Annotated in this window: 80 protein-coding genes (1 of these 80 only partly in view); 50 read left to right on the plus strand and 30 right to left on the minus strand. The window is 69.4% G+C overall.

Going from position 1 to position 84,598, the window contains the following annotated elements:
• The 6 genes from E3T54_RS15810 to E3T54_RS15835 form a co-directional block, all read left to right on the plus strand.
• A protein-coding gene (locus E3T54_RS15810; protein WP_134476490.1) for an Ig-like domain-containing protein crosses the window boundary here: on the plus strand, positions 1–1,116 show its final stretch. Its footprint begins 4,782 nt before the window's first position; only the last 1,116 of its 5,898 coding nucleotides appear in the window; its start codon lies beyond the left edge, outside the window; it ends in the stop codon at positions 1,114–1,116.
• A gap of 53 nt (positions 1,117–1,169) precedes the next feature.
• Positions 1,170–2,141 (plus strand): MoxR family ATPase, encoded by a 972-nt coding sequence (locus E3T54_RS15815; RefSeq protein ID WP_134476565.1) that lies wholly within the window; start codon positions 1,170–1,172, stop codon positions 2,139–2,141.
• Positions 2,138–3,439, plus strand: a complete 1,302-nt coding sequence (locus tag E3T54_RS15820; RefSeq protein ID WP_134476491.1) for a DUF58 domain-containing protein — start codon at positions 2,138–2,140, stop codon at positions 3,437–3,439. Before E3T54_RS15815 ends, E3T54_RS15820 begins: the two co-directional genes overlap by 4 nt.
• The gene (locus E3T54_RS15825; protein WP_134476492.1) at positions 3,436–5,778 is read left to right on the plus strand and encodes a transglutaminase-like domain-containing protein; all 2,343 of its coding nucleotides are present in this window, start codon (positions 3,436–3,438) and stop codon (positions 5,776–5,778) included. Before E3T54_RS15820 ends, E3T54_RS15825 begins: the two co-directional genes overlap by 4 nt.
• Positions 5,775–6,449, plus strand: coding sequence for an FHA domain-containing protein (locus E3T54_RS15830; RefSeq protein ID WP_134476493.1), 675 nt, complete (start codon positions 5,775–5,777; stop codon positions 6,447–6,449). The genes E3T54_RS15825 and E3T54_RS15830 overlap by 4 nt, the downstream gene beginning before the upstream one ends.
• A gap of 150 nt (positions 6,450–6,599) precedes the next feature.
• The gene (locus E3T54_RS15835; RefSeq protein WP_166804944.1) at positions 6,600–9,479 is read left to right on the plus strand and encodes an FtsK/SpoIIIE domain-containing protein; all 2,880 of its coding nucleotides are present in this window, start codon (positions 6,600–6,602) and stop codon (positions 9,477–9,479) included.
• An 8-nt stretch (positions 9,480–9,487) separates the two neighbouring features.
• Here E3T54_RS15835 and ald read toward each other — a convergent pair whose 3' ends face one another.
• Positions 9,488–10,603 carry an alanine dehydrogenase gene (gene ald / locus E3T54_RS15840; RefSeq protein WP_134476495.1) on the minus strand — a complete coding sequence of 372 codons (1,116 nt, stop codon included), beginning with the start codon at positions 10,601–10,603 and terminating at the stop codon, positions 9,488–9,490.
• Positions 10,604–10,840: 237 nt separating this feature from the next.
• On the opposite strand from ald, the gene E3T54_RS15845 reads away from it, so the two are divergent.
• From E3T54_RS15845 to E3T54_RS15860, 4 genes are read left to right on the plus strand one after another with little or no spacing between them, the layout of a single operon-like run.
• The gene (locus E3T54_RS15845; protein WP_134476496.1) at positions 10,841–12,052 is read left to right on the plus strand and encodes a PotD/PotF family extracellular solute-binding protein; all 1,212 of its coding nucleotides are present in this window, start codon (positions 10,841–10,843) and stop codon (positions 12,050–12,052) included.
• 5 nt (positions 12,053–12,057) lie between these two features.
• Positions 12,058–13,257: an ABC transporter ATP-binding protein gene (locus tag E3T54_RS15850; RefSeq protein WP_092321614.1), complete on the plus strand. Its 1,200-nt coding sequence runs from the start codon at positions 12,058–12,060 to the stop codon at positions 13,255–13,257.
• A 3-nt stretch (positions 13,258–13,260) separates the two neighbouring features.
• Entirely contained in the window at positions 13,261–14,175 is a 915-nt protein-coding gene (locus tag E3T54_RS15855) for an ABC transporter permease (protein ID WP_092321613.1), read from the plus strand.
• Entirely contained in the window at positions 14,172–14,978 is an 807-nt protein-coding gene (locus E3T54_RS15860; protein WP_174844438.1) for an ABC transporter permease, read from the plus strand. The genes E3T54_RS15855 and E3T54_RS15860 overlap by 4 nt, the downstream gene beginning before the upstream one ends.
• A gap of 81 nt (positions 14,979–15,059) precedes the next feature.
• Here the strand turns inward: E3T54_RS15860 and E3T54_RS15865 are convergent, their stop codons facing one another.
• On the minus strand, positions 15,060–16,067 hold the full coding sequence (locus E3T54_RS15865) for an asparaginase (protein WP_134476497.1): 1,008 nt from the start codon (positions 16,065–16,067) through the stop codon (positions 15,060–15,062).
• A 2-nt stretch (positions 16,068–16,069) separates the two neighbouring features.
• On the minus strand, positions 16,070–17,443 hold the full coding sequence (gene gabT, locus E3T54_RS15870) for a 4-aminobutyrate--2-oxoglutarate transaminase (protein ID WP_092321609.1): 1,374 nt from the start codon (positions 17,441–17,443) through the stop codon (positions 16,070–16,072).
• A 91-nt stretch (positions 17,444–17,534) separates the two neighbouring features.
• Here gabT and E3T54_RS15875 point away from each other — a divergent pair, with 91 nt between their 5' ends.
• The gene (locus E3T54_RS15875; RefSeq protein ID WP_134476498.1) at positions 17,535–18,032 is read left to right on the plus strand and encodes an OsmC family protein; all 498 of its coding nucleotides are present in this window, start codon (positions 17,535–17,537) and stop codon (positions 18,030–18,032) included.
• On the opposite strand, the gene E3T54_RS15880 is transcribed toward E3T54_RS15875, so the two are convergent.
• Positions 18,007–18,231, minus strand: a complete 225-nt coding sequence (locus tag E3T54_RS15880; RefSeq protein WP_134476499.1) for a hypothetical protein — start codon at positions 18,229–18,231, stop codon at positions 18,007–18,009. The genes E3T54_RS15875 and E3T54_RS15880 overlap by 26 nt on opposite strands.
• An 82-nt stretch (positions 18,232–18,313) precedes the next feature.
• On the opposite strand from E3T54_RS15880, the gene E3T54_RS15885 reads away from it, so the two are divergent.
• Positions 18,314–18,802 carry a CGNR zinc finger domain-containing protein gene (locus E3T54_RS15885; RefSeq protein ID WP_134476500.1) on the plus strand — a complete coding sequence of 163 codons (489 nt, stop codon included), beginning with the start codon at positions 18,314–18,316 and terminating at the stop codon, positions 18,800–18,802.
• A 9-nt stretch (positions 18,803–18,811) separates the two neighbouring features.
• Here E3T54_RS15885 and E3T54_RS15890 read toward each other — a convergent pair whose 3' ends face one another.
• On the minus strand, positions 18,812–19,594 hold the full coding sequence (locus E3T54_RS15890) for a lysophospholipid acyltransferase family protein (protein ID WP_370255628.1): 783 nt from the start codon (positions 19,592–19,594) through the stop codon (positions 18,812–18,814).
• 80 nt (positions 19,595–19,674) lie between these two features.
• On the opposite strand from E3T54_RS15890, the gene dxr reads away from it, so the two are divergent.
• Entirely contained in the window at positions 19,675–20,751 is a 1,077-nt protein-coding gene (dxr, locus tag E3T54_RS15895) for a 1-deoxy-D-xylulose-5-phosphate reductoisomerase (protein ID WP_134476501.1), read from the plus strand.
• Between the two features lie 36 nt (positions 20,752–20,787).
• On the opposite strand, the gene E3T54_RS15900 is transcribed toward dxr, so the two are convergent.
• The 3 genes from E3T54_RS15900 to E3T54_RS15910 are packed head-to-tail and all read right to left on the minus strand — an operon-like array spanning position 20,788 to position 23,023.
• Complete coding sequence (locus E3T54_RS15900; RefSeq protein WP_134476502.1) at positions 20,788–21,216, minus strand: hypothetical protein; 429 nt, start codon at positions 21,214–21,216, stop codon at positions 20,788–20,790.
• Complete coding sequence (locus tag E3T54_RS15905) at positions 21,216–21,749, minus strand: hypothetical protein (protein WP_134476503.1); 534 nt, start codon at positions 21,747–21,749, stop codon at positions 21,216–21,218. The genes E3T54_RS15900 and E3T54_RS15905 overlap by 1 nt, the downstream gene beginning before the upstream one ends.
• Positions 21,746–23,023, minus strand: coding sequence for a protein kinase (locus tag E3T54_RS15910; RefSeq protein ID WP_370255642.1), 1,278 nt, complete (start codon positions 23,021–23,023; stop codon positions 21,746–21,748). The genes E3T54_RS15905 and E3T54_RS15910 overlap by 4 nt, the downstream gene beginning before the upstream one ends.
• A gap of 74 nt (positions 23,024–23,097) precedes the next feature.
• On the opposite strand from E3T54_RS15910, the gene E3T54_RS15915 reads away from it, so the two are divergent.
• On the plus strand, positions 23,098–24,429 hold the full coding sequence (locus E3T54_RS15915) for an RIP metalloprotease (RefSeq protein ID WP_198414507.1): 1,332 nt from the start codon (positions 23,098–23,100) through the stop codon (positions 24,427–24,429).
• Positions 24,430–24,522: 93 nt separating this feature from the next.
• Here E3T54_RS15915 and E3T54_RS15920 read toward each other — a convergent pair whose 3' ends face one another.
• On the minus strand, positions 24,523–25,707 hold the full coding sequence (locus tag E3T54_RS15920) for an acetyl-CoA C-acetyltransferase (RefSeq protein WP_134476505.1): 1,185 nt from the start codon (positions 25,705–25,707) through the stop codon (positions 24,523–24,525).
• 380 nt (positions 25,708–26,087) lie between these two features.
• Here E3T54_RS15920 and E3T54_RS15925 point away from each other — a divergent pair, with 380 nt between their 5' ends.
• The 3 genes from E3T54_RS15925 (at position 26,088) to E3T54_RS15935 (ending at position 29,725) form a co-directional block, all read left to right on the plus strand.
• The gene (locus tag E3T54_RS15925) at positions 26,088–26,642 is read left to right on the plus strand and encodes a hypothetical protein (RefSeq protein ID WP_166804945.1); all 555 of its coding nucleotides are present in this window, start codon (positions 26,088–26,090) and stop codon (positions 26,640–26,642) included.
• Between the two features lie 53 nt (positions 26,643–26,695).
• Positions 26,696–27,853, plus strand: coding sequence for a flavodoxin-dependent (E)-4-hydroxy-3-methylbut-2-enyl-diphosphate synthase (gene ispG / locus E3T54_RS15930; protein ID WP_174775354.1), 1,158 nt, complete (start codon positions 26,696–26,698; stop codon positions 27,851–27,853).
• A 105-nt stretch (positions 27,854–27,958) separates the two neighbouring features.
• Positions 27,959–29,725, plus strand: coding sequence for a proline--tRNA ligase (locus tag E3T54_RS15935; RefSeq protein WP_174775353.1), 1,767 nt, complete (start codon positions 27,959–27,961; stop codon positions 29,723–29,725).
• 29 nt (positions 29,726–29,754) lie between these two features.
• Here E3T54_RS15935 and E3T54_RS15940 read toward each other — a convergent pair whose 3' ends face one another.
• Positions 29,755–30,576, minus strand: a complete 822-nt coding sequence (locus E3T54_RS15940) for a DUF1206 domain-containing protein (RefSeq protein WP_134476507.1) — start codon at positions 30,574–30,576, stop codon at positions 29,755–29,757.
• 136 nt (positions 30,577–30,712) lie between these two features.
• Between E3T54_RS15940 and nusA the strand changes: the two genes are divergently transcribed.
• The 4 genes from nusA to rbfA all read left to right on the plus strand — a co-directional run bounded on the left by nusA (position 30,713) and on the right by rbfA (position 35,523).
• Positions 30,713–31,723 (plus strand): transcription termination factor NusA, encoded by a 1,011-nt coding sequence (gene nusA / locus E3T54_RS15945; protein ID WP_092321590.1) that lies wholly within the window; start codon positions 30,713–30,715, stop codon positions 31,721–31,723.
• An 8-nt stretch (positions 31,724–31,731) separates the two neighbouring features.
• The gene (locus E3T54_RS15950) at positions 31,732–31,989 is read left to right on the plus strand and encodes a YlxR family protein (protein ID WP_092321589.1); all 258 of its coding nucleotides are present in this window, start codon (positions 31,732–31,734) and stop codon (positions 31,987–31,989) included.
• A gap of 76 nt (positions 31,990–32,065) precedes the next feature.
• Complete coding sequence (gene infB / locus E3T54_RS15955) at positions 32,066–34,894, plus strand: translation initiation factor IF-2 (protein WP_134476508.1); 2,829 nt, start codon at positions 32,066–32,068, stop codon at positions 34,892–34,894.
• A gap of 107 nt (positions 34,895–35,001) precedes the next feature.
• Positions 35,002–35,523, plus strand: coding sequence for a 30S ribosome-binding factor RbfA (gene rbfA, locus E3T54_RS15960; RefSeq protein ID WP_134476509.1), 522 nt, complete (start codon positions 35,002–35,004; stop codon positions 35,521–35,523).
• 106 nt (positions 35,524–35,629) lie between these two features.
• Here the strand turns inward: rbfA and E3T54_RS15965 are convergent, their stop codons facing one another.
• Positions 35,630–36,517, minus strand: coding sequence for an A/G-specific adenine glycosylase (locus tag E3T54_RS15965; protein ID WP_241977265.1), 888 nt, complete (start codon positions 36,515–36,517; stop codon positions 35,630–35,632).
• Positions 36,518–36,697: 180 nt separating this feature from the next.
• Positions 36,698–37,702 carry a ketopantoate reductase family protein gene (locus E3T54_RS15975; RefSeq protein ID WP_134476510.1) on the minus strand — a complete coding sequence of 335 codons (1,005 nt, stop codon included), beginning with the start codon at positions 37,700–37,702 and terminating at the stop codon, positions 36,698–36,700.
• Positions 37,703–37,742: 40 nt separating this feature from the next.
• On the opposite strand from E3T54_RS15975, the gene truB reads away from it, so the two are divergent.
• From truB to E3T54_RS15995, 4 genes are read left to right on the plus strand one after another with little or no spacing between them, the layout of a single operon-like run.
• The gene (gene truB, locus E3T54_RS15980) at positions 37,743–38,678 is read left to right on the plus strand and encodes a tRNA pseudouridine(55) synthase TruB (protein WP_134476511.1); all 936 of its coding nucleotides are present in this window, start codon (positions 37,743–37,745) and stop codon (positions 38,676–38,678) included.
• A complete protein-coding gene (locus E3T54_RS15985; RefSeq protein ID WP_134476512.1) occupies positions 38,675–39,043 on the plus strand; it encodes a hypothetical protein in 369 nt (122 codons plus the stop codon). The genes truB and E3T54_RS15985 overlap by 4 nt, the downstream gene beginning before the upstream one ends.
• 21 nt (positions 39,044–39,064) lie before the next feature.
• The gene (locus E3T54_RS15990; RefSeq protein ID WP_134476513.1) at positions 39,065–39,511 is read left to right on the plus strand and encodes a hypothetical protein; all 447 of its coding nucleotides are present in this window, start codon (positions 39,065–39,067) and stop codon (positions 39,509–39,511) included.
• Positions 39,508–40,437: a bifunctional riboflavin kinase/FAD synthetase gene (locus tag E3T54_RS15995; protein ID WP_134476514.1), complete on the plus strand. Its 930-nt coding sequence runs from the start codon at positions 39,508–39,510 to the stop codon at positions 40,435–40,437. Before E3T54_RS15990 ends, E3T54_RS15995 begins: the two co-directional genes overlap by 4 nt.
• A 73-nt stretch (positions 40,438–40,510) precedes the next feature.
• On the opposite strand, the gene E3T54_RS16000 is transcribed toward E3T54_RS15995, so the two are convergent.
• On the minus strand, positions 40,511–41,242 hold the full coding sequence (locus E3T54_RS16000; protein WP_134476515.1) for a maleylpyruvate isomerase family mycothiol-dependent enzyme: 732 nt from the start codon (positions 41,240–41,242) through the stop codon (positions 40,511–40,513).
• Between the two features lie 62 nt (positions 41,243–41,304).
• Here E3T54_RS16000 and E3T54_RS16005 point away from each other — a divergent pair, with 62 nt between their 5' ends.
• Positions 41,305–42,537 (plus strand): MFS transporter, encoded by a 1,233-nt coding sequence (locus E3T54_RS16005; protein WP_134476516.1) that lies wholly within the window; start codon positions 41,305–41,307, stop codon positions 42,535–42,537.
• On the opposite strand, the gene E3T54_RS16010 is transcribed toward E3T54_RS16005, so the two are convergent.
• Complete coding sequence (locus E3T54_RS16010; RefSeq protein WP_134476517.1) at positions 42,534–43,481, minus strand: ROK family protein; 948 nt, start codon at positions 43,479–43,481, stop codon at positions 42,534–42,536. The genes E3T54_RS16005 and E3T54_RS16010 overlap by 4 nt on opposite strands.
• A gap of 124 nt (positions 43,482–43,605) precedes the next feature.
• On the opposite strand from E3T54_RS16010, the gene E3T54_RS16015 reads away from it, so the two are divergent.
• The 4 genes from E3T54_RS16015 to E3T54_RS16030 are packed head-to-tail and all read left to right on the plus strand — an operon-like array spanning position 43,606 to position 48,026.
• Entirely contained in the window at positions 43,606–44,556 is a 951-nt protein-coding gene (locus E3T54_RS16015) for a sugar-binding transcriptional regulator (RefSeq protein WP_134476518.1), read from the plus strand.
• A 25-nt stretch (positions 44,557–44,581) separates the two neighbouring features.
• The gene (gene deoC, locus E3T54_RS16020) at positions 44,582–45,598 is read left to right on the plus strand and encodes a deoxyribose-phosphate aldolase (protein WP_134476519.1); all 1,017 of its coding nucleotides are present in this window, start codon (positions 44,582–44,584) and stop codon (positions 45,596–45,598) included.
• Positions 45,599–45,606: 8 nt separating this feature from the next.
• Positions 45,607–47,166, plus strand: a complete 1,560-nt coding sequence (locus E3T54_RS16025; protein ID WP_134476520.1) for an aldehyde dehydrogenase family protein — start codon at positions 45,607–45,609, stop codon at positions 47,164–47,166.
• On the plus strand, positions 47,163–48,026 hold the full coding sequence (locus E3T54_RS16030) for an aldehyde dehydrogenase family protein (RefSeq protein WP_092321569.1): 864 nt from the start codon (positions 47,163–47,165) through the stop codon (positions 48,024–48,026). Before E3T54_RS16025 ends, E3T54_RS16030 begins: the two co-directional genes overlap by 4 nt.
• 41 nt (positions 48,027–48,067) lie before the next feature.
• On the opposite strand, the gene E3T54_RS16035 is transcribed toward E3T54_RS16030, so the two are convergent.
• A complete protein-coding gene (locus E3T54_RS16035; RefSeq protein WP_370255631.1) occupies positions 48,068–48,334 on the minus strand; it encodes a hypothetical protein in 267 nt (88 codons plus the stop codon).
• A 45-nt stretch (positions 48,335–48,379) separates the two neighbouring features.
• Between E3T54_RS16035 and E3T54_RS16040 the strand changes: the two genes are divergently transcribed.
• The 6 genes from E3T54_RS16040 (at position 48,380) to E3T54_RS16065 (ending at position 56,922) form a co-directional block, all read left to right on the plus strand.
• Positions 48,380–49,894: an SDR family oxidoreductase gene (locus tag E3T54_RS16040; RefSeq protein ID WP_134476521.1), complete on the plus strand. Its 1,515-nt coding sequence runs from the start codon at positions 48,380–48,382 to the stop codon at positions 49,892–49,894.
• 83 nt (positions 49,895–49,977) lie between these two features.
• Positions 49,978–50,886, plus strand: coding sequence for a glycerophosphodiester phosphodiesterase family protein (locus tag E3T54_RS16045; protein WP_134476522.1), 909 nt, complete (start codon positions 49,978–49,980; stop codon positions 50,884–50,886).
• Positions 50,887–50,955: 69 nt separating this feature from the next.
• Positions 50,956–51,516, plus strand: coding sequence for a GDSL-type esterase/lipase family protein (locus E3T54_RS16050; RefSeq protein WP_134476523.1), 561 nt, complete (start codon positions 50,956–50,958; stop codon positions 51,514–51,516).
• Positions 51,517–51,535: 19 nt separating this feature from the next.
• Entirely contained in the window at positions 51,536–53,398 is a 1,863-nt protein-coding gene (locus E3T54_RS16055) for a DUF2207 domain-containing protein (protein WP_134476524.1), read from the plus strand.
• Between the two features lie 217 nt (positions 53,399–53,615).
• Positions 53,616–55,799, plus strand: a complete 2,184-nt coding sequence (locus E3T54_RS16060) for a DEAD/DEAH box helicase (protein WP_092321563.1) — start codon at positions 53,616–53,618, stop codon at positions 55,797–55,799.
• Positions 55,800–55,893: 94 nt separating this feature from the next.
• Positions 55,894–56,922, plus strand: coding sequence for a 6-phosphofructokinase (locus tag E3T54_RS16065; RefSeq protein ID WP_092321562.1), 1,029 nt, complete (start codon positions 55,894–55,896; stop codon positions 56,920–56,922).
• A 103-nt stretch (positions 56,923–57,025) separates the two neighbouring features.
• On the opposite strand, the gene E3T54_RS16070 is transcribed toward E3T54_RS16065, so the two are convergent.
• Entirely contained in the window at positions 57,026–57,280 is a 255-nt protein-coding gene (locus E3T54_RS16070; RefSeq protein ID WP_134476525.1) for a mycoredoxin, read from the minus strand.
• A gap of 55 nt (positions 57,281–57,335) precedes the next feature.
• Here E3T54_RS16070 and E3T54_RS16075 point away from each other — a divergent pair, with 55 nt between their 5' ends.
• Genes E3T54_RS16075 through E3T54_RS16085 form a run of 3 tightly spaced genes read left to right on the plus strand, consistent with a single transcriptional unit; the run spans position 57,336 to position 59,330 of the window.
• Positions 57,336–57,809, plus strand: coding sequence for an 8-oxo-dGTP diphosphatase (locus tag E3T54_RS16075; protein ID WP_092321560.1), 474 nt, complete (start codon positions 57,336–57,338; stop codon positions 57,807–57,809).
• Positions 57,802–58,998, plus strand: a complete 1,197-nt coding sequence (locus E3T54_RS16080; protein ID WP_174844439.1) for an inorganic phosphate transporter — start codon at positions 57,802–57,804, stop codon at positions 58,996–58,998. Before E3T54_RS16075 ends, E3T54_RS16080 begins: the two co-directional genes overlap by 8 nt.
• The gene (locus tag E3T54_RS16085; RefSeq protein WP_134476527.1) at positions 58,995–59,330 is read left to right on the plus strand and encodes a peptidase; all 336 of its coding nucleotides are present in this window, start codon (positions 58,995–58,997) and stop codon (positions 59,328–59,330) included. Before E3T54_RS16080 ends, E3T54_RS16085 begins: the two co-directional genes overlap by 4 nt.
• A 67-nt stretch (positions 59,331–59,397) precedes the next feature.
• On the opposite strand, the gene E3T54_RS16090 is transcribed toward E3T54_RS16085, so the two are convergent.
• Both E3T54_RS16090 and E3T54_RS16095 read right to left on the minus strand, forming a co-directional pair.
• Complete coding sequence (locus E3T54_RS16090) at positions 59,398–60,813, minus strand: HNH endonuclease signature motif containing protein (RefSeq protein WP_166804946.1); 1,416 nt, start codon at positions 60,811–60,813, stop codon at positions 59,398–59,400.
• Positions 60,814–61,026: 213 nt separating this feature from the next.
• Complete coding sequence (locus E3T54_RS16095) at positions 61,027–62,301, minus strand: uracil-xanthine permease family protein (RefSeq protein ID WP_092325264.1); 1,275 nt, start codon at positions 62,299–62,301, stop codon at positions 61,027–61,029.
• Positions 62,302–62,341: 40 nt separating this feature from the next.
• Between E3T54_RS16095 and E3T54_RS16100 the strand changes: the two genes are divergently transcribed.
• From E3T54_RS16100 to E3T54_RS16110, 3 genes are all read left to right on the plus strand, one after another.
• Positions 62,342–63,919, plus strand: a complete 1,578-nt coding sequence (locus E3T54_RS16100) for a carboxylesterase/lipase family protein (protein WP_241977266.1) — start codon at positions 62,342–62,344, stop codon at positions 63,917–63,919.
• Positions 63,920–64,069: 150 nt separating this feature from the next.
• Complete coding sequence (locus E3T54_RS16105) at positions 64,070–65,470, plus strand: NCS2 family permease (RefSeq protein ID WP_241977278.1); 1,401 nt, start codon at positions 64,070–64,072, stop codon at positions 65,468–65,470.
• 236 nt (positions 65,471–65,706) lie between these two features.
• Positions 65,707–66,015, plus strand: coding sequence for a hypothetical protein (locus E3T54_RS16110; RefSeq protein WP_134476530.1), 309 nt, complete (start codon positions 65,707–65,709; stop codon positions 66,013–66,015).
• 27 nt (positions 66,016–66,042) lie between these two features.
• Here the strand turns inward: E3T54_RS16110 and E3T54_RS16115 are convergent, their stop codons facing one another.
• The 5 genes from E3T54_RS16115 to E3T54_RS16135 are packed head-to-tail and all read right to left on the minus strand — an operon-like array spanning position 66,043 to position 71,057.
• The gene (locus E3T54_RS16115) at positions 66,043–66,783 is read right to left on the minus strand and encodes a FadR/GntR family transcriptional regulator (RefSeq protein ID WP_134476531.1); all 741 of its coding nucleotides are present in this window, start codon (positions 66,781–66,783) and stop codon (positions 66,043–66,045) included.
• A complete protein-coding gene (locus E3T54_RS16120; RefSeq protein ID WP_166804947.1) occupies positions 66,780–67,568 on the minus strand; it encodes a 3-oxoacyl-ACP reductase in 789 nt (262 codons plus the stop codon). Before E3T54_RS16120 ends, E3T54_RS16115 begins: the two co-directional genes overlap by 4 nt.
• Before the next feature lie 33 nt (positions 67,569–67,601).
• Positions 67,602–68,963 (minus strand): aldehyde dehydrogenase, encoded by a 1,362-nt coding sequence (locus E3T54_RS16125; RefSeq protein ID WP_134476532.1) that lies wholly within the window; start codon positions 68,961–68,963, stop codon positions 67,602–67,604.
• A complete protein-coding gene (locus E3T54_RS16130; RefSeq protein ID WP_241977267.1) occupies positions 68,960–69,703 on the minus strand; it encodes a gamma-glutamyl-gamma-aminobutyrate hydrolase family protein in 744 nt (247 codons plus the stop codon). Before E3T54_RS16130 ends, E3T54_RS16125 begins: the two co-directional genes overlap by 4 nt.
• On the minus strand, positions 69,690–71,057 hold the full coding sequence (locus E3T54_RS16135) for a glutamine synthetase family protein (protein ID WP_134476534.1): 1,368 nt from the start codon (positions 71,055–71,057) through the stop codon (positions 69,690–69,692). Before E3T54_RS16135 ends, E3T54_RS16130 begins: the two co-directional genes overlap by 14 nt.
• A gap of 218 nt (positions 71,058–71,275) precedes the next feature.
• Here E3T54_RS16135 and E3T54_RS16140 point away from each other — a divergent pair, with 218 nt between their 5' ends.
• Entirely contained in the window at positions 71,276–72,820 is a 1,545-nt protein-coding gene (locus E3T54_RS16140; RefSeq protein WP_134476535.1) for an amino acid permease, read from the plus strand.
• Positions 72,821–72,922: 102 nt separating this feature from the next.
• A complete protein-coding gene (locus tag E3T54_RS16145; RefSeq protein WP_370255634.1) occupies positions 72,923–73,840 on the plus strand; it encodes an alpha/beta fold hydrolase in 918 nt (305 codons plus the stop codon).
• Here the strand turns inward: E3T54_RS16145 and E3T54_RS16150 are convergent.
• The 3 genes from E3T54_RS16150 to E3T54_RS16160 are packed head-to-tail and all read right to left on the minus strand — an operon-like array spanning position 73,816 to position 77,127.
• On the minus strand, positions 73,816–74,580 hold the full coding sequence (locus tag E3T54_RS16150) for a glycosyltransferase family 2 protein (protein ID WP_134476536.1): 765 nt from the start codon (positions 74,578–74,580) through the stop codon (positions 73,816–73,818). The two genes, E3T54_RS16145 and E3T54_RS16150, sit on opposite strands and share 25 nt — an antisense overlap.
• A 56-nt stretch (positions 74,581–74,636) precedes the next feature.
• Positions 74,637–75,512 carry a fumarylacetoacetate hydrolase family protein gene (locus tag E3T54_RS16155; protein WP_241977268.1) on the minus strand — a complete coding sequence of 292 codons (876 nt, stop codon included), beginning with the start codon at positions 75,510–75,512 and terminating at the stop codon, positions 74,637–74,639.
• Positions 75,513–75,516: 4 nt separating this feature from the next.
• Positions 75,517–77,127, minus strand: coding sequence for an AlkA N-terminal domain-containing protein (locus E3T54_RS16160; RefSeq protein WP_255452897.1), 1,611 nt, complete (start codon positions 77,125–77,127; stop codon positions 75,517–75,519).
• Positions 77,128–77,201: 74 nt separating this feature from the next.
• Here E3T54_RS16160 and E3T54_RS16165 point away from each other — a divergent pair, with 74 nt between their 5' ends.
• The 3 genes from E3T54_RS16165 (at position 77,202) to E3T54_RS16175 (ending at position 80,381) form a co-directional block, all read left to right on the plus strand.
• On the plus strand, positions 77,202–78,596 hold the full coding sequence (locus E3T54_RS16165; RefSeq protein WP_134476537.1) for an FAD-binding oxidoreductase: 1,395 nt from the start codon (positions 77,202–77,204) through the stop codon (positions 78,594–78,596).
• A 43-nt stretch (positions 78,597–78,639) separates the two neighbouring features.
• Positions 78,640–79,839: a PrsW family intramembrane metalloprotease gene (locus E3T54_RS16170; protein ID WP_134476538.1), complete on the plus strand. Its 1,200-nt coding sequence runs from the start codon at positions 78,640–78,642 to the stop codon at positions 79,837–79,839.
• A 170-nt stretch (positions 79,840–80,009) separates the two neighbouring features.
• Entirely contained in the window at positions 80,010–80,381 is a 372-nt protein-coding gene (locus E3T54_RS16175) for an FKBP-type peptidyl-prolyl cis-trans isomerase (RefSeq protein WP_134476539.1), read from the plus strand.
• Here E3T54_RS16175 and E3T54_RS16180 read toward each other — a convergent pair.
• Positions 80,374–80,694, minus strand: coding sequence for a DUF167 domain-containing protein (locus E3T54_RS16180; RefSeq protein ID WP_134476540.1), 321 nt, complete (start codon positions 80,692–80,694; stop codon positions 80,374–80,376). The genes E3T54_RS16175 and E3T54_RS16180 overlap by 8 nt on opposite strands.
• Between E3T54_RS16180 and E3T54_RS16185 the strand changes: the two genes are divergently transcribed.
• Entirely contained in the window at positions 80,693–81,100 is a 408-nt protein-coding gene (locus E3T54_RS16185) for a pilus assembly protein CpaE (RefSeq protein WP_134476541.1), read from the plus strand. The two genes, E3T54_RS16180 and E3T54_RS16185, sit on opposite strands and share 2 nt — an antisense overlap.
• A 30-nt stretch (positions 81,101–81,130) precedes the next feature.
• Here the strand turns inward: E3T54_RS16185 and E3T54_RS16190 are convergent, their stop codons facing one another.
• From E3T54_RS16190 to E3T54_RS16200, 3 genes are read right to left on the minus strand one after another with little or no spacing between them, the layout of a single operon-like run.
• The gene (locus E3T54_RS16190; protein WP_134476542.1) at positions 81,131–81,556 is read right to left on the minus strand and encodes a pyridoxamine 5'-phosphate oxidase family protein; all 426 of its coding nucleotides are present in this window, start codon (positions 81,554–81,556) and stop codon (positions 81,131–81,133) included.
• A gap of 50 nt (positions 81,557–81,606) precedes the next feature.
• Complete coding sequence (locus E3T54_RS16195; RefSeq protein WP_134476543.1) at positions 81,607–81,876, minus strand: protealysin inhibitor emfourin; 270 nt, start codon at positions 81,874–81,876, stop codon at positions 81,607–81,609.
• 9 nt (positions 81,877–81,885) lie between these two features.
• Complete coding sequence (locus tag E3T54_RS16200) at positions 81,886–82,983, minus strand: M4 family metallopeptidase (protein ID WP_134476544.1); 1,098 nt, start codon at positions 82,981–82,983, stop codon at positions 81,886–81,888.
• Between the two features lie 109 nt (positions 82,984–83,092).
• On the opposite strand from E3T54_RS16200, the gene E3T54_RS16205 reads away from it, so the two are divergent.
• On the plus strand, positions 83,093–83,980 hold the full coding sequence (locus tag E3T54_RS16205) for an LLM class flavin-dependent oxidoreductase (protein WP_134476545.1): 888 nt from the start codon (positions 83,093–83,095) through the stop codon (positions 83,978–83,980).
• Positions 83,977–84,429, plus strand: a complete 453-nt coding sequence (locus E3T54_RS16210; RefSeq protein ID WP_092323872.1) for a PaaI family thioesterase — start codon at positions 83,977–83,979, stop codon at positions 84,427–84,429. Before E3T54_RS16205 ends, E3T54_RS16210 begins: the two co-directional genes overlap by 4 nt.
• Positions 84,430–84,598: the final 169 nt, after the last annotated feature.

The following is an 84,598-nucleotide window of genomic DNA, read 5'->3' on the forward strand; positions in this document are numbered from 1 at the left end:
GGGGGCACGCCCGTCCGCGGCTACGTCGTCACCGTCGGAGGCACACCCCAGGGCGAAGTGAGCGCCACGGGACCGCAATGCGACGCGTCTTCCTGCAGCATCGACGTGGCCGGCCTCAGCAACGGCGCGGATGTCGCCTACACAGTCAGCGCGCGGAACGAGGCGTACCCCGCGCTCTCCACCTGGGCCAGTTCGGCCGGCACGGGGCGTCCCTTCGGCCCGGCTCGAGCCGGCGGGATCTCGGCGACCGGCTCCGACTCCGACGGAACCGTGATCGTCTCCTGGGACGCGTTCGAGGGCAGGGGCGACCCCATCGACGGATACATCGTGCAGCGGCTCAGCAGCGATATCGTGCCCACGGGCGCGCAGGCGTGCTCGGTGAGCGCCCCGGCGCCCGGTCGCCTCGACCCGCCGCAGACCGGCGGGTCGGTCGAGGAGCAGGTCGCCGTGTCCGCTGGAACCCGTTCCGTTTCCTTCGACAACCTGCTCGCAGCCAACGCCACCTACGACTTCATCGTCTGGGGCTACAACCGGGCAGGCTGTGCGCACACCCCGGTGGCGACCGTGCGGGTGCGCGAGGCCCCGGGAGCGATCACCGATGTGCGCGGGGCGATGGAGCAGCGCGAAGACGCCTGGGACTACCGCGTTACCCGCGTGAGCCCCTCCGCGGGCGTCGACCACTACAACATCCGCGCCGCCGACGGGACCGGACCGACCGTGCGATTCGAGGGAGTCGGCTGGCCGCGGGAGCTCCTGGGTCGCCCGTTCGGCGAAACCGTCGCCTTCCAGCTCCAGGCCTGCGCTCCGTGGGGCGGCTGCGGTGAGTGGTCGTCGATGTGGGCCGCGCCGGAGGAATCGGTCAGTTTCGCCGTGACCGGCCTGGCCTACGACGAAGCCGGGGGAGTCTTCAGCTGGACCAACGGCCCGGACAACGGGCCCGCTCTGCCGGCCGGCTACCGGTGTTCCGTTCCCGGGGATGCCACGGTGCCGGTAACGGATGCCGACTCACCGAACACCTGCACCCTGCCGAGCCCGGCGCCGCCAGCCGGTACAGTACGCCTGACGGTGACAGTCCCGATCGACGGCACCGACCGAAGCTACACCTACGACCGATGAGCACCAACGCGATCAGCACCGCCGCGACGAGCACCAACGAAAGAGACCCCGCAATGACGATGACCCCCGAGCAGGCCACCCAGTTCGCCGAGGTCTTCGACCGGATGGTGCGCGGGGTCGAGCAGGTGCTGCTCGGCAAATCCCACGTCATCCGCCTGTCGTTCACGGCGCTGCTCAGCGAAGGGCACCTGCTCCTCGAGGACGTGCCGGGCACGGGCAAGACCTCCCTCGCGCGCGCGATCGCGCAGAGCGTACGCGGCACGAGCAACCGGGTTCAATTCACGCCCGACCTGCTGCCGAGCGACATCACCGGCGTGAGCATCTACGACCAGCGGAGCGGTTCCTTCGACTTCCACCGCGGACCGGTGTTCGCCAACATCGTCCTGGCCGACGAGATCAACCGGGCCAGCCCCAAGACGCAGGCCGCACTTCTCGAAGTGATGGAGGAGGGACAGGTCACCGCGGACGGGGTCACGCACCCCGTGGCTGCCCCGTTCATGGTCATCGCCACCCAGAACCCGATCGAGCAGGCGGGCACCTACCGGCTGCCGGAGGCCCAGCTCGACCGGTTCATTATGAAGTCGTCGATCGGCTACCCCGACCACGCGTCCACGATCCGGATCCTCGAAGGGTCCGACAAGCGCGCCCACGACGTCGTGGTTCCGCCCGTGCTGTCGGCAGCCACCGTCGTCGAGCTCGCCGCGCTGGCGCGCACGGTGCATGTGGACGCGACGATCAACGACTACGTCGCCCGGCTCGTCGACGCCACCCGCAACGCGACCGAGGTGCGCCTCGGTGCCAGCGTGCGCGGCGCGCTCGCCCTCATCCGCACGGCCAAAACGCTGGCCGCGGCCAACGGCAGGCACTACGTGATCCCGGACGATGTGAAGGAGCTGGCCGAACCGGTGCTCGCGCACCGCCTCCTGCTCGACCCGGAGGCCGAATTCGACGGCGTTACCCCGTCGAGTGTGATCGCGCAGATCCTGATCGAGACCCCGCCGCCCGGAGACAGGCAGCTCGTGTGAGCCAGGCCGTCGCTGTTCCCCGGGACGGCCGCCTGGCCGACTCCATCGCGCGGACGGTCGGCGCCGCACGCGTCGCGGGGGTGCGCCTTCGAACGGTTGCGGAGCTCTTCGGCTCGGTGGTCACCCCGCTGGGCTGGAGCATCCTCGCCGTTGTCGTGCTCTGCTTCGTTGCCGGCTACTCCCTCGGCTGGACCGAACTGGTCGCCGTCGGCTGGGCCGGGCTCGTGCTCATCGGCGCGGCCTCCGGCTACCTGATCGGGCGCACCGCTTACGTGATCTCCCTGGCCATGCCGGTCGACCGCGTGGTCGTCGGCGACCGCGTTCCCGGCCAGGTGGTCGTGCACAATCCGACCAGGCGGCGCCTCCCCGGTGTGCACGTCGAGGTGCCCGTCGGCGCCGGGCTGGCCGAATTCGCGATGCCCGGCCTGGCCAGGGATTCCAGCTTCGACGACGTGTTCATCGTTCCCACCAGGCGCCGCGGAGTGATCCCGGTCGGCCCCGTCCGAACGGTGCGCGCCGACCCCATCGGCCTGGTGCGCAAGGAGCGCGTCTGGGCCGAACGGATCGAACTGTTCGTGCACCCGCGGACCATCTCCATCCCCAGCATGAGCACGGGGTTCATCCGGGACCTCGAAGGCAATCCGACCAAAGACCTCACCAGCAGCGACGTGTCGTTTCACGCGTTGCGTGAGTATGTCCGCGGCGACGAGCGCCGCAACATCCACTGGAAAAGCACCGCCAAGACCGGGACCTACATGGTGCGCCAGTTCGAGGAGACGCGTCGCAGCCACCTGATGGTCGCCCTCAGCCTGGCCGAATCCGACTACGCGACCGACGACGAGTTCGAGATGGCCGTCAGCGTGGCCGGATCGCTCGGTGTGCGCGCCATCCGCGACGGGCGGACCGTGTCCGTCGTCGCGGGAGACAAGACCGCGGCGTCCGGCCGGAGCCGGGGGCCGGCGCTCCGCACGCTGAGCACGCTCACCCGAACTCGCCTGCTCGATGACCTGAGCCGAGTGGAGACGTCGCCGAGGGCGCTTGCCCTGGCCGGACTGGCTCGGGCCGCTGCCGAGAGCATGGCCGGCATCTCGGTTGCCTTCCTGGTCTGCGGGTCGCGGGCGACACTGGCCGAGCTCCGCGCGGCCTCGACGCGATTCCCCGCGGGGGTCGAGGTCGTCGCCGTCGTCTGCGACCCCGAGTCGGTGCCGAGCCTCCGGCGCGTCGCCGAGCTCAGCGTGCTCACCATCGGTTTTCTCGACGACCTGCAGAAGAGCCTCGCCAGGACGGCCGGAGCATGAACGCCGAGCGACCGCGCGCCGCCGGCACGCGTCCGGGCTGGGGATTCATCGCGGGAAACACCCTGGCCCTGATGGCGGCGACGGCGATGGCATCCCTCACCCTGTGGCCGGTCTACCAGAGCATCGAATTCATCGTGCTCGTGGCCGCGACCTTCGCCCTGGGCGCCGCCATCGCCATAGCCGGCGCGCGCCTGTGCTGGCCCGCCTGGCTCGTCGCGCTGGTGACCGTGGCCGTGTACCTGCTCGCCGGTGTGCCCCTGGCCATCCCCGGGCGGGCGATTGAACGCATCCTGCCGTCTGTGGACGGCCTGCTCGAGCTGATCGCCGCCACCGCCCTCAGCTGGAAGCAGCTGGTCACGATCGTCCTGCCGGTCGGCGCGTACCAGGCCCTGCTCGTGCCCGCGTTCATCCTGGTGCTCCTGTCCACCGTGATCGGGCTCTCCGCCGCGCTGCGGTCGCGGATCGCCGAGCTCGCGTTGCTGGCGCCGATCGCCCTGTTCATCGCCGGTATCGGGCTCGGCCCCACAGCGGAGTCTTCGCCGATCGAGGGTGGCCTGGGCCTGTTCGTCGTGCTGCTCTTCTGGCTGCTGTGGGTGCACTGGCAGCGACGCCGAACCGCGGTGCGGCTCATCGCGCAACAGTCTCGCCGTACCCTCGAGTCCACCGGCGACCGGGCGCTCGCCGCCGCCCGCGGGCTGGTCAGCGCCGCGGTGATCATCGCGCTGGCCATCGCCGTCGGCACCGTCGCCGCGATCGCCGTGCCGGTCTCGGAGCCGCGGGACGTGCTGCGCGCCCGGGTGCAGCAGCCGTTCGATCCGCGCGACTATCCCAGCCCGCTCAGCGGATTCCGCGGCTACCTGCAACCGGAGCAGAGCGAGCGGGCCCTGCTCACCGTGGCCGGGCTGCCTGCGGGCGGCAGGCTCCGCGTCGCGACCCTCGACAGCTACGACGGGATCGTCTACTCGGTCGGAAGCGACACAGTCCGCAGCGCCTCGGGCTCGTTTACGCGCCTACCCTACCGGATCGACCAGGGCCAGGTCGACGGCGAGCCGCTCACCCTGCGCGTGACCGTGGACGGCTACCGGGGGGTCTGGGTGCCCGGCGCCGGCGCACTCGAGCGGATTGAATTCCTCGGCTCCTCGGCGACGGCGCGTGCCGACTCGTTCTATTACAACGACAACAGCACAACGGCCGCGGTCCTCGGCGGACTGCAGGAGGGCGACAGCTACCGGAGCCGGTCGGTCCTTCCCCGCCCGGCGGCCAAACTCGCGGGTGCGCGGCCGGGCACCGAAGTCCTCTCGCCGATCAGCGTGATTCCCGACGGGATCACCCAGGCACTCGACGGGTACGTGCGAGCCGGCGACCCGCCCGGAGTGCAGCTCCAGTCGATGCTCGAGGGCCTCCGGACGACCGGCTACATCAGCCACGGCGTGAATGCGGATGAGCCCGCCAGCCGATCCGGACACGGCGCCGACCGCATCACCCAGCTGTTCGGGGACCAGCCGATGCTCGGCGATCAGGAGCAATACGCGGTCGCGGCCGCCCTGATGGCCCGGAAACTGGGATTCCCGAGCCGCGTGGTCGTCGGCTTCGTGCCGGCCAGTGCGGGCGGAGGGGAGTCGGTGACCGTCACCGGCGCCGACATATCGGCGTGGATAGAGGTGCAGACCGCCGCAGACGGATGGGTCAGCATCGACCCCAATCCCGCCGTGCGGGAGGTTCCGCCCAAGCAGCCCGACGAGCCCACCGTCGTTTCCCGGCCGCAGACCGTCGTACCGCCGCCGGCCCCCGACGCTGCCGCGCCGGGAGACCTCAGCCCGCCCGAGAGCACGGTCGAGGACCCGCCGCCGCCGATGCACCCTCTGCTCGCCTTCCTGCTGGCCGCCCTGACGGCCCTCGGCTGGACCCTGCTGGGCCTGCTCATCCTGCTCGCCCCGTTCCTGGCGATCATCGCCGCCAAGCATCGACGGAGGCGGCTGCGGCGAGCCGCCGACTCGCCCGCCGACCGGATCAGCGGTGGCTGGCGGGACTTCGCCGACACCGCGACCGACTTCCGCGTTCCCGTGCCTCCTTCGGCCACCCGCACCGAGCTCGCCGAAGCGGTGGGCGGGCAGCGGTCGCTGGTACTGGCATCCGTCGTCGATCGTGCGCTCTTCTCGCCGGACGAACCGGCCCACACAGACGCCGATGCGGTGTGGGGTTCCGTGGGCGAACTGCGCGCCGCCTTCCGGGGAACCAGCAGCCGGCGGGAGCGAGTGAAGGCGCTCATCTCCGTGCGCTCCTTCGGCCGGTACTCTGGAGAAGCGTCCAAACGGACCGTGGAAGGAGCCGGATCGTGAATTGCCGGATCTGCGGAACGGAACTGCCCGGCGGCGCCATGTTCTGCGGGGAATGCGGCAGCTCAAGCACGGCCACACCGGCCACGCGCAAGAGGCCCGACCCTCGGCCCAGCGACACCACGATCATCCAGCGGCTCCCGCCGCAACCGACAGTCATCTCCGTGCCGATCGACACCGACGCGCCGATCAACACTGATCCGCCGATCGACACTGATCTGCCGATCGACACTGACGAGCCGCCGACGGACCTGCTGTTCTCCTCGCCTCCCGCGGCGGAACCGCCGACCGAGGTGACACCCGCGACGCCGGCGGCCAGGCCCGTCGCCGAATCAGCGTCGACGAGCGCGCCGCTGTTCGAACTGCAATTCAGCACGGGGGAGCGGGCTACGGTCGGCGGCACCGGCCTGATCGGGCGCCGACCCCTGCCGCAGCCGTCGGAGGTCTTCGACCACTTGATCCAGGTTTCGGACACCGAAATGTCCGTGTCGAAGAGCCACCTCGAATTCGGGCAGCAGGACGGCGAGTTCTGGGTGAGCGACCGGTTCTCCGGCAATGGAACCATCATCCGCCGGCCCGGCGAGGCTGCTCTGCGGTGCGAACCCGGCCGCCGGTACCGGGTTCCCCGCGGCACCCGGGTGGACATCGCCGACCAGTTCTTCGTCCTGCGCTGAGCCGGCCACCCACAGCCAGCGCGGCCGAATTCGCCCGCGGCCTGTTGCCGGTCCTGACTACCGTTCCTCACCACCGCCGCGCGGCGCGGCCCGGTGCCCGCATCGCACGGGCCCCGCCCGCGGGCCCCGGGACTCTGGTCTCCTTGGCAGGTGATTCACCCCGCCGAACAGCTCACACTGCCGAATCGGGCAGCGGCTCCGCCCCCGGCGCGTTTCCCCCTGGTCGCCGGCGTCGCCCCCCTCGCCGCGGCCGGCGTGATCTGGGCCATCACCGGCTCGGCCTTCAGCCTGGTCTTTGCGGCCCTCGGCCCGGTGATCGCGGTCGCGAGCACGGTCGACGCCCGGCGCACGCGCCGAACCGGACTGCGGGCCGAAGCCCGGGCCTACGCGGCAGCGGTCGAGGCCCTGCGGGCCGACGTGGCCGCACGTCACGAGACGCTGCGGCAGAGTGCCTGGGCCCGGTCGCCGGCCGTCGGCACCATCCTGGGCGGGGCCGACGACGCCGGTCGCTGGCACCGGGCACACGGCCCGACGGTCGTTCTCGGCTCGGGTGAGGTGGACAGCGGGTTGCGTGTGAACGGCCCCGGGGACACGGCCGAGGAGCGGGAACTGCGGCGGTGGGCGGCCACGCTGTCTGACGCCCCGCTCGCGGTGGACCCGCGGGGCGGCATCGGCATCGTCGGCCCGCTGCCGCTGGTCCGGGCGTTCGCCCGCGGGCTGCTCGTCCAGGTCTGTTTTGCCCACCCGCCGGACCGGTGCGCCCTGCCGGCGGAGCCCGGAGCCGGGTGGGAATGGACCGCGGTGCTTCCGCACGCCGGCGCCGGGCCGCCCGCGCAGACTGTCGTCGTGACCGAAGGACGCGTCCCCGCCTCGCCGGCATCGGGGGCGGACCCGCTGGTCATCGCGCTGGCCGAAACGGCTGGGGAACTGCCGCCCGGCTGCGCGACGATCGTGCGCGTGCACGGCCCGCTGAGGGCGGAGATCATCGCGTCGGCCGCGCACGCGCGGGCGACCCGGTTCCGCCCCGAGCTCGTCTCCACCGAGGATGCCGCGCGCTTCGCGGCCTCGCTCCGCGAGGCCGCCGTCGCCATCGGCCTGGTCCGGCACGCGCGCCCGCTTCCTCGCAGCGTCGCCCTCGGGGAGCTCCACGGGCAGGGGACGGCGTCCGCGGGGCGGGGCCTCGAGGCCGTCATCGGCGTGGGCGAGGATGGCGAGGTGTCGCTCGACCTCGTGGCCGCCGGTCCCCATGCGGTCGTCGGCGGCACGACCGGGAGCGGCAAGAGCGAGCTCCTCGTGACCTGGGTGGCCGCGATGGCCGCCCGTTATTCACCGGAGCAGGTCACCTTTCTCCTCGTCGACTTCAAAGGCGGGGCGGCGTTTGGCCCCCTGCGCGCACTGCCTCACTGCGTTGGCCTGATCACCGACCTTGACGCGGCGGAGGCCGAACGCGCCCTGCGGAGCCTGACCGCCGAACTCAGGTACCGCGAGGAGGCCATCCGCTCCGCCGGCGCGCGCGACATCGGGGAGATCGTCCCGGCAGCGGCGCTCCCGCGACTGGTGATCGTGGTGGACGAATTCGCCACGATGCTCGACGCCTTCCCGGGGCTGCACGCCCGGTTCGTTGACATCGCGGCCCGGGGTCGCTCCCTGGGAGTGCACCTCATTCTCTGCACCCAGCGCCCGGCCGGGGTGGTGCGCGACGCCCTCCTGGCCAATTGCAGCCTGCGCGTCTCGCTCCGGGTCAACAACAGGGCGGACAGCATCGCCGTGATCGGCACGGATGGCGCAGCCCGGCTCGCGCAGGACCAGCCGGGCCGCTGCCTGGTCGACGCCGGGGCGGGCATCCGGCCCTGCCAGGTCGCCACAACGCTCCCGGGCGACATCAGCGCGATCGCCGAGCTGACCCCGGCCGGCACGCCCTCCCGCCGGCCCTGGCTGGACCCGCTTCCCGCGCGGGTGACCCTGCGCGATCTGCGGGCGGCCGTCGCGGCCGAGCGTGATGCCGGCCGCGAGGCGGACCGGGAAGGCTACCTGCTCGGCCTGCTCGACGAGCCGGACCGGCAGCGCTACCGGGTCGCCCGCTACCTCCCCGAACGCGACGGGAACCTGCTCGTCATCGGCGGCGCCGGCTCGGGGAAGAGTTCCGTGCTCGACGCGCTGGCGGCGAATGGCTCGCCGGGCTTCGAGCGGGTCGAATTCGTCGCCCCTGACGTCGAGGCCGCCTGGGACGCGCTGGCGAAGGCGCACGGGGAGCTCGCGGCCGGAGGGACCGGGGAGGCGCGGCTGCTGCTGCTGGACGACCTGGATTCCCTCTGGGCTCGGTGGGAACCCGAGTACCAAATGAAGACGGCGGAGCTGCTCGCCGGCCTGCTGCGTGACGGGCGGGCCTATGGGCTGCGCCTGGTGATCGCCGTGCAGCGCGTCGCCGTGCTGCAGGGTCTCCCCGGCCTGTGCCAGGCCACATTGCTGCTGCGAATGCCCTCCCGCCTGGACCATCTCGCCGCCGGGGGAGACGGCGCGCTGTTCGACCCGTCCCTGGCGCCCGGGGGTGGAAGCTGGCAGGGCCTGCGCATCCAGACGCCACACCCCGGGCCGGGCGCCCGCCCCCTCGCCGCCGGCACGCCCACCCCGTCGATCCTCGACTGTGCGGGGACCCTGCTCGTGGTCTCCGCGGCGCCGGGCCGCGCCGCCGGGATGCTGCGGGCCGCCCCGGGTGGGCGGCGTACCGTCGTCGAGATCTCGGCGCCGACCCCCGGCCGGCTCGCGCGCATCGAACCGGGCGATGCGGCGCCGGGCACGGTGTTCGTGGGCGATGCGGAATCGTGGCAGGCGCAGTGGGCGCTGATGGCCGCGCTGCGCGCCCACGCCGTCATCGTTTTCGACGGATGCAGCGTCGGCGACTTCCGGATGATCAGCCGCCGAAGGGAGCTTCCGCCCGCGCTCGCGCCGGGTAGGGGCCACGCGTGGATGCTGTGCCCGGACGGGACTCTGGGCCGGGTGTCCCTCCCCGTGGCTCCTCGCCTGGAGTGAAGCGGTCCTCAGGCCAGGACGTCGGCCAGGGGCCGGTACTCGAGGCCGTGCGCGGTCGCGACCGGGCCGTTCGTGAGCACGCCGTCGAAGGAGTTCAGGCCGAGGGCCAGTGCCGGGTCGGCCCGGAGGGCATCCTTCCAACCTCGGTTGGCGACGGCGCGGACATACGGCAGGGTCGCGTTCGTCAGGGCGTAGGTCGAGGTGTTCGGGACTGCGCCGGGCATGTTCGCGACGCAGTAGAACAACGACCCGTGCACCGTGAAGGTGGGATCGGCGTGCGTTGTGGGGTGCGAGTCGGCGAAGCATCCGCCCTGGTCGACTGCGATGTCGACGAGGACGCTCCCCGGCCGCATCCGCGAGACGAGGTCGTTGCTGACGAGCTTCGGGGCCCTGGCTCCGGGGATGAGCACGGATCCGATGACCATGTCGGAGTCGAGCACGGCCTTGTCGATCTCGAAGCCGTTCGAGGCGATCGTCTTCACCCGCCCGTAATGCAGGGCGTCGAGCTCGCGAAGCCGGAACAGGTTCGTGTCGAGCACGGTGACCTCGGCGCCCAGACCGAGGGCGACCTGCATGGCGGCCGTGCCGGCGACGCCACCGCCGAGCACGGTGATCTTCGCCGGGTGCGTCCCGGGCACGCCGGGGACGAGCAGGCCGGGGCCGCCGTTGGGCTTGAGCATGGCGTTGGCGCCGACGATCGGGGCGAGCCGCCCGGCTACCTCGCTCATCGGGGCGAGGAGCGGAAGCGCCCGGGAGGGCAGCTGCACCGTTTCGTAGGCGATCGCCGTGACGCCGCCCTGAAGCAGTGCGCGAGTGAGTTCCGGCTCCGCGGCCAGGTGCAGGTAGGTGAACAGCACCAGCCCGGCGCGGAAGTGGACGTACTCGCTCTCGACCGGCTCCTTGACCTTGAGGAGCATCTCGGCGGCGGCCCAGGTGGATTCGGCCGTCGGCATGATCGTAGCGCCGGCCGCCGCGTAGCTCTCGTCGGTGATCGACGACCCGAGTCCGGCGCCGGTTTCAACGAGCACCTCATGCCCGTTGGACACGAGGTCGTACACGCCGGCCGGGGTGATCGCGACCCGGAATTCGTTGTTCTTGATCTCCTTCGGAATGGCGACCTTCATGGTGCTCCTTAGCTCAGCGGGGGACAGCTCTGTCCGTGACGCCAGCCTACCGCCGCCCGACTGCCGTTTTCAGATGCAAATGTCAGGCCTAAGTGCTGATTTCGTGATGAAAGGCCAAGAAAATTAACGATTTGGTCATTCTGGGGTGTGTGGGCGGCTCGATTGTGCAATTATCAATCCACTCGCAGTGTCGCGAGGCGTGAGAGTTTGCCCGCCGAATACGCAAGGAGACCGACCATGAAGCCCAGGACTATGCCAGCTGATCCGATGATCCAGGAGCTGATCCGTCAGGCGCAGCGGGCGCAGGTCGGTCGTCGCACCGTTCTTGCCGGTGCCGGTGCGGGCGCGGCGTCCCTCGCCCTCGCCGCTTGCTCGACCGGAGGCGGCAGCACCAAGCCGACCCCGGCCAAGGACACGTCGGCCAGCGACAAGAAAGTGAACTGGGCTAACTGGGCCGCGTACATCGACGAGGATGACGCCGGCAAATACCCCACCATTGAGGCGTTCACCAAGGAGACCGGAATCAAGGTCAACTACGACGTGGCCGTCGACGACAACAACACCTACTACGGCAAGGTCAAGGACCAGCTCGCCCTCGGCCAGGACATCGGCGCGGATACCGTCTGCCTGACCGACTGGATGGTCGCCCGGTGGATCCGCCTCGGCTACACGCAGAAGCTCGACCACGACAACATCCCGAACCTGAAAAACCTCACGCCCGGCCTGCTCAACGTGGACTTCGACAAGGGACGAAACCAGTCGCTCCCCTGGCAGGGTGGTTTCGCGGGTATCGCCTGGAACAAGGACAAACTCCCGGGTGGACTCAAGTCGGTTGACGACCTCTGGGACCCGTCCCTGAAGGGACGCGTCGGTGTGCTCTCCGAGATGCGCGACACCCTCGGCCTGATCATGCTGCAGAACGGCGTCGACATCGCGGGGGACTGGGGCGACGACGAGTTCAACGCCGCGAACGACATCTTCGCGAAGCAGGTCGGTGACGGCCAGATCCGCAACATCAAGGGCAACGCCTACCTGGAGGACCTCAAGAGCGAGGACACCCTGGCGGCCATCGTCTGGTCCGGTGACATCACCGTCATCAACGCGGAGGCCGGCGACCACTGGGAGTTCGCCATCCCGACGGCGGGCGGAACCCTGTGGAACGACAACTTCCTCGTGCCGATCGGGTCGCCGCGCAAGGCCAACGCCGAGGCGCTGATCAACTACTACTACGAGCCCGAAGTGGCTGCGGAGGTTGCCGCCTGGGTGAACTACATCACCCCGGTCGTGGGTGCCCAGGAGGCCGCCATGGCGATCGACCCGGAGCTGGCCGAGAACCAGCTCATCTTCCCGAACGAGGAAACGCTGTCCCAGGCGCACGTCTTCCGGGGGCTGTCCCCGGCCGAAGAGGCCAAGTACAACGCTGAGTTCCAGAAGGTGCTGCTGGGTTGATGAGTATGGCAACAGGCGCATTCGCCGAACGGGGTGCCGACCTCGAGTTGGTCGGCATTTCCAAACGTTTTCCCGGCTTCACCGCGATTGAAAGCCTCGACCTGACCATCCCGGCGGGCTCGTTCTTCGCCTTGCTCGGTCCGTCCGGCTGCGGCAAGACGACCACCCTGCGGCTGGTCGCCGGACTTGAGGAGCCGACGACGGGTCGCATCCTGATCGGCGGCAAGGACGTCACGAATCTCAAGCCGTACCAGCGTCCGGTGAACACGGTGTTCCAAAGCTACGCGCTGTTCCCGCACATGACGGTGCTCGAAAATGTGGCGTTCGGGCTGCGTCGGCGCAAGCTTGCCGACCCGGTCGGCAAGGCGCACGAAGCTCTTCGACTGGTCGAGCTCGACCATCTCGCAGCTCGCAAGCCGCAGCAGCTCTCCGGCGGCCAGCAGCAGCGAGTCGCGCTGGCCAGGGCCCTGGTCAACCGTCCGGCGCTGCTGCTGCTCGACGAGCCGCTCGGCGCCCTCGACCTGAAGCTGCGCCGCCAGATGCAGCTGGAACTGAAGACCATCCAGGAGGAGGTCGGTCTCACCTTCCTGCACGTGACCCACGACCAGGAGGAGGCCATGACCATGGCCGACACGATCGCGGTGATGAACAAGGGCCGGATTGAGCAGATGGGCGCCCCCGAGCAGCTCTACGAGCTGCCGAAAACGGCGTTCGTCGCCAACTTCCTGGGCCAGTCGAACCTGTTCACGGGCACGGTCGTCGGCACGACGAGCACCGCCATCTCGGTCGACATCGCCGGCCAGAAGATCGTCGTGCCGGTCGGACGGTCGCACCGCCACTCCGGCGACGTCACCATCGGCGTCCGCCCGGAGAAGCTGAGCCTGCACAGGGAGGCGCCCGTCATCGATCCGGCGCGCAACGTGATCGGGCCGGCGCATGTGATCGACGTGTCCTTCAGCGGTGTGAGCACGCAGTACCTGATCGCGCACCCCTCCCTCGGCACCATCGTCGTCTTCGCCCAGAACATGGCCTTCGGGCCGGTGGCCCACGTGGGCGAACAGGTCTGGGTGAGCTGGGACATCGAACACGGCTTCGGGCTGGCAGACGACCCGGCGGAGAACCCGCGGTTCGCCGCCGACACCGACACGAAGAGCATCGCGGCTCAGCGGCACGCCGCCCTGATCGCGGAGCTCGGGGAGGCCTAGGGCATGGCCTTCGCGGCGTTTGCCACCACGACCGGGCCGGGCGAAGAGCTACAGAGGCGGCGGAGTCCGATCGCCCTGCTCCTGCTGCTGCCGGGCATCCTCTACCTCGCCCTGTTCTTCCTCACCCCGCTCGTCTCGCTCGTCCTGACCTCCCTGCAGGTGCCGTCCGCGACGGGCGAACCCGGCGTGTACGATCCAGCCTTCAAGTGGGAGAACTACGTCACGGTCATCAACGACTACTTGCCGCACATCCTGCGCTCGTTCGGCTACGCGCTGATCGCAACCGTGCTGGCGCTCGCGTTCAGCTACCCGCTCGCCTATTTCATCGGCGTCAAGGCCAGGCCGTGGCCCCTGCTGCAAAGCCTGATGCTCGTCCTGGTCATCGCGCCGTTCTTCATCAGCTTCCTCCTGCGCACGCTGGCCTGGAAGCAGCTCCTCTCCGACGAATCGTTCGTCATCACAACGCTCAAGGCGCTGTCGGTGATGCCCCCGGATGCGCACTTCACCGGGACACCCGTGGCGGTCATCTTCGGGTTGACCTACAACTTCATCCCGTTCATGACGCTGCCGCTCTATACGACCCTCGAACGGCTCGATGTGCGCTACCTCGAGGCCGGCAGCGACCTCTACGCCAGCCCGCTCCAGGTGTTCCGCAAGGTCACCATCCCGCTCTCGATGCCCGGAATCGTTGCCGGCACGCTGCTCACGTTCATCCCGGCCGCCGGCGACTACGTGAACGCGAGCAGATCGTTCCTTGGCGGTTCGGACACCCAGATGATCGGAAACGTGATCGAGGCGAACTTCCTCGTGCTCGAGAACTACCCGGCCGCGGCTGCGCTGTCGATCATCCTGATGTCCGTCATCCTGGTCATCGTCACGATCTACATCCGGCGCGCCGGAACGGAGGAGCTGCTGTGAAGTTCTCGCTCGGCAAGTGGCTGCTTCCCGTCTACGCGGTCCTGGCCCTCACCTTCCTGATGATTCCGATCATCTATACCTTCATCTTCTCCTTCAATGATTCCCTGAAGTCCAACATCACCTGGCGCGGCTTCACCCTCGACAAGTGGCTCAACGTCTGCGAGGTGCAGGGCGGCGCGGTCTGTGAGGCGTTCGGCAACAGCCTCATCATCGGTGCCGTCGCAACCGTCGCGGCGACGGTCATGGGCACCATGATCGCCATCGCCATCGTGCGGTACAAGTTCAAGTTCCGCTCGGCGACCAGCCTGCTGCTCTTCCTCCCGATGGCAACGCCCGAGGTCGTGCTCGGCGCGGGCCTGGCCGCCCAGTTCCTGTCGGTCGGCGTGCCCAAGGATATGACCACGATCATCCTCGCGCACACGATGTTCTGCATCAGTTTCGTGGTGGTGACCGTCAAGGCGAGGGTCGCCAGCCTCGACCCCGCCCTCGAGGAGGCCGGGCGGGACCTCTACGGTTCGCCGAGCCAGGTGTTCATGCGGATCACTTTCCCCCTGCTCCTGCCGGGGATCCTGGCCGCCGCGCTGCTGTCGTTCGCGCTCAGCTTCGACGACTTCATCATCACGAACTTCAACTCCGGTTCGGTGACGACGTTCCCGAAGTACATCTACATCTCCGCTTCCCGCGGCATCCCGGCGGAAGCGAACGTGATCGCCTCGGCCGTGTTCCTGATCGCGCTCGTGGTGGTCGTCACGACGCAGGTCTCGGCCGCGGCCCGCGCCAAACGTCTCGCCAAACTCGGCTAGCCCTCCCCACGAAACCGCAGTTGTGCGCGTTATGCGGGCGTTTTAACGCGCACAACTGCGGTTTCGCGGGGGGTTTGAGGGTTAGATGTAGCTGGCTCGGATTTCGCCGACCTGGCGTCCGCCGCCGGACACGGCGAGGTGCAGGTCGGGTGCCAGCGCGTCGACGTCGGAGCGTGCGATGGCCCCGGCATCGGCGAGCAGGCTGAGCGCGACGATGGTCGCCGCGCGCAGGCTGCCGTCGAGGATCTTCAAGGCAACCGTGGTGCCGTCGTCCGCCGAGGCGACCATGATTCCCTCGGCCCCGGTCTTGATGAAGAGGCCGAGGCGGTCGATCACGACGGTGTCCGGCATCCCGGGTCCGGCGATCACCCAGCCGTTCGAGCGAACGGCCTCGGCCAGGAAACCCGCCTCCCGGTAGATGGCGAACGGCGAACTCGACTTGGAGGTGGCGATCCGGGCGATTCCGCGGGCGAGCGCGGTGAGTGAGAGCGCGTGCACGGGTGCCCCGCAGCCGTCGATGCCGGACGCCGCCGGGCGTTCTCCGGTGAACCGCTCGACCACGTCGAGGATCCGCTTCTGCAGCGGATGTTCCGGGTCGAGGTAGCCGGCCAGCGGCCAGTCGTTCTGGGCGCACGCCGCCAGCATGGCCGCATGCTTGCCGGAGCAGTTCATGTAGATCGGGGCCTTGCCGGCGCCGAGCCGCACCAGGGCGTCGCGGGACGCCGTGTCATCCGGCCAGGTCGCCGGGCAGCCGAGGGCGGACTCGGGCACGCCCGCACGGCTGAGGAGCCCGCGCGCGAGGGTGGCGTGCTTCTCCGTGCCGCTGTGGCTGGCGGTCGCGACAGCCGCATCCTCGCCACGGAGGGTGACGCCGCTGGCCATCACGGCGATCGCCTGGAACGGCTTCATCGAGGACCGGGGGAAAATCGGGGTCGTCACGTCGCCCAGGGCACGGATGAGCGTGCCGTCGGCCCGGAGCACGACGGCGGAGCCAGCATGCCTCGACTCGACGAAACCGCTCCGCTCGACGACGGCCAGTTCGACCGCGTTGCCGACGGCGAAGGTCTCCGTGACGCTTGCGGCTGCCACCCTTAGAGCGCCGCGATGGCGTCGTCGATGACCGAGAGGGCATCGGCGAGCAGCGCGTCGGTGACGGCCAGGCTCGGCAGGAAGCGCAGCACGTTTCCGTAGGTGCCGGCGGTCAGCAGCAGCACGCCGTGCTGGGCCGCGTAGGCGGAGATCTTCGACACGGCGGGCGCGTTGGGCTCCTTCGTCGTGTCGCCGGTGCCCGGCTGCACGAGCTCGATGGCGATCATGGCGCCGCGGCCGCGGATCTCGCCGATGATGTCGTACTTCGCCTTGAGCACCTCGAGGCCTGCGGTGAGGGTCGCTTCGATCCGCTTTCCTTCGGCGAGGAGGTTGTTCTTCTCGATTGCGTCGAAGACCGCGATCGCTGCGGCGCAGGCGACCGGGTTGCCGCCGAAGGTTCCGCCGAGGCCGCCGGGCTGGGAGGCATCCATGATTTCGGCGCGACCGGTGACGGCGGCCAGCGGCATTCCGCCGGCGATGCCCTTCGCGGTGAGGACCAGGTCGGGGACCCAGCCGAAGTGCTCGGCCGCGTAGTAGGCGCCGGTGCGGGCCATGCCGCTCTGGATCTCGTCGGCGATCATGACGACGCCGTTGGCCGTGCACCATTCCTGCAGGGCGGGGAGGAAGCCGTCGGCCGGAACCATGAAGCCGCCCTCGCCCTGGATGGGCTCGACGACGAGGCAGGCGAGGTCAGTGGCCCCGACGGCCTTCTCGAGGTACGTGATGGTGCGCTTGGCGGCATCCGCACCGCTCAGTCCGTCGTGATACGGGTACGAACTGGGTGCGTGGTAGACGTCGCCGGCCAGCGGGCCGAACCCGGTCGCGTACGGCATCGCCTTGTAGTTCATGGCCATCGTGAGCACGGTGCGACCGTGGTAGGCGTGGTCGAGCACGGCGACAGCGCGGCGGCCGGTGTGCTTGCGGGCGATCTTCACGCCGTTCTCCACTGCTTCGGCGCCGGAGTTGATCAGCACGCTCTTCTTGGCGAAGGTGCCGGGGGTGTGTTCGGCCAGCAGCTCGCAGACGCGGACGTATTCCTCGTAGGGCGTGATCGTGAACAGCGTGTGGATGAACTCGGCCGTTTGGCCGACAACGGCGTCGACGACACTGGACTCCGTGTGGCCGATCGTGGTGACGCCGATGCCGGCGCCGAGGTCGATGAACTGGTTGCCGTCGACGTCGACGACGATGGCGCCGTTGGCCCTGGCGACGTAGACCGGGAGCATGGAGCTGACTCCACCGGATACGCTCGCCAGGCGTCGCTTGTGCAACTCCTCTGACTTCGGACCGGGGATACTGGTCACGATTTTGCGTTCCTGTGTCACGGAATAGACGGGAACGACGGGGGCAGCGGGCGCGTTGAGGATCTCAGTCATGGTGTCCCCAGTTTACCGACCGGACGCTCGCCCACGGCAGCGTTTTCCTGCGAGAATCGTGTCCGGTCCCGCGATTACCCCAGGAGATGACATGAAAACTGCACATCACTACGCCGTGCGGCTTGCCTGGACCGGAAACCGGGGCACCGGCACGAGCGGATACCGCGAGTACGGGCGCGAACACACCATCACGTCCGCCGGGAAACACCCCATCGACGGGTCCGCCGATCGCACCTTCCACGGCAACGCCGACCGCTGGAATCCCGAGGAGCTTCTGCTCACGGCCCTCAGCCAGTGCCACATGCTGTCCTACCTGCATGTCGCCGTACGGCACGGCGTGACCGTTGTGGCCTACACGGATGACGCGGTCGGCACGATGGAACAGCTCCCGCCCGTCGGCGGCCGCTTCACCTCGGCGACCCTGCGCCCCCGGGTCACGATTTCGGACCCGAGCCAGCTGGACCTGGCCCAGTCGCTGCACGCCGAGGCCGCGCGGGAGTGCTTCATCGCGGCATCGGTCAATTTCCCGGTCGGCCATGAGGCGATGACCGTGCCCGAGGTCGTCACCGGGCCGGAATCGGCCGACTGAGCGACTCGGGTCGACGTTCCGGCGTGTTCGGCTCGGCGGAGCGCTCGGCGAAGCGGTGGATGGCCGCTGCCCAGAGGCGGTCGCGGGCTGCGGCGGGTTCGTCATCGCCGTAGCGCTGGCGGCGCAGTCGGCGCGCGCGTTCCGCTTCCGCCTGGTTCTGGCGGTTCAGCTCGATGGCGAAGTAGGCCAGGGGGTTCATTGTTTTCTCCGTTCAAAATAACCAGTGAAACTGCTTTACGGGTTACATGTTACGTAACTAGCAAACCGCGTACAATGGTTATATGACCGATGGCAGGAATGAGTCGAAAGTCGTCCGGAATGGCTCGCACGATGCGGAGCTCCTGGTCGACTTCCTCAACACGCTCGACGTGGAGGACGGTACGGACCAGCTGGCGGCGTCAGCCGGGCTGACGTCCTGGGCCACCGACCGCGGGCTCGAACCCGGCAGTCTCGACGACGCCCGCCGCACCCGGGACGCGCTGCGTTCCCTGGTGACGGGCGGCCGGCCCGAGCTGCCGGCCGTCTCGCTGCATCCGTCCTGCGAGGGCGACGGGGTGTGCCTGCGGTCGAGCACGGTCGCCGAAGCCGCGATCGCGGCCACGGTGGTCCTGAGCATCCAGGGGAAGATCAGCCGGGTGAAGCTCTGCCAGGCCGAGACCTGCCGGTTCGCCTACTACGACCACTCACGGAATGGCTCGCGGGCGTGGTGCAGCATGGAGATCTGCGGGAACCGCTCGAAGGCGCGGAACTTCCGCGCCAAACCGGCCTGACGCCTCGGCTCAGCGGCGCTCGGGGCGAAGGATCGCCTGGGCGACGCGCTGCACGACGCCGGACGGCGGCGTCTCGTTGTACTCGTTCGCGAGTTCCTGCCCGGTGAGGTCGTGGATGGCGGCCATGATCTCATCCGTTGCCCGGCGCCTGGCCCGGCCGGAGTCGGCGGTCCCGTGCCTGCTGACGTCGATCGGTTCGCCGAATTTCACCGTCACCCTGCGGATCCGCGGGAACCTGGCGCCGACCGGCTGGATCTCCTGGGTGCCGATGAGCCCGACCGGCACGACGACCGAATTCGTGGTCAGGGCCAGCCAGGCGACGCCGGTGCGGCCCCGGTAGAGGCGCCCGTCGAGCGATCGGGTGCCCTCGGGGTAGATCGCGAAGGCGCTGTCCGACTCGAGGATGCGCCGGCCCGCGTCGAGCGCGTCCTGGGCCGCCTGCCCGGCGCCGCGTTCGACGCCGACCGCGCCGATCGCGGTGAAGAAGGTTCGGGAGATCCAGCCTCGGAAGCCGGTGCCGGTGAAGTAGGTGGACTTGGCCAGGAACTGCACCGGACGGGGCGCGGTGAGCGGGATCACCAGGCTGTCGATGAACGAGAGGTGATTGCTGGCCAGGATGACGCGACCGGTTTCCGGGATATTCTCCCGGCCGGTGATGTGGGGACGGAAGACCAGGCGGGCGATCGGGGCCATGATCCCGTAGCCGAGGAAATAGACGAATCCGGGCCGTTTTGCGGGCCCCGGCGCCGCCGCCTCGTCGACGAAATCCGGGTCTACGCTGGCAGCTGTCACCCTTCGACGATAGCGCTGTTCGTATGCGCTCCAGGGAATGCGTACCCCCGGCTCGAGTGCACGGGCCCTAGCATGGGAGCGTGCAGAGAGTAATCATCCTCGGATCGACCGGGTCGATCGGTACCCAGGCCCTCGACGTGATCAAGGCCAACCCGTTCCGCTTCGACGTGGTCGGGTTGTCCGCCGGCAGCAACCGGGAGCTCCTCGACGCGCAGGCCGAGGCGTTCGGCGTGGAGCACACGGCGCTGGGCGCCGCCGAGGCTGAACAGCTGGTGCGGGATGTCGAGGCCGACGTCGTGCTCAACGGCATTACCGGTTCGGTGGGCCTGGGCCCGACCCTCGCCGCGTTGAAGGCCGGGCGCACACTCGCGCTGGCGAACAAGGAGTCCCTCATCGTCGGCGGGGACCTGGTGAAATCCATTGCCGCGCCCGGACAGATCGTGCCGGTGGATTCTGAGCACTCCGCGATCGCGCAGGCCCTGCGGTCGGGCACCCCCCGCGAGGTCCGGCGCCTCGTGCTCACGGCATCCGGGGGCCCCTTCAGAGGTCGCAGCCGCCAGTCGCTGGCGACGGCCACGCCCGAGCAGGCGCTGGCGCATCCGACCTGGAACATGGGCCTCGTCGTCACCACCAACTCGGCCACGCTGGTGAACAAGGGCCTCGAGGTGATCGAGGCGCACCTGCTCTTCGACGTGGAGTACGACCGCATCGATGTGGTTGTTCATCCCCAGTCGGTCGTGCACTCGATGGTCGAGTTCATCGACGGCTCGACCATCGCCCAGGCCTCCCCGCCCGACATGCGGCTGCCGATCTCGCTGGGGCTGGACTGGCCGAACCGGGTCGCGGCCGTCGGCGTTCCCATCGACTGGACAACGCCGCATACGTGGACCTTCGAGCCCCTCGACGACGCGGCCTTCCCGGCCGTGGAGCTCGCCAAGCAGGTCGGCCGGGCCGGCGGCACCTACCCCGCCGTGTTCAACGCGGCCAACGAGCAGGCCGTCGCCGCGTTCCATGCGCGCCGGATCGGCTTCCTGGACATCGTCGCGACCGTGCAGCGCGTCGTGGAGGCGCACGAGCAGGACGGCGTGCTCACCCTGGATTCGCTGGCCGCGGCCGAGGCCTGGGCGCGGGCCGCGGCCGACAAGCTGCTCGGCTGACCGAAGCCGAACGCGGCGCAGCCACCGGGAGACGCATTAGTCGTCCTTGCCGTTGCCCTTCTTGTCGTCGTCGTCCTCGTCGTTGCCCTTGCCCGGCTTCGAATCCTTGGTCGGCGTCGGCGTGGGAGTCTGCGTGAGGACCGGTGCGGGTTTGGCGGCTTCGATCGCGGCGTTCAGGTCGGCGCCCACCAGATTGATGGCCGACTGGATGCGGGCTGAGCGTTCGCCCGTCACCTCGCCCGCGGCGGAGGCGGCCAGCAGGTCGGCCTGGAGCGCGCCCAGGGCGGATTGGGCGCTCGTGTAGTCGCCCGCGGCGGCGGAGGTGGCGACTGCGCGGACACCGGTTTGCAGTCGCTCCGCCGTGGGCTGCTCCAGGGCGGACGGATCGCTCGCGCATCCGGAGAGGGCGACCGCGAGGATGACCGCAGCGAGCGCGGCGCGTGGGGCGCGGGGAAGGTGCGTCATCAGGGCACCGGCACGGTGGATGGCGCCGGTGCGCTGCCGGGGGCCGTTGGCGGATCGGTTGGGGGCGCCGGCTCGGGGACAGGCTCCGTCGTCGGTTCCGGCGCGGGCTCGACCGTCGGTTCCGGCGCCGGGGTGGGCGTCGGGGCGGGCGTCGTCGTCGGCTCCGGCGAGGGTGCCGGTTCTTCCGTGGCCTCCGGTTCCGGCGTCGGGGTCGGGGTGGACGCCGCGATCGCCGCCGCGAGGTCGGAGCTCACGAGCTTGATGGCCGCCTGGATCTCGGCGGATCGGTCGGCCGTCACATCGCCGGCCTTCGTCGCGGCGAGAACGTCCGCCTGCACCACAGCGAGCGCGGTCTGGGCCTCTGCGAAGTCGCCGGCCGCGGCGGCGGTCGACACGGAGAGCACACCGTCCTGCAGCTGACTGGCCGCACCGGGCTTGAGGTCGGGGCTGGAGTCAGAGCAGCCGGTCAGGGCGGCGGCGGCAATCAGGAGGGTGGCGGCCAGCGCGACGGACCGCGAACGGAACCCGCTCATGGCTCGACGCTCTTCTGGAGCTCCTGGAGATGCGTGCCCAGGGGTCCTTCGACGGCGGGATAGCTCGGCGGGGTCGCTTCCGGCCCGCTCGGGCGCTGGAGGAGCACGAAGGCCAGAATTCCGATGACGACCGCGGCGACGACCAGGATGATCGGCACCCACTTCCGGCGTCCGCCCCGGGAAGCGCGCCCTGTTCCGGGAGTGGTCCGGGCCGCTGTGTCGTCGGAGTCCTGCGGCGATTGCACCCGGCCCAGGACCACCGTCTCCGCCGAGGCGTCATTGGAGGGAAGGGCACTGGCGGGCGATGAGACGGGCAGCAGGGCCGTGGCCGCGTCGGTGGGCATGAGGGCAGTGGCATCCGAGGCGCCGGTGGGCATGAGCTGCGTGGCGTCATCCGCGGCGCCCGCGGAGGCCAGGGCCCGAAGGGCGACGGCGGCGTCGGATGCGCTGGGCCGGTCTGCGGCTTCGCGGCTGGTCATCGCGCCGAGCAGGTTCACCCAGTCGCGGCCAAGGGTCGCCGGGATCTCGGGCTGGCGCTGCAGCCGGGCCGTCGCGGACTCGATGGCGGTGCCGGGGTAGGCGCGTTCGCCGGTCAGGCACTCGAGCAGCACCAGCCCGAACGAGTACACGTCGCTGGGCGGACCGATCGCCGCGCCCAGGGCCTGCTCGGGGCTGAGGTAGCTCGCCGTGCCGATGAGCGTGCCGGTCGCCGTGAGCCTGGCCTCGTCGAGGAGCCGGGCGATGCCGAAGTCGGCGAGCTTGGCGTGGGAAATGCGGCCCGGGAAACTGGAGGGTGCCAGCAGGACGTTCGCCGGCTTGATGTCACGGTGGATGATGCCCTGGGAATGCACGTAGTGCAGCGCCTCGGCCAGGTCGGCGCCCATCTCGGCCACCTCGGCGGCCGGCAGGGGTCCGCCCGCGATCTGGCTGCGAAGGTCGGGGCCGTCGATGAGCTCCATCACGATGAACGTGCGCGCAGCGCCGTCGATGACGGCGGTTCCCACGTCGAAGAGGGTGACGAGGGCGAAGTGGTTGAGGCTCGCCAGCAGGGCGACTTCTCCGCTCTGGCGCTCCGCTCCGGACGAATCGTCGAGCGTGTCATTGCGGAACAACTTGAGGGCCACGGTGCGGCCGAGAACGACATCCGTCGCCTGGTAGACGGCCGCCATGCCGCCGTTGCCGATGAGGCGATCGACGCGAAACCGGCCGGCGAGGACATCGCCGATGGGGCTGGCAGTTTGCTGTGCGGACAGGGGATTCTCCTCGGGGCGGATACTGTGGCCGGAACGCGACCCGCGAGGGGCCTGTAACCAGCAGCTTTGCAGCTTGATGCGGCTAATCTGGGCCTGTGGAAACCGTGCTTCTGTTCATCTTAGGTGTCGTCGTCGTGATTGTCGGCCTTGCCCTGTCCATCGGCCTGCACGAAATCGGCCACCTGGTGCCGGCAAAGGCATTCGGGGTCAAGGTCACGCAGTACATGGTCGGATTCGGCCCGACCCTGTGGTCCAGGCGCAAGGGCGAGACCGAATACGGCGTCAAGGCCATCCCGCTCGGCGGCTACATTTCGATGATCGGCATGTTCCCCCCGGTCAAGGAGGGCGGCGCCGCGCGCACCTCGGGGACCGGCTTCTTCAACACCCTGGTGCAGGATGCCCGCAGCAGCAGCGCCGACTCGATCGGCGAGGGGGAGGAGGCCCGGGCCTTCTACCGTCTGCCGGTTTTCAAACGCGTCATCATCATGCTCGGCGGACCGACCATGAACCTTCTGATCGGCATCATCCTCTTCTCCATCGTGCTGATGGGCTTCGGCACGGCGCAGGCGAGCACGACCGTCGGGAGCGTCTCCGAGTGCGTGCTGCCGGCCACGAGCGCCCGGCAGGCCTGCGACGCGTCCGACGAGCCGGCGCCCGGCGCCGCGGCCGGACTCCAGCCGGGCGATCGGATCGTCAGCGTCAACGGCACCCCCATTGCGACCTGGGAGCAGTCGACCGCGATCATCCGTGAGTCTCCGGGCACCCCCCTCGAATTCGTCGTCGAGCGCAGCGGCGAGGATGTCGCCCTCACCATCACGCCTAAGCTCACCGAGCGCTATGTGATGGACGAGGCGGGCCAGATTGAAGAGGATGCCTCCGGGCAGCCCGTCACCACCGAGGTCGGATTCGTCGGCATCGGGCCGGCCAGCGAGCTCGTCCAGCAGCCGGCGACCGCGGTGCTTCCCGCCGTGGGGGACAACATCGTCAGGGTCGGCCAGATGATCCTCAACCTGCCGCAGCGGCTCGTCGAAGTGGCCAATGCCGCATTCGGTCCGGGGGAGCGCGACCCGAACGGCCCGATCAGCGTCGTGGGTGTCGGCCGCGTCGCCGGGGAGATCACGAGCATCGACTCCGTTCCCGTCGCCAGCAAGGTGGCGAGCCTGCTCGGCCTGCTCGGCTCCGTCAACATCGCCCTGTTCGTGTTCAACCTGATTCCGCTGCTGCCGCTCGACGGCGGCCACGTGGCCGGGGCGCTGTGGGAGGGCATCCGCCGCTTCTTCGCGAAGCTCTTCAAGCGCCCGGTGCCTGGACCCGTCGACACGGCCAAGCTCATGCCGCTGACGTTCGCGGTGGTCATCGTGCTCGGCGCGATGAGCCTGCTGCTGATCTACGCGGACATCGTCAAGCCGATCAGCATCTTCGGCTAACGCTTCCTACCTCCCGCGAAACCGCAGTTGTGCGCGCTATAAACGCGTTTTGACGCGCACAACTGCGGTTTCGCGGGAGGGGCGGAGGGGGTTTTAGCGGGAGAGCAGCAGGGCGTCGCCCTGGCCGCCGCCGCCGCACAGCGACACCGCCGCCTTGCCGCCGCCGCGGCGAGCGAGTTCCAGCGCGGCGTGCAGCGCGAGCCGTCCGCCGGAGGCGCCGATCGGGTGGCCGATGGCGATCCCGCCGCCGTGGATGTTCACCTTGTCGCTGCTGAGGCCCAGCTCACGCGAGGACTGCAGGGCGACGGCGGCGAACGCCTCGTTGATCTCGACGACGTCGAGGTCTTCGGCTGACCAGCCCGCGCGGCCGAGGGCGTGCGCGATCGCGTTCGCGGGCTGCGAGTGCAGGGAGTTGTCGGGACCGGCGACGTGCCCGGATGCCTCGATGACGGCCAGCCAGGCGAGCCCGTGCGCCTCGGCCCACCGCCGGCTGGTCACGACGACCGCGCTCGCGCCGTCGCTGAGCGGCGAGGAGTTCCCGGCCGTGATCGTTCCGTCGGTCGAGAAGGCGGGGCGCAGGCGCCCGAGGGACTCCACTGTGCTGTCGCCGCGCACACCCTCGTCGGCGTCGATGAGCTTCGGTTCGCCCTTGCGCTGCGGCACGCTGATCGGCGTGATCTCGTTGTCGAAGGTGCCGTCGGCCATGGCGGCGGCGGCCCGCTGGTGCGAGGCGGCCGCGATTTCGTCCTGCTCGACCCGGTTCATCTCGAGTTTCTCGTTGACCCGCTCGGTCGAGATGCCCATCGACAGGCCGTCGAAGGCATCCGTCAGCCCGTCGTGGGCGGCGTGGTCGAGGGCGGTGACGCTGCCGTAGGCCCAGCCCTGGCGGGAGCCGGGGAGCAGGTGCGGGGCCTTCGACATGGATTCCTGCCCGCCGGCGACGACGACATCCGCTTCGCCGAGCCGGATGAGACGGGCCGCGTCGATCACCGCGGCGAGCCCGGACAGGCACACCTTGTTCAGCGTCATCGCGGGCACGTTCCACGGGATGCCGGCGGCGATCGCGCTCTGGCGGGCGGGGTTCTGCCCGCAGCCGGCCTGCAGCACCTGCCCCATCAGCACGGCGTCGACCTGGTCGGGGCTGACGCCGGCGCGCTCGAGGGCGCCCGCGATGGCGGCGGTCCCCAGCTGCACGGCGGTGAGGGAGGACAGCTGGCCGTTCACGCGGCCCTGCGGCGTGCGCGATCCGGCCACGATGACTACTTCGATTGCGGGCATGAGGGGTGACTCCTTCGTCTTCACACTGATCTTTCGACTGTATCGCCGATCGACGCCCGGGACGCACCGGGCGGATGCCGCGGGCGAGGGCCGCGGGCGAAGGCCGTTCCGGATTCGAATCGTTATCGGGGATTCTTCCGTCGGCTGCCCGCCCGGTGCGAGACTGGCGGCAGGCGGCGCGGGGGACGCGCCGGGGGAAGTGGGACGCGATGAACCGGTCAGCCAGCAAATTCACCATGGTGGGCCTGATGGTGTCGGGGATACTGTTTGCCGGCACGGCGTGCGCCTCGAACCAATCCGGCGCGGACTCGGCGGCAGGCCCGGCCGGGGACGTGGCGCCCTCTTCCTCGCCGGGCCCGGAGGTCGACCCCCTCACGAGCGTGACCACCATCGTCGTACGCCCGGAGGCGCTCGAGCTCATGGACGAGTCGGGATCACTGGTGGCCTCTCTGACGTACGAAGATCCTCTGGCGGCGATGCTGAGCGCGTTGTCCGTGGTGGTCGGAGAAGAGCCCGCGACGGCATCGTACGAGGGCGGGCTGGAGCGCCCGGCGGGGCAGACGTATTCCTGGGCGGGTCTGACGCTCACCGACTACCTGCCGCCGGAAGGGAAATTCCTCGGCGAGAGCGATTACTCGCTCGACTTCACGGCGGGCCAGGTGGGCGACGGGGTCGCGATCACGACGGAGTCCGGTAGTACGGTCGGCGACGACATGGATGCCGTGGCGGACGAACTGGGGCTGAGCGTCAACAGGGATTTCGCGTCTGCCGGGCACCTGTTCTTTCTGATCGAAGTCGGTCCCGAGCTGACGACACCGGCGGGAGACAACATCGAATACCCCAACGCATGGGCTGTGCACGTCAGTTCCACTTCAGGCTCCGGGGTCATCAATAACATCGGGGCCCCGGTCAACCTGAGTCACTGGGTCAGCTGACGGGCGGTCCGCCGCACAGGCACCGCGCCGGGCACGACGCGTAAGCTAACGGCGTGGCTGCAATCAATTTAGGGATGCCCAAGGTGCCTGAGGTACTCGCTCCCAGACGTAAGACCCGTCAGATCAAGGTCGGCAAGGTGCTCGTCGGCGGCGACGCCCAGGTGAGCGTGCAGTCGATGACGACCACGCCGACACCGAACATCAACGCGACGCTCCAGCAGATCGCCGAGCTCACCGCGTCCGGCTGCGACATCGTGCGCGTCGCCGTGCCCAGCCGCGACGACGCCGAGGCGCTGCCGATCATCGCGAAGAAGAGCCAGATCCCGGTCATCGCCGACATCCACTTCCAGCCCAGTTACGTCTACGCCGCAATCGACGCCGGCTGCGCGGCCGTGCGTGTGAACCCGGGCAACATCCGCAAGTTCGACGACCAGGTCGGCGAGATCGCACGCCGGGCGAAGGCCGCGGGCGTCAGCATCCGGATCGGCGTGAACGCCGGCTCGCTCGACCCGCGCCTGCTGCAGAAATACGGCAAGGCCACCCCGGAGGCCCTCGTCGAGAGCGCCGTCTGGGAGGCGAGCCTGTTCGAGGAGCACGACTTCCACGACTTCAAGATCTCGGTCAAGCACAACGACCCGATCATCATGGTCAAGGCCTACCGGCTGCTGGCCGAGCGCGGCGACTGGCCCCTGCACCTCGGCGTGACCGAGGCCGGGCCGTCGTTCCAGGGCACGATCAAGAGCGCCACGGCGTTCGGCATCCTGCTCTCCGAGGGCATCGGCGACACGATCCGGGTGTCGCTGAGTGCCCCGCCGGTCGAGGAGATCAAGGTCGGCCTGCAGATCCTGCAGTCGCTGAACCTGCGCGAGCGCAAGCTCGAGATCGTCTCCTGCCCCAGCTGCGGGCGCGCCCAGGTGGATGTCTACAAGCTCGCCAACGACGTCACCGACGGCCTCGAGGGCATGACCGTGCCGCTCCGCGTCGCCGTGATGGGCTGCGTCGTCAACGGACCCGGCGAGGCCCGCGAGGCCGACCTCGGCGTCGCATCCGGCAACGGCAAGGGCCAGATCTTCGTCAAGGGCGAGGTCATCAAGACCGTCCCCGAGTCGGAGATCGTCGCGACCCTGATCGAGGAAGCCAACCGCCTGGCCGCCGAAATGCCGCCCAGCGAGGACAGCCTCGGCGCCCCCGTCGTCACCGTCGGCAAATAGTCCCACCCCTCCCCGCGAAACCGCAGTCGTGCGCGTTATGACGGCGTTTTAGCGCGCACAACTGCGGTTTCGCGGGACCGGGCGGGCGCGGCCTAAAGTAGACGGGTGCCTACACGCCTGTCGAACTACTTCCTCCGTACCCTCCGCGAAGACCCCTCCGACGCCGAGGTGACCAGCCACCGCCTGCTCGTGCGGGCCGGCTACATCCGTCGCCAGGCCCCAGGCATCTTCGCCTGGCTGCCGATCGGCCTGCGGGTGAAGGCGAAGATCGAGGCGATCGTGCGCGAGGAGATGACGGCGGCCGGCGCCCACGAGGTGCACTTCCCCGCTCTGCTTCCCAGGGAACCGTACGACATCACCGGGCGCTGGGACGAGTACGGCGACGGGCTGTTCCGCCTGAAGGACCGCAAGGGAAGCGACCTCCTGCTGGCACCCACCCACGAAGAGGTCTTCACCCTGCTGGTCAAGGACCTGTACAACAGCTACAAGGACCTGCCCCTGTCGATCTACCAGATCCAGGACAAGTACCGCGACGAGGCCCGCTCACGCGGAGGCCTGCTGCGCGGTCGCGAGTTCACGATGAAGGATGCCTATTCCTTCGACTACACCGACGCGGGCCTGGATGCCAGCTACCAGGCCCAGCGCGACGCCTACGAGCGCATCTTCACCCGGCTCGGCCTGGAATACGTGATCGTGCAGGCGGATGCCGGCGCCATGGGTGGCTCGAAAAGCGAGGAATTCCTGCACCCGACCCCGGTCGGCGAGGACACCTTCGTGCGGTCGGCCGGCGGCTACGCGGCCAACATCGAAGCGTTCACGACCGTCGCGCCTCCCGCGATCAGCTTCAAGGACCTGACGTCGGCCGAGGTGTTCGACACCCCGGACACCCCCACCATCCAGACCCTCGTCGACCGGGCCAACTCCGCCCACCCTCGCCCGGACGGCCGCGAGTGGACGGCAGCGGACACGCTCAAGAACGTTGTCCTCGCGCTGATGCTGCCGGACGGAACGCGGGAGCTCGTCGTGATCGGCCTGCCCGGCGACCGCGAGGTCGACCTCAAGCGGGTCGAGGTCGCATTCGCGCCGGCCGAGGTCGAGGCGGCCAATGAGGCCGACTTCGCCAGGCACCCCGGCCTGGTCAAGGGCTACATCGGCCCGTGGTCGATCGCCGGGGCCATCCTCGGTGAGAAGTCGGCCACCGGCATCAGGTTCCTGCTCGACCCGCGCGTCGTCGACGGTACCGAATGGATCACCGGGGCGAACGAGTCGGGCCGCCATGTCTTCGGGCTCGTTGCCGGACGCGACTTCCACGCCGACGGAACCGTCGAGGCCGCCGACGTGCGTGCCGGAGACCCCGCCCCCGACGGCTCCGGCCCGGTCGAACTCGCCCGCGGCATGGAAATCGGCCACGTCTTCCAGCTCGGCCGCAAGTACGCCGAAGCGCTCGGCCTCAAGGTGCTCGACGAGAACGGCAAGCTCGTCACCGTCACGATGGGGTCTTACGGGATCGGGGTGACCCGCATCCTGGCCACCATCGCCGAGCTCAACAACGACGCGAAGGGCCTGATCTGGCCGGAATCAGTGGCGCCGTTCGACGTGCACGTGATCGCCACCGGGCGTGACGAGCTCGTCTTCGAGACCTCCGAGACCGTCGTCGCGGCGATCGAGGCCACCGGCCGCGAGGTGCTCTACGACGACCGTCGCGGCAAGGTCTCGCCCGGCGTGAAGTTCGGGGACGCCGAACTGATCGGCGTCCCGAAGATCGTCATCGTGGGCCGTGGCGCGGCCGACGGCATCGTCGAGCTGTGGGACCGGCGCACCGGGGAACGAGAACAGGTCGCCGTCGCCGACGTCGTGACCCGCCTGGGCTGAGTCCCGGCCCGCGGCGGGTCGCCGCGTGATCAGAGCCGGGCGTAGCGCGCCCTCGCGAAGCTGTAGACGCCGAAGGCGATCAGTCCCACCCCGACCACGATCAGGATGCCGGGACCGAACGGCAGGGCGACCAGGGCCTTGAGCGCCCCGTCGAGCCCGGTCGCCTTGGCCGCATTGGCCGTGAACGCCGCGACCAGGAACAGGATGCCGACCACCCCCAGCGCGATTCCCTTCGCGATGTAACCGAAGACGCCGAGTCCCACGATTACCGTGCCGACCGGCCCGCTCGGCACGGTAATCGCCTCGGTGAACGTCCTCGCCGCTCCCCGGTAGACGAAGAAACCGCCGATCACGAGCACGAGGAGCCCGATCAGGACGAGCAGGAGAATTCCGCCCGGTGCCCCGAGCAACGTCGCGGTGAAGTCCTGCGTGCTCCGGGCTGCGTCCGACGTGGCGCCCACGGCGAACGTGAGCGCCGTTGCCGCGACCGCGAGGTAGGCGACCCCCTTGCCGAGCTCGATCACCCGGTGCGCCCACTTGCGCTTCGGGTCATAGGCCGGCACGAGGAAGGCCTGGACAACCTGCCACAAGCCGAGGGCGGCCAGGCCGATCACCACGGTCCACAGCAGGAACACCCCGCCGGGAGTGGCGGCGAGTTGCCCGAGGGCGCCGGACTGGTCTGCTTTCGCGCCGCTCGTGCCGGTCGCGACTCCGATGGCGATGATGCCGATCAGCAGGTGCAGCAGGCCGTTGACCGCGTAGCCCACGCGGGCCAGGGTACGGAAAGGGGTGCTGTCTTCGGCCTTGCGTGCGGCCTTGCGCGCAGTCTTGCCTGCGGAATCAGTCGTCATTGGCCCAGACTAGCCGCGGGAACGCCACCGGCGACAGGGGCATCGACGGTGACGGACCCGCTCGGATTCGGGTACCGTAGAGGAGAGCCCGCTGCGCAGTTTCGCGGCGGCACAATTTGAATAGAGGAGGCCGGCCATGGACATCGACCTCAGTATGTTGCGGCAGATGGAGCGCGAGAAAGAGATCCCCTTCGAGGAACTCGCGCGGATCATTGAACAGGCAATTCTGACCGCCTACCTCAAGCACATCCACCCGGGTGAGCACATGAAGCAGGCCGTCGAGGAAGAGCCGGGGGCGCGGGTCGTGCTCGACCGCAAGACCGGCCACATCACCATCTTCGTGCCCGAACACGACGACGAGGGCAACATCATCGGCGAGGGCGTCGACGAACCAACGGACTTCGGCCGGATCGCCGCGTTCGCGGCCAAGCAGGTCATCAACCAGCGCCTGCGGGACCTGGCCGATGACGCGGTGCTCGGGGAGTTCCGCAGCCGCGAGGGCGAGATCGTCGCCGGGATCATCCAGCAGGGCCCGAACCCGCGCATGATCCACGTCGACCTCGGCAGCATCGAGGCGATCCTGCCTCCTGAGGAGCAGGTGCCCGGTGAGAGCTACACGCACGGCACGCGCATCCGCGTCTACGTGACGGCCGTCGGCAAGGGGCTGAAGGGCCCCCAGATCACGGTGTCGCGCACCCACCCGTCGCTGGTTCGCCGCCTGTTCGCGCTCGAGGTCCCCGAGATCGCCAGCGGCGTCGTCGAGATCGTATCGCTCGCCCGCGAGGCCGGCCACCGCACCAAGATCGCCGTGCGGGCCACCGAACCCGGCGTGAACGCCAAGGGCGCCTGCATCGGCGAACTCGGGCAGCGGGTGCGCGCGGTCACCGCCGAGCTCAACAACGAGAAGATCGACATCGTCGACTACTCGCCCGACCTGGCCACGTTCGTCGCCAGCGCGCTGTCGCCCGCGAAGGTCACCAGCGCCTATGTCATCGACGAGTCGATCAAGGCCGTCAGGGCTCTCGTGCCCGATTACCAGCTGTCCCTCGCCATCGGCAAGGAGGGCCAGAATGCCCGCCTCGCGGCCAAGCTGACCGGGGCCAAAATCGACATCCAGCCTGACAGTATTCTGGAGGACGCCGAATAGGGGGTACGATGGAACCCGTAAGAACGTGCATTGGATGCCGTTTGCGCGCACCTCGGTCCTCACTTCTGAGGGTTGTGGCCCGGGAATCGGAACTCGTGGCGGATGAAACCGCCACACTCCCTGGCAGAGGCGCGTGGTTGCATCCCACCGTCGCGTGCTTCCAGGACGCACAGCGGCGACGCGCTTTCGGGCGTGCCCTTCGCGTGACCAGTTCCGTGGACGCGAAACAACTAGAGAACAGGCTGACTTGGCTAATGGATAACTAATGAGCGGCTCGAAATGAGAACCGTCCGTTACTAACGGTCTGCCCCTTTCCGGGTGCAGGCCCGGAACAGGAGAATTGTGGCTGCAAAACCACGCGTACACGAGATCGCAACCGAGCTCGGCGTCGACAGCAAGGTAGCCCTTGCCAAATTGAAAGAAATGGGCGAGTTCGTCAAGGGACCGTCCAGCAGTGTTGAGCCCCCCGTCGCCCGGCGCCTCCGCGCCGCGCTCGAGGCCGACGGCGTGAAGACCGCCGCCGCGGGTGCCAAAACCGAAGCGCCGGTCGCCGCCAAGCCGGCTTCCGCATCGACGGCGAAGCCGGGAGCCCGTCCGGCACCCGCCAAGCCGGCCGCACAGCCCGTCGCCGTGGTGGAAGCCCCGGCCGCAGCCGCAGTCGACGCCCCGCCGCTCCCCGCGGCGCCGCTCACCGTTGCCGAGCGTCAGGCCCAGGCCGCCGAAAAGGCAGCCGCGGCAGGCAAGGCAGCCGAGAAGGATGTCGCGGCGGAAGCCACGACCGGCACCGAGACCCCCGAAGCCAGGACAGAGGGCGGCGCTGCCGCCCCGGTCAAGCCGGGCAGCGCACCGCGTCCGGGAGCCGCACGACCGGGTAACAACCCGTTCGCCAGCAACCAGGGCATGGGCAAGACCCCCACGCCGCGTCCGGGCAACAACCCGTTCGCGAGCGCCCAGGGCATGGGCCAGCGCCCGCCCTCCGCCTCACCGAGCAACATCCCGCGTCCCGCCGCACCGCGCCCCGGCGCACCGCGTCCGGGTGGCCCCGGCCAGGCCCCGCGCCCGACCGGTTTCGGCCAGCGTCCGGGCGCTTTCCAGCGTCCCGGCGGAGCACCGGGAGGCGCCGGCGGCGCCCGCCCCGGCTTCGCGCGCCCCGGTGGCGCCCCGGCCGGAGCTCCCGGCTTCGGCCCGCCCCGCCCCGCAGGCGGCGCAGGTGGCCGCGGTCGCGGACCTGGTGGAGGAACCGCCGGTGCATTCGGCCGCGGTGGCGGCAAGAGCCGTGCCCGCAAGTCGAAGCGCACGAAGAGGCAGGAATTCGAACTGCGCGAGGCCCCGTCGCTGGGTGGCGTGAGCGTACCCCGCGGCGATGGCGGAACCGTTGTTCGCCTGCGTCGCGGTGCCTCGATCACCGACTTCGCCGACAAGATCGACGCGAGCCCTGGAAACCTCGTCACCGTGCTCTTCCACCTCGGTGAGATGGCCACGGCGACCGAGTCCCTCGACGAGGCCACGTTCGACGTGCTCGGCGAAGAGCTGGGCTACAAGATCCAGATGGTCTCGCCCGACGACGAGGACCGCGAACTGCTTCTCGGCTTCGACATCGACATCGATGAGGAACTGGCGGAGGAGACCGATGAGGAACTCGTCGCACGTCCCCCCGTTGTCACCGTCATGGGTCACGTCGACCACGGTAAGACCGCGCTACTGGACGCCATCCGTAACGCCAAGGTTGCCGCGGGCGAAGCCGGCGGTATCACCCAGCACATCGGTGCCTACCAGGTCGTCACCGAGCACGAGGGCATCGAACGCGCCATCACCTTCATTGACACCCCGGGCCACGAGGCGTTCACCGCCATGCGTGCTCGTGGTGCGCAGGTCACCGACATCGCCATCCTCGTGGTGGCAGCCGATGACGGCATCATGCCGCAGACGATTGAGGCACTCAACCACGCGCAGGCAGCCAACGTGCCGATCGTGGTCGCGGTGAACAAGATCGACAAGCCCGGCGCCAACCCGCAGAAGGTGCGTCAGCAGCTGACCGAGTTCGGCCTCGTCGCCGAAGAATACGGTGGAGACGTCATGTTCGTCGACGTGTCGGCGAAGAACAAGGTCGGCATCCAGGAAGTCCTCGACGCCGTCCTGCTCACCGCGGACGCAGGGCTCGACATGCGCGCCAAGCCCGACAAGGATGCTCGCGGCGTGGCCATCGAGGCCAAGCTCGACAAGGGTCGCGGTGCGGTTGCAACCGTGCTCATCCAGTCGGGAACGCTGCACGTCGGAGACTCGATCGTCGCCGGAACGGCTTATGGCCGCGTCCGCGCAATGGCCGACGAGAACGGTGTGCCGGTCCTGGCCGCAACCCCGTCCCGTGCCGTCCAGGTGCAGGGTCTGTCGAGCGTCCCGCGCGCCGGCGACACCTTCCTGGTCATCGATGACGACCGCACCGCGCGCCAGATCGCCGAGAAGCGTGAAGCCGCCGAGCGCAACGCCCTGCTGGCCAAGGCCCGCAAGCGGATCAGCCTCGAAGACTTCACCCGTGCACTCGAAGAGGGCAAGGTCGAGTCGCTCAACCTCATCATCAAGGGTGACGTGTCCGGTGCCGTTGAAGCACTGGAAGAGTCGCTCCTCAAGATCGAGGTCGACGAGTCGGTGCAGCTTCGGATCATCCACCGCGGTGTCGGTGCCGTCACGGAGAGCGACGTCAACCTCGCCACCGTCGACAACGCCATCATCATCGGGTTCAACGTTCGCCCCGACACGAAGGCGCGCGAGCGCGCCGCCCGTGAAGGCGTGGACGTGCGCTTCTACTCCGTCATCTACAACGCGCTCGAGGACATTGAGAGCTCCCTCAAGGGAATGCTCAAGCCCGAGTTCGAAGAGGTGCAGAGTGGTGTCGCCGAGATCCGCGAGGTGTTCCGCTCCTCCAAGTTCGGAAACGTCGCCGGTGTCATCGTTCGCTCCGGCACCATCACCCGAAACGCCAAGGCTCGCGTCATCCGCGAGGGCGTCGTGGTGGGGGACAACCTGGGCATCGAGTCGCTGCGTCGCTTCAAGGACGACGTCACCGAGGTCCGGACGGACTTCGAGTGCGGTATCGGCCTCGGCAAGTTCAACGACATCCAGGTCGGCGACGAGATCGAGACGATCGAAATGAAGGAAAAGCCGCGGGTCTAATACCCGTTGCTTCAGGGGTCTCCGCGATCCTCCCCCTAAAAAGGGAAGCGAGCGGGGACCCCTGGAAAGCTTAAGAGCGTCAGAGTTTTGGGAAAAGGGAGTTAGTCATGGCAGATCCGGCACGCGCCAGGAAGATGGCGGACCGCATCAAGGTCATCGTGGCCAAGCGTCTCGAACGCGGCCTCCGCGATCCGAGACTTGGTTTTGTGACCATCACGGACGTCAAGGTGACCGGCGACCTGCAGCACGCCTCGGTCTTCTACACGGTCTACGGCAACGAAGAGGAGCGCACGGACAGCGCCGCGGCGCTCAAGGCCGCCACGGGCATGCTGCGCAGCGAGGTGGGCAAGAACATCACCGCCAGGCTCACGCCGTCCCTCGAATTCATCGCCGACGCCATCCCGGAGAATGCCGCGCTGATCGACGACCTCCTGCGTGAGGCGCGCGACCGCGACACCGAGGTGGAGCAGCTCGCCCGCACGGCCCAGTATGCCGGCGACGCAGACCCGTACAAGTCTCGCGATCTGGAAGAAGCCGACGACGACGACGACGACGCCGACGATGACGATGACGATGACGACGACGACGCAGACGAGCCCGTGTCCCGCGGGGCGCACGCCGCCGACTAATCCGTCGGCCGCCACTCACTGATCGACACACCGAGGGGTCGCAGATCGACCTTCGTTGGCCGGTTGAAGGTCGATTTGCGACCCCTCAGGCGCGACCGATCCGCCGTTAGTGCGGCAGGGTGTAGCCGCCCGGCGCCCGGACGGCGAGTCCGTCGGCCAGGAGGCCGACCAGGGCGCGCCCGCGCTGGGCCCGGTCGGGCCAGAGTCCGTCGATCTCGGCATCCGTCACCGGATGCCGCGTCGCCCGCAGCTCGGCCATGATCAGCCCGCGCACCTGCCGGTCGCTTCCCGCGAATTTCTTCTGCACGGGCTTGCGAGGCCCGGTGCTTTCCGGGTAGCCCGCCGCCCGCCAGGCGCACGCATTCCGAATCGGGCATACGTCGCAGCCGGGCTTCCGGGCGGTGCAGACCAGGGCGCCGAGTTCCATGATCGCCGCGTTGAAGGCGGCCGCCTCGCCTCGGCTCTCCGGAAGCAGCACCGACATGGCTTCGAGGTCGCGCCGCCCGGACGGCGGAGCGGGTTCGCCCTGGCCGCCGACGGCCCGCGCGATGACCCGCCTCGTGTTCGTGTCGACGACCGGATGCCGGTGTCCGTACGCGAAGGCGGCGACCGCTCTGGCCGTGTAATCGCCGATCCCGGTGAGGGCCAGCAGCGCGTCGACGTCGTCCGGAACCTCACCGCCGTGGCGCTCGGTGATCTCGACCGCGGCAGAATGCAGCCAGAGGGCGCGCCGCGGGTAGCCGAGGGTCGCCCAGGCGCGCACCGCCTCGCCCGGAGGCACGGCTGCCAGATCGGCTGGCGTGGGCCAGCGATCGAGCCACTCCTCGAGCCGGGGGATGACGCGACTGACCGGGGTCTGCTGCAGCATGAATTCGCTGACCAGGGTGCCCCAGGCGGAGAAGCCCTCGCGGCGCCACGGCAGATCCCTGCCGTGGGCGTCGAACCAGGCCGTGATCGACGGGGCGATGGAGGGCGTGTGGGCGGCGGCGTTCACCCTTCCCAATCTAGGGTCGATTCGCGACGTCAGTCTCCGAACCCGTCCACGCCTCCCCGCCGAACTGTGAGTTTGGCACCCTAAACGCCCAGGGAAGGTGCCAAACTCACAGTTCGGCGGAGGGATACGACGGAGGTCAGGGGGCGGAGGCGGCGAGGGACGGGGACGGGGAGGGGGAGGCTAGAGGGGGAGGGCGTCGACGCGGGCGATGACGTCGGCGGGGGTCAGGGAGGCGCCGCGAGTCTCGACCTCGTGCACGAGGGCGGTGAGCAGCGCGTTCACCGGCGCGGCGACGCCGGCGATGCCCGCCTCCCGCACGATCGCTCCGTTGAGGAAGTCGATTTCGGTGCGCTGGCCGCGGCGGATGCTCTGCTGGGTCGAGCCGAGGTTCGGCACGTTGCCCATCCGCGCCCGCATCATCCGCGGCAGCAGTTGGCCCAGCCACAGCGGCAGCAGCGAGAATACCCGCAGCCGCCGATGGCCGAGCCCCTGCAGCGCGCCGAAGTGCACGCCTCGCTTCAGACCGACGCGAACGGCCTCCCGCATGCTCGCCGTCATCACCCGGCGCAGACCGGCATGGTCGACGACCGCCTGCACGCTCAGCCCGGTGATGGCCGGCAGTGCGTTGAGCATGTTCACGATCAGCTTGGTCCACTGGGCGCCCACGAAATTGTCGATGGCAGTGACCGGCACCGCCTCGGCAAGCACGGCCTGCCATGCGCGCGCAAGCGCGTCGGCCGGGCCGCTCCCGCGGCCGAGGTAGCTCGGAGCCGCGGTCGTCACCGTCACCCGACCCGGTTCGGTGTAGTTGGCCGCGATGATCACCAGGGCGCCGAAACAGTCGGAGTGGGGGAGCAGCCGTTCCGCCGTGTTCACCCCGTCCAGGCCGTTCTGTACGACAATCACCGGCGACCCGTCGATGAACGCGGCGTTTGCCGAGAGGGCGGCCGCGGCATCCTGAGCCTTGGTGCAGACCAGGGTCAGCTCGGGCGTCTCCACAAGCCGCTCGAGGGCGCGCGGCCTCGCCTCCGCGTCGCCGAACGCGCCGGACAACCGGATGCCGTCGGCGCGGATCGCAGCCAGCCCGGGGCCGCGCGCGGTGACGGTGACGTCGTGGCCGGCTCGGGCGAGCAGGGTCGCGAACGTGCCGCCGAGGGCGCCCGCTCCGATCACCGCGATTCTCACGGCTCACATCCTACGGGGGCGGCGCTGGTAGCCTCGACGTGTGACCAGCGGCCTCCTCCTCATCGACAAGCCGCAGGGCTGGACCAGCCACGACGCGGTCGCCCGCACCCGGCGCCTCGCCGGAACCCGCAAGGTCGGCCACGCCGGGACGCTCGACCCGATGGCGACCGGCCTGCTCATCCTCGGCGTCGACAGCTCCACCCGCCTGCTCACCTACATCGTCGGGCTCGACAAGGAATACCTGGCCACGATTCGGCTGGGCGCGTCGACGACGACGGATGACGCCGAGGGCGAGCAGCTCGTCCGCGCCCCCGCGGAGACCGTTGCGGCCATCCGTCCGGGGGCCGTCGAGGCCGGCATCGCCACTCTCACCGGTTTCATCAGCCAGCAGCCGAGCGCGGTGAGCGCGATCAAGGTCGACGGCAAACGGGCCTACGCGCGCGTGCGGGACGGCGAAGACGTCGAACTCCCGGCCAGGCCGGTCACCGTCAGCGTGTTCGAGCTCCTCTCGAGCACCGCGGTGGACGGATTCCTCGACCTGGAGGTGCGGGTCGTCTGCTCCTCCGGCACCTACATCCGTGCCCTCGCCCGCGACCTCGGCGCCGCGCTCGGCGTCGGCGGACACCTCACCAGCCTGCGCCGCACGCGGATCGGGCCTTTCCGGCTCGAGGCGGCCCAGCCCCTCGACGAACTGGACGTCGCGTCCGCGCTGATCGGTCCCGCCGACGCGGCAACGCGGCTGCTCGGCCGCCTCGACCTCAGCGAACAGCAGGCGATCGACCTCGGCCACGGCAAGCGCATCACCGTCGACCCGGCGGGCAGCCAGGCGGGCCCGATCGCGGCGATCGCGCCCGACGGACGTCTGATCGGACTGGTCGAGTACCGCGGCGACCAGGCGAAATCGCTGATCAACTTCCCGCCCGACGAGGCCGCGCCCGACAAGGCCACGCTCTCGGATCAGGCGGATGTCACATGATCGAGTGGTTCGCCTGGCTACAGCTGGCGGTCGCGGTGCTCGGCGGCGCTCTCTGCGTCGGACTCGGGCTGGCCGGCCGTAAACCGACCGACCTCACCATGGGGGCGACCGCCCTGGTCGAGGTGCTGCTCCTCGCGCAGCTGGTCGTGGCCGTCGTCGCCCCGCTCACCGGCAACACCGCGAGCGGAAGCCTGCTCGAGTTCTACGTCTACCTGATCAGCGCCATCCTGCTGCCCCTTGCCGCCGGGCTGTGGGCCCTGATCGAGCGCAGCCGCTGGAGCACGGTCATCCTGGGCGTGGCGTGCCTGTCCGTCGCGGTCATGCTCTACCGGATGCTGCAGATCTGGACAGTGCAGGCCGCCTGATACTGCGATAATTGCCTAGCGATGACTGAACTACGGCCCCAGACAGCTGCCCGACCGAATCGAGTGACCGGCGTCGGCCGACTCCTGATAGCCGTGTACGGGGTGCTGGCGCTGGCCGCCACGGGGCGCTCCTTCGTGCAGATCGTCGGAAAGTACGACCAGGCCCCACTGGCCTACTCGCTGTCCGCGCTTGCCGCGGTCGTGTACATCGTGGCCACGGTCGCGCTCGTCAACCGGGGTCGCGGCTGGTACCGCACGGCCTGGATCACGATCACGTTCGAGCTGCTCGGCGTGCTCGTCATCGGCACCCTCAGCCTCGTCGACCCCGCCCTCTTCCCGCACGACACCGTGTGGTCGGTCTTCGGCCGCGGGTACCTGTTCATCCCGCTCGCGCTGCCTGTCCTCGGGATGTGGTGGCTGGCCCGCCACCCCGTGGCCGGGGTCGAGCCCGTGACGAGCGACTCATGAAGACGTTCCACGGGATAGCAAGGATCCCGGCCGACTGGCCGGCATCGGCGGTCAGCATCGGCAAGTTCGACGGCGTCCACGTCGGCCACCGGGCCGTGCTGACCGAGTTGAAGACCGTCGCCCGGGCGCACGGACTTGTTGCCGTCGTCGTGACCTTCGACCGGCATCCGCTGGCCCTCTTGTCGCCGGCCACCTGCCCGGAGGCGCTCCTCAGCTCGGGGCAGAAGCTCGAACTGCTGGCCGAGACCGGCGTCGACGCCACGGTCGTGCTGGAGTTCAACGAGGCCCTCGCCTCGCTGCCGCCCGAGGAGTTCATCGAGAAGGTCCTCGTCAAGGCGCTGCGCGTGAGGCAGGTCCTGGTCGGCCGGGACTTCCGATTCGGTGCCAAAGGCGCGGGCGACGTCACCCTGCTGCAGCGACTCGGCCGCCGCTTCGGTTTCGACGTGCGGCTGGTCGACGACGTCAAACCCGACGAGGTCACCAGGGTCTCCTCCTCCGTGGTTCGCGGGCTGCTCCTGGCGGGCGAAACGCAGGCCGCCGCCGAGCTGCTCGGGCACGTTCACTCCGTACGCGGAGTCGTCGTTCACGGTGCCGCCCGCGGCCGCGAGCTGGGCTTCCCCACCGCGAACCTGTCGCCCGACTCCGAGGGGCTCGTGCCGGCCGACGGCGTCTACGCGGGCTGGCTGACGGATGACGGCACCCGGTACCCGGCGGCGATTTCGGTGGGCAACAACCCGACCTTCGACGGCGTGGCCCAGAAGCAGGTCGAGGCCTACGTGCTCGACCGCGACATCGACCTGTACGGCCATGTGGTGGAGGTGGCATTCGAAGAACGCATCCGCGGCATGGTCGCCTTCACCGGCATCGAGCCGCTGATCGCACAAATGCGCGACGACGTGGACCGCGTCCGAGCCCTCCTCGTCTGACCCCCGCCTCTTCCCCCTTCCCGCTCCCCGCGAAACCGCAGTCGTGCGCGTTATTCTCGACGTTTAGCGCGCACTACTGCGGTTTCGCGGGAGGGGGAGAGGCGGCGGGAGGGGGAGAGGCGGCGGGAGGGGGAGAGGCGGCGGGAGGGGGAGAGGCGGGGAGGGGGCCTCGATTGAAGAGGAACAGCACGATCTCCTCGGCCGTGCCGGGGAGGGCCGGGCCGCGGCCGACGCTCCAGTCGGCATCCGTGGCCACAAGGGTGCGGCCGTGCAGGACGGCCTTGATCCCGGTGGGTGCGATCAGGCTCCGCCGGAGGGCGACGGCGCCGGAGGCGGTCGGTGCGAGCATCAGGCTGAGCCCGAGCGGGCGGGCGATGTCGTAGCCGTGCACGACGGCCTCGGTGAGTTCGATGATGCCGCAGCGCCCGCGGCCGGCGGCCTTGTCCGCCGCAATCTGCCGGATCCGGGCGACCAGGTCCGCCGGCGCCGCCTCGGCCGCCGCCCGACTCACCACGTCGATTGCCCGGTTCGGATTGACGAAGTGGCCGAGGTAGGCGCGGGCCGCGGTGTGCACGAGGTCGCGGCTGGAACTGCCCAGGCGCCAGACGATGTGGCCGGCGACATCCCTCACCCGCCATTCCGCGCAGAGGCTCGGCGCCTCCCACTGCTCGGCCGCGAGCCCGTCGAGCAGGTCCGCGGTCGCTGTGAGCGTGGCAGTGAGGTGACCGCTCCAGTTGGAGTTCGCGCCGGACTCGTCGCCGGCCGGGCGTCGGCTGAGCGGGAGGTACTTCGCGAGGTCTGCCATGGGTCCAGCCTAGGCGCGGGAAACCGGGCGGGGGAGGGCGTCCGGGTCCCTAGACTTGTCCGGTGACCGAAACCCGAGCCCGAAGCCTGTGGGCCGGTCGCACGCTGGCCCTGCTGGGCATCCTGCTCGTGGCCGCGAATCTGCGCACGGCCGTCGCCGCGCTCTCGCCGATCATCACCCGGATCGACGTCGACATCCCCCTCGAAGCCCTGGCCATCGGTGTCGTCGGCATGCTGCCGCCGGTGTGTTTCGCCCTGTTCGGCATCTTCACCCCGATGTTCACGAAGCGCCACGGACTCGAGACCGTGCTCGCGCTCTCGCTCGTCGCCCTGCTGGTCGGCCACCTGGCGCGGGGCCTGTCCGGCTCGCTGGCCGTGCTGCTGCTGGGCAGCGTGGTCACCTTCGCCGGCCTGGGCGTCGGCAACGTGCTGTTGCCGCCCCTGGTGAAGAAGTACTTCCCGGATCGGGTCGGCCTGGTGACGTCGTTGTACGTCACGGTCATCTCGTTCAGCACGCTGGTGCCCCCGCTCGTTGCGGTCCCGGTGGCGGATGCCGCCGGCTGGCGCGTCTCGCTGGCCATGTGGAGCGTCCTCGCCCTGATCGCCCTCGTCCCGTGGATCACGATGCTCGTGCGCCACCGCACCCGGAGCGTGCCGACCCCTGTTGTCGAGGAAGCAGAACCGGCCCTCCTCGGCCGGATTCGGCACTCGAGCGTGGCCTGGGCGATCGCCGCCGTCTTCGCCGTCTCGTCCCTCAACGCCTACTCAATGTTCGCCTGGCTGCCCCAGCTGCTCGTCGACCGGTCGCTTGTGACGGAGAGGGAGGCGGGCACCCTGCTGTCCCTGTTCGCGGCCATGGGCATCCCGTGCGCGGTGATCATCCCCGTGCTCACCGCGCGGATGAAGAACGTCGGCCTGATCGTGTACGCCGGCGCGTTCTGTTTTGTGATCGGATACCTCGGCCTGATCTTCGCGCCCGCGCCGCTGACCTGGCTCTGGGTGTCGGCGACGGGCCTCGGCCAGCTGCTCTTCCCTCTCGCGCTCGTGCTGATCAATCTCCGTACCCGCACGCACGAGGGCGCCGTCGCGATGAGCGGCTTCGTGCAGGGAGTCGGTTACACGCTCGGCGCGTTCGGCCCGCTGGTGGTCGGGGTGCTGCACGAGCTGACCGGCGACTGGCTGGCGCCGCTGATCTTCCTCACGGCCACTGCGCTCGCGGTGACCGTCGCCGGCGCGGTCATCGCGCGGCCGCACATGCTCGAGGACGACCTGAACCGGGCCCGCACTCCGGACTAGGGGACCAGTTCGGCGCGGTGGATGAGCGCAGCGGCGCCGATCAGCGGCCCGTCGGCGGTCAGGGCGGAATGCACGACCCTCACCTTCGTCGCGAAGGCGAACTCGGTGCGTTCGGCGATCGCCTCGCGGATGGCGTCGAACAGCTCGGGTGCCACATGGGAGAACCCCCCGCCGATCGCGACGAGGTCCAGGTCGACCAGGTTGGTGGCCGAGGCGATCGCCTGGCCGATGGCACCGCCGCTCCGCCGTACGGCGCGCTCCGCGATCTCGTCGCCGGCCGCGTAGGCGGCAGCGAGGTCCTCGCCGGTTCGGCCGGACCAGCCCTGGGCCCTGGCCCAGGCGACGGTCCGCGGTCCGGATGCGATCGCCTCGAGGCAACCGCGTCCGCCGCAGGCGCACGGGTCGTCGAACCCGCCGACCTCGACGTGGCCGATGTGGCCGGCATTGCCGGTCGCGCCCGACACCGTCCGGCCGTCCAGGATGAGGCCGCCGCCCACCCCGGTGGAGACGACCATGCCCATCAGGTTGCCGACGCCCTGGCCGGCGCCGAGCCAGTGCTCGGCGAGCGTGATGCAGAGGCCGTCCAGCCGCAGCCGCACCGGGACATCCGGGACGAGCCCCAGCACCAGGTCGCGCAGCGGGAACTCGCGCCAGGCCGGGAGGTTGAGCGGGGAGACCGATCCCGAGGCGACCGTGATCGGGCCGGCGGAGCCGATTCCCACGCCGACGAGGGTCGCCCCGGCCGGCAGGCCGGCCAGCGCCAGGGTGACGGCTGACGTGACGCTGCGCGCGAGCTCCTCGCTGGTGGCGGTCGGTCCGGTGGGGGAGCGGTGCCGGCTCCCCGGGAGCAGGTTCCCCCGGTGATCGACGAGGACGGCTTCGACCTTGGTTCCGCCGAGATCCACGGCGAGAACGGCTCTGATCGGCCCGGTACTTGAGGTCATGCTCCGAGCCTAGGGCGTGACCGGGCAGCCCCTCCTGCTCATATGAGCAATATGCCCCACAGCTGTTGTTCGGATGCTCCGTGACTCCTAGGCTGGGGGACGACGCGAATGGAGAGTGCCCCGGGTGATCAATACCGACGAGTTGATGTCCATTCGTGCCGCCGAGCTCTACTACGAAGAGAACAAGACGCAGGATGAGATCGGATCGATCCTGCGCCTCACCCGCTGGAAGGTCGGCCGGCTCCTCGCCCAGGCGAAGGCGAGCGGATTCATCCGGATCGAGATCGTGCATCCGCGCGCCCGGCGGCTTCCCGTCGAACGCCGCCTCCGCGAGTCGACCGGCCTGACGGACGCCATCGTCGTGTCGTCGGTCGGCGTGGCCAACGACGAGGAACTCCAGTCCCGCACCGCGCAGGCGGCTGCCGACTACCTCACCGGACTCCGCCCGATCCCGCGCACCCTGGGCATCAGCTGGGGCCGCACCCTCCACGACGTGTCGCTGCACCTCAAGCACGGCTGGGCCCCCGGGGTCGACGTCGTGCAGATCAACGGCGGCGTCAGCCTGAACAAACGTGCGGGCACCGCCGCGACGACCGCGGTCACCATCGCCCACAAGGCATTCGGCGCGGCGACCCTGCTGCCGAGTCCGGCCATCCTGGAACGGCTGGAAACGAAGCAGGCGATCGAATCGGACCGCGCCGTGGCCGCCGTCCTCGAACAGGCGGCCGGGGCATCCGCATACCTCTACAGCGCGGGCCAGGCCGACGCCCATTCCGCGCTCGTCGACAGCGGCTACCTGGGCCCGGACGAGGTGGCGGAGCTCGTGCGCAGGGGGGCTGTGGGCGACATCGTCGGCCGCTACATCGACAAGAACGGCGACATCGTCGACCCCGAGCTCGACGAACGCACGCTCGGCATCCAGCTTGAACAACTGCGGCGGGCGACCCTCGCCATAGCCGTGATCTCCGGCGGCGCCAAGCACGCCGTCGCCCGCGCGATCGTCGGCAGCGGGCTCTGCACCGTGCTGGTCACCGACGAAGACACCGCCCGGGCCCTGCTCGGCGACGACGTATGACACACACCAACCGCAAGGACAACTCATGACTAGCAGTCAACTGGCCGCACGCCTGGCCCCCCGCGACCGCACCCTGGCTCTGCTGGGCGGTGAGGCCACCGACGCGAACCTGCGCCGCTACCTGCACGGCATCCCCGGGATCGACGCCGTCGGCCTCGAACAGCGCGCGGCCGACCTCGGCAGCCGTTCGATCAAGACCACCTCGAAGAAGTTGGCGCTCGACACGACCATCGGGCTGATCGACCTCACCACCCTCGAGGGTGCCGACACCCGAGGCAAGGTGCGTTCCCTCGTGGGCAAGGCCCTCACCCCGGATGCCGGCGACCCGGACTGCCCGCGAGTGGCCGCGGTCTGCGTGTACGGCGACATGGTCCCGCACGCCGTCGAAGCCCTCGGCTCCGCCCACGCGGCAGGCACCGGTAACGGCATCGCCGTCGCCGCCGTCGCCACGGCCTTCCCGAGCGGGCGTGCGTCGCTCGCCGTCAAGCTGGCCGATACCGCCGACGCGGTCGCGGCCGGTGCCGACGAAATCGACATGGTGATCGACCGGGGGGCGTTCCTCTCCGGCCACTATGGGCGCGTCTTCGACGAGATCGTCGCCGTCAAGGAGGCCTGCCGGCGGCAAGACGGAAGCCACGCGCACCTCAAGGTGATCCTGGAGACCGGCGAACTCAACACCTACGACAACGTGCGCAGGGCGTCCTGGCTCGCCATCCTCGCCGGCGGCGACTTCATCAAGACCTCGACCGGCAAGGTGGCGCCCGCGGCAACCCTCCCGGTGACCCTGTCGATGCTCGAGGTGGCGCGCGACTGGCACCGCCTGACCGGCGAGAAGATCGGCGTCAAGCCGGCCGGCGGCATCCGCACCTCCAAGGACGCGATCAAGTACCTCGTGACCGTCGCCGAGACCGTGGGCGAGGAGTGGCTCCAGCCGCACCTGTTCCGCTTCGGCGCGTCCAGCCTGCTCAACGACGTGCTGCTGCAGCGCCAGAAGATGACGACCGGGCACTACTCCGGCCCCGACTACGTGACGATCGATTAGGACATCCCATGAACTTCCTTGATTACGCTCCGGCCCCGGAGTCGCAGGCGATCCTGAACCTCCGTTCGGACTACGGCCTGTTCATCGACGGCGAATTCGTCGCCGGACGAGGCACACCCTTCCAGACCATCAACCCGGCCACCGAGAAGCAGATCGCGATGATCGCCAACGCCAATGCGGCGGATGTCGACGCCGCCGTGGCCGCAGCACGCCGCGCCTACACCGGTGCCTGGTCCCGCCTCTCCGGCAGCGACCGCGGAAAGTACCTGTTCCGCATCGCCCGACTCGTGCAGGAACGGGCCCGTGAACTGGCCGTGGCCGAGAGCCTCGACAACGGCAAGCCGATCAAGGAGAGCCGCGACGTCGACGTTCCCCTCGTCGCAGCCTGGTTCTTCTACTACGCCGGCTGGGCCGACAAGCTCGATCACGCCGGGCTCGGCCCGAACCCGGCCTCGCTCGGCGTCGCCGCCCAGGTCATCCCGTGGAACTTCCCCCTGCTCATGCTGGCGTGGAAGATCGCGCCGGCGCTCGCCGCGGGCAACACGGTCGTGCTGAAGCCCGCCGAGACGACCTCGCTGACCGCCCTGCTCTTTGCCGAGATCCTGCAGCAGGCCGACCTGCCGCCCGGGGTGGTCAACATCATCACCGGCGCTGGCGACACCGGGCAGGCGCTCGTCAACCACCCGGATGTCAACAAGGTCGCCTTCACCGGCTCGACCGCGGTCGGCCGGGCGATCGCCCGCTCCGTCGCGGGCACCGACAAGAAGCTCACCCTCGAGCTCGGCGGCAAGGCCGCGAACATCGTCTTCGACGACGCGCCGATCGACCAGGCCATCGAGGGCGTCGTCAACGGCATCTTCTTCAACCAGGGCCACGTCTGCTGCGCCGGCAGCCGGCTCCTGGTGCAGGAGAGCATCCACGACGAGGTCATCGACCGGCTCAAGGACCGCATCTCCACCCTCCGCCTCGGCGACCCGCTCGACAAGAACACCGACATCGGTGCGATCAACAGCGCCGACCAGCTTCGGCGCATCACCGAGCTCACCGCCATGGGGGAGCAGGAAGGCGCCGAGCGCTGGAGCGCCGACTGCGCCATCCCGGAGAACGGCTTCTGGTTCGCGCCGACGATCTTCACCAACGTGTCGACCAGCCACCGCATCGCCCGCGACGAGATCTTCGGACCCGTGCTCTCGGTGCTGACCTTCCGCACACCCGCCGAGGCCATCGCGAAGGCGAACAACACCCCCTACGGCCTCTCCGCCGGCATCTGGAGCGACAAGGGCAGCCGCATCCTGGCCGTCGCCGACAAGCTGCGCGCCGGCGTCATCTGGGCGAACACCTTCAACCGGTTCGACCCGGCCAGTCCCTTCGGCGGCTACAAGGAATCCGGGTACGGACGCGAGGGAGGCCGCCCGGGCCTGGCCGCGTACCTCAAGCCGGCGCCGTACCTCAAGCCGGCACCGAGCCGTCCGCGTTCGGGCACCGCTCCTGCCGCCTCTGCCGCTCCTGCCGCCTCTGCCGCTCCCGCAGCCCCCGCCGTTTCCGCTCGAAAGAAGGCCGCCAAGTGACCCGCCTCGCCATCCCCAAGACCTACAAGCTCTACATCGGCGGCAAGTTCCCGCGCAGTGAGTCCGGCCGCGTGTACGAGATCCTCGCGAAGAAGGGCGACTTCCTCGCCAACGCGGCGAAGGCCTCCCGCAAGGATGCCCGCGAGGCCGTCGTGGCGGCCCGGGCGGCAGTGGGCGGCTGGGCCGGCGCAACCGCCTACAACCGCGGCCAGGTGCTGTACCGGATCGCGGAGCTGCTCGAGGGGCGTCGCGCGCAGTTCGTCGACGAGATCGTGCAGACGGAGGGCGTGAGCGTCGCGGCGGCATCCGCCCAGGTCGACGAGGCCATCGACCGCTGGGTCTGGTACGCCGGCTGGGCCGACAAGTACGTGCAGGTTGCCGGCAACGCGAACCCGGTTTCCGGACCCTTCTTCAACATTTCGGTTCCCGAGCCCACGGGTATCGTGGCGATCGTCGCCCCGCAGGCCGGTGGCTCGCTGCTCGGCCTCGTCAGCGTCGTCGCCCCGGCACTGGTGGCCGGAAACACCGTCGTGGTCATCGCCAACGAAACCATGCCGCTGTCGGCGATCAGCCTGAGCGAGGTGCTCGCGACCAGCGACGTGCCCGGCGGGGTGGTGAACATCCTGACCGGTTCGCCCGCCGAGATCGCGCCCTGGCTGGCCAGCCACGCGGATGTCAACGCGCTCGACCTCGTCGGGGCCGGAGCCATCGACTGGGTCGACCTGCAGATCGCGGCCGCCGAGACGCTCAAGCGCGTGCTCCCACCGGAGAACGGCCCGGATGCGGCGACCCCGTCGATCGACCGGATCGTCGCGTTCACCGAGACGAAGACCGTGTGGCACACGAAGGGCCTGATCTAACCCGACCCGATCCACCCGGTGCCGCACCGGGCGGGGTGCACCTAGTCGGTGACCCGCCCGGCCTGGGCGCCGCCGAGGGCCCTGCTCTTGATGGCTTCGAATTCGCCGACGCTGATGGTGCCGGAATCCAGGACGAAGAGCATGAGGATGAGCCACCCGGCTTTCCCGCATCCGCTCATTTCGCGATCCCGGAAGACGTCGGTGATGACCGCGAACAGGACGTACAGGTAGCTGACGAGCACCATCGTCCAGAAGAAGAACCCAACGAAATCCCATAAACTCGCCCAAAAATCCATGGACGTTGCCACACAAAATACTACCGGAGGATCAGGCGCGACACCTAGACTGCCGCAATGACTTCACGACGCGTCCTGGTCACCGGAGCCACGGGTTACATCGGCGGCCGGTTGGTGCCCCTGCTGCTCGAGGTGGGTTTCAACGTGCGCGTACTCGTGCGTTCGCCGCAGAAGCTGACGGATGTCCCCTGGGCCGGCCAGGTCGAGATCGTCCGGGGCGACCTGGCGGACCCCGGATCGCTGCGGGAAGCCTGCGCCGACGTTGACGTGCTGTACTACCTCGTGCATTCCATGGGCGCCCGCGGGGACTTCGAGGCAACGGAGCGCACGGCCGCGGAGAACGTCGCGGCAGCCGCGGCAGCCGCCGGCGTCTCCCGGATCGTCTACCTGGGCGGGCTCCACCCCGATACCGACACGCTCTCCCCGCACCTCCGGTCGCGCGCGGAAGTGGGCAGGATCCTGCTGGCCTCGGGCGTGCCGACGGCAGCGTTGCAAGCCGGCGTGGTGATCGGATCCGGCTCGACGTCATTCGAAATGATCCGCCACCTCACCGACGTGCTGCCCTACATGCCGGCGCCCAAATGGGTGCGCAACCGCATCCAGCCGATCGCCGTGCGTGACGTGCTCTACTACCTCGTGGCCGCCGCCGGCCTCCCGGCCGACGTCAACCGCACCTTCGACATCGGCGGCCCCGATGTGCTCCGGTACGGCCAGATGATGAACGGCTACGCGCTGGAGGCCGGTCTCAGGCAGCGCCCGATCGCGGCCCTCCCCGTGCTCACGCCCTGGCTGGCATCCCAGTGGGTCAACCTGGTCACGCCCATCCCGCGCAACCTCGCCATCCCGATCATCGCGTCGCTCCAATACGACTGCGTGGTGCATGAGCGGGACATCGACACGTACATCCCCCGGCCCGAGGGGGGCCTGACCGGGTATCGGCGCGCCGTGCGGCTCGCCCTGGGCCGGATGCGCGACGGCGAGGTCGAAACGAGCTGGCGGAATGCGTCGATCGAGGGCGCGTCGAGCAACCCGCTGCCCAGCGACCCGGACTGGGCCGGACACCTCGTGTACACCGACCTGCGCCAGAAGCGCACGCGGGCGAAGCCGGAGGCCCTGTGGCGGGTGATCGAGGGCATCGGCGGGGAGAACGGCTGGTATTCGTTCCCGCTCGCCTGGGCCGTCCGAGGCTGGATGGACAAGGTTGTCGGCGGAGTGGGGCTCCGCCGCGGTCGCCGCGATCCGGACCGCCTGCACACCGGCGACGCGCTCGACTTCTGGCGGGTGGAACGCATCGACCGCGGCCGCTTCCTGCGCCTGCGAGCGGAGATGCGGGTGCCCGGCCGCGCGTGGCTCGAGCTGAGCGTCGAACCCACGGATGACGGCGGGGCGCTCTACCGGCAGCGCGCCATCTTCTTCCCCCGAGGCCTCGGCGGCCGGCTGTACTGGTGGTCGATCCTCCCATTCCACGGCATCATCTTCAGCGGCATGGCCAACCGGATCACCGAAGAGGCCGCCGCAGAGGAGCCAGGCCCGGCAGAAGTCACCCCCGAGCTGGGGCAGCGTCGTAGGTAACGGAACGATAACGGGTCGCGGTAGAGTGACCGGACTGTCCACCGCAGCGTGGCGCCGGGCAGCCAGAGAGGCTCTACCCTGCAATGAGCGCATTGAGGTCCGTCCGCGGCATGTCCCTCCTGTTCGCGATCCCGGCGACGGCCCTCGTGGTCCTCGTGCTCGTGCTCGGTCCGCTCACCCAGCGGGTCGAGGCCGTCGACGTTTTCGGAACGCTGCGAGCGCCGGGTGAAGGCGCCTTCGTGGCCGGCCACCGCGGCGACGGGTCCGCGGCGCCGGAGAACACCATGCCCGCCTTCGACCTGGCGCTCAGCGGACCCATCGAGTTCGTCGAGACCGACGTGCAACTGAGCAGCGACGGCGTGCCCGTCCTCTTCCACGACGTCACACTGGACCGAACGACCGACGGTCACGGAAGCGTCTCCGACCACACCGCGGCCGAGCTCGCGAGGCTCGACGCGGGCGCCTGGTACGGCAAGTCCTATGCCGGCACCCGGATCCCCACCCTCGACGCGTTCCTCGCCCGCGTGGCGGAATCGGACAAGAAGGCGTTGGTCGAGCTGAAGTTCGGCTGGACGGTGGAGCAGGTGCGCACGGTCACCACCCTGATCGACCGCCATGACGTTCGGTCGAGGGTCGTGCTGCAGAGCTTCAGCCTCGACACCCTGGCCAATCTCCAACTCACGGCGCCGCGCTACCCGCGGATCATGCTGGTGCGGGAGCTCCCCGGCGACCCTGTGCCGATGGCCCGCCAGTTCGGTGTCATCGCGCTCGCGACCACGGCGGCCGCGGTCCAGAATGCGCCGGATGCCGTGCGGCTGCTGCACGAGGCGGGGCTCGGCGTGATCTGCTACACGCTCAATTCCCGGGACGTGTGGAGCGAAGTGCGGGACCACGGGGTCGACGGGATCATCACGGACACGCCCGGCGACCTCGAGTCGTGGCTGGCCGGCACGGGACCCGGGACCGGGCGCGCGGCCGGTTCCGCAACCTAGCATCGGCTGGGAGTGCTAGCCACCCCGCCCCGTTGGGGGCATGATGGAGATGGTTTGAGGGAGGCCTGCATGTCGGGATCGATAGTTTTTCTCGGGGACGGACTTACAGCGGCTGGCCGCTGGGAGGAATGGCTTCCGACGTTCGAGGTGCAGAATCTCGGTGTCGGCGGGGACACCACCGACGAGGCCATTGCCCGGCTGGATTCCGTCGCCTCGATGGAACCGGACGCCGTCGTGCTGCTGATCGGCACCAACGATCTGGGCTGGCGCCGGTCGGACGAGTATGTCGTCCGCAACATCGAGACCATCCTCGTGACCCTCCGCAAGCGCCTCCCGCATACCCGGCTCCTCGTGCAGTCCGTGCTGCCGCGCGAGCGTGAATTCGCGACCACCATCCGGTCGATCAACCGCCACCTCCGCCAATTCGCGCCCACCCAGCACGCGCAGTACCTGGACCTCTGGCCGGCGATGGCCGAGCCCGACGGCGAACTGTCTGCCGCGTTCACCAACGACCGGCTCCACGTCAATGACGAAGGCTACGCGGCGTGGGTCGTCGAACTCGGCCCGGCGCTCGAGACGCTCTTCCTGCACGCACCGACCACAACGGCCATACCGATCCAGCACGCCTGATCGTCGGTAAGGTGGGCGCATGCGTCGAGTAGCCTTGCTCCTGGTGGCGCTGTTCGGCGCCCTCGCGCTCGTTGTCGGGTCGATGGGCGGCGCGGCCGCGGCATCCACAGCGCGGGTTTCCGTCATCGGCGCGGTGCACCAGGGCACCGAGGACTTCACGTTCGACTCCTGGCACTCGGACTTCCGGCTCGGCCTCTCCGCCGACGGGCGCTCGACGCTGACCACAACCGAGGCGATCGTGGCCAGGTTTCCCGACGCCGACCAGAACCGGGGCATCCGTCGCGCCATCCCGACCCACTACGACGGGCATCCGACCGACCTGACGGTCGAGAGCGTCACCGACGGCACCGGTGCGCCGCGCGACTACGAGACCGAAACGAGCGACGACGGCCGGTTCCTGATGGTCACGATCGCGGCCGACGACTTCGTTCACGGCGCCCAGACGTACACGATCAGGTATCGCCAAACCAACGTGACGCTGTTCCCAAGCAACGCCGACGACGAGGAGTTCTACTGGGAGGTGAACGGCTCCGGGTGGGCCCAACCGTTCGGAGAGGTGAGCGCGACGCTGCACGTGGCCCCCGAACTCGTCCCGAAGCTCACCGGGGCCACCAGCTGCTACCAGGGCGCCAGTGCTTCCGGCGAGTCCTGCGCCACGCTCACCAGCGAGGCGGACGGCGACCGTTGGCGGATCGACGTAAGTGCCGGCAGCCTCGGGCCGCAGGAGGGCCTGACCCTGGCGGTCGGCTTCCAGGCCGGGACCTTCCTGCCCAGGGACGGCTCGTTCACCGCTAGCCCGTTCCCCGGCATCGGGCTCGGGGCTGCCCTGCTCGGCCTGGCCGCGATGGTCGTGGCCGGGATCGCCCGCCTGGGCCGGTGGCGCAGCCAGCCGGGGAGGCCGACGGTTATCGCCGAGTACCTGCCACCGAAGGGCGTCAACCTGCTCGAGGCGGCGGACGTGGCGCGGGCCACCACCAAGGCCATGGCCGCCCAGTTCCTCAGCTTCGCTGTCCGCGGTAACGTGCGCGTGCTCGAGGTGGAGGGCAAGAAGCATTACCAGCTCGAATTAGAGCACGCCGACCAGGTCGACGAGGCCGAGCGCAGCATCCTCGCCAGGCTCTTCCCCGGGCTGCAACAGGGCACCCGCCGTGACCTCAAGGCGAGGGACGCGAAGCTCTCGCTCGCCCTGCAGCGCGAGCTGCGGGCATCCCGCAAACGGATGCTCACCGCGGGTCTGCGGCAGAAGAAGGGCGGCGCCCTGCGCGTCTGGCTCATCGCCCTCGCCGTGGTCTCCGGCATCGTGAGCATCGGCGCGAGCGCCGTCGCGATCGGCAGCGAGATCGGGGGAGCCTGGCCGATCCTGGTCCTCATCCTGGGCGCGGCGTTCTCCGGCGGCATCCTCGCCCTGACGGCCAGCGTCCGCCCGCTCACCGCCGCGGGGGCGGAGCTCCGCGACTACCTCAAGGGCGTGAAGGTGTACATCGCGCTCGCCGATGCCGACCGGCTTCGGGTGCTGCAGAGCCCGGAGGGCGCCCTGCGCTCGCCGTACCGGCCCGACCAGGCGGCGCTGCCGACCGACGCCGGCGCCGGGGGAACGCCGCAGGTCCTGAAACTCTACGAACGACTCCTGCCCTTCGCCGTGCTGTTCGGCCAGGAGAAGCAGTGGTCGCGGGTCCTGGGAGAGTACTACGAGGCCGGCGGAACCCAGCCCGGCTGGTACAGCGGACCAGGCGGATTCAACGCCGGCTATTTCGCGGCCGGTATCAGCTCGTTCGCCAGCACCACCTCGGCCAGCTGGTCGGGCAGCTCGTCGAGTTCCGGCTCCGGCGGCGGGGGTTCGGTCGGCGGCGGGGGCGGCGGCGGAGGCGGCGGAGGAGTCTGACCCGCGCGCGTGCCGGTGCTCGGGCACCGCCGCGTGGGCGTACACTGAAGGCGCGCCTGAAGGACCCGGTCACCGTCTCGACCGTGCACCTGCATCACAACCGCAGTTGCACGATGCTCGCCTCAGGGTTCGGCGCATCGATCGCACCGGCATCCGCGGATGCCGCGACACGACGAGCGAGTGCTTCCGCACTCGCTCTGAAGTGAAGTGGAGAAGCATGGCTAACACCCGCCACCAGGCCTCAGGCTCGGCCAGCCGAGGCAGCGCCCCCAGCAGGGGCAGCCGCCAGCGGCCCAGGTCCCGCGACGACGATGCCCCGATCATCCCGATTCTCGCGCGCAAGGTGCGCGAAGTGGAGGCGAAGGCGCAGGCCGGCGGCAAGCTGGGCCCCACCAACCGCACCAAGTACCAGGTCATCGCGCTGCTGATGCGCGAGGAACGCGCCAGGGTCAAGGGCGACTCTGAACTCGGCGACGTGAACCGGGCCGAACTGCTCAAGCGGCTGGACGGCATCGCCCAGATTCTGGCCAGGACGGCCGCCAGGGACACCAGCCTGATCACCCTGCTGGAACCGGACGCCGGGGTCTCCACCGTCGCCCAGCGTTTCCGCCGCGACTGGCTGCTGGAATCCGGCGCCGAGCTGAGCCCCGACGAACTCATCATCACCCGCGAGGCGGAGGCCAAACCGGAACTGCCGCAGAACCAGGTCGTTCCGAAGTCGGTCAAGGCCAGGCAGCTTGCGAATCCCTTTCTCGCCCCCGATTTCAGCGCGGCGCAGGCGCGCCCCGTCGTTACCGTTCGCCGGCTGGCCAACTGGGAACTGCTCGGCCCGCTGTTCAAATCGTTCGAGTACGGCTCCGGCGGACAGGCTGCCACCATGGCGCTGCCCGAGGCGCCCCGGCTCGACCGGCTGTCCCCGCGGGGCATGGAACTCATGCACCACCAGGCCAGGTTCATCGAAAGCGCGCGCCTCGGCCACCGCAGCTACCTGCTCGCCGACGAGCCGGGCCTCGGCAAGACCGCGCAGAGCCTGCTGGCCGCATCCGTCGCCGGCGCCTACCCGCTGCTGGCCGTCGTGCCGAACGTCGTCAAGATGAACTGGGCTCGCGAGGTCGAGCTGTGGACCCCGCACCGCCGGGCCACCGTCATCCACGGTGACGGCGACACCCTGGACGCCTTCGCCGACGTCGTCATCGTCAACTACGACGTGCTCGACCGGCACCGCACCTGGCTCGGCACCCTCGGTTTCAAGGGCATGGTCGTTGACGAGGCGCACTTCATCAAGAACCTGCAGTCGCAGCGGTCCAAGCACGTGCTGGCGCTGGCCGAGCAGATCCGGCGGCGCACGCCCGGCGGCAATCCGCTGCTGATGGCCCTCACCGGCACGCCGCTGATCAACGACGTCGATGACTTCCGGGCGATCTGGCAGTTCCTCGGCTGGATCGACGGAGACAAGCCGGCGCCGGCCCTGATGGCGAAGCTCGAAGAAATCGGCCTGACACCGGCCGATTTCGGCTTCTACGCCGAGGCCCGCAAGGCCGTCATCGACATGGGCATCGTGCGACGGCGCAAGGTGGATGTCGCAGCCGACCTGCCGGCCAAGCGCATCGCCGACCTCCCGGTCGAGCTCGATGACGACCTGGGACGCTCCATCCGCCAGGCCGAGCGGGAACTGGCCGCACGCCTCGTCACCCGGTACAACGCACTCGTGGCGGCCAGGCACCCGGGGACGGCGCCGGCGGACCTCGACGACGAACAACGCACCGCCTACATCCGGGCCGTCGCCAACGCCGAACTCGAAGAGTCCAAGGGCCAGACGACCGGCGAGAACGTCTTCACCATGGTACGCAAGATCGGCCAGGCGAAGGCCGGCCTGGCGGCGGACTACGCCGCCCAGCTGGCGCACTCCGTCGGCAAGGTCGTCTTCTTCGCCAAGCACATCGACGTGATGGATGCCGCGGAGAAGATCTTCGCCAAGCGCGACCTCCGCACGGTGTCCCTGCGCGGAGACCAGACCGCGGTGGCACGCCAGGCCGCCATCGACGCGTTCAACAATGACCCGGATGTCGCGGTCGCGGTCTGTTCGCTCACCGCGGCCGGCGTCGGCGTCAACCTGCAGGCCGCGTCGAACGTGGTCCTGGCCGAACTCAGTTGGACCGCCGCCGAGCAGACCCAGGCGATCGACCGGGTGCACCGCATCGGCCAGGACGAGCCCGTCACCGCGTGGCGGATCATCGCCGCGCACACCATCGACGCCCGCATCGCCGAGCTCATCGGGAGCAAGCAGGGCCTCGCCGCCCGGGCGCTCGACGGCTCGGAGGAGGAGATCTCCTCGGCCGACTCCGTGCAGGCCAGCGCGCTCATCTATCTGCTCGGTCAGGCGCTCGACGGCGAAATATAGGGTTCCTGATTTGAATCCGGTCGCCCGGAGGCAGCATGATATGTAGGCGGTGACTGGCGCCGACATGAATTCGTGTGCATGAAGGAGCGGCCCAATGAAGATCGGTATCCTCACCAGCGGTGGTGACTGCCCGGGCTTGAATGCGGTGATCCGCGGTGCGGTGCTCAAGGGCGTGCGCGTGCACGATGCCGAGTTCGTCGGCATCCGCAACGGCTGGCGCGGCCTCGTCGAGGGCGAGTTCATGAAACTCGACCGGCACAGCGTGCGGGGCCTCTCCCGCCAGGGCGGGACGATCCTCGGCAGCTCACGAACGAACCCGTTCGAGGGCGAGAACGGCGGGCCGGAGAACATCCAGAGGATGCTCGACGCCGAAGGCATCGATGCGGTCATCGCGATCGGCGGCGAGGGAACCCTCACCGCGGCGCGCCGCCTGACGGATGCCGGGCTGAAGATCGTGGGCGTGCCCAAGACCATCGACAACGACCTGGCCGCCACGGACTACTCGTTCGGCTTCGACACGGCCGTGGAGATCGCCACCGAGGCCATCGACCGTCTCCGCACCACCGCGGAGTCGCATGGCCGCTGCATGGTCGTCGAGGTCATGGGACGCCACGTCGGGTGGATCGCCCTGCACTCGGGCATGGCCGGGGGCGCGCACGCGATCCTCATCCCCGAACAGCCCAAGACCATCGAGCAGATCTGCGGGTGGGTGGAGCACGTCCGCGACCGCGGCCGAGCGCCCCTGATCGTCGTCTCCGAGGGCTTCCTGCTCGCCGGGATGGAGGAGGCGCACTCGACCAAGGGCCTGGACGCCTTCAACCGCCCGCGTCTCGGCGGCATCGGGGAAATCATCGCCCCGATGATCGAGGAACGCACCGGAGTGGAGTCGAGGGCCACCGTGCTCGGCCACACCCAGCGTGGCGGCGCCCCGTCGGCCTACGACCGGGTGCTCGCCACCCGCCTCGGCCTCGCGGCCGTCGACGCGATCTACGCCGGCCAGTGGGGCTCGATGGTCTCGCTCAAGGGCACGGACATCGAGATCGTCAGCATCGCGGACGCGACCATCGGCCTGAAGACCGTTCCCGACGCGCGCTACGACGAGGCCGCAGTCCTCTTCGGCTGACCCCTGCCCGACCAACCCTCATGCCGCGAAACCGCACTTGTGCGCGTTATGACCGCCGTTTAGCGCGCACAACTGAGGTTTCGCGGGAAGGGGAGAGGGGGCTTCAGGCGAGTTTGGTTTGGATGTGGGCGAGCGAGGGGTTCGTCGCGGCGGTTCCGTCGGGGAAGATCACCGTCGGCACCGTGCGGTTGCCCCCATTGAGGCTCATCACCAGCTCGGACGTGCCGTCGACTTGCTCGACGTTGACCTCGGTGTAGCCGATCCCGGCCCGGTCGAGTTGCGATTTCAGGCGCGAGCAGTAGCCGCACCAGGTCGTCGTAAACATGGTGATCATTCCGGAGGCGGGCACAAAGTCCATCCCCGAAGCCTAGCCGGGCGCCGCTGGGAGCTTGCCCGCCACTACGATTGGCTCCATGAACTTGCCCCAGGTGTGCGTGTGCTACCTCACGCGACGCTCTCCGGACGGTACGCAGCAGGTGCTGCTCGGGCGCAAGAAGAAGGGCCTCGGCATCGGCAACATCGTCGGTCTGGGCGGCAAACTCGAGCCGGGCGAATCGGCGCTGGATGCCGCCGTCCGCGAGGTCGAGGAGGAATCCGGCCTGGTCGTCACGACCGCGGCCCTCGTTCCGCTCGGCGTGCTGACCTACCTGTTCCCGCACCGGGAATCGTGGAGCCAGGAATCGAACGTGTTCGTCTGCACGGAATGGACCGGCACCCCGCGGGAGTCCGACGAGCTCAACCCCGAATGGTTCGACGTGGCGACCCTGCCCGTCGACGAGATGTGGGATGACGCCCGGCACTGGCTGCCGGGAGTGCTCGCGGGGACTCCGGTGCGCGCAACATTCACGTTTGGCGAAGACCTGGAGACGGTTGTGGCTCGTGCCTGAATTGACCCTCATCGTTGTGCTGGTGATCGCCCTGGCGCTCATCTTCGACTTCACCAACGGCTTCCACGACACGGCGAACGCGATGGCGACCCCGATCGCCACCGGTGCGATGAAACCCAAAGTCGCCGTCACGGTCGCGGCCGTACTCAACCTGATCGGCGCGTTCTTGTCCACGGAGGTCGCCAGGACGATTTCCGGCGGCATGATCAAGGAGGGTGAGGATGGCATCCTGATCACCCCGGAGCTCATCTTCGCCGGCCTGATCGGGGCCATCGTCTGGAACCTGATCACCTGGCTGCGCGGCCTGCCGTCCAGCTCGAGCCATGCGCTCTTCGGCGGACTGATCGGAGCCACCGTCATCGGCGTCGGATTCCAGGCGGTCGACTACGACGTCGTGATGGCTAAGGTCATCCTGCCGGCGATCATCGCCCCGATCATCGTGGGGGTTGTGGCCTTCATTGCGACCCGGCTCGCCTACGCGCTCACGCGCCGGGAGGCCGGCCGGCCCGACGGCCGCGGCGGCTTCCGCTACGCGCAGGTCTTCTCGTCGTCGCTCGTCGCCCTCGCGCACGGCACCAACGACGCGCAGAAGACCATGGGCGTGATCACCCTGACCCTGATCGCCGGCGGATACCAGACCGTCGGGACCGGACCGGAGTTCTGGGTCATCGCGTCGTGCGCGCTCGCGATCGCGATCGGAACCTACACGGGCGGCTGGCGCATCATCCAGACCGTGGGACGCGGTCTCACCGACGTCAAGCCGGCCCAGGGCTTCGCCGCGGAGACCAGCACCGCCGCCACCATCCTCGCCTCCAGCCACCTCGGGTTCGCCCTGTCGACCACCCAGGTTGCCTCCGGCTCCGTGATCGGGTCCGGCCTCGGACGCCGTGGCTCGACCGTGCGCTGGGGGATGGCGGGCCACATAGCGCTCGGCTGGGTGCTCACCCTGCCTGCCGCCGGCATCATGGGCGCGTTCGCCGCCGGTCTGGCCCTCCTCGGCCCGGTCGGGATCGTGCTCGACGTGATCATCGGTTCGATCGTCGTCGCCGGCATCTACTGGTGGTCGCGCAGCAGCCGGGTGACACACCACCATCTGCTCCACGACATCGACGACGCCGGTCACGTGGTGAGGATCACCAAGACCCCGCGGAAGCCGGCTCGCCGGGACCGAAAGAAGGTGGCCCTGTGATCGACTGGCTCGCGTTTGTCGTTGTCGCCAGCGCCTCGCTCATCTCATCCGCCCTGATCGTGTCCCTGTACTCGCTCGGCCTGCGCCTGATGACCAGCGCGGGCCGCAGCCCGGTGGTGGGCCCTGCCGAGTTCACCGGGGCGATCACCGTGCTGACCCCGAAGCGGGCGGCCAAGGAGGCCAAGCGCACGCGCAAGGCCCTCGCCGCGAACCCGCTCACCGACGATCAGAAGAAGCTCGCCCTGGTCGGCGCATACGCCTGTTTCGCGCTCTGTGTCGGTGCGGTGCTGTTCGGCGTCTACCTGATCGTCCCGGCGCTCCACGGCGGCTAGCTACCGCAGGCCCTCCAGCTGAGTTGTCCGCCTGCTCCTTCAGCCCTCAGCCCTCAGCCCTCAGCCCTCAGTGCTCCTCGCGGGTCGGGCCGTCGGACGCGTCGGCTTTGCGTCGGAGTTCGGCGCTGATGGCGGTGCCGATGAGGGTTTCGGGCTCGGTCACGTAGGTGTGGCCGGTCGGGGTGGTCCAGGTGAGGGTGCCGGTTCCGTCCTGGGCCTGGCTGACTTTCCAGCCGGCCTCGTGTTTGAGGGCGTGGCTGGCGGGGCAGAGGTGGGCGAGGTTGTTGTGGTCGGTTCGTCCGCCGAATGCCCAGTCGAGGCCGTGGTCGATGTCCGAGCGGCTGGCCGCCCGGCTGCACCCGGGGTGCCGGCAGGTTCCGTCCCGCACCTGAAGCATCGTGCGGAGCGAGGCGGGGATCGTGTACCGGTCCCGGCCGACCGAGAGCACCGCGCCGGTCTCCGGGTGGGTGAGGATCCGCACCGCGCTCGGACACTTCGCCGCCAACGCCCTGGCCGTGTCCGGATCGATCGGCCCGTACCCGTCGAGGCTGCCGGGCTCCTCGGTGACACCGAGGAGGGTGAGCATCGGGACCGTCACGATCAGGTTCGGCCGGAGCCCACTCAGGCCGCCGGCCGCCCCGGCCGTTTCCGTGCCGCCGGCCTCCGTGCCGCCGGCCTCCGTGCAGCCAGTCCCCGTGCAGCCGGTCTGCAGGAGCAGGTCGCGGAGCACGTCCGCCCGCAGCTGGGTGAGCGTGCGCGGCTCGTCCGGCCCCTGCAGGGCGATCGCACGGTCCGTCACCTGGCCGTAGATGCCGAGAGCATCCGACGCCGGCAGGTAGGCGCTGAGCCAGCCCATCCCGTCGCGGGCGGGGTCGAACCTGAGTGACCGGTCGGCCACGCTCCGCACATGCCGGGCCGTGATCGACTCCGGATCGATCCGCTCCCGCAGCTTCCTGGTCTTCCTCTCGAACTGCGACGCCGTCAACCGGCCGGCCGACGGCAACGCCTCCTGCTCCAGCTGCCGGGCCGCCGCCTCCGGAAGTCCCGCGGTTTCGTTGACGAGGACGATCGCCTGCCGGTAGCCGATCCGCCCCGCGGCCAGGGCCGCCAGGGTGTCGGGCAGGTCGTGGACCAGGGCCCGGCTGCTCTCCAGCAGCCCCAAAGCGGTCGACTCCGGGATCCGCAACGCGCAAGCCAGCTCGGCCACCAGCGACCGGCGAGTCAACGCCGGACTGAACGCACTCCCGCCGAGCTCCCGCTCGCTGCAGACCCGCGCCGCGTCGATCGCGACCACCCGCGCCGCGGCCTGCACCGCCATCGCCTTGTCGATGGCGGTGACCTCATCGATGAGGGCGCCGAGTTCCTCCAGGTGGACCGCCGTTGGTGTCAGCGGCTGACCCTGGTCGGGGGCGACACCCGGGCCAGCGCCCGGGTTAGGGCCGGCCGGGAGTGCCCGGCCGGGTGGTCCTGTGATGGTTTTCATACTCCAACGGTACGGCGAACCACCGACATTCCTGCGCCCCGAAAGCGCCCCTGACCGGCCCTTGTGCATAACTTCCGGCACGCCCGACCTGTGGAGGACAAGCGCAGGAACGGCGCCACTCGCGCACCCCCGCACGCAGCGAGAGTCGCCGTTCCTGCCGAGAATCGCCACTCTAACGGCGACTCTCGGCGCCGGACAGTCCGGCGTGCGGGGCTAGCTGGTGCCGCGGACCCGCCCGATAGCGCTCATCAGATGGTAGATCACGATGGCGGCGATCGTGCCCAGCGCGATGCCGTTGAAGCTGAACGCGCCGACCGTGAATGTGTAGTTGGCGATCCCGATGACCAGGGCGGTCGCGGCCGTGAACTGGTTGACCGGCTTGCTGAAGTCGACCTTGTTGTCGAGCCAGATCTTCACGCCGATCACGCCGATCAGACCGTACAGGGCGGTGGTCACGCCGCCGAGCACGCCGGCCGGAATCGTGTTGATCAGCTCGCCCATCTTCGGCGACAGGCCGAGCAGGATGGCCACCATTCCGGCCACCCAATACGCCGCCGTCGAGTAGACGCGGGTGGCGGCCATGACCCCGATGTTCTCGCCGTAGGTGGTGGTGCCCGAGCCGCCGCCGAAGCCGGCGAGCACGGTGGCCAGGCCGTCGGCGAACAGCGCGCGTCCGGTGTACTGGTTCACGCTGGCATCCGTCATCTGGGCCACGCCTTTGATGTGGCCGACGTTCTCGGCGATCAGCACGAGCACGACCGGCAGGAACGCCGGCAGCACGCCCCACACGGCCGGGTTCTCGAACGGGTTCGACGGCGCGGTGAACTGCGGCAGGCCGATCCAGGCCGCCTCGGCGACCTTGCTGAAGTCCACCTCGCCGAACATCACTGCGGCGACATAGCCGACGACGACGCCGAGGAAGATCGACAGCCGCCCCAGGATGCCGCGGAACAGCACCGTGCACAGGATGACGGCGGCCAGGGTGATCACGGCGGTGAGCGGCGCCGCCTCGAAGTTGGTCTTCGCGACCGGCGCAAGGTTGAACCCGATCAGCGCCACGATGGCCCCGGACACGACCGGTGGCATCAGCGTGTCGATCCAGCCGGTGCCGGTGAACTGCACGAGCAGGCCGATGGCTGCCAGCAGGGCGCCGACGACGAGGATGCCGAACAGGGCGCTCCCCATCCCGGCCGAGGCGGTCGCTGCGACGATGGGCGCGATGAACGCGAACGAGGAGCCCAGGTAGCTGGGCAGCCGGTTCTTCGTGATCAGCAGGAAGAGCAGGGTTCCGATGCCGGAGAACAGCAGGGTGGTGCTCGGCGGGAAGTCGGTGAGCAGCGGCACGAGGAACGTCGCGCCGAACATGGCGACCACGTGCTGGGCGCCGATTCCGATGGTGATCGGCCAGCTGAGGCGTTCACCCGGACCGACGACCTCTCCTGCGGGAACCGATTTTCCGTCACCGTGCAGCGTCCAGGGCAGAGCCATTGTTTCTCGTTTCATTCGTTCTTAGCCTCAGGCGATCGTAGTGAATAAGATCGGGGGCGTGAGTCAACTCGCCCGAACGGACCGCCCGCGCCGCGACGCAGGCCCGGTTGCCGAGGTGCGCGTGGCGACGGGCATGCTCCGCGGCGTCGCCGAACGCGGTGTGCTTTCCTGGCGCGGCATTCCCTATGCAGCGGCGCCGGCAGGACCGCTCCGGTTCCGGTCACCGCAGCCGGCCGAGCCCTGGGCAGGGGTGCGTGACGCCGGCGACTGGGGTCCGGTCGCCCCGCAGCTGCGGCGTGGCCAGTTCATCGGCGCCCACCCGCGCATCCCGCAGGACGAGGATTGCCTGAGCCTCAACGTCCTGGCGCCCGACGCCCCGATCGATCCTGGCTCCCTCCGGCCGGTGATGGTGTTCATCCACGGCGGTGCGTACAGCGTTGGTTCGTCGCGGGAGGTCCCGCACCAGGGCGAGGGGCTGGTGCGCCGCGGCGGCGTGGTCTACGTCAGCCTGAACTACCGGCTGGGCGCCCTCGGCTACCTCGACTTCACCCGGTACTCCACGCCGGCGCGCCCCATTGAGAGCAACCTCGGCCTGCGCGACCAGGTGGCGGCCCTGCGCTGGGTGCGGGAGAACATCCACGCCTTCGGCGGCGACCCGGATGCCGTCACCCTGTTCGGCGAATCGGCCGGCGGAAACGCGGTCACCACGCTGATGACCGTTCCGGCGGCGGCCGGCCTGTTCCAGCGGGCGATCGTGCAGAGTGCGCCGCCGAACGCGGTGTATCCGAGCGCGCTCAGCGCCCAGTGGGCAGGCGACTTCGTCGAGATCCTGCGAGGCCTGGTGGGCGACGAGTCGGAACCCGAGGGCCTGCTGCTCGGCGCCGACCCGCTGCGCCTCGCCGCCGCGACGGCCGTCCTCACCTCGCGCGCACCGGACGATTACCCGGGCACGATTCCCCTCTGCCCGGTCATCGACGGCGACTTCCTCCCCGAACGTCCGCTGGACGCCTTCCGGGACGGGCGGGCGCACCGGGTGCCCCTGATCATCGGCACGAACGAGCGCGAGGGCTCGCTGTTCAGCGGGCGGATCGACATTCTCGCCTCCACGCCCCCGCGCATCCGGGCGATCTTCACGAAGACGAAGAAGAAGGCGCGGAAGGCGCTCAAGGCGCATTACCCCGGCCTGCCCGACCAGCGAGCGGCGCTCGATTTCGGCGGCGACTACTCGTTCTGGTATCCGAGTGTGCGGGTGGCGGAGCGGCACTCGCGCTACGCGCCGGTGCATTTCTACCGGTTCGACGCGGCACCCCGGCTGCTGCGCCGGATGGGCTTCGACGCCACTCACGGGCTGGAGATGTTCCCCCTGTTCGACCGGCTCGACGGCTGGTTCGGGCGCGGGATGACGGTGCTCGGCGGCCGCCGCACGTTCAAGGCCATTGGCGCGAGGATGCAGGGCTGGTGGACCCAATTCGCCGCGACCGGAGTGCCGGATGCCGACTGGCCGCGGTACGAGGAGTCAAGCCGGGAGACCCTGATCATCGACGCCGTCGACCGGGTCGAGTCGGATCCGCTCGGCGAGCGGCGCAGGGCCTGGGGCGCCTTCGTGCCGCATGTCTGAGCGAAATGGCCGAGCGCCTAGACTGGACACCTGAGATTCAGCCGCGACGGCCACCGGGAGCACACCATTTCAGCAACACAGACGAACACAGTCACGCCCACGCCCAAGCCGCAGCAGGGTTTCAAGGCTCGCACCGACCGCTACTTCGAGATCACCGGGCGCGGGTCGACCTGGGGACGTGAGGTCCGTGGCGGGCTGGTCACCTTCGTGACGATGGCCTACATCGTCATCCTCAACCCGCTCATCCTCGGCGGGTTCAGCGCAGACCAGGCCACCGTCGACGTTGCCGGCGGATGGCTGCCCAACGCGCAGGTCGCCGCCGTCACCGCTCTCACCGCCGGCGTCATGACCATTCTCTTCGGCCTCATCGCCCGGCTGCCGTTCGGTTTCGCCGCCGGACTCGGCATCAACTCCTTCCTGGCAGCGAGCGTCGTCGGCCAGGTCACCTGGGCCGAGGCGATGGGCCTCGTCGTCATCAACGGCCTGATCATCGTGCTGCTGGCATCCACCGGTCTTCGCGCGATGATCTTCACCGCCGTCCCGCAGCAGCTGAAGCTCGCCATCACGGTCGGCATCGGCCTGTTCATCGCGTTCATTGGCCTGGTCGACTCCGGATTTGTCCGGTCCAGCGGCTTCGCCGCGCCCCCCGTGCAGCTCGGTGACAACGGCTCGGTCACCACGCTGCCGACGACCGTGTTCGTGATCGGCCTGATCATCATTGGCGTGCTGCTCGCCCGCAAGGTCAAGGCCGCGCTGCTGATCGGCATCGTCGCGACCACCGTTATCGCCGTCATCCTCGAGGCCATTTTCAAGGTCGGGCCGTCATTCGGCACCAACCCGGCCGGCTGGAACCTGAACGCTCCGGTGCTGCCGACGACGATCGTCGCCGTGCCCGACCTCAGCCTGCTCGGCCAGGTCAGCTTCGGCGCCTTCGACCGCATCGGCGTGCTCGCCGCCGTGATGCTCGTCTTCACGCTGGTTTTCACGAACTTCTTCGACGCGATGGGCACGATGACCGGCCTGGCCAACGAGGCCGGACTCGCCGACAAGGACGGCAACTTCCCGCGGCTGAAGTCCGCGCTGATCGTCGAGGGCATCGGCGCCGTGGCTGGCGGCGCGGCATCCGCTTCGTCGAACACGGTCTTCATTGAATCCGGCGCCGGCATCGGCGAGGGCGCCCGCACGGGCCTGGCCAACGTCGTGACCGGGGTCCTGTTCCTGGCCGCGATGTTCTTCACGCCGCTCACCCAGATCGTGCCGCTCGAGGTCGCCGCCGCCGCGCTCGTGATCGTCGGGGCGCTCATGGTCTCGCAGATCCGGCACATCGACTTCAGCGACTTCTCGATCGTGCTTCCGGTCTTCCTGACGATTGTCGTTATGCCGCTGACCTACTCGATCGCGAACGGCATCGGCGCCGGCTTCATCAGCTGGGTGCTGGTGCGGTCGCTGTCCGGCAACGCGAAGAGCGTCAGCCCGCTGCTCTGGGTCGTGGCCGTCGGCTTCCTGGTCTACTTCGTACGCGGCCCGATCGAGGCCCTGCTGGGTCAGTAGGCAGACGAGCGAGCCTGTCGAGATCCCGTCTCGACAGGCTCGACTCCCGGGACGTCGGGCCGGAGTGATTCGCCGGTGTCCGGCGACCGATCCGGATTCCGCGACCCGGTCTGGGCAGGCTGCACACCCCCCGCCCGGATTCGGGGGGTAGCCCCATGGCCGGCTCTCCCTCCCCATCCGTAGCGTTGTCGGTGAAGCGCACAAGCGTTTCCACAACACAGGAGGTAATCAGCACTATGTCCACCATCGCCCCCGACCAGGCACCTGCCACCACGACGCCGGCCTCGCCCGTCGCCACCGGGGGAGCCCGGGCCGTTTCCAGTCTCGTGCTGGGTCTCGTATCGATCTTCGCGGGTTGGACATTCCTCGCCCCGCTCGCCGGGCTCGTCGTCGGCATCCTCGCGTTCCGGAGTGAACCGCACAACCGCACCATGGCGATCTGGGGCATTGCGCTCAACGCGGTCATGCTCGCCGGCGTGATCCTGCTCGGACTAGCGGCCGTCGTGTTCGGCCTGGCCGTGCTGCCCTTCGCGGTGGTGATGTAGGTCGGCGGAGCCCTGGTCGGCGGCGGCCTACTCCAGGAACCCGCGCAGCAGCAGGGCCGTGCCGGCGAGGTGCTCGAACATCGCCCGGGCGGCCGCATCCGGCCGGCCCGTGAGGATTGCGATCGCGATCTGCTCGTGCTGGGTGTTGGAGTGGGCAATATTAGGCCCGAGCGAGGGGATGTTGTCCAGCAACTCGTTCACACGCATCCTCACATCCGCAATCAGCGGCGTGAGCGACGCAGAGCCCGCCAGTTCGCCGACCGTGAGGTGGAACCTCGAATCGAGCCGGCGGTATTCCTCACCGGTCGCCGCATTCGCTTCGGTCAGGCTCGTCCAGAGCAGCTCCCGCTCGCCGGGTGACAGCGCGCGTGCGGCAGCGTGCCGGGCCGCACCGACCTCCAGGATCTCGCGGAGGGTGATTGTGTCCTCGATCTCCTCCGACGGGATGGCACGACGCGCTGCGCCCTCGACTGTTGGCGCCGGTGTGTTGGCCGGGAGCTCGTCGTTGACGAACGTGCCGCCGTACCGCCCCCGCCGGGAGACGAGGTATCCCGCCTCGGCGAGTGAGGCGATGGCGTCGCGCAGCGTGTCCCGGCTGACGGCGAGCATCGCCGAGAGTTCCCGCTCGGCCGGGAGCCGCTCGCCGGGCGCGATGAGACCAAGGCGCACGGTCTGCAGGAGGCGCTGGACGGTCTCCTCGAAGGAGTTGCCGCTGCGCACGGGGCGCAACAGCAACTCCCCGTGGAGTCCGGCCGGTTCGTCGCTCACATCGGCGTCGTATAGGCCGAGCTGATTCCGCCGTCTACGAGGAATGTCGACGCGGTGATGAAGGAGGAGTCATCGCTGGCCAGGAACGCAACGGCGGCCGCGAGTTCCTCCGCCTCGGCGAAACGTCCGATCGGAATGTGGACGAGGCGGCGGGCCGCGCGCTCCGGGTCCTTGGCGAAGAGCTCCTGCAGCAGCGGCGTGTTCGCCGGGCCAGGGCACAGGGCGTTGACCCGGATGCCCTGGCGAGCGAATTGCACGCCCAGCTCACGGCTCATCGCGAGCACGCCGCCCTTGGACGCGGTGTAGGAGATCTGGCTGGTGGCCGAGCCCATCACGGCCACAAAGGAGGCGGTGTTGATGATCGAGCCCTTGCCCTGCCTCACCATGTGGCGGATGGCCGCCCGTGAGCACAGGTACACCGACTTGAGGTTGACGTCCTGCACCTTCTGCCAGGCGGGCAGTTCCGTGGTGAGGATGGAATCGTCCTCCGGCGGCGAGATCCCGGCATTGTTGAACGCGATGTCGACGGACCCATAGGTGAGGTAGGCGGTGTCGAAGAGCGCGTCGACTTCAGCCTCGTCCGTCACATTGACCTTCACGAAGAGGCCGTCAACGAGGTCGGCCGCAGCGAGTCCCGCCGTCTCGTCCATGTCGCCGATGACAACGATCGCGCCCTCGGCCGCGAACCGCTTTGCCGTGGCCAGTCCGATCCCGCTGGCTCCGCCGGTGATGACGGCGACTTTGCCGGCGAGGCGCTGGGTGAGGTCGATGGGCGTGATGGTCATTCGAAGCTCCTTGCGTGGAAGGGGGAAGGTTGGTTAGTCGACGGCAATGAAAACGTTTTTCGTTTCGGTGAAATGCAGCGGGGCGTCCGGGCCGAGTTCGCGGCCGAGACCCGATTGCTTGAAGCCGCCGAAGGGGGTGGAATACCGGACCGATGAGTGCGAGTTCACCGACAGGTTGCCCGCCTCGACCCCGCGCGCGACCCGGATGGCCCGGCCGACATCCCGCGTCCAGATGGACCCGGACAGGCCGTATTCCGTGTCGTTGGCGAGCTGGAGCGCATCGGCTTCGTCGTCGAAGGGGAGGACGGCGACGACCGGCCCGAAGATCTCCTCCGTGACCGTCCGGTCCGTTCGCGACTGCGGGGCCAGGACCGTCGGCGCGAACCAGTAGCCCGGCCCCTCGGGCACCGTTCCCCGGAAGGCAACCGGGGCATCGGCCGGAACGTACGACTGCACGGACGACAGGTGCTTTGCAGACACCAGCGGGCCCATTTCGGTTGCCTCGTCCGCCGGGTCGCCCACACGCACGCCGGCCACGGCCGGTTCGAGCAGTTCCATGAATCGGTCGTAGGCGCTGCGTTCGACGAGGATGCGGCTGCGGGCGCAGCAGTCCTGGCCCGCATTCTCGAACACTCCGTACGGCGCCGCAGCGGCCGCTTTCTCGAGGTCGGCATCGGCGAAGACGATGTTGGCGCTCTTGCCGCCGAGTTCCAGCGTCACCCGTTTCACCTGCTCGGCGCAGCCGGCCATGATCTGCTTGCCGACGGCCGTCGAGCCGGTGAACACGATCTTGCGCACGGTGGGATTGGTCACGAATCGCTCGCCCACGACCGAGCCCTTGCCGGGCAAGACCTGGAAGAGACCCTCGGGCAGGCCCGCGTCCAGTGCCAGTTCGCCCAGGCGGATGCTGGTCAACGGTGTCCACTCGGCCGGCTTCAGCAGCACGGCATTACCGGCCGCGAGAGCCGGCGCGAAGCCCCAGGCCGCGATCGTCATCGGGAAGTTCCATGGCGTGATGACACCAACGACGCCGAGGGGCTCGTGGAACGTCACGTTGAGGCCACCGGCCACCGGGATCTGCTGTCCGAACATCCGCTCGGGGGCCGCGGCGTAGTAGGTGAGCACGTCGCGGACGTGACCGGCCTCCCAGCGGGCCTGGGAGATCGGGTGGCCGGAGTTGCGCACCTCCAGGCCCGCCAGGTTTTCGAGGTCCCCGTCGACGGCCTGGGCAAACCGACGAAGCACCATCGCCTTGTCGGCGGGGGCGACTCTGGCCCAGGCCTCCTGCGCGACGGCCGCACGGGCGATCGCCTCGTCGGTTGCGTCGACGTCGAGCAGGTCGACGGAGCCGATCTCGGTCTCGTTCGCCGGGTTGATGACGGTGTACGTGCTCACGCTCGAGCCTCTCGGTAGTGGCGGGCCGCATCGACGAGGCCCTCGAACAGTCGGATGTCTTCCGGTGATTCCTCCGGATGCCACTGCACGGCGACGCCGAACGCCACCGTTGGCAATTCAACGGCCTGGATCACACCGTCACCGGTACGTGCCGTGACGACGAGTCCCTCCGCGATGCGGTCAATGGCCTGGTGGTGGTACACCGGGACAGCGAGTGGATCGGCGTCCCCCCCGAGCATCTCCTGAATGTGTGATTCCCCTTCCAGGGCGACGGCGACGCGATTGAACACCCCGGCGCCGGCCTGGTAGGTGGTATCTCCGACAATGTCAGGCAGGTGCTGGTGCAGGCTGCCGCCCAGGGCGACGTTCAGGACCTGCGCGCCTCGGCAGATGCCCAGGAAGGGGAGATCGCGGTCGATCGCCTGGCGGAGCAGTTCGTCTTCCCACGCATCACGGTCGCGCCGAGGTTCGTCCGTGGCCGGGTGGGCATCCTGGCCGTAACGTGCAGGGTCGAGGTCCTTTCCCCCGGTGATGATCAACCCGTCCAGGCCCTCGAGGACCCGCCTCGCGATCTCGGGATCCACCGGCTGGGGTGGCAGCAGCACGGCGATGCCGCCCGCCCTCGTGACGGCCTCGAAATAGGACTTCGGGAGGAACGCGGCCGGCACGTCCCACACCCCGGTCTGAGCCCGTTCGAGGTAGGTCGTGAGGCCGATAACGGGCCGGTCAGAGGCGCTCAAAGCCGCGCACCCTCTCCCAATCGGTGACCGAACGGTCGAATGCTGCCAGTTCGATCGCCGCATTGTTGAGGTAGTGATCGACGACCTCGTCGCCAAAGGCCTCGCGCGCGAACGTGGAAGCCGCAAAAAGCTCGGCGGATTCGCGAAGCGTGGCCGGCACCCGGGCGACATCGCTCGTGTACGCATTGCCCTCGTAGGCGTCCTCAAGTTCGAGCTCGTTATCGATCCCGTACAGGCCCGCCGCGATCAGGGCGCTGACCGCCAGGTACTGGTTGACGTCGCCGCCCGGCACCCGGTTTTCCACGCGCATACCCAGGCCCTGTCCGACCACGCGCAGGGCACAGGTGCGGTTGTCCAGGCCCCACGCCAGCGCCGTCGGGGCGAAGCTGCCAGGGACGTAACGTTTGTACGAGTTGATGTTGGGCGCGGAGAAGAGCGTCAGCTCACGCATGACAGCGAGCTGGCCGGCAATGAAGTGGCGGAACATCTTCGACATGCCGTGTTCGGCATCCTTGTCGGCGAAGACGGCGGCGCCGTCCGTTCCCCGAAGGCTGATGTGGATGTGGCAGCTGTTGCCTTCCCGCTCGTCGTACTTCGCCATGAACGTGAGGCTCTTGCCGTGCGCATCGGCGATTTCCTTTGCACCGTTCTTGTAGATCGAGTGGTTATCGCACGTGTCCAGCGCCGACGCATACCGGAAACCGATCTCCTGCTGGCCCAGGTTGCACTCGCCCTTGACGCCCTCGCAATACATTCCGGCGCCGTCCATCCCGAGGCGGATGTCGCGCAGCAACGGCTCCATCCGGGTCGAGGCCAGGACGTTGTAGTCGATGTTGTAGTCGCTCGCCGTGGTCAGCCCGCGGTAACCCTTCTTCCAGGCGTCCCGGTAGCCGTCGTCGAAAACAATGAATTCGAGTTCAGTGGCGACGAAGGAGTCCAGGCCGCGTTCGGCCAGCCGCGCGAGTTGGGCCTTGAGGATCTGGCGTGGCGACGGTTCGACCGGTCGCTCGTCGTGCCAGCGCAGGTCGGCGGTCACCAGGGCGGTGCCGGGCAGCCACGGCGCGCGGCGGAGCGTGCCGAGGTCGGGGATCATGACCATGTCGCCGTAGCCGCGCGACCAGCTGGACATCGCGTAGCCGTCGACCGTGTTCATGTCGACGTCGACGGCCAGCAGATAGTTGCAGCACTCCGCGCCGTGGGCGGCCGCGTCCTCCAGGAAGAGCCTGGCCGACAGCCGCTTGCCGACCAGCCGTCCCTGCATGTCGGTGAATGCGACGAGCACCGTGTCGATCGCGCCAGTGGCGACAGCGTCGGTGAGTTCATCGAGAGTCAGGTTGCCGGAGCCGGGTGCCATGGGAGTTCTCCTCATTGAGCCAAACAAATGGTGCGCTTTCCGACCATTAGACCACAGATGCGGGAGTGCGACGCAGGAAATTCCGTGAACCGGCGCGAAAAAACATTTCGGCTATGCCTCGTCAACAACCATTGAATCGATTAGAGTCATGCCAAGAATTCTCACAGCGTTGTGTGCTCGCACGGTCGAGCCCGCAACCAGAGCGCAAAGGAAACAGGATGTCCAAAGACACCTTGAACGTCTCGGGCGTGACCTACACCACGGCGGAGGCGGGGTACTTCGAGAAGCGCAAGCTGACCCGGTCCGCCGGAATCTGGGGGCTGTGGGGGCTCGCCGTTGCTGCCGTCATCTCCGGTGACTTCTCCGGCTGGAACTTCGGCATCGACTTCGCCGGCTTCGGCGGGATGCTCATCGCCTTCGCCCTCCTGGTCGTCATGTACTACGGCATGATCTTCAGCATCGGTGAGATGGCCTCGGCGATGCCCCACACCGGGGGAGCGTATTCCTTCGCCCGGGCGGCGATGGGGCCCTGGGGCGGGTTCGTCACCGGACTGGCCGAGACAATCGAGTATGTCGCGACCACCGCGGTGATCGTGTACTTCTCCGCGGCCTACGCCGGCGAGATCACGAGCGAGCTGCTGGACTTCAATCTTCCGTCCTGGCTGTGGTGGATCATCCTCTACGCCGTCTTCATCGGACTCAACTCCGCCGGAGCGGCCATCTCGTTCAAGTTCGCCATCATCGTGTCGATCATCTCGATCGCGATCCTGCTCGTGTTCTCGGCCATGGCGGCCTTCTCAGGCCTGTTCAGCTGGGACAACCTGTTCAACATCTCCCCTGACGCCGGCCAGACCGAGTTCCTGCCGCACGGCTGGGTCCCCATCCTCTTCGCCCTGCCCTACGCCATGTGGTTCTTCCTCGGCATCGAGGAGCTTCCTCTGGCCGCCGAGGAGGCGCACAACCCGGTGCGCGACATTCCCAAGGCGGGCCTGATCGCCCGCACCACGCTGATCATCACCGGCCTGCTCGTGCTCTTCCTGAACACCGGAATCGTCGGCGCCGACAAGATCGCGACCGCCGGAGAGCCCCTCCTCGACGGCTTCCGTGCCATCGTGGGTGACCAGGTCGCTGCGGTGCTCGCGTTGTTCGCGCTGATCGGCCTGCTGGCCTCTCTCCAGGGGATCATGTTCGCCTACGGCCGTAACATGTACTCGCTCTCACGGGCCGGCTACTACCCGAAGTTCCTTTCCCTCACCGGCAAGCGGCAGACGCCCGCCGTCGCCCTCCTGGTCGGCGCGGTTATCGGCTTCATCGCCCTGGTGCTCGTCGACGCACTCGGCGGAACCGGCGGCGTCGCCGGCGCGATCGTGCTGAATATCGCGATCTGGGGAGCGGTCATCGCCTACGTGCTGCAGATGGTCTCGTTCCTCATCCTGCGCCGGAAGTTCCCGAACGCGAACCGGCCCTACCGCAGCCCGTGGGGTGTCCCGGGGGCGGTCGTCGCCGGAATCCTCTCGCTGGCGATCTTCTTCGGCTTCTTCATCAACGAGCCGGCCCGACCGGCGATCGTGGCCATCGCGGCGGTCTATGTGGTGATGCTGCTCATCTTCGCCCTGTACGGCCGCAAGCGGCTCGTGCTCTCCCCGGAGGAGGAGTACGCGGTCTCCGGCGGGCTGCACGGCGACCCGCAGAAGGAGGGCTACGGCGGCCCGGTCGAGGACGAGCTCCTCTCCCTCGACGGGCGCGACGAGCCCACCAAGTAACCCCGCTCCCCAATCGCCGAACTGTGAGTTTGGCACCTTCCCGGGCCCCACGAAGGTGCACAACTCACAGTTCGGCGTGGGGGGTCGCGCTAGTCTCGGGGCGTGGCCATCCGGGAACGACTTCGCGACAACCATCGCGACAACCATCGCGACCAGATCGAGGCCCTCGACCGCGCCATCGGGGACCTCGACTGGATCCTGCACCCGCCGGGCACGACAGCCTTCGGCTTCCCCGCGCCGAGCGGCGTCCTGGCCGCGACCGCGCTGGGCGCCCCCGCGCATCCGCGCGTCGTGCTGCTGCCGGGGGCCACCGGGTCCAAGGAAGACTTCGTGCTGCTGGCGCCGCTGCTGCGTGATGCAGGGTACTTCGTGGAAAGCTACGATCTGGCCGGTCAGTACCAGTCCGCCGAGGCCGGACCGGGCGAGGGCGGCAGCTATGACTACGCCCTGTTCGTGGCCGATCTCATCGCGTTCCTCGAGGCGGGTTCGACCCCCGTGCACGTGCTCGGCTACTCCTTCGCCGGTATCGTCGCCGAACTCGCCCTGGCCGAGCGGCCGGAACTGTTCGCGACGCTCACGCTCCTCGGCGCCCCGCCGGAGCCCGGCCAGGCCTTCCGCGGCGTGCGCTGGATCGGCAAGTTGAGCTACCTGCTCCCGGCACACCGGATCGCGTCGCTCATCATCTGGGGCATCGTCACGAACAAGAACAAGGTTCGGGCCGGCCGGCTCGCCCTCGTTCGGATGCGATTCCAGTACACGAGCCGGCGGAGCTTCGACGACATCGTCCGGCTGATGAAACACGTCCCCGACGTGCGTGCGGTGCTCGCCACGTCCGGAATCCCGATCCTCATCGCCGTCGGCGACAACGACCTCTGGCGCCATTCCCTGCACCGCGGCCTCGCGGACCGCATCGGCGCGGAGCTGCGCGTCTACCGCACCGGCCACAGCCCCTGCGAAACGACGCCGCACCAGCTGGCCCGCGACATGCTGGCGCTCTACGCCCGCGGCGCCACCCGGTAGCGCCTGGCGTCCCGGAGCCGTCGCCGCCTCGCCACCCGGCGCTTCACCGGCGAATCTTCCGGCCAGTGCAGCCGGAGCGTGCGGACGGCCCAGGTCAGCCGGCGTTTGAGGCCGCTCCACGAGTCGAACGGCCTGGCCGAGATGCCGACCCGCAGGGTGCGGTCGTAGGCGACGGTCACGGCCGGATCGAGGTGGATGCTGAAGTCGAGGTCGTCGTGCACGTCGTTGCGATCGCGGTGCACGACGTCGCGGGCGTCGAGCCAGACCTGGCGGCGCATGGCGAAGTTCGAGCCGAAAACCGGCGGGCTGGTGAGCCAGAGCCCGATGGCCCAGAAATAACCGCCGATGTAGACGGTGCGCCCGAGGGCTCTGACGAGCGCGCTGCAGCCGTAGAAGTCGCCCGGACCGGTGAGGATGTCGACGTCCGGTGACGTGTCCAGCCGGCCCTCGATCCGCAGCAGCCAGTCCGCCGGGGGAATCGAATCCGCGTCCAGGCGGGCGATCACGTCTCCCGTTGCCGCGTCGTAGCCGGCCGAGGCGGCCGGCCAGATGCCCCTGGCCGGTTCGTAGACGACGCGGGCGCCGGCCGCGCGGGCGACCACCGCCGTCGCATCCGTGCTCGCATTGTCGACGACGACGATCTCGTCAGCCGGGCGAAGCTGTGCGGCCAGGGCGACCAGGCAGGTGTTCAGGAACACCGCGTCGTTGTACGAGGGGATCACGACCGAGATGGTGCCCATGCTTGTCTCCTCCCCGCGGCCACGGGGCCTCTGGCCGATCCTACGCTTGCCCGGGACTAGCTGACGCGGCAGTGCGTGGTGAGGAAACCGATCTTGTCGATCGACACCGTCACGGTCGAGCCGTCCTGAAGGAATACCTGCGGCTTGCGGCTGTACCCCGCGCCGCCGGGGCTTCCGGTGGAGATCAGGGTTCCCGGCAGCAGGGTCGACGTGGTGGAGAGGTACGCGATGATCTCGGCCACCGTGCGCACCATGTCGCCGCTGGAGGCGTCCTGAAGCACGCGCCCGCCCAGATGGGTTGTCAGCCACAGGTCCTGCGGGTCGGAAATCTCTTCGGCGGTGACGACGACGGGGCCGGTGGGGGTGAAGCCGTCGAAGGACTTGCACCGGGACCACTGCGCCTCGGAGAACTGCAGGTCCCTGGCCGTGATGTCGTTGACGACGGTGTAGCCGAACACGTAGTCGAGGGCGTCGTGAACCGACACGTTTCGCGCCGGACGGCCGATGATCACACCGAGTTCGGCTTCGTAGTCGACCTGGCCGGTGAGGTCGCCCGGCCAGGTGATGGTCGACTCGTGCCCGGTGAGGGAGTTCGGCCAGAGCGAGAACACCGTCGCCGCGGTCTCGGAGCGCAGCTTGAGCTCGTCGGAGTGGGCGGCGTAGTTGGCGCCGATCGCGATGATCTGCGGCGGGCGCAGCACGGCGGAGGAGTGGCGGAGCCCGTCGAGCGGGGTGAGGCTCGCTCCGTGGGAGGCCGCGTTGAGGCTGAGCGCGCGCACCCGGTCGAACTCCTGCTCACCCTTTTCGATCATGTCCTGCAGGTCGCGCGGGGCGTCGTCCATGATCTCGTCGAGGAACAAAGCGTCGTCCCCGAACACCACCGCCAGCCGAGGTGTGGACTGGCCTTCGACTCTGAGGTGCGCAAACTTCACCTGTCTAGGCTATCGGCACCGGGGAGGCGTTCGGTTGTGGGGCGTAGCCAAGAGCCCCGCCGGATCGTTGGAGGACATCGACGGGCGCGCCGGCCGCGCGCCACAGGTGCATCCCGGCGTAGCTGCGCCAGGGTGCCCAGCCGGCCCCGCGGGCCGCCAGCGCCCTGGCCTCGCCCGGCAGCCCGAGCCGTGCGGCGCCCTGGCGGAGCGCCAGGTCGCTGGTGAGCAGGATGTCCGGGCTGCCGAGCACGCGCATCGCCACATACCCGGCCGTCCACGGTCCGATCCCGGCCAGGGCGGTCAGCCGGGACTCCAGGTCTTCGCGGGTTTCGCCAACGTCGAGCGCCAGCTCGCCCGTGCTGAGCGCCTCGGCGACGCGGATCATCGTGTTGATGCGTGCGGCCGGGCCCCGCAGCACGGAACGTCCGTCGGCGGCGATGCACTCGGCCGTGGGGAACAGGCGCCGCGGCCCGTGCTCCTCGCCCGGGAGCCCGCCGCCCGGGTGCTCGTCGCCGAGCGCGGCCGCCAGGCGGGTGAGCGCCGTGCGGGCCGCGGCCACCGAGACCTGCTGCCCGATCAACGCGCGAAACAGCGTTTCCTCGGGATCCATGCTTCCGGGCACCCGGATGCCGGGGAGCGCCGCGACCGAGGACGCGAGCGCGGGATCGGCGGCGAGGGCCAGGTCGATCGCCGCGGCGTCCGCGTCCAGGTCGAGCAGGCGGCGAACCCGGCTGACGAGCGGGGCCAGGTCGGTGAGGTTCGTCAGCTTCGCGGTGCAGAGGATCGCGGGGGCCGCGTTCGTTCCGGCGAGGGACAGCGCGATTGTCGCGACGCCGTGGGGCAGCCGGAGCGTGCGCGCGTAGCCGGTGCCGGTGGCCTGTTCGACGTCGGCGATGGCGCGCGTGCCGAGGAAGGCGAGCACGCCGGCCCCGTCGAAGGGCGCCCGGGCCGGAAGCTGCAGGGTGATGCCGGTCGCCAGCGCGGCCGCGGCATCCGTTCGCTCGTCGTGGGACCGGCGGGCCGAGCCGGTGGCCCGCAGTTCGGAGGGGGTGCGCTCATAGACGGCGGCGATCGTGTCGTTGAACTGGCGCACGCTGCCGAAGCCGGCCGCGAACGCGACCTCGGCGATCGAGAGCCCCGTGTTGATCAACAGCACCCGGGCCGTCTGGGCGCGGTGCGCGCGGGCCAGGGCGAGCGGCCCTGCCCCGACCTCGGCGACGAGCACGCGGGTCAGGTGCCTCGGGGTGTAGCCGAGGCGCGCCGCGAGGCCCGGCACGCCGTCGCGTTCGACCGCGCCGTCGGCGATCAGGCGCATGGCCCGTGCGGCGAGGTCGTCACGGATGTTCCAGACCGGCGATCCGGGGACGGCGTCAGGCAGGCACCGCTTGCAGGCGCGCAGCCCCGCCTCGTGGGCCGCGGCGGCGGTGAGGTAGAACGACACATTCGCCGGTTTGGGTGTGGCGGCCGGGCAACTGGGCCGGCAGTAGATGCCGGTCGAGTGCACGCCGGTGATGAACTGGCCGTCGAAGCGGGCGTCGCGGCTCGACATGGCCCGGTACCGCTCGTCGAAGGCCGGGTCGACCGGGCCCGGCCGTGTGGTTCGGTCTCTGCTCACCAACCCAGCCTGTCACGTCCCGGCGGCCTCCGGTAGCGGAAATCGGACATCGCCGGCACGCTATCCTGAGCCCCATGACCACACTCGCCCGGCTGCAGGCCGAACTCGGCTCGATCGTCAGCACGGACCCGGCCGACCTGGCGGCGGTGCGCGAGGACAAGTCGGGCTGGGTTGCCGCGGGGATTCCGCTGGCCGTGGTGCGTGCGACGACCACGGAGCAGGTCCAGGCGACATTGCGCATCGCCAGCGAGACCGGCACGCCCGTCGTCACGCGCGGCGCCGGCACCGGGCTGGCCGGGGGAGCATGCGGCACGGACGGCTCGATCGTGCTCAGCGTGGCCGGCATGAACCGGATCCTCGAGATCCGGCCGGAGGACGAACTCGCCGTGGTCGAACCCGGCGTGATCAACCAGGATCTGAACGACGCGCTCGCCGCGTACGGGCTGTGGTTCGCGCCCGACCCGGCCAGCAAGGCGATCTGCTCGATCGGCGGCAACATCGCCACGAACGCGGGCGGTCTGCTCTGCGTGAAGTACGGGGTCACCCGGGAGGCCGTGCTCGCACTGACCGTCGTGCTCGCCGACGGCCGGCTGCTGAAGACCGGCCACCGCACCGTCAAGGGCGTCACCGGGTACGACCTCACCGCGCTGCTCACCGGCTCGGAGGGCACGCTCGGCGTCATCGTCGAAGCCACCGTGCGGGTGCGGGCAATCACCCCGGGCGAGGTCGTCACGCTCGGCGCCGTGTTCCCGGATGTCGCATCCGCGGCCGCCGCATCCGCCGCCGTCATCGCCGCCCGGGTTCGCCCGGCCGTGATGGAGCTCATCGACCCGGTCGCCCTGGCGATGATCGCGGACTACCTCGGCCCGGACGGTTCCGCCGGGCTCCCCATCGAGGGAGGGGCGTTCCTGCTGCTGCAGACCGACGGGCCGGCCGCGCTCGCCGAAGCCGACCAGGCCGCCGCCGTGCTGCGGAGCTCCGGCGGTCAGGTGCGCCAGTCGACGGACCCCGCCTCGGGCGAGCGGCTGCTGGCGATCCGGCGCTCCGCGCACCCGGCGCTCGCCGCCTACGGCGAGGTCCTGATCGAGGACGTGTCGGTGCCGCGCTCGCGGATGGCCGAGATGTTCGAGCGGATCGCCGAAATCAGCGCCCGCACGGGCGTGCCCATTCCGACGGTCGCCCATGCCGGGGACGGCAACCTGCACCCGAACTTCGTGATTCCGATCGACCCGCTGCGGCGGATCGGGGATCCGATGGTGCCGGACCACATCTGGGCCGCGGCCGACGAGCTGTTCCGCGCCGCGCTCGCGCTTGGCGGCACGCTCACCGGCGAGCACGGCGTGGGCGTGCTCAAACGCCGCTGGCTGGCCGAGGAGATCGGCGACACGAGCCTCGACCTGCAGCGACGGATCAAGGCGGTGTTCGACCCGCTGGGCATCCTGGGTCCGGACACGATGTTCGGCGGCTGACGGCCGGGCGCCCGAGCCGGAGCTGCTGCGTCAGAATAGAGGCATGACCTTCGACCAGTCGCCCGTGCAGTCGAGCCCCGAGCCCGTGCAGCCGGTGTGGACCCCGCCGAAAGCGCCGTCCCGGGCCGGGACGCTCGCCCTGGCCGTCACCGGAATCACCCTGGCCGCGCTCGCCCTCCTGCTCGTCTTCGTCTACCTCGCGAGCTTCCTCGGCACGTCCGGCCTGCTCGTCTCGCTCCTGCTCGCGCTGATCCCGCTGACCGCGGTGCTCTTCGCGGTGCGCTGGATCGACCGGTGGGATCCGGAGCCTCGCCCGGCGCTCTGGTTCGCGTTCCTCTGGGGAGCAGGCGTCTCCGTCGTCACGGCGCTCATCTTCGACCTGGGCGTGCAGCTGACGATCCGGGCCAGCGGGGGCGAACTGGTCGGCAACGACCTGGTCACCGGCGTCGTCCAGGCTCCGATCGCGGAGGAGGCGGCGAAGGGATTCGGCGTGCTGCTGATCTTCTGGGCCATCCGCAGGCACTTCGACGGCCCGGTCGACGGCATCGTCTACGCCGCGACGATCGCCGCGGGCTTCGCGTTCTCGGAGAACATCCAGTACTTCGGCACGGCCATGGCCGACGGCGGGCCAGGAGTCCTGGGCGTGACGTTCCTGCTGCGCGGCGTGTTCTCGCCGTTCGCGCACGTCATGTTCACCGCCTGCACCGGCCTGGCCCTGGGGATCGCGGCCCGGCGCACCGGCGCGTTCGGCGCCATCGGCTACTTCGTGATCGGTCTGATCCCGGCCGTGCTGCTGCATGCCCTGTGGAATGGCGCCTCTTTGGTCTTCGTCGGCGACTCGGCGCTGCTGCGGTACTACGTCTTCGTGCAGGTGCCGCTGTTCATCGGCGCGATCCTCGTCGTCAACCTGATGCGCAGGCAGGAGAAGCAGGTCACCCAGGCGCGGCTGAACGAGTACTCCGCGGCCGGCTGGTTCACGCCGGAGGAGGTCGCCATGCTCGCCACCGCGGCGGGACGTCGCCAGGCCCTGGCCTGGGCGACCGCGCAGCCGCCCGGCCGGCAGGCCGCGATGCGCGGGTTCATCACGGATGCCACCCGCCTGGCCTTCGCCCGGGAGCGCATGCTCAACGCGGGGGCGGGCGCCAGGCCCGCCGACCGCTCCGGCGAAGCCCGCCTGCTGGCCTCGCTGCGGGCCAACCGCGCCGTCGTGATTGGCACGCCCCCGGCGGCTCGTCGCGACTAGCACGTCGGCGCCGAGGCGCAAAAAAACTCGCCGCCCGGTGGTGTGGCACTGCCGACGACTCTCCCGGTGCGGCGAGTTTGTCTGGTTACAGCCTGCACCCGGCGACCCCGTTCGCGCAAGGAGGAATTCTCCGGTGTGCGATCCGGCGCGGAATCCGGTTGGATGGTGCAATGACTGATTTGAACTCAAAGCCCGAACTCGACGCCCCGGAGGGCCCCGCGCCCGAACAGCTCGAGATTGTTGACATCGTCGTCGGGGAAGGCGCGGAGGCCACGCCCGGCGCCACCGTCGACGTCCACTACCTGGGCGTCGAGTACGACTCCGGTGACGAATTCGACTCCTCCTGGAACCGCGGGCAGTCGATCAACTTCCCGCTCGGCTCGCTCATTGCCGGCTGGCAGCAGGGAATCCCCGGGATGAAGGTCGGCGGACGCCGCAAGCTCGTCGTCCCGCCGCAGCTGGCCTACGGCCCCACCGGTGGGGGCCACCGCCTGTCCGGCCAGACGCTGATCTTCGTGATCGACCTGCTCGGCGTCAGCTAGGGCTACAGCCAACCCGCTCGATTCGCACGTGCTTCACCCGTGAGGTGTGGCCCCGGATGATGCGCACCGCGCTCCGGGCCACACCGAAGTGTGCGGCGAGCAACCGGACGAGCGCGTCGTTCGCAGCCCCGTCGACCGCCCGCTGCTGCAGGAACACCGTCAGCGACGCGCCGCCGGGCTCCTCCGTCACGACCAGCGGCCCTTTGCGGCTGCCCGGCTTCACGCGTACCGTGAGATTCACCGCTGGGGTCACGTACGGTCCTTCCGGTGCAGGCAGCGTCGTCGAGGCAAACGCCAGGATCGAGTGTCCCATGATTTCCGTCGAAAACGCCCGTGTGCTCCGCGAGGCCGGCCTGCACTGGCATCCGGTCTCCGGGGATTCGTTCCGCATCGAACGCCCCGATTTCGACAGCGACGTGTTCACGGTGAGCGAGATGACGATCGAAGCCCACGAATTCGACACCGGCACGATCCTCCGGTTCAACGGGACCACCGAATGGGCGCTGGACTCCCTCGCCCTCGAGCACGCTCTCTGGCTGCCGCGGGAAGACCAGCTGCGCGAGCTGCTGCAGGGCACCTTCCGCTCGCTCCACCGGCTGGCAGATGCCGGTTACCGAGTGGAGGTCGAGGTCGCGGGGGAGAGCACGGCGTTCGACGCCGCGGATGCGTCGGATGCCTACGGCGCGGCGCTCCTGGCGCGGCTCACCCGGTCCGCCTGACCGGTACCGCCTGGCCGGTACCGCTTCGGGTCAGAACCGTTCGGGTTCGGGGCCCAGGGTGAAACGACGCCCGGACATCCTGGCCGGCGTGATCTCGACCCAGATGTATTTGAGGGTGGGGACGAGCGGTCGGAGCGGCAGCTGTTCGGCGGCGTCGATCTCCGCCCGCGTTTCGAGCACGCGCGCCGTGCCCTTGACCACGACGCTCCAGGCCTGCTCCCGGCCGACCCCGTCGCTCTCGAACGCGACCTTGTTGTTCACGGTGAGTTCGAGCAGCTTCTCGCCCTCGGAGGTGCGGAACAGCAGTTTCTGGTCGGACGCGACGAAGTTCACCGGGTAGATGTCGGGTTCGCCGACGACGCTCACCGCCAGGCGGCCCAGGTTGGCGGACAGCAGGAATTCCCAGCACTCGTCGTCGCTGAGAATCTCTACCGGGTTCAACTCGTTGATGTCCATAGGCACATCGTCCCACGGGAGGGGCGTCCGTGCGAGCGAACCACGCCGCGCTACCGACCCTCGTTGACGGCCCTGACCCGGTCGACGAGGTCCTTCCACGGCCCGGCCACCTGCGGCTCCGGCAGCACCACCTCGTGCGGGGCGCACCGGATGCGGTACACAAACCGGTCGGGCTCGGGGGCGGTTTCCTCGGCCTGGCCCCAGGGCAGCGAGTCCAGGAGTTCCCGCCAGCTGGGGGCATCCGGCTGCTCGTCGACCTGCACTTCCCAGGTGACCCGGATGCCGGCGATGCCGCCGCTCCGCGAGACGATGACCTTCATGCGGGAATGTTACTCCGAGGGCGCTCGCGCAGGCAGCGACAGGCCGAGACCCACCTCGTGCCACGCGGAGCGCACGGCCGCATGCTCGCGGGAACCGGGGCCGAAGCGCGCCGCCGCCGCGGCCTCGGTCGCGCGAGCGAAACCCGCGAAGTCGACGCGCCTGCCCAGGGCGCCGCCGGTCAGGGTGTCGTACCAGATCTGCCCCGGCGCCTCCCAGGCATTGCCGCCGAGGGCCTCGGCGACGAGGTAGAACGCACGGTTCGGGATGCCGGAATTCAGGTGCACGCCCCCATTGTCGTCTTCGGTGTCGATGTACCCCGCCATGCTGCCCGGTTGCGGGTCCTTACCGAGCACATCGTCGTTGTAGGCGGTGCCGGGCGCCTTCATCGACCGCAGCGCAGCGCCCTGGACCTGGTCCGTGAACAGTCCCTCCCCGATCAGCCAGCTCGCCTCCGCCGTGGCCTGGCCCCTGGCGTGCTGCTCGACGAGCGAGCCGAACACATCGGACATCGATTCGTTGACCGCCCCCGACTGGCCCGCGTAGGTGAGGTTCGCGGTGTGCTGGGTGACCCCGTGGGTGAGTTCGTGCCCGATCACCGTGAGCGAGAGCGTGAACCGGTTGAAGACCTGGCCGTCCCCGTCGCCGAAGACCATGCGCTCGCCGTCCCAGAACGCGTTGTCGTATTTCCGGCCGTAGTGCACGCTTGCTTCCAACGGCATCCCCCGGTCGTCGATGGAGTCGCGCGCAAATCGCGTCCAGAACAGGGTGTGGGTCTCACCGAGGCCGTCATGGGCCTCATTGACCGCGGGGTCCGAGGTGGGCGGCCAGCCCTCCGCGCGGGCGAGAAGGCGCCCGGGCAGGCGTTCCAGGCCCACGGCATCCCAGATGCTGCGGTCGATCCGGCCGCGCTGCCTGGCCGCACCGGCGCGAACCGCGAGCGCCGGGGGCAGCGGATGCGCCGCGGCACGATGTTCGCGCAGCGGGATGTCACGGAGCAGCGATTGCCTGGCCGCTTCCGCCGCCGCGGCGAAGCGCGGGTCGTCCAGCCGCGCCAGCCGCACCAGCAGGTACGGCGGCACGATCGTGCATCGCGCCGTGGCCTTCATCGGCTTGCTCCCTCGCGCCCGGGCGCCCGGGCGGGCGTCGCACCACAAGGTAGCACCGGGCGAATGCAGCCACGAGAGCGGACCGCTGCGGCATCCGTAGACTCGCTGCATGCGCTTTGGAATCGTCATTCTCCCGCAGGACTCGTGGCCGGAGGCCCGGCGTCGCTGGCAGGCGGCGGAGCAGTACGGCTTCGACCATGCCTGGACCTACGATCACCTCTCCTGGCGCACGCTCGCCGACGAGCCGTGGCACGCCACCGTGCCCACGCTCACGGCCGCCGCGACGCTCACGAGCCGGATCCGGCTGGGCACGTTCGTGTCGTCGCCGAACTACCGGCATCCCGTCCCGTTCGCCAAGGAGATCGCGACGCTCGACGACATTTCCGGCGGGCGATTCACCCTCGGCGTGGGATCGGGCGGGACCGGTTTCGACGCGTCGGTGCTCGGCCAGCCCGGGTACACGCCCCGCCAGCGCCACGAACGGTTCGCCGAATTCGTCCGGGCCCTCGACCAGCTGCTCCGGCACGAGGAAGGCGTCGGCGGCATCAGCTTCGACGGCGACTGGTACAGCGCCGTAGAGGCGCGCATGGTCGGCCGGCCGGCGCAGCATCCCCGGGTGCCGTTCGTGATCGCCGCGAACGGGCCGAAGGGTCTGCGCCTGGTCGCCGAGCACGGGGCCGGGTGGGTGACCACGGGCGCCGACGGTGCCACCGGTGAGGACTGGTGGGCCTCGGTCGCCGCGCTCACGGCCAGGCTCGACGACACCGCGCTCGCCGCGGGCCGCGATCCGGCGTCGATCGAGCGCTACCTCTCGTTGGACAGCAACGGGGCATACTCGCTGCAGAGCGTGGACGCGTTCGACGACGCCGTCGGCCGCGCGGACGCACTGGGCTTCACCGATGTGATCAGCCACTGGCCGCGCGCCGAGGGGATCTACGCCGGCCGCGAGTCGGTGCTCGAACGCGTGGCCTCAACCCTGGAAGGGCGACGCGCATGATTTCCCTCTTCGACGAGATCGCCCCAGGGCTCTCCGGCCTCGAACAGCTCCGCGCGATGATCGCCTCCGGCCGTCGCCCGGGGATGGGCGAATCGCTCGATTTCACCCTGGTCGAGGCCGAGGAGGGACGCGCCGTTTTCGAGAGTGTGCCCGGGCGGCACGCCTACAACCCGATCGGCACGGTGCACGGCGGGTATGCCGCGACGCTGCTCGACAGTGCCTGCGGCTGCGCGGCGCACTCGCGGCTGACCGCGACGCAGGGGTACACCACCCTGGAGCTCAAGGTGTCGTTCCACCGCCCGATCACCGCCGACACCGGGCCGGTCCGGGCCGAGGCGACGCTGATCTCCTTCGGCCGACGAGCGGCCTTCGCCCAGGCGGCCCTCACGGATGCCCGGGGCCGCGTCTACGCCACCGCCACCTCGACCCTGCTCATCTTCGAACGCTGACCCCCGCGAAAACGCAGTTGTGCGCGTTATTCGGGCGTTTTAGCGCGCACAACTGCGGTTTCCCCTCTGCGTCAGGCTGATTGTGAGTCAGTTCACGATCAGAAGGAGGCAGGGGAATGTCGATAAGCCCAGGATTCACCACGGCGGAGATCCGCGAGTTCGTTCATGA

This window comes from Cryobacterium sp. Sr8 (assembly GCF_004403225.1).
GTDB lineage: Bacteria > Actinomycetota > Actinomycetes > Actinomycetales > Microbacteriaceae > Cryobacterium > Cryobacterium psychrotolerans.

What these genes read in the sequence shown, in the direction of transcription:
- E3T54_RS15815 (WP_134476565.1), top strand. Translation starts at nt 1,170, where the DNA reads ATGACGATGACCCCCGAGCAGGCCACCCAGTTCGCCGAGGTCTTCGAC.
- E3T54_RS15825 (WP_134476492.1), top strand. Translation starts at nt 3,436, where the DNA reads ATGAACGCCGAGCGACCGCGCGCCGCCGGCACGCGTCCGGGCTGGGGA.
- ald (WP_134476495.1), bottom strand. Translation starts at nt 10,603, where the DNA reads ATGAAGGTCGCCATTCCGAAGGAGATCAAGAACAACGAATTCCGGGTC.
- E3T54_RS15845 (WP_134476496.1), top strand. Translation starts at nt 10,841, where the DNA reads ATGAAGCCCAGGACTATGCCAGCTGATCCGATGATCCAGGAGCTGATC.
- E3T54_RS15850 (WP_092321614.1), top strand. Translation starts at nt 12,058, where the DNA reads ATGGCAACAGGCGCATTCGCCGAACGGGGTGCCGACCTCGAGTTGGTC.
- E3T54_RS15855 (WP_092321613.1), top strand. Translation starts at nt 13,261, where the DNA reads ATGGCCTTCGCGGCGTTTGCCACCACGACCGGGCCGGGCGAAGAGCTA.
- gabT (WP_092321609.1), bottom strand. Translation starts at nt 17,443, where the DNA reads ATGACTGAGATCCTCAACGCGCCCGCTGCCCCCGTCGTTCCCGTCTAT.
- E3T54_RS15875 (WP_134476498.1), top strand. Translation starts at nt 17,535, where the DNA reads ATGAAAACTGCACATCACTACGCCGTGCGGCTTGCCTGGACCGGAAAC.
- E3T54_RS15880 (WP_134476499.1), bottom strand. Translation starts at nt 18,231, where the DNA reads ATGAACCCCCTGGCCTACTTCGCCATCGAGCTGAACCGCCAGAACCAG.
- E3T54_RS15885 (WP_134476500.1), top strand. Translation starts at nt 18,314, where the DNA reads ATGACCGATGGCAGGAATGAGTCGAAAGTCGTCCGGAATGGCTCGCAC.
- E3T54_RS15900 (WP_134476502.1), bottom strand. Translation starts at nt 21,216, where the DNA reads ATGACGCACCTTCCCCGCGCCCCACGCGCCGCGCTCGCTGCGGTCATC.
- E3T54_RS15905 (WP_134476503.1), bottom strand. Translation starts at nt 21,749, where the DNA reads ATGAGCGGGTTCCGTTCGCGGTCCGTCGCGCTGGCCGCCACCCTCCTG.
- E3T54_RS15920 (WP_134476505.1), bottom strand. Translation starts at nt 25,707, where the DNA reads ATGCCCGCAATCGAAGTAGTCATCGTGGCCGGATCGCGCACGCCGCAG.
- E3T54_RS15940 (WP_134476507.1), bottom strand. Translation starts at nt 30,576, where the DNA reads ATGACGACTGATTCCGCAGGCAAGACTGCGCGCAAGGCCGCACGCAAG.
- nusA (WP_092321590.1), top strand. Translation starts at nt 30,713, where the DNA reads ATGGACATCGACCTCAGTATGTTGCGGCAGATGGAGCGCGAGAAAGAG.
- E3T54_RS15950 (WP_092321589.1), top strand. Translation starts at nt 31,732, where the DNA reads ATGGAACCCGTAAGAACGTGCATTGGATGCCGTTTGCGCGCACCTCGG.
- rbfA (WP_134476509.1), top strand. Translation starts at nt 35,002, where the DNA reads ATGGCAGATCCGGCACGCGCCAGGAAGATGGCGGACCGCATCAAGGTC.
- E3T54_RS15985 (WP_134476512.1), top strand. Translation starts at nt 38,675, where the DNA reads ATGATCGAGTGGTTCGCCTGGCTACAGCTGGCGGTCGCGGTGCTCGGC.
- E3T54_RS15990 (WP_134476513.1), top strand. Translation starts at nt 39,065, where the DNA reads ATGACTGAACTACGGCCCCAGACAGCTGCCCGACCGAATCGAGTGACC.
- E3T54_RS15995 (WP_134476514.1), top strand. Translation starts at nt 39,508, where the DNA reads ATGAAGACGTTCCACGGGATAGCAAGGATCCCGGCCGACTGGCCGGCA.
- E3T54_RS16000 (WP_134476515.1), bottom strand. Translation starts at nt 41,242, where the DNA reads ATGGCAGACCTCGCGAAGTACCTCCCGCTCAGCCGACGCCCGGCCGGC.
- E3T54_RS16010 (WP_134476517.1), bottom strand. Translation starts at nt 43,481, where the DNA reads ATGACCTCAAGTACCGGGCCGATCAGAGCCGTTCTCGCCGTGGATCTC.
- deoC (WP_134476519.1), top strand. Translation starts at nt 44,582, where the DNA reads ATGACTAGCAGTCAACTGGCCGCACGCCTGGCCCCCCGCGACCGCACC.
- E3T54_RS16025 (WP_134476520.1), top strand. Translation starts at nt 45,607, where the DNA reads ATGAACTTCCTTGATTACGCTCCGGCCCCGGAGTCGCAGGCGATCCTG.
- E3T54_RS16040 (WP_134476521.1), top strand. Translation starts at nt 48,380, where the DNA reads ATGACTTCACGACGCGTCCTGGTCACCGGAGCCACGGGTTACATCGGC.
- E3T54_RS16045 (WP_134476522.1), top strand. Translation starts at nt 49,978, where the DNA reads ATGAGCGCATTGAGGTCCGTCCGCGGCATGTCCCTCCTGTTCGCGATC.
- E3T54_RS16050 (WP_134476523.1), top strand. Translation starts at nt 50,956, where the DNA reads ATGTCGGGATCGATAGTTTTTCTCGGGGACGGACTTACAGCGGCTGGC.
- E3T54_RS16055 (WP_134476524.1), top strand. Translation starts at nt 51,536, where the DNA reads ATGCGTCGAGTAGCCTTGCTCCTGGTGGCGCTGTTCGGCGCCCTCGCG.
- E3T54_RS16060 (WP_092321563.1), top strand. Translation starts at nt 53,616, where the DNA reads ATGGCTAACACCCGCCACCAGGCCTCAGGCTCGGCCAGCCGAGGCAGC.
- E3T54_RS16065 (WP_092321562.1), top strand. Translation starts at nt 55,894, where the DNA reads ATGAAGATCGGTATCCTCACCAGCGGTGGTGACTGCCCGGGCTTGAAT.
- E3T54_RS16070 (WP_134476525.1), bottom strand. Translation starts at nt 57,280, where the DNA reads ATGGACTTTGTGCCCGCCTCCGGAATGATCACCATGTTTACGACGACC.
- E3T54_RS16075 (WP_092321560.1), top strand. Translation starts at nt 57,336, where the DNA reads ATGAACTTGCCCCAGGTGTGCGTGTGCTACCTCACGCGACGCTCTCCG.
- E3T54_RS16090 (WP_166804946.1), bottom strand. Translation starts at nt 60,813, where the DNA reads ATGAAAACCATCACAGGACCACCCGGCCGGGCACTCCCGGCCGGCCCT.
- E3T54_RS16095 (WP_092325264.1), bottom strand. Translation starts at nt 62,301, where the DNA reads ATGGCTCTGCCCTGGACGCTGCACGGTGACGGAAAATCGGTTCCCGCA.
- E3T54_RS16110 (WP_134476530.1), top strand. Translation starts at nt 65,707, where the DNA reads ATGTCCACCATCGCCCCCGACCAGGCACCTGCCACCACGACGCCGGCC.
- E3T54_RS16120 (WP_166804947.1), bottom strand. Translation starts at nt 67,568, where the DNA reads ATGACCATCACGCCCATCGACCTCACCCAGCGCCTCGCCGGCAAAGTC.
- E3T54_RS16135 (WP_134476534.1), bottom strand. Translation starts at nt 71,057, where the DNA reads ATGGCACCCGGCTCCGGCAACCTGACTCTCGATGAACTCACCGACGCT.
- E3T54_RS16140 (WP_134476535.1), top strand. Translation starts at nt 71,276, where the DNA reads ATGTCCAAAGACACCTTGAACGTCTCGGGCGTGACCTACACCACGGCG.
- E3T54_RS16150 (WP_134476536.1), bottom strand. Translation starts at nt 74,580, where the DNA reads ATGGGCACCATCTCGGTCGTGATCCCCTCGTACAACGACGCGGTGTTC.
- E3T54_RS16165 (WP_134476537.1), top strand. Translation starts at nt 77,202, where the DNA reads ATGACCACACTCGCCCGGCTGCAGGCCGAACTCGGCTCGATCGTCAGC.
- E3T54_RS16170 (WP_134476538.1), top strand. Translation starts at nt 78,640, where the DNA reads ATGACCTTCGACCAGTCGCCCGTGCAGTCGAGCCCCGAGCCCGTGCAG.
- E3T54_RS16175 (WP_134476539.1), top strand. Translation starts at nt 80,010, where the DNA reads ATGACTGATTTGAACTCAAAGCCCGAACTCGACGCCCCGGAGGGCCCC.
- E3T54_RS16185 (WP_134476541.1), top strand. Translation starts at nt 80,693, where the DNA reads ATGATTTCCGTCGAAAACGCCCGTGTGCTCCGCGAGGCCGGCCTGCAC.
- E3T54_RS16180 (WP_134476540.1), bottom strand. Translation starts at nt 80,694, where the DNA reads ATGGGACACTCGATCCTGGCGTTTGCCTCGACGACGCTGCCTGCACCG.
- E3T54_RS16190 (WP_134476542.1), bottom strand. Translation starts at nt 81,556, where the DNA reads ATGGACATCAACGAGTTGAACCCGGTAGAGATTCTCAGCGACGACGAG.
- E3T54_RS16195 (WP_134476543.1), bottom strand. Translation starts at nt 81,876, where the DNA reads ATGAAGGTCATCGTCTCGCGGAGCGGCGGCATCGCCGGCATCCGGGTC.
- E3T54_RS16200 (WP_134476544.1), bottom strand. Translation starts at nt 82,983, where the DNA reads ATGAAGGCCACGGCGCGATGCACGATCGTGCCGCCGTACCTGCTGGTG.
- E3T54_RS16205 (WP_134476545.1), top strand. Translation starts at nt 83,093, where the DNA reads ATGCGCTTTGGAATCGTCATTCTCCCGCAGGACTCGTGGCCGGAGGCC.
- E3T54_RS16210 (WP_092323872.1), top strand. Translation starts at nt 83,977, where the DNA reads ATGATTTCCCTCTTCGACGAGATCGCCCCAGGGCTCTCCGGCCTCGAA.